Raw genomic sequence first — 113332 nt, 5'->3', positions numbered from 1 at the left:
CCCAGGGGCAAGGAGCGCGTGCAGTCGGTCGCCGACCGCGCCCGCTTCGACGACACCACGAAGTGCATCCTCTGCGCCGCGTGCACCTCGTCCTGCCCCGTGTTCTGGACCGACGGGCAGTACTTCGGCCCTGCGGCGATCGTGAACGCCCACCGCTTCATCTTCGACTCGCGCGACGACGCCGGTGGAGCGCGCCTGGACATCCTCAACGACAAGGAGGGCGTGTGGCGCTGCCGCACGACCTTCAACTGCACGGAGGCGTGCCCGCGCGGCATCCAGATCACGCAGGCGATCGCCGAGGTGAAGCAGGCCGTCATCCGCGGCCGCGCCTGATCCTCCCCCTCGCGAACGCGTCCGGCCCGCCGGGATCCTCGGATCCGGCGGGCCGTACGCGTTCCTGCGTGCAGGCGGGCGCGTGCACGGGAGCGCCGCGAGGCCTCAGTACGCTGGAGGAATGACCGAGGCGGCCGACACTCCCCGCGGGATCCCGGGCCTGTTCGAGCGGGTCATGCGGACGCGGCCGGTGCGGGTGATGCTCCACTACTCCGAGACCGGCGGGCCCCTCTTCGCCTCCGGACTCGCCTTCCAGGCCCTGTTCGCGGTCTTCGCGGCGCTCTTCGTCTTCTTCGCCGTCTTCGGCTTCTGGGTGCGCGACGACTCGGTGCTGCGCGACTCCCTCCTCGACCTGGTGACCCGCTCCGTCCCCGGTCTGATCGGCGGGAAGAACGCCCTCGTGTCGGTCGACGACCTGCTCGACTCGTCGATCCTCGGCTGGACGGGTGCGATCGCGGCCGCCGGCCTGCTCTGGACGGCGCTGAACTTCCTGGGGAGCCTGCGCCAGGCGGTCCGGCTGCTCTTCTCACTCCCCGGACCCACGACCCTCTTCGTCCTGCTCAAGCTCAAGGACGCGGGGCTCGCCCTGGTCTTCGGGGCGGTGCTGCTGGTCTCGGCGGGTCTCTCCGTGTTCTCGACCTCGCTGGTGGACGTGGCGTTCGGCTTCCTCGGGATCGGCAGCGAGTCGATTCCGGCCCGTCTCGCCGGCAGCGCGGTCGGCCTGCTGATCATGCTCGCCCTGGACACGGGCACGCTCGCCGGCTCCTTCCGCATCCTCTCGGGCATCTCGATCCCCTGGAAGAACCTCTGGGCGGGGTCGCTGCTCGGCGGGATCGCGCTCGGCGCGCTCAAGGTCCTCGGAACGCAGCTGCTGGGCGGCGCCTCCCGCAATCCGCTGCTCGCCTCGTTCGCGGTCCTCATCGGTCTGCTGATCTGGTTCAACCTCGTCTGCCAGGTGATCCTGATCGCCGCGTCGTGGATCTCCGTCGGGATGAGCGACGCCGGGATTTCGGCGCGCAAGCTCACGCCGGAGGAGCGCGAGAAGGAGCGGGAGGAGCAGCTGCGCACCGCCCGCCGCACCCTCGCCGAGGCCGAGCGCGAGCGGCTTCGCGCCGCGCTGCCGGAGGCGTCCCTCCTCAAACGACGCCGTCTGGAGCGCCAGCTCGCGCAGCTCGAGGAGGAGCTCGAGGAACTCGCCGCCTGACCCGGCGGTCCGCTTCCCGGTCTTCCCGGCGTCGCCGCGACCGATTCCGCCTGCCGAGTCTGTCCGTTTCTGTTGACTTCCCTCCCGAACGGGTCTAAAAAGAGGTAAACGCAGATCCGAGGTCGGCAACGACACCGCGGATCCGGCGCACCACCCACGGCGAGACGACGGAGTCCACATGTACGCACCGGAGCGGCACCAGGCGATCCTGGACCGCGCCCGCACCGACGGGCGCGTCGAGGTCCGCGACCTCGCCCTCTCCCTCGCCGTGACGCCGGAGACGATCCGCCGCGATCTCACCAGCCTCGAGAAGCGGGGCCTGCTGCGCCGTGCGCACGGCGGCGCCATCCCCGTCGAGCGGCTGGGCATCGAGCCCGAGGTCGCCGCCCGCGAGGGACACCTCGCCGGCGAGAAGGACCGCATCGCCACCGCGGCCCTCGCCGAGGTGCCCGACGGCGGCTCGATCGCCATCGACGCCGGCACCACCACGGTGCGGCTGGCGGAGCTGCTCCCCCTGGACCGCCGGCTGACGGTCGTCACCCACTCCCTCCCCGTCGCGATGACGCTCGTCGGCCGGCCCAACATCGACCTCCACCTCATCGGCGGGCACCTGCGCGGAGTCACGCAGGCCGCCGTCGGGCCGTGGGCCGCCCAGGCCCTCTCCACGGTCTCGGTGGACGTCGCCTTCATCGGCACGAACGGCCTCAGCCTCGAGCGCGGGCTCACCACCCCCGATCTCGACGAGGCCGTCGTCAAGTCCGCGATCATCGCCTCCGCGCGCCGGGTCGTGGTCCTCGCCGACCACTCGAAGTTCGGCCGGCAGGACTTCGGGCACGTCGCTCCGCTGTCCGCGGTCGACACCGTCATCACCGACGCCGATGTCGACGACGAGCTCGCCGACGACATCGAGTCGGCCGGCCCGGAGGTCGTCCGCGCATGATCGTCACCGTCACCGCCAACCCGAGCATCGACGTCACCCTCTCCACGAGCGGCTTCGCCGTCGGCGAGGTCAACCGCGCGCACGACGTGCGGCGCGACCCGGCCGGCAAGGGCGTCAACGTCGCCCGTGCCCTCGCCCGCAACGGCGTCGAGGCGACCGCGGTCTACCCGGCCGACGCCTCCACCGGCCTCGACCTGTCCACGATGCTCCGGGCCGCCGGAGTCCGCTCGGCCAGTGCGGCGATCGCCCACCCGATCCGCACCAACATCACCGTGGTCGACGACCGGACGGGCCGCACCACCAAGATCAACGAGCCCGGCCCCGCTGTCACGGAGGAGGAGGCCCACGCCCTCTCCGAGCTGATCGGCGAGCACGTCTCGGCCTCGCCCCGCTGGCTCGTCGCCTGCGGCAGCGTCCCCCCGGGACTGGGAGCGGACTTCTACCCCGCTCTCGGCCGCCTCGCCCTGCACTTCGGCGTCCCCCTCGCCGTCGACACCTCGGGAGCCCCCCTGACCGCGATCATCGCGGCCGGCACCGCCACCCTGGTGAAGCCCAACCTCGAGGAGCTCGAGGAGCTCCTCGGCCGCTCCCTGACGACGGTCGGAGACGTCGTCGCCGGAGCCCGTGAACTCCTGCAGCTGCCCGACGCGCGAGCGCTCGTCAGCCTCGGAGAGCACGGCGCCCTCCTCGTCACGGCGCACGCGTCGTGGTGGGCGGGCGCCCCCGCCGTCGTGCCCCTCAGCACCGTCGGCGCCGGCGACAGCACGCTCGCCGGCTACCTCTCGGCCGTCGACGCCACGGAGGCGGAGCGCCTCGCGACAGCAGTCGCGTGGGGTACCGCCGCCGTCCAGCTCCCGGGCAGCGAAGCCCCGGGTCCCGACTCCCTCCGCCTCGACGACGTCTCCGTCGTCGAGAACCCCGACCCCACCCTCCCGATTGGAGAACTGAGCGCATGACTGCTCTCACCGAGGCGTCGACGGTCATCGTCGACCTCACCGCCGCCACGAAGGACGAGGCCACCGCGCAGCTCGCGAAGACGCTCGCCGACGCCGGCCGCGTCACCGACCTCGACGGCTTCCTCGCCGACGTCCGCGACCGCGAGTCGCAGATGGCGACCGGGATGCCCGGCGGCATCGGGATCCCCCACGCCCGCTCCTCCCACGTCGTCTCGCCCAGCGTGGCGGTCGGCATCGCGAAGCAGGGCGTCGACTTCGGCGCCCCCGACGGCCCGGCCGACCTGATCTTCCTGATCGCGGCTCCGGACGGCGCCGACCAGGCGCACCTCAAGATCCTCGCCCAGCTCGCCCGCAAGCTGATCCACGAGTCCTTCACCGGTTCCCTCCGCGCCGCCGCCAGCGGCCAGGAGGTCGCGGACATCATCGCCCGAGAGGTCGTCGTCTCATGAGGATCGTCGCCGTCACGAGCTGCATCGCCGGCATCGCGCACACCTACATGGCGGCCGAGGCCCTCGAGCAGGCCGCGAAGAAGAAGGGGTACGAGATCCAGGTCGAGACCCAGGGCGCCGCGGGCTCCGATCCCATGTCGGACCGGACCATCGCCGACGCCGACGTCGTGATCCTCGCCGCCGACCTCGAGGTCCGCGGCAAGGAGCGCTTCGCCGGGAAGCCCACCCTCGAGGTGGGCACGTCGGAGGCGCTCGCGAAGGCGGCCGACGTCATCGACCGCGCCGTGGCGAAGGTGCAGGACGCGCCCGCCGCGAGCCCCGCCTCCGGCCCGCGCTTCGTCGCCGTGACCAGCTGCATCGCGGGCATCGCCCACACGTACATGGCGGCGGAGGCGCTCGAGCAGGCCGCGAAGAAGCGCGGCTACCCGATCCACGTCGAGACCCAGGGCGCGGCCGGCTCGGACGAGATGACCGCGGCCGACATCGCCGCCGCGGACGTCGTCATCCTCGCCGCCGACCTCGAGGTCCGCGGCAAGGACCGCTTCGCCGGCAAGCCGATCCTCCAGGTGGGCGTCGCCGAGGCCCTGTCCAAGCCGGACGAGGTCCTCGACCGCGCTCTGGCCCTCCGCGGCTCCGGCTCCGCCGCGTCCGCCCCCGCCCGCTCGACTCCGGCCGCGGCCCCCGCCGCGCCGAAGAAGGTCGGCGTCGGCACGCGCATCCGCCAGAACCTGATGACCGGCGTCTCCTACATGATCCCGTTCGTCGCGGCGGGCGGTCTGCTGATCGCGCTGTCGTTCCTGTTCGGCGGCTACCGCATCGTCGACTTCACGGCCCAGCAGATCATCGACGACGGCTTCAACGTCGCGAACATCACCGACTGGGCCGGAGTGATGTTCCTCATCGGAAGCGCGACCTTCGCGTTCCTGGTGCCGGTGCTCTCGGGCTTCATCGCCTTCGGCATCGCCGACCGTCCCGGCATCGCGCCGGGCTTCCTCGGCGGCGCGGTCGCGGTCACCGTCGGCGCGGGCTTCCTGGGCGGCCTCGCCTCCGGCTTCATCGCCGGCTACGCGGCCCTCTACATCTCGCGGATCAAGCTCCCCGCGGCGTTCAAGTCGCTGATGCCCGTCGTGATCATCCCCCTGATCGCCACCTTCATCACCGGCTTCCTGATGTTCGTGGTGCTCGGAGCGCCGCTCCGCGCACTGAGCGAGGGCCTGTCGTCCTGGCTCTCGGGCCTCTCGGGCGGCAACCTGATCATCCTGGGGATCATCCTCGGCCTCATGATGGCGTTCGACATGGGCGGTCCGGTCAACAAGGTGGCCTACGCCTTCGCGACCACCGGCCTCGCCTCCGTCCCCGCCGACGGCGACCCGAACTCCGTGCAGTTCAAGGTGATGGCGATCGTCATGGCCGCCGGCATGACCCCGCCGCTGGGTCTGGCCCTGGCCACGACGCTCCGCAAGCGCCTGTTCACCGACGCCGAGCGCCAGAACGGCAAGGCCGCCTACCTGCTGGGCGCGTCCTTCATCTCGGAGGGGGCCATCCCGTTCGCCGCGGTCGACCCGCTGCGCGTGATCCCGTCCGCCATGGTCGGCTCGGCCGTCACGGGTGCGCTCGTCGCGCTCTTCGGCTCCACCCTCCGCGCCCCGCACGGCGGCGTCTGGGTCACCGGGCTCGTCGGGCAGCCGATCCTCTACCTGGTCGCCATCCTGGTGGGCATGGTCGTCACGGCCGTCTGCGTGATCATCGCGAAGAGCATCAAGCGCGCCCCCGTGGTCGCCGAGGTGCCCGCGCCCGCCACCGCGCAAGCCGTCCCCGCCTGATCCCCTCCGACCGACCGTCCTGAGCGGTCCCGCCGGCGGTCGCCTCCGCGCTCCTCCCCCTCTCCGAGGGAGTCGCGCGAGGCGGCCGCCGGCTTCCGCGTTCCGGGGTGCGAGCGCGGCCGGGCGGCCCGCTCCGCGGCTCCGAATAGACTGCTCCGGTGACTCGCAGCACCCTCCGCATCGCCTCCGTCAACGTGAACGGCGTCCGCGCCGCCTACCGCAAGGGGATGGGCGACTGGCTCGCCGCCCGCGACGTCGACGTCCTGGCCCTGCAGGAGGTCCGCGCCTCCACGGACGACCTCACGGGGCTCCTCGGGGACGAGTGGGACGTGCTGCACGACGAGGCGACCGCCAAGGGGCGCGCCGGAGTCGCTCTCGCCTCGCGCAGGCGCGCCACGATCCACCGCGTGACGTTCGGCGCCGACGACTTCGACTCGGCCGGACGCTGGCTCGAGGCCGACTACGAGGTCGGCGGCCGCTCGCTCACCGTCGTCTCCACCTACGTCCACTCCGGCGAGGTCGGCACCCCCAAGCAGGTCGAGAAGTACCGCTTCCTCGACGCGATGGAAGCGCGCCTGCCCGAGATCCGGGCGCACAGCGAGCTCGCCGTGGTGATGGGCGACCTCAACGTCGGCCACCGCACGCTCGACATCAAGAACTGGAAGGGCAACGTCAAGAAGGCAGGCTTCCTCCCGGAGGAGCGCGCCTACGTCGACCGCTTCGTCGGCGCCGAGGGCGACCCGGACTACAACGCCGGTGCCGGACTGGGCTGGGTCGACCTCGGCCGCCGGTTCGCGGGCGAGGTGCCCGGGCCGTACACGTGGTGGTCGCAGCGCGGCCAGGCCTTCGACACCGACACCGGCTGGCGCCTCGACTACCAGCTCGCCACGCCCGCGCTCGCCGACCTCGCCCGCAGCTACGAGGTCGACCGCGCCGCCTCCTACGACACCCGCTGGTCCGACCACTCCCCCGTGGTCGTCGACTACGAGCTCTGACCCTCTCCCCCGCGAACCGACCCCTCGAGGCCACCCATGACTCCCAGCACCCCGGGCGCCAAGCCCGTCATCTTCTCCGGCATGCAGCCCTCCTCCGGGTCGCTGCACCTCGGCAACTACATCGGCGCGCTGACCCAGTGGGTCGCGATGCAGGAGGACTTCGACGCCTACTTCTGCGTCGTCGACCTGCACGCGATCACGGTCCCGCAGGACCCGCAGCAGCTCCGCGAGCGCACCCGCGCGACCGCCGCGCAGTACATCGCCGCGGGCATCGACCCCGCGCGCTCGACCCTCTTCATCCAGTCCCATGTGCCCGCTCACGCCGAGCTCGCCTGGGTCCTCAACACCCTGACCGGCTTCGGCGAGGCCAGCCGGATGACGCAGTTCAAGGACAAGTCGGCGAAGCAGGGCGCTGAGGCCGCCTCGGTGGGCCTGTTCACCTACCCGATCCTGATGGCGGCCGACATCCTGCTGTACCAGACGGACGCGGTGCCGGTCGGCGAGGACCAGCGCCAGCACCTGGAGCTCACCCGCGATCTCGCCGCGCGCTTCAACTCGCGCTTCGGCGAGACCTTCGCCGTGCCGGAGCCCCACATCGTGCGCGAGACCGCGAAGATCTTCGACCTGCAGAACCCGGGCGCCAAGATGTCAAAGTCGGCGGAGTCGGATGCGGGCCTGCTCAGCGTGCTCGACGAGCCGAAGGCGACCGCGAAGAAGATCATGCGCGCCGTGACGGACACCGAGTCGGAGGTGCGCTTCGACCGGGCGGCGAAGCCCGGCGTCTCGAACCTGCTGACGATCTACTCGGTCCTCGCCGACCGCTCCGTCGAGTCGCTGGAGCAGGAGTACGCGGGCCGCGGCTACGGGGACCTCAAGAAGGGCCTCGTCGAGGTGGTCGCCGCCACCTTCGACCCGATCCGCGCGCGGACCGCGGAGCTGCTCGCCGACCCGGCCGAGCTCGACCGGGTCCTCTCCCTCGCCGCCGACCGCGCGTCCGAGACCGCGGAGCGCACGCTCGCCGCCGTCTACGACTCCGTCGGCCTCCTCCGCCGCGTCCGCTGAGGCGGCCGTGCTGCGGCTCGCGCTCTTCGACCTCGACGACACCCTCTTCGCCCATGCCCGCGCTGTGCGGGAGGGGATCGTCGCGTACGCCGCCTCGCTCGGCGCCGCCTACGCCGGCGAGCCGGCCGACGTGCAGCGCCGCTGGCACCTGCTCGAGGAGGAGCACTACCACCGCTACCTCGCGGGCGAGCTCGACTACGAGGGCCAGCGCCGGGCGCGCGCCACGGACTTCGCCGCGGAGGCCGGAGTCGGGCTGACTCCCGAGGAGGCGAGCTCCTGGTTCCGCGGGTACCTCGAGCACTACGTCGCCGCCTGGACCCTCCACGACGACGCGCTGCCCGTCCTCGACCGGCTCGACGCCGCCGGAGTCCGCCTCGGCGTCATCACCAACGGCGTGCTCGACTTCCAGCGGGGGAAGATCGAGCGCACGGGCCTCTCCGGTCGCTTCGAGCACGTGATCGCCTCCGGCGACGTCGGCGTCGCCAAGCCGGACGCGCGGATCTTCGCGATCGCCTGCGAGCGGTTCGGGGTCTCTCCGGAGGAGGCCCTCTACGTCGGCGACCGGCTCGGCACCGACGCCGTCGGAGCGGCCGCTGCGGGCCTGCGCGGCGTCTGGCTCGACCGCGTCGGCGGTCCCGAGCACGGCCGCGAGCTGCCGCCCGAGGCGGTCGAGCTGGGCGTGCGCCGGATCGCTTCCCTGGACGAGCTGGACGCGCAGCTCGGGCTGTCGGCGGACTGAGGCCCCGCCCGGGTCTGGTCTCGATAAGCCGCCTGCAGCGACTAAGCGACCAGCATGCAGGTCCGAATTGCCGGGTCTCGATGAGCCGTCTGCGGCGACCACTCGACCAGCATGGGTGTCCCCGAACCACCCCGTTGCGATTCCCGTTGCACCGTCGTCGGAACGACGAAGCGCCCCACCCGACCCGAGGGTCGGACAGGGCGCTTCACCGTGAACGGACTCACGCCATCCGCTCGTTGCGCAAGGCGAACGGGGAGGACGCGTGTCAGCGTCGTCCCCTAGCCGGACGCGACCCGCTCCCCGAGACGCGACCACCTCGATGAGCCGACCGCGCCGCGGCAGGCAGGGACTGCCGCGGAGAAAACTACTGCACGTCCTCGTCGATCCAGTCGAAGGTCTTGGTGACGGCCTTCTTCCAGAGGCGGTACTGGCGGGCGGCCTCGTCCTGGTCCATCTGCGGGGTCCAGCGCGAGTCCTCCTGCCAGTTCCGGCGCAGGTCGTCGAGGTTCTCCCAGAAGCCGACCGCGAGACCGGCCGCGTAGGCCGCTCCGAGCGCGGTGGTCTCCGCGACGACCGGTCGGACGACCGGGACGCCGAGGATGTCGGCCTGGAACTGCATGAGCAGGTTGTTGGCGATCATTCCGCCGTCGACCTTGAGCTCCTGCAGGGGGACGCCGGAGTCGGCGTTGACCGCGTCCAGGACCTCGCGGGTCTGGAAGGCGGTCGCCTCGAGCGCGGCGCGGGCGATGTGGCCCTTGTTGACGTAGCGGGTGAGGCCGACGAGGGCTCCGCGGGCGTCGGAGCGCCAGTAGGGGGCGAACAGACCCGAGAAGGCGGGGACGAAGTACGCGCCTCCGTTGTCCTCGACGGTGGCGGCCAGCGCCTCGACCTCGGGGGCCGAGCCGATGAGGCCCAGGTTGTCGCGCAGCCACTGGATCAGCGAGCCGGAGACCGCGATCGAGCCCTCGAGCGCGTAGTGCACCTCGCCGTCGCCGAGCTTGTAGCCGATGGTGGTGAGCAGACCGTTCTTCGAGTGGACGATCTCGGTGCCCGTGTTGAAGATCAGGAAGTTGCCGGTGCCGTAGGTGTTCTTCGCCTCGCCCGGGTCGAACGCCGCCTGGCCGAAGGTCGCGGCCTGCTGGTCGCCGAGGATGCCGGCGATCGGGACCTCGCGCAGCAGCGACGACGACTCGACGTGGCCGTAGACCTCGGAGGAGGAGCAGACCTCGGGGAGCATCGACTTCGGGACCCCGAAGGCCTCGAGGATGTCGTCGCGCCACTCGAGGGTCTCGAGGTCGAGGAACAGGGTGCGGGAGGCGTTGGTGACGTCGGTCTTGTGGACGCCGCCGTCGATGCCGCCGGTCAGGTTCCAGAGGACCCAGGTGTCCGTCGTGCCGAAGATCAGGTCGCCCGCCTCGGCCTTCTCGCGAGCACCCTCGACGTTCTCGAGGATCCAGACGATCTTGGTGCCGGAGAAGTAGGTCGCGAGCGGGAGGCCCACGATCGACTTGAAGCGGTCAGCGCCCTCGTCGCCCGCGAGGCGGTCGACGATCGACTGGGTGCGGGTGTCCTGCCAGACGATGGCGTTGTAGACCGGCTTGCCGGTCGTCCTGTCCCAGACGACAGCGGTCTCGCGCTGGTTGGTGATGCCGACGGAGGCGATGTCGTGGCGGGTCAGGTCGGCACGGGAGAGAGCCTGGCCGATCACCTCGCGGACGTTGTTCCAGATCTCGATCGGGTCGTGCTCGACCCAGCCGGCGCGCGGGAAGATCTGCTCGTGCTCCTTCTGGCCGGTGGAGACGATCGATCCCTTCTTGTCGAAGATGATCGCGCGGGACGACGTGGTCCCCTGGTCGATAGCGATGACGTAGTCAGCCATGAATGATTACTCCTTCGTAACGGGGGTGAAAGGAAGCGCGGCGGTCTAGAGGACCGGGAGCAGCACGAGCGAGGCGAGGCCCGCGAGCACTCCACCGACGATCGGGCCGGCGACGGGCACCCAGGCGTAGCTCCAGTCGCTCGAGCCCTTGCCCTTGATCGGCAGGAGAGCGTGCGCGATGCGGGGGCCGAGGTCGCGGGCGGGGTTGATGGCGTAGCCGGTCGGGCCGCCGAGGGAGGCGCCGATCGCGATCACCAGGATGGCGACGGGCAGCGCGCCGAGCGCGGCCAGACCGCCGTCGCCCTGACGTCCGCCGCCGAAGCCGATGACGACGAAGACGAGGACGAAGGTGCCGATGACCTCGGTGACGAAGTTCCAGCCGTACGAGCGGATCGCCGGGCCGGTCGAGAAGACGCCGAGCTTGTTCGCCGCGTCGGGCTCCTCGTCGAAGTGCTGCTTGTAGGCGAGCCAGCAGAAGACGGCACCGAGGATCGCACCGATCATCTGAGCGAGGATGTAGACGAGGATCGAGACGATATTGACGGGCACGCCGGATCCGAACTCGGTCGCTCCGCTCGCGACGAGGCCCAGGGTGACCGCGGGGTTGAGGTGCGCCCCCGAGTTGTACGAGACGATCACACCGGCGAAGACCGCGAAGCCCCAGCCGATGTTGACCATGAGGGTTCCGCCGTTGAGACCCTTGCTCTTCACGAGCGCGACGTTGGCGACGACACCGCAGCCGAGGAGCACGAGCATGGCCGTTCCCACGACTTCGGCGAGGAAGACCACTCCGAGATTGTCCACGTTGACCTTTTCCTTATCGTAAGACGGACGCGCACAGGCGTCCGCGGCGGGCTTCGATGCCCGACGGTGTGAAGTTATCGGCGCCCTGTCCTAGCGACAAGGAACGGCGCGTGCACGTTTGTGCGTTGTCACGACGGAAGCCCCGGTCGAGGTGGTCCTCGGTCCGGGGCTTCCGTCGATCCGCGCCTGATCGCCGATCAGGAGGCGGGCACGGCCGTCGGGGTCTGCACCGAGGTGCCCCCGACGTCGACGCCGTTGTAATCCTTGAGGTGCGCGATGGTCGCGTCGACCTCCGACGCGCGGGCGGCGTCGTCCCAGCCCAGCACGGCGCCCGTGTGCTCGGCGAGCTCCTCGAGGAGCTCGCGGCTCAGGCCGCCCGTGAAGGCGTGGTTGGTGCGGCGCATCACCAGGTCGATGAGGTGCACCACGCTCTCGCGCTGGGCGAGGTAGCGGATCTCACCGGTGGTGAAGTCCTTGTCGAAGTCGAGCGCCTCGTCGTGTCCGTCGGCCAGGGCCTCGATGACCTCCTGCGCGCGGGTACCGTAGCGCTCGAGCAGCTGGCCCGTGCGGGCCGAGGAGAGCCCGGAGCGGTGCTGGCTGATCCACTGCGCGCGGGACGCGTCGGTGCGCGGGAAGCCCTTGCCGCCTCCGATGGGGGTCTTCACGGTGGAGACGCGACGGGTCACGCCGATCCGCTTGAAGACCTCGTTCGAGAGGTGCTCCGACAGGGCGCGGAACGTCGTCCACTTGCCGCCGACCAGGCTGAGCACGGGCGAGCCGTTGCCGGGGAGCGTCGAGGGCTCGATGCGGTAGTCGCGGGAGACGAAGCCCGGGGCCTCGTCGTCGTGGCGGGGCAGCGGGCGGATGCCGGAGAACTTGAAGACGATCTGCGAGCGGTCCACGCGGATGGCCGGGAAGACGTGGTTGACGAGCTCGAAGAAGTAGTCGATCTCCTCCTCCGTGCACACCGCCGGCTTCGTGGGGTCGGCGTCGATGTCGGTCGTGCCGACCATCACGCGGCCCTTGAGCGGGTAGATGAGGACGATGCGTCCGTCGCTGTGCTCGAAGAACATCTCGCGTCCCTCGCAGGCCTCGACCAGCTCGGGGTTGTCGAGCACGATGTGCGAGCCCTTCGTGCCGCCCATGAATTTCGTGGTCGTGCCGAGGGCCGTGTTGGTGAAGTCGGTCCACGGTCCGGAGACGTTGACGACGACGTCCGCCGCGAAGGTGAACTCCTCGCCGGACTCGCGGTCGCGGAGGACGACACCCTTCTCGTCGGCGCCGACGGCCTCGACGTAGTTGGCCGCGCGGGCCTTCCTGCCGCCGATCAGCGCGTCGTGGAGCACGTCGAGCGCGAGGCGCTCGGGCTCGTGCACGGAGGCGTCGAAGTAGGTGGCGGTGTACTTGATCTTCGGGTCGAGCTTGGGGAGCTCGTTCAGCGAGCGCTTGCGTCCGTGGAACTGGTGGCGCGGCACCGTGCCGCCGTCGCGGGAGAAGAAGTCGTACATCGTGAGGCCGACCTTGATCAGCAGCGCGCCGCGCTCCTGCGGCTTGCCCGACTTGTGGGTCAGGAAGCGCAGCGGAGCCGCGAGGATGCCCGAGAACGTCGAGTAGATCGGGATCGTCGTCTGCAGCGGCTTCACGTAATGGGGAGCGATCTTCAGCAGGCCGTTGCGCTCGTGCACGCCCTCGTTGACGAGTCGGAACTCGCCGTTCTCGAGGTAGCGGATGCCACCGTGGATCATGTGGCTCGAGGCGCTCGAGGCACCGGAGACGTAGTCGCCGCGCTCGACGAGGGCGACGTCGACGCCGTTGAGCGCGAGCTCGCGGAAGGTCCCGATGCCGTTGATGCCACCGCCGATGACCAGGACCGTGGCGCGGGGGTTGTCGCGGAGAGCAGCGACGCTCTCGCGCAGAGCGGAGTTTCCGGGAGTTCCGTCGGACTGTGCCACTTCGTACTCGCCTTCGTGTCGTAGGGGTGTCGTCGAGGCCTCCGCACCAGCGTGCACCGGGGAGATGACCGATTGATTTCGCGGAGGAATACAGCCATCCTTGACCCGACAACACATCCGGTCAAGACGGGTGGAAATCCGTGCAGGGAGCGCTATGACCCCGGTGAGACCGGTCGTCGAACTCGACGAGACGACCCACGCGACCCATCCCGACAAGACGCGGGACGCGCTGCGTGCGGCCCAGCTGTACTACATGCAGGATCTGACGATGGACGCGATCGCGCACGAGCTGCACACGTCGCGCTCCTCCGTCTCGCGCCTGCTCTCGCACGCCCGCGCGACCGGCCTGGTCGACATCCAGATCCGCTCCCCCCTCGACCGGGCGAGCGCCCTCTCGGCCGAGGTGCGGTCCCACTTCGACATCACGGCGCACATCGTGCCGGTGCCGGACCACACCAGCGAGATCGACCGGCTCGAGCGGGTCGCCCTGTCCGCAGCGAGGATCCTCGGGCAGTTCATCGACTCGAACATGATCGTCGGCATCGCCTGGGGCTCCACGATGAGCGCGATCAGCCGCCACCTGATCGCCAAGGAGACGCACAACACGCAGATCGTGCAGCTGAACGGCGCCGGCAACACCGAGACCACGGGCATCAACTACTCGAGCGAGATCCTCCGCCGCTTCGGTGACGCCTACGCGGCGAAGGTCCAGCAGTTCCCGGTGCCGGCGTTCTTCGACGACCCGACCACCAAGCAGGCGGTGTGGCGCGAGCGCTCCACCCGACGGGTCCTGGAGCTGCAGCAGCGGATGGACGTGGCGCTGTTCGGGCTCGGGTCGCCGTTCGCGGCGGTCCCCTCGAAGGTCTACATCGGCGGCTACCTGGAGCCGAGCGACTTCACCTCGCTCAGCGGCTCCGGGGTCGTCGGCGACGTCGCGACGGTGTTCTACCGGTCCGACGGCAGCTGGGACGACATCCCCATGAACGAACGTGCAAGCGGTCCGGACCTCTCCACGGTGCGCCGCGCGTCGCGCCGGATCTGCGTCGTGTCGGGCGCCTCGAAGCTGCCGGGCCTGCGCGGCGCCCTGGCGGCCGGCCTCATCACCGACCTCATCCTCGACGAGGGAACGGCCCGCGCCCTCATCTCGGACTGACGCCTCCCGCCCTTCCGCGGGACGCGCTCGGGCACGCGGCACGCCGACCCAGGCGCACCGGAGCGGCGTCTCGCAGGAGCGGTCAGGACTCGCGAGCGTGCGCGTCGAGGAACTCGTAGACCTCGGCGTCGTCGATGCCGGGGAAGGTCCCCGACGGCAGCGGCGCGAGCACGTGCGCGTGCAGGCGCGCGCTCGGCCAGGCGTTGCCGTCCCAGCGCGCGGCGAGCTCCGACGGGGCGCGTCGGCAGCAGGACTCGTCGGGGCAGCGGGAGAGCTCGCGGCGGTCGGTGTCGCGGCCTCGGAAGAAGCGGGCCTCGGCGAACGGGACGCCCACGGTGATCGAGAACTCCTCGGTGGCGGTCGTGCCGGTCTGCGACGCCGACCAGAAGGTCCCCGCCGGGGTGTCGACGTACTGGTAGTACTCCGTCGTCCGGTTGGTCCGGGTGAACGCGGAGCGCGCCGACCAGTAGCGGCAGACCACCTGGCCCTCGACGGCCCCGGTGACGTCGGTCGGCAGCGGCAGCCCGTCGTTCTCGTAGGCCTTCTGGATCGAGCCGTCTCCCAGCACCCGCAGGAAGTGCATCCGGATGTCGAGGTGCGAGGTGAGCAGGTTCGTGAAGCGCAGGGCGGCGGCCTCGTGGGTGACGCCGAAGCCGTCACGGAAGTCCTCCACCGAGATGTCCCGCTCGCGCTTCGCCTCCTGGAGGAACGCGACCGCCGGCTCCAGCGGCATCAGGCACGCGGCGGCGAAGTAGTTGATCTCGAGGCGCTGGCGGAGGAAGTCGGCGTAGGTCACCGGCCGCTCGTGCCCGAGGAGGCGGTGCGCCATCGCCTGCAGCGCCAGCGCCCGCAGGCCGTGCCCCCCGGGGATCGAGGCGGGCGGGAGGTAGATCCTGCCGTTCGCGAGGTCGATCACCGAGCGGGCGGAGTGCGGCAGGTCGCCGACGTGGATGATCTCGAAGCCGAGGTGCCGGGCCATCTTCGAGACGGAGCTGTGGGTCAGTGCTCCTCCGCGGTGCCCGACGGTGCGGAGCATCTCGCCCGCCACCTCCTCGATCTCGGGCAGGTAGGAGCTGCGCTCGCGCAGCTGGAGCCGCTGGGCGGTGTTGGCCCGGCGTGCCTCCTCCGGCGTGGCGCTCGCCTCGCTCCGGCGACGGGCGAGCTCGCGGTAGACGCCGAGGAACGCCTCCAGCACGGGCGTGCTCAGCCCCTTGTTGACCTTGAACTCGGGCAGGCCGAGCGAGCGGTACAGCGACCCCTTCTGCACCCGCGCCAGCTCGATCTCCAGCGCGGCCCGCTCGCTCGGCGGCTCGTCCGAGAGCAGCGCCGCCAGCTCGACGCCGAGCGCGGCCGCGAGACGCTGCAGGAGGGAGAGGCGCGGCTCGCGGCGGCCCGTCTCGATCAGCGAGAGCTGGCTCCCCGACACGTCGACGCGCTCGGCGAGCTGCCCGAGGGTCAGTCCGCGCCGGGTGCGGAAGTGGCGCAGGCGCTGCCCGAGCAGCACGGCGTCGGAGCCCGGGGCGGGTGTCGAGGGATCGGTCACGGCGAGCTCCAGCGGTCGGTTGTGACGGAAGCGCAAAAAGGCGGTTTCTTGACCGCCTGAGCGCCGGGAATACCTCCTGATCCTCCTCCATCCTGGCTTCAGGCGCCACTGAGCGCCCCTCCCGGCCCGGCCGGCCTCTTCCCGGCTGCGGCCGGCGACTCCCCACCCCCGTCGACGACGACCACCGAAAGCGGAGCCAGCATGAGCATCTACAGCAACACCGTCCGACTCGAGCCGAGCACCATGACCGCGCCGACGTCCGTCCCCGCGCCCGTCGTGCCGCGGGCGCCCCTCGCCCTCCGCCGCTGGGTGCGCGAGACCGCCGCGATCCTCCAGCCCGACGCGATCGAGTGGAGCGACGGCTCCCCCGCGGAGTGGTACCGCCTGACCGAGCGGCTCGTCGCCTCCGGCACGCTCCTCCCGCTCAATCCGGAGTGGCGGCCCGGCTCGTTCCTGGCCCGCACCGACCCGGACGACGTCGCCCGGGTCGAGGACCGCACCTTCATCTGCACGACCGACGAGGCCGACGCGGGACCGACCAACAACTGGCGCGAGCCCGCCGCGATGAGGGCCGAGCTCGCTCCCCTCCTCGACGGAGCGATGCGCGGACGGACGATGTACGTCGTCCCGTTCTCGATGGGGCCCGTCGGCGGTCCGCTCTCGCAGCTGGGCGTCCAGGTCACCGACTCGGCCTACGCGGTGCTGAACCTGCGGATCATGGCGCGCGTGGGCTCCGAGCCGCTCGCCGCCTTCACCGAGGAGACCCCGTTCGTCCGCGGCGTGCACACCGTGGGGCTGCCCCTCCGCGACGCGGACGGCGTCACCCGCGAGGACGTCGCCTGGCCGTGCAGCCCCGTGAAGTACATCACCCAGTTCCCGGAGACGCGCGAGATCGTCTCGTACGGCTCCGGCTACGGCGGCAACGCCCTGCTGGCGAAGAAGTGCTTCGCCCTGCGGATCGCCTCGGCGATGGGGCGCGAGGAGGGCTGGCTCGCCGAGCACATGCTGCTGATCCGCATCGTCTCGCCTGAGGGACGGCGCTACCACGTCGCCGCCGCCTTCCCGAGCGCGTGCGGCAAGACCAACCTCGCGATGATGCAGCCCGCGATCCCCGGCTGGCGGGTCGAGACGCTGGGCGACGACATCACCTGGATGCGCCGCGGGGAGGATGGACGCCTCTGGGCGATGAACCCCGAGACGGGCTTCTTCGGCGTCGCTCCCGGCACCGGGGAGACCTCGAACCCGAACGCCGTGCAGACGCTCTGGGGCAACACGATCTTCACCAACGTCGCGCTCCGCGAGGACGGCGACGTGTGGTGGGAGGGCCTGACCGACGAGGTCCCGGAGCGGCTGACCGACTGGCGCGGGCACCCGTGGACGCCGGCGTCCGGCACGCCCGCCGCGCACCCCAACTCCCGCTTCACCGCGCCGGCCGCGCAGTGCCCGTCGCTCTCCGCCGACTGGGACGCCCACGAGGGCGTGCCGCTGGACGCGATCGTCTTCGGTGGCCGACGGGCGAGCAACGTCCCGCTGGTCACGCAGGCCACCTCGTGGCAGCACGGCGTCTTCCTGGGTGCGACCGTCGCCTCCGAGAAGACCGCGGCCGCGGAGGGCACGGTCGGGGAGCTGCGCCGCGATCCGTTCGCGATGCTCCCCTTCTGCGGCTACAACATGGCCGACTACTTCGCGCACTGGCTCGCGATCGGCGCTGAGCTCGGCGATGCGGCGCCGGCGGTGTTCCAGGTCAACTGGTTCCGGAAGGACGCGGACGGCGAGTTCCTCTGGCCCGGCTTCGGCGAGAACGCGCGGGTGCTGCAGTGGCTCGTCCGCCGCCTCGAGGGGCTGGCGGAGGCGCGGCGAAGCCCCCTCGGCGACCTGCCGCTCGCGATCGACACGCACGGACTGCTGCTCTCCGCGGCCCAGAAGGAGGAGCTGTTCTCCGTCCCGGTGGAGGCGTGGCTGGAGGAGTGCGCGCTCACGGAGGAGTTCTTCACGCGGTTCGGCGACCGGCTGCCGCCCGAGCTGACCGCCGAGCTCCAGGCCCTGCGGCTCCGGCTCCTCGCCGAGAAGCTGCCGCTGGCGGCCTGATCCCCCTGACCGAGCCGGCTCCGGCCGGACACCCCTGTGGCCCGCGGGCGGATCATCCCCCTTTCCTCGCACCCCCGCGGGTCCACTCCCCCCTTCCGCTCCCACGACGACGGGCACCATGACCGACCGCATCACGCTCCGCTTCCTCGCCGCCCCGCAGGACGCCACCGCCGACGGCCGCAGCGCCCAGGCCGGCCGCGTCCTCGAATGGATCGACAAGGCCGGCTACGCCTGCGCCGTGGGCTGGAGCGGCGGCTACTGCGTGACGGCGTACGTCGGCAACGTCCACTTCACCCGGCCCATCTCGGTCGGCAACCTGATCGAGGCGACCGCCCGCGTCATCCACACCGGGCGCACGAGCATGCACGTGCTGGTGCAGGTCGCGCAGGCGGATCCGCGGACCGGCCTCTACGAGGACGCCACGCACTGCCTCCTCGTGTTCGTGGCCGTCGACGACGAGAAGAGGCCGCGGTCGGTCCCGGAGTGGCGGCCCCGCTCGATCGAGGACCTGTCCCTCGCCGAGGGCGCCGCCGCGCGCATCGAGGGCCGCCGGAGGCTGCACGACGTGATGCGCGCCCAGGAGTACACCGAGGAGGGCACCGGTCCGCGGATCGTGTTCCGCTTCCTCGCGGCACCGGGAGACGTCAACTGGGGCGGCAACGCCCACGGCGGGATCGTGATGCGCTGGATCGACGAGGCGGCCGACGCGGTCGCGCAGCGCTGGACCGGCCGCGACTCTGTGGCCGTCTACTCCGGGGGGATCCACTTCTACCGTCCGGTGCGCATCGGGCATCTCGTCGAGGTGGAGGCGCGCCTCATCCACACGAGCGCCCGGAGCATGCACTTGGCGGTGCACGTGCGCTCCGGGGACCCGCGGACCGGCGAGCTGGAGCTGACCACGCAGTGCCGGAGCGTCTTCGTGGTGCGGGGCGCCGACGGGGCGGCCGAGCCGGTCCCGCCTCTCGAGCTGCGGACCGAGGAGGACCGGCATCTGGACGCCCATGCGCGCGAGCTGATCCTCCTGCGCGCGGCGCTGCCGCCGCTCCCGCTCGCGGGGACGGCCGGCGCTAGGGTCGGAGCGTGAAGCTGCCGATCCTCGTCCTCAACGGCCCGAACCTGAACCTGCTCGGCACCCGCGAGCCCGAGCTCTACGGCTCGGACACCCTCGCCGACGCCGAGGCGCTGGCGGCGGAGGCGGCCGAGCGGCACGGCTTCACGGTCGAGACCTTCCAGAGCAGCTCGGAGGGCGCGATCGTCGACCGGCTGCACGCGGCTCGCGGCTCCGTCTCGGGAGTGGTGCTCAACGCCGGGGCGTACACGCACACGTCGATCGCGATCCGCGACGCCGTCCTCGCGACCGAGCTGCCGATGGTCGAGGTGCACGTGAGCAACGTGCACCGGCGCGAGCCGTTCCGGCAGCACTCCTACCTCTCGGACGTCGCGATCGCCGTGATCGTCGGCGCGGGCATCGCCGGCTACGGCTACGCGGTGGACGTGCTCGCGCGAGCGGCGGAGAAGCGATGAGCGGCCTCGGACGCTCCTTCGGCAGCGCGGTCGACGCCTACGACCGCGGGCGGCCCGGCTACCCCGACGACGCCGTCGACTGGATCGTGGGGCACGCCCCCGCGCGGGTGGCGGGCGCCTTCGTCCCGGAGCGGGCCCGCGCGGCGGGAGCCGACGCCTCCGATCGGCTGCGCGCCGTGGACCTCGGCGCGGGAACGGGCAAGTTCACCGCGTCGCTTGCGTCCCGCGGCCTCGCCGTGACCGCGGTCGAGCCCGACGCGGAGATGCTCGCGCGGCTCGCCTCGAATCTGCCGGGGGTCCGCCCCGAGGAGGGGACGGCCGAGGCGATCCCCGCCGCGGACGCCTCCGCGGAGCTCGTCACCGCCGCGCAGTCGTGGCACTGGGTCGACGCCGAGCGCGCGGGAGCCGAAGTCGCCCGCGTCCTGGTGCCGGAGGGCGTGCTCGCGCTGGTGTGGAACATCCGCGACGAGTCGGTCCCCTGGGTGCGCCGGCTCGGCGAGGTCGCCGGAGCCTCCACCGCCGAGCGCTTCGAGACGCTCCGGCCGCCGCTCGGCTCCGCTCTCGAGCGGGTGGCGTTCGCGGCCTTCGAGTGGTCCTTCGAGCTGGACCGAGCCGGGGTGCGGGACATGTTCGCGTCCCGCAGCTCCGTCATCGCGATGCCCGACGAGGAGCGCGCCGCGGTCCTCGCGGCGGTCGACGCCGTGGTGGACGAGGAGTCGGGCGGGAGCGGGACCGTCGCGATGCCGTACTCGACGCGCGTGACGATCGCGCGCCGCTCCTCCTCCGCCTGACTCCGCGCCGCGCGCCGCGGACCGCCCCGCCCGCCGACTACCCTCGGAGGGCGCCGCACCGGCGCGAGCACCGAGAGCACGAGGAGAGACGCACGTGAGCATCATCGCCGCCGCAGACGGGTCCGCACTGGGCAACCCCGGCCCCGCCGGCTGGGCCTGGTACGTCGACGACGAGCGCTGGGCCGCGGGCGGCTGGTCGCACGGCACGAACAACATCGGCGAGCTCACCGCGGTGCTCGAGCTGCTGCGCGCGACCGCGCAGGAGGAGGAGCCGCTGCACATCCTCTGCGACAGCCAGTACGCCATCAAGGCCTGCACCGAGTGGCTGCCGGGCTGGAAGCGGAAGGGCTGGCGCAAGGCCGACGGCAAGCCGGTGATGAACGTCGAGATCATCAAGGCGCTCGACGAGGAGCTGCAGGGCCGGGCCGTCACCTTCGAGTGGGTGAAGGGGCACGCCAACCACCGGATGAACGAGGCCGCCGATGTCCGTGCCCGGAGCGCCGCGACCGCCTACCAGCGCCGGCAGCCCGTCGACGCCGGACCCGGATGGCCGACGGCCGCCGCCGCGCCCGCCGCGGCCGCCGCGCCCCCCGTCGAGGACTCCGCCACCCTCTTCTAGCCGCGTTCCCCCTGGGGCAGCCGCAGCAGCCCCGTCGCCACCAGCTCGCGCACCCGCGGCAGCACGGAGTCGGACACCGCCTCCTCCTCGACCTGGAGGAGCGAGGCGACCGCCGCCGCGATCGCCGCCACCGAGAGCTCGCCGTCGCAGGCGCCGACCACGGCGGCGAGCGCCGTGTCGACCTCCTCGACCCGGGCGAACCCGCCGCCCTGGCGCAGCCGCAGAACCGTCGGATCGTCGTTGCCCGGCCAGTAGTGCCGCTCCTCCGTGACGTCTCCGGCGACGACCAGGGCGAGACCCGCCAGAGCGCGATCGTCGATCGACGCGAGGGCCTCGGCCGCGTCGAGGCAGGCGGCGAGGTGGCCGCCCAGGCCCGCGGTCGCGACCGGCGTGGTGATCCGCTCGAAGCGGCGGATCGGCGGGCGGGGCTGCTCGGGCAGGCGGAGCGTGACGTAGCCGAAGCCGACGCCGGTCACCCCGCGCCGCTCGAAGTCGGTCAGCCAGGCGTCGACCAGCGCGTCGAACGCGGGGCCGCGGGTCGTGCCGCCGTCCCGGATCCAGGTCTCGGCGTAGACCGCCGGATCCTGACGCTCGCGCTCCACGACCCAGACGTCCAGCGGAGAGGCGGTCCCGCCCATCCAGGCGTCGAGCCCCTCGGGCCCCGCCTCGAGCGCCTGCTCCAGCGGGCTGCGGGCGTCGGCGAGCCAGGCCGCGATCCGGTCGAAGGCGTCCGCGCCCTCCCGGTACTCCCAGTTCCCCAGGAGCTGCGCGACACCGCCGGGCACCAGGTGCTCGGCTGCTCCGAGGATGACGCGGCGCACGATCTCGTCGCCCTCCAGCCCGCCGTCGCGGTACTCGTAGGAGGGGACGCCCTCGGCTCGCGGCGTGATGACGAACGGCGGGTTCGTGACGATGTGGTCGAAGCGCTCCCCCGCGACCGGCTCGTAGAGGCTGCCGAGGCGGAACTCGATGTTCTCGATCCCGTTGAGCGCCGCGGTGAAGGAGGCGAGCGCGAGCGCGCGCTCGGAGATGTCGGTGGCGACCACCTGCTCGGCGTGGCGGGAGGCGTGCAGCGCCTGGATCCCGCAGCCGGTCCCCAGGTCGAGCACGCGGCCGACGGGTCGCTGGATCATCAGGCCGGTCAGCGTGAGGCTCGCGCCGCCGACGCCGAGCACGTGGTCCTCGTCGAGCGCGCGGCCGAGGGCGAGCTCCCCGAGGTCGGAGGCGATCCACCAGGAGGCAGCGCCGCGCTGGTCGACCACGTCGTAGGGGCGCAGGTCGAGGGCCGCGGTGACGACGGCTCCGGCCTCGACGCGCACCAGGCCGAGCTCCACCGCCCCCTCCAGCGCGAGAGCGCCGAACGCCTCGTCCGCGTCGTCGGCCGAGACGGGATCGGCCAGGAGGAACAGGCGGGCGAGGGTGGCCAGCGCGTCGTGGTCGCCGCTGCGCTCGAGGGCGCGGCGGGCGGGGACCCGGTCGCCGCGGTGCAGCGCCTCGGCCGCTTCGTCGCCCCAGAGCCCCCGCACGGCGTCCACGCCGTAGCGGGCGCGGATCAGGTCGTCGCGCAGGAGGGCGATACGGGCTCGGTCGAACGGGTCTGCGGAGAACACCGCTCCATCCTCCTGCACACGGGTCGGCCACCGGGGCCGCCGCGGCCGTACGATCGGAGGCATGCCGCTGACCGGAGAGTACGAACCCAGCACGTCCGAGTGGGCCCGCGAGCAGGCGGAGCTCTACGAGCGGACCGGCGGAGCCGAGGGGAACCTCCTCCGCGGCCGCCCCATCATCGTCCTGACCACCGTCGGCTCGAAGAGCGGGAAGCTCCGCAAGACCGCGCTGATGCGCGTCGAGCACGAGGGCGAGTACGTGGTCGTCGCGTCCAAGGGCGGCGCGCCCGAGCACCCCGTCTGGTACGGCAACATGCTCAAGGAGCCGCACGTCGAGCTGCAGGACGGGCCCGTGAAGAAGGACTACGCCGCGAGCGTGCTCGAGGGCGATCTGCGCGCGGCCTGGTGGGAGCGCGCGGTCGCCGCGTGGCCGGACTACGCCGAGTACCAGACGAAGACCGAGCGGCTGATCCCGCTCGTGCTGCTCACTCCCTGGTCCTGAGTGCGGCGGGCGGCTCGGCCCGTCGCTGAGGCGGCCGTCCGCCGGTCGAGGTCGCGCCGCACGGCAGGCGCCTCACGCGGGCGGCGAGTCCAGCGGATCCGGTCCGGCCTCAGACCCGGGCCGCGATGAGGTCGAGCACCTTCGGGCTCGAGAGCAGCGCGAAGTGGCCGACCACCGAGACCGCGATGTTCTCGCGCGCCCCGGCGAGGCGGCTCCCTCCGGGGATGTACTGGTCGCGCATCCCGTAGATCGACGTGATGCGCGCGTCGGCCTCGCGCTCGGCCAGCAGGGTGCGGATCAGCGGGCGGTGGGGCGCGAACTCCCTGAGCGCCCGCGCCGGGGCGATCCGTGCGAGCGACGAGCCGTTGAACGGGGTCGAGACGGCGATCATGCGCTCGATCCGCCCGTCCTCGCGGTCGTCGACGACCATCATGTGCTTGCCGATCAGGCCGCCCTTGCTGTGCGCGACGACGACGACTCCGCGCAGATCGTGCTCGCGCAGGTAGTCCTGGCCGAGTCCGGCCGACGCGACGATCGGCCGCGTGTTGTAGCCGAGCGCGGGCAGCACGTGGATCGGATGGCCCGCCGCGTGCAGCCTCTCGGCGATGGGCCGGAGGAACTGCCACGTCTCGTAGATCCCGGGGATGAGCAGCACCGGAGCGCCGTCGCCGGACGCGTACCGCGACACGTCCCAGCCCTCCCGCAGGTGCACGAAGCGCGAGCCGTAGGCGTAGCGGTAGTCGCGGAGGTACGCGCGCCGCAGCGAGGTCGAGCGGCGCGGGCGGGCGGAGTCACGCGCCGGCATGGGCCCGCTCCAGCTCCGCGATGTCGAGGCGGCTCATCGCGAGCATCGCCTGCAGAGCGCGCGCGGACGCCTCGGGGTCGGCGCCTCCGAGCAGACGCGGGAGGACCTCCGGCACGATCTGCCAGGACAGCCCCCAGCGGTCGCGGAGCCAGCCGCACCGGCTCTCCTCGCCGCCGTCCGCGATCAGGGCGTCCCACAGCCGGTCGAGCTCGGACTGGTCGCCGACGGTCACGACGATCGAGACGGCCTCGGTGAACGGGAACCGCGGCCCGGCGTCGATCGCCTGGAACCGCTGCCCGTCGAGCTCGAACGTCACCGACAGCACCTCGCCGGGCGACGGGGAGCCCTCCGGCAGCACCTGGCTTCCGGTGATCCGCGAGTTCGGCACCAGCTCCGTGTAGAAGCGCGCCGCCTCCCCCGCGCCGTCGTCGAACCAGAGGAAGGTGCTGACCGCGCCCATCGGAGTCTCCGTCCTGCGCGGGAGGGTCTCCGCGGCTCCCTCAGTGTGCCGCGGTGGCGCCCTCCCCGCGACGGATCACAGCGGGTTGACGCCGAACGCCGTGGCCAGTTTGTCGATCTTCTTGGCGCGGCCCAGCCGGGGCAGGTCGCTGCCGTCGCGGATGACGCGGCCGCGGGCCTCGAAGTCGTCGAGGAAGTCGCGGGCCCAGGCGACGTCGGACGGCGTCGGGCTGATGACCTCGTTGATCACGGCGAGCTGCTCGGTGTCGAGGCAGAGCTTCCCGGTGAGGCCGAGCGAGACCGTGAGCGCGGACTGCTCGCGCAGCACGGGGTGGCTGTTCGAGACGGTCGGTCCGTCGATCGGGCCGGGCAGGTCGCCGATGCGCGAGGCGACGACCAGGCGCGAGCGCGGGTAGGCCATCGCGAGGTCGTCGGCGCTGGTGCCGGTGTCGCGGCGGTAGTCGCCGCTGCCGAACGCGAGGCGGAAGGTGCCGCGGGCGCGGGCGATCGAGACCGCCTCCTCGATGCCGAGGGCGGACTCGACCAGGGCGAGCACCGGGGTGGAGCCGCCGAGGCGGTCGAAGGTCTCGGTGACGTGCTCGGCGGCCTCGGTCTTGGCGAGCATGACGCCGGCGAGGCCGGGCAGGCCCTTCAGCGCGTCGACGTCGTCGGACCAGAACGGGGTGGAGTGGTCGTTGATGCGGACCCAGGCGCGCTTCTCGCCGGTCAGCCACTCCGCGACGTCGGTCCGCGCGTCGGGCTTCGCCTTGGGGTCGACCGCGTCCTCGATGTCGAGGACGATCTGGTCGGCGCGGGACGCGTGCGCGGCGTCGAACGTCTCGGTGCGGGTGGCGTTCACCAGCAGCCAGGAGCGCGCGATCTCGGGGGCGACGTCGCGCCCCTTCCGCTTCGCGATGGCGGTGGTGGTGGTCTCGGGCAACGTCACGTTCGGGTCCTCTCGGTGGCGCGGTCCTCGCTCCGCGGACGCCACCGCTCTGCGACGGCGCCGGGGACAAGGGTAGCGGCTCCCCGTCGGCGGGGCTCCGGGCACTCCGGCGTCTCTCCACTCCGGGGCTGCGACGCCCCGAGCGCTCCGGATCAGCGGCCCTCCGGGCGCTCCCACAGCGTCAGCACCGTTGTCGGCACCCGGATCCGCTCGCGCGCGACGAACCCCGCCTCAGCGAGCACCGTGTCCGCCTCGCCCTCCGGCAGCGCCTGCCAGACCCGGTCCTCCCCGGCGAGCGCGGCGAGCAGGGCCTCGCCCTCCAGGAGCACGTCGGAGTACGTCCCCGTCGTCCCGTACGGAGCGGCGAGGGCGACGTCGTCCACGCCCGCGAACGCCTCCGGGTAGGCGGCGAGCGCCAGCCGGGGCCGGAGCGAGACCGTCCCGGAGGAGCCGAGGAGGACGGCGTCGCCCGGACGGGCCCGCTCCTCGACGGTGGCCGCCAGACCGCGGAGATCCTGCCCGGCCGGCTTCCCGGTGACCGTGCGCATCTGCACCAGGACCGGCAGGGCGGCCACCGCGATCAGGGCGAGGAGGGCGACGCCCGTCCGGGCCCTGAACGAGTCGAGCGCGAGGCCGAGGAGGACCGCGAGAGCGGGCGTGCTCGACGCGAGGTAGCGCGGAGTGAACATCGGCTCGACGAGGAGGGTCCCGAGCACCAGCACCGCCGTCGGCAGCACGATCCAGAGGACGAGGGCCGGCAGGAGCGGCCCGCGCAGGCCGCCCCGCACCGCGGCGACCGCGAGGAGCGCGACGGCGATCCCGGCCAGCCACCACGCGGATCCGAAGAACGGCTCGACCAGGACGGTGAACGCGGTCACGGGCTGCAAGCGGAGCCAGCCGACCTGGCCGCTCTGCCCTGCGGCGAGGAGCAGCACCGGCACGGCGCCCAGTGCCGAGAGGGCGCTCGCCGGGAGAGCCCGCACGGCACCCCGGGGCGCCGCGGCCGCGGCGAGAGCGACGAGAGCCGGCAGCACCAGCACGGAGTAGAGGAACACGGCGTTCGCCAGACCTGCGACGGCCGCGAACGCGGTCCAGCGCAGGGCGCCTCCGGAGCGGGCCGCCCGCACGACGAGGACCGCCGCTCCCACCACGAGCGCGGTGGCCAGAGCGGAGGATCGCGCCTCGGTCCCCGAGAACGAGGACCGCGGGAGCAGCACGAGCACCGCGGCGGCGAGGAGTGCCGCCCGGGGCCGGTGGAACGAGCGCAGCAGGACGACGACGCCCGCCGCCGCCGCTCCCGTGGCGAGAGCGGACGGCGCGCGCACCGCGAGCTCCGACTCACCGGCGATCGCGATCCAGCCGTGCATCAGCAGGCCGTAGACCAGGTGCACCGCGTCCTTCTCCTGCACGAAGGCGAGGAGCTCGCCCACCGGGAGCCGCGCCAGGCGGAGGGTCGCGGCCTCGTCGTTCCAGTAGGAGGGGATCCAGGAGTCGACGAGGGTCAGCGCGGTGGCGAGGGCGAGGACCGCGCTCGCGGGCAGGGTCCGGAGCGCGCGCATCCCGCCAGCGTAGAGGCCGGGCTCAGCGCGCCGAGCGCTCGGCGAGACCCTTCGCGTACGCGGCCTGGCCGACGTGCTGCGTGTCGTCGTCGATCACCGAGACCAGCCGCACCCCGAGGGTCACCGGCGGATCCCACTGCTCGTCGACGACGCGCTCGAGGTCCTCGTCGCCGAGCGTGTCGAGGAGGGCGAGCGTCTGCCGGTGCACGGCGTCGGCGTACTCCGCGAGCAGCGCGGCCGGCACCGCGGCGAGCGCCGCCACCTCGGCCGGCTCCTGCCCGTAGCCGGTCTCGTCGGGCCCGAAGGGCAGGCCGGACCGGCCGTGGAAGCCGTCGGCCGTCCACACCTGCTCGTGGCCGGCGAGCGGGGCGAGGTGGTCGTCCTGCACCCGGACGAGATGCCAGACGAGCCAGGCGGGCGAGTTCGAGCGGGCGTCCGCGCGGAACGCGAGCTGATCGGGGGTGCTGTCGTCGAGGACGGCGTGCACGTTCTCGTGCACCCGGCCGAAGGCGTCGCGGAGGAGGTCGATGGCTGCGCTCATGCCGCCAGCCTGCCGCTCCCGCGCCCGGCGCGGCACCCCCTCCGCGCGCCTCGGAGGAAGTGCGGAGGCGGGTGCCCGATACTCGGCCCGTGACCTCCGGATCCTCGAACCTGGCGACGAAGCCGTGGCTGACCTCCTACGCGGAGGGCGTGCCCGCCGAGATCGACCCTCCCACCCAGACCCTCGTCGACCTGCTCGAGGACTCGGTCGCGCGGTACCGCCGCGGCACCGCCCTCGAGTTCTTCGGCGCCGAGACCAGCTACGCCGAGCTCGGCGAGCAGGTCGCGCGCGCGGCGGAGGGCCTGCGGCGCCTCGGCGTGCGCGCCGGCGACCGCGTCGCGCTGGTGCTCCCGAACTGCCCGGAGCACGTGGTGGCGTTCTACGCCGCTCTCCGCCTCGGAGCGATCGTGGTCGAGCACAACCCGCTCTACACGCCGCGCGAGCTGCGGCGGCAGTTCGAGGACCACGGCGCCCGGTTCGCGGTCGTCTGGGACAAGATCGCCGACGTCGTCGCGACCATGCCCGCCGACCTGGGCATCGAGCGCGTCGTCTCCGTCGACCTCACCCGCTCCTTCCCGCTCGGCAAGCGCCTGGCGCTGCGGCTCCCCCTGCCGTCGGTGCGCCGGTCGCGCGAGAAGCTGACCGCGACCCCCCGCAGCCGCTCCCTGGTGCCCTTCGCGTCGCTGCTGAAGAACCGCCGCATCGCGCGCTCGCACCCCCGCCCGGTCCTCGGCGACACGGCCCTGCTGCAGTACACGAGCGGCACCACCGGCACGCCCAAGGGCGCGATCCTCTCGCACGCGAACCTCCGCGCGAACGCCCTGCAGGGCCGCGCCTGGGTGCCGGGCCTGCGCGAGGGCGACGAGACGTTCTACGCGGTGCTCCCCCTGTTCCACGCCTACGGGCTGACGCTGTGCCTGACCTTCGCGATCAGCATCGGCGCGAAGGTCGTGCTGTTCCCGACCTTCGACGTCGGCCTCGTGAAGGCGGCCGCGAAGTCGTCGCCGCCCACCTTCCTCCCCGCGGTGCCGCCCGTGTACGACGCGCTGGCCCGCGCCTCCGAGCGCCACGAGCTCGACCTGCGCGGCATCCGCTTCGCGATCTCGGGAGCGATGAGCCTGCCGGTCGCGACGGTCGACCGCTGGGAGCGCGCGAGCCGGGGACTCCTGGTCGAGGGCTACGGAATGACCGAGAGCTCGCCGGTCGCCCTCGGCAACCCGGTCGGCCCGACCCGCCGGCCCGGCACGGTGGGCGTGCCGTTCCCCAGCACGACGATCCGCCTCGTCGACCCCGCCGATCCGTCGGTCGACCGCGGCCCGGGCGAGTCCGGCGAGCTCCTGCTCCGGGGGCCGCAGGTGTTCCAGGGGTACTGGAAGCGGCCGGAGGAGACGGCCGAGGCCCTCCTCCCCGGCGGCTGGCTGCGCACGGGCGACATCGCGACCGTCTCGGCCGACGGCTTCGTGACGATCGTCGACCGGGCCAAGGAGCTCATCATCACCGGCGGCTTCAACGTCTCCCCCTCCGAGGTCGAGGGAGTGCTGGAGTCGCACCCGGACGTGACGCGCGCGGCCGTCGTCGGGCTCCCCCGCGAGGACGGCGGCGAGAGCGTCGCGGCGGCCGTGGTCCTGCGGGCCGGGACGGCCGTGGATCCGGAGGCGCTGCGCGACTTCTGCCGGCTGCACCTGACGCCCTACAAGGTGCCCAAGCGGATCGTCCCGGTGGACGAGCTGCCGACCTCGCTGATCGGCAAGGTGCTGCGCCGCCAGGTGCGCGAGAGTCTGCTGGACTGAGGCGACCGGAGCGGGCGGTGGCCCGCGAGGAGGAGGACGACATGGCGAGGATCGTGCAGTACGAGCGGATCGGCGGGCCCGAGGTGCTCGAGACCGTCGAGGCGCCGGAGCCCGAGGCGGGGCCCGGCACCGTGGTGGTCGCCGTCCGCGCGGCCGGCGTGAACCCGATCGAGTGGAAGGTGCGCTCCGGCCTGCGCCCGAGCCCGCCGTTCGACGGTCCGCGGAGGCTCGGGTCGGACGGCTCCGGCGTGGTCTCCGCCGTCGGTCCGGGCGTGACCGGTTGGAGCGTCGGAGACCGGGTGATCGTCAGCGGCGCCACCGGCACCTACGCGACCGCCGTCGCGGTCTCCCCCGACTCCCTCGATCCGCTCCCCGACGGACTCGGCTTCGAGGAGGCGGCCGCGCTCGGCATCCCGGTCTCCACCGCCTACCAGGCGGTGGTCTCGCTCGGCGTCGCGGAGGGATCGACGTTCGTGGTCCACGCGGGCGCCGGCGCGGTAGGACGGGCGGCGATCCAGTTCGCCGTCGACCGCGGAGCCCGGGTGATCGCCACGGCGAGCCCGGCGAATCACGAGGCGCTGCGCGCGCTCGGAGCGGTGCCGGTCGCCTACGGGCCCGGGCTGCTCGAGCGGCTGCGCGCCGCAGCGCCCGAGGGCGTCGACCGCGTGCTCGACGCGGCCGGGACGGACGAGGCGCTCGCCGCCTCGCTCGCGCTGGTGGCGGATCCGCAGCACGTCGGAACGGTGGTCGCCGGCCCTCGTGCGGCAGAGCTGGGCATCCGGGCCTGGAGCGGCGGCAGTCCCGTGCCGCTGACCGAAAAGGAGCAGCGCCTCCGCCGCGAGGGCGTGCCGCTGGCCGCCCGGCTGGCGAGCGAGGGGCGCTTCGCGGTCGCGACAGGTCCGCGCCTCCCGCTCGAGCAGGCCGCAGAGGCGCACCGGCTCAGCGAGGACGGCCACGTCCGCGGGAAGATCCTTCTCGTTCCCTGAGCCGGGCCGGCATCCGGCATTCGTCTCCCCACCGCTTCCCCCGCTCTCACCGTCGAGAAGGAGTCCCCGTGTCCACTGACGACACCACCCCCGTGATCCTGGGGGGCGCCCGCACCCCGTTCGCCCGCTTCTCCGGAGCCTTCGCGCCGCTCTCGGGCGTCGAGCTCGGCGCCGCTGCCATCCGAGGGGCTCTCGAGCGCTCGGGCGCCTCCGCGGCCGACGTCGACGCGGTCGTGCTCGGCCAGGTGATCCAGGCCGGAGCCGGTCAGGGCCCCGCCCGGCAGGCCGCGGTCCTCGCGGGCCTGGGCTGGGACGTCCCGGCGGTCACGATCAACAAGCTCTGCCTGTCGGGTCTCACCGCGGTGATCGACGCGGCGCGGATGATCCGGCTCGGCGAGGCGCAGGTGGTCGTCGCCGGAGGACAGGAGTCGATGACCAACGCGCCGCACCTCCTGCTCGGATCCCGCTCGGGCCTGGGTGTCGGTCCGCGTCCGCTCGAGGACGCACTCCTCCACGACGGCCTGCTCGATCCGTTCGACCGCCGCCTGATGGGGAGGGTGACCGACGACGGCAACGCCGCACGGGGCATCCGCCGCGAGCGCCAGGACGCCTTCGCCGCGCTCTCGCACCAGCGGGCCGCCGCGGCCCGGTCCACCGGCGTGCTCGCCGAGGAGATCGTGCCGGTCGCGGTTCCGCAGCGGCGCGGACCGGACCTCGTCGTGTCCGCCGACGACGGGATCCGGGAGGACAGCACGGTCGAGACGCTCGCCCGGCTGGCCCCCGCGTTCTCGCCCGAGGGCACGATCACGGCGGGCAGCTCGTCCCCGATCACGGACGGCGCCGCCGCGCTGGTCGTCGTGTCCCGCGGCTGGGCCCGCGAGCGCGGACTGCCCTGGCTCGCGACCGTCGCCGAGCACGGGCAGGTCGCCGGACCGGACAACTCCCTGCATTCACAGCCGTCGGCGGCGATCCTCCGGGCGCTCGGCCGCCGCGGTGCAGCGGTGTCCGACCTGGACCTGATCGAGATCAACGAGGCGTTCGCCTCCGTCGTCCTCCAGTCGGCGGACGATCTCGGCGTCGAGCCCGAGGCGGTCAACCCCGACGGCGGGGCGATCGCGCTCGGCCACCCTGTGGGCGCCTCCGGAGCACGGCTGGCCCTGCACCTGGCGCTGGCCCTCCGGCGCCGGGGCGGCGGTCTGGGCGTCGCCGCGCTCTGCGGCGGAGGCGGCCAGGGCGAGGCGCTGATCCTCGAGGGCTGACCGGCGGTCAGCCCCCGGGAGGGCGTCGGCGCCTCCGGCTACGCTCGCGGGATGAGCATCCTGAGCGCCGACGGCCTCGCCTTCGTCACCGAGCGCCACCTGGCCACCCTCTCCACCCCCGGCCGCCAGGGCCGCCTGCACGTGGTCGCCGTGGGCTTCACCTACGAGGACGGCGTCGTCCGCGTCATCACCTCCCGCGAGAGCCAGAAGGTGCTCAACGTCCGGCGGGGCGGCACCGCGACGGTCGGGCAGGTCGACGGCATCCGGTGGCTGAGCCTGGGCGGTCCGGCGACGATCGAGGAGGAGCCGGACGCCGTGCAGCACGCCGTCGAGCTCTACTCCCAGCGCTACCGCACCCCGCGCCCGAACTCCCTCCGCGTCGCCATCCGCATCGACGTCGACTTCGCCCTCGCCTCCTCCGGCCTGCGCGCAGAGTAGCCGGGTGGCCCGCGGCGACGCGCTGGGCGGGGGCGGTGCCGTCTCCTCCCTCCGCACCTACCGCTACGTCCGCCTCTCCCTGGTGGCGGCCGTGGTGCTCCTCACGGCCGGCCTCGTCCACCAGCTCGTCGTCGGAGGCCCGCTGCGCTCGATCAGCGCCTCGTACTACACCCCGGTCCGCTCCCTCTTCACCGGGGCGCTCTTCGCGGTCGGCGTCGCGCTGGTCGTCCTCGCCGGGAGGAGCGTGCGGCGCTTCCTCCTGCTGCTGGCGGGCATGACGGCGCCGGTCATCGCGATCGTGCCGGTGCCCCTCGCCTCGGAGGAGCTGCAGCGCCTCCAGGGAGCGGTGTGCCCGGCGGGAGGGGCGTCGTGCCTTCCCGCGACGGCCGCGGGTGAGGTCGCCGCCTCCCTGCCCGCCTACCTGGTCACGGCCGCGGCCGTCCTTGTCGCCTCCGTGATCCTGCTCGCCCTCGACCGGGTCCTCGACCGCTGGGCACTGGTCCGCACCGCGATCGCCGCCGCCCTCCTGATCGCTCTGGCGGCCTGGAGCACGCTCCCGTCGTTCCTGCGGCTCGGCCACTACGCCGCCGCCGGCGTCTTCTTCCTCCTCATCGCCGTCACCGCCGGTCTGCACGCCGTCGCGGTGCGCGCGGAGGGAGCGAGCGGGCCGGGGACGCCGCGCTTCTACTCCCGCTGCTACGCCGTTCTCGCGGTGCTGATCGCCGCGGTCGATGCGGCGCTGGTGCTCCTGCTGCTCACGGGGCGGGGAGCGGAGCTGCTCGGCGAGCAGTGGCTCCTGCTCGGCGAGGCCGTCGCGCTCGCCCTCTTCGGGGTCTTCTGGGTGCTGCAGACCGTCGAGAACTGGGATCGTCCCGACGTGCTGCTCGTCGCGCGGGGCTGAGGGGGCCGGTGGCGGCCCCCTCAGCCGCTCAGCGCTTGAGGGTGATCGAAGCGCTCCGCCCGAGGTTTCCCGCGGCGTCGGAGGCGTGCGCGACGATCGCGTACCGCCCGGCCGGGTAGGAGGAGGCCGAGACGGTCAGGCGCCACGTGCCGCCCGACGCCCTCGTCGCGTCGCCCAGCCGCGTCGCTCCGCTCCAGAAGCTCAGCTTCGTCGTGCCGACGTCGTCCTTGGCGGTGGCGACCAGGGTGACCGAGCCGCGCACCGTCGATCCGCTCGTCGGCGCGGTGATGACGGTCTTCGGAGCCGTGGTGTCGCGCGACGTCGCGGGCGAGCCTGCGGGTGCCGGAGCAGGAGCCGCGGTGGGCGCCGACGTGGGAGTCGGAGTCGGAGTCGGAGTCGGTTCGTCGCCGAGGCCCCAGGCCGTCCACAGCTCCTCCGCGATCATCGCCTGGCCGGCGACGTTCGGGTGGAAGTAGTCGACGTCCGTCGAGAGCTGATCGAGCGAGATCGGAGCCGCCGTGAGGGCGCCGCCGTCCCACACGCAGTCGTTCGCGGCGGACGCGCAGGCCGATTCCAGTGCCTCGTTGAAGGCGGCCTCCCGGTCCTCCGCCGCCGCGAGCGAGGCGGTGTAGGCCGAGCCGATCAGAGAGGCTCCGGTCGTGGCGTCGACTCCGCGCTGGGTCCGGCAGACCCCGCCCCAGGCCCAGATCGCGGCGCCCGGCGTCGACTTCACAGCGTCCCACTCCGACTCGATGTCCGGGACCGAGCCGACGAGCACCGTCGCCTCCGGCCACTCCTCGCCGATCGAGCGCAGGATCCGGGTCGCCGACGCGGCGAAGGAGGCCGCGGGCGTCATCGCGTAGCCGTCGCGGGAGTCGGGCGAGAGGCTCAGCGAGCAGAGGTCGTTGCCGCCGATCAGCAGCGTGACCACGTCCGGCTCCTCCCCGGCCGCGACCGCGGCGTCGATCCGCGACTCGACTCCGCTGATGACCGCACCCGACTTCGCGTAGTTCACCGCGCGGACCGCCGTCCGCGGATCCGCCGCCGCCAAACGGCTCGCGATCGAGTCGACCGCGGGCGCCGATCCCGTCGCCCAGGAGTTCTCGACGCAGTCGCGGTTCACCCCGCAGGTCGTGGCCGCGCGCGTGATCGAGTCGCCGAGCGCGAGCAGCGTCTGCGTCCCGGACGCCTGCGCCGGCGGTGCCGCCAGGAGCCCCGCCAGGAGCGCGATCGCCCCCGCGCCGACCCCTGCCGCTCTCCGCCGTGCCCTGTGTGCTGTGGTCCCCATGTCGTCCCGTCCCCTGGTCGTCCGTCGCTCGAGTGCCTCGCGTGCTGCGAGAGCACGAGGGGCGAGCGTACGTCGCTGCGGATCCCCCGACGGACCGGAGGAGGGCGGCTCCCGTCCGGCGCGGCCCGGATGGGGGACACGGAGGACGCACGGAGGCGGGCGGCCCACAGCTTCAGGCGCCCGATCGTCAGGACCTGCACGACCGGCCCGCGCGCTCTCCCGCCCGGAGAGCACGTGGACCGACGGCTCCTCCTCGATACTCTGAGGCGATGATCGGCCGTCGCCGTGGAGGGAAGAGGGATCAGCATGGACTACTCGAACGAGGACGATCTCAAGCAGAGGATCGGTATCGACTCCTGGAGGAATCTGTCGAAAGAGAAGTTCATCGCGTTCGCATCCGAGCTGCCGAACATGAGCGAGGAGCTCGCCCTGAAGGTCGTCGAGCAGTTCCCGGATTTCAAGAATCTCGTCCTCGACTCGTTCAGTGAAGTGCGAGATCAGGCGAGTTCAGCCGTTCGAGCCAACTGGAAGAGTCAGAAGAAGGTTCACAGGGCCTTCGCCGAGTACCGCGCCGTCCTGAACCGCGAACTGGATCGTGACACCCTGAGCGCGGCGGACCGCTACTCAGTCCTTCGGCTGTTCAAAGAAGCGATCGATGACGAAGCGCTGAAGGATTCGGAGCACAAGGCGTTCGTGCTCCGTGCACTGGGCATCGTCGCGATGGTCGCAGTCGCCGGAGTCTCGACGGGAGTCGCCGTCCTCGGCGGTCGAGCCAGGATCGGCGGAGACGCCTAGTACCGAGTGCCGATCGAACGGACCACTCCTCCGCCGACGAGCGCGTCGAGGCCGCGAGGCGGTCGACCCGCCGAACAGGCGAGGTTCCCGATCCGGCCGCCGGCACAAAGCAGAAGGCCCGCTTTCTCGAGCGGGCCTTCCGTAGTGGTGGACCTGTCCGGAGCCGACTCGAAAAGATGGCGACCCCTGCTGGCCGAGATCAACACGGCCTCGAGACCGGTTCGCTCTGATGCGGAAGGGCGACCTGAGCGCAGAAAGACTCCGAAGGCACGCCAGCAGCAGGTCCGACTCGACACCGACCGCATCGCCGCACTCATCGCTGGATACGAGGCCGGCGCTACGGTTTACGAGCTGGCTGATCGCTTCGGCTGCGAACGTAGGACGGTCCGTGACCACTTGCGACGAGCGAACGTCGCGATGCGACGGACTCCCCCGTCAGACCTCACGGTTGCCGAAATGGCTCGTCTTTACGAGTCAGGACTTTCGCTGCAACGTGTCGGCGAACGCGTCAACGCCAATGCTGCGACGGTACGTAAGTACATCGGGTTGGCGGGAGTTCGGATCCGGAATGCCCATGAACATCATGGTCGATAGATTGTCCACAAAGTCCACATTTGCTATAATGATTGTATGAAAAGTGGAGACCCTGAGGAGTACCTGAGCGTACGCGAGACAGCGCTGATTTTGCAGGTTCATGAAAATACCGTCCGCATTTGGGCTGCGAACGGCGTTCTCGTTTCTTCAAAGCTCCCAGGTACTAAATTCCACCGCTTCGCTCGAACTGAAGTTGAGCGCGTGCTTCGTGATAGAGGTGCTAACACATCATCAGTAGCTCGTTCGTTAAGAACCGACGGGCCTGAGCTCGTAGGACCGATTGACCTAGACCAGTGGGCAGCCCGGAATGACGCGAAGGTTGCATTTCCTGAACTCATGGATCGTCTCTTGGCTGCTACGCCTGGGGTTACGAACGTCAATGTCCGTTCACACGAAGGTACGTCTGCTCACGGCTGGGACGGCACCGCTACATCACATGGTTCAAAATATCTTCCCGACGGCAATCTCTATTTCGAATTTGGTACCGACGCTCTGCCACACAAGAAGGCGACCAGCGACTATCGAAAGCGTGAAGACGCAATAGCGAATGATCCGCACGCTATCTTTATATTTGCGACCCCGAAAAACTGGCCCGGCGCAAAAGCATGGTCAAGCACCGAATCGGAGAATACTCAATTCTCCGCAGTAGAAGCTTTCGATAGTCACCGGCTAGTCAGCTGGTTACGAGAAACGCCGTCAGTACACTACTGGCTGTCCGAACGCCTCGGATACAATCCACGTGACGCAAGCACTTTATCGAACTGGTGGGTAGGATTCCGAAGTGGTCTGACCCTCGAACTACCGGCCAGCTTTTTCTTAGCTGGGCGCCAGAAAGAGCGTGTCGACTTAACCAGCTGGTTAACCTCAGCCGACAGCTCTAAAAGCGCGTTGCCAGTAAAGGCCTCGAGTGAGTCCGAAGCATGTGCATTCATTTACGGCGCCCTGCAAGACACTGACCTTCTAGCCTCAGCCCTAGTAGTTAGAACAAGCACCGCTTGGGCGCGTTTGATCCATTCAACAACTCCGCTAATACTTGTTCCTAAATTCGATCAACCCGACGTGACATCGGCACTTAGCTCTAACCATCGCGTACTCCTGCCTGCGGACTTGACACAAGTCATTACCAGCAGCAATATCGCACTACCACGTATTGAACCAATCTCCGCAGCAGAAGCTATCGACAAGACCTCGACCACCTTTGCCGAGAGTCGGAGAATAGTCAAACTAGCGAGACGAGATATGCAGTCGTTCTTGCGAACAATTAGCAAAGATCCACGTCAAGAAGTGCCTGCGTGGACCAGGGACTCGACTCGCTCAGACATTCTCGCGCGCCTAATACTGACGAGCACATGGTCAAACGAGAGCGGTGATCACGAGGCAATTGAGTTACTAACGTCCAAGTCGTGGATTGACATTCAACGCGTCCTGCTCGGACTACACCATGACGGCTACACAGTTTTTATTCCCTCTGGAAACTCTTGGCAGCTCAGTGATCCTATCCGTACAGCACAGCTATTACTTCCTCGGCTGACCACAGCTGACATAGATATCTGGAGAAACTCAGTAGAACAAATTCTGCTCACTGCAGATCCTTACGAGGGTATGGATAGTACCGAACGCATCCACGCGATGATCAAAGGAGTGCGGCCCCAGTTCTCATCAGAGTTGCGGCATGGCGTAGCTCTGTCACTCGCGATGGCCTCGGCATCTGGTGTGTCAATCCACGGCTTAGGTGAGATGGACCAAGCCGTCGAGAAGATAGTTGCCAACCTCTTTAGTGTGCCGAGCGGCGATCGACCCAGTAGCACCTGGCTTTCCATAAGTAGCGAGCTGCCACTTATTGCCGAGGCGGCGCCGAACGCATTCCTCGATGCAGTCGAAGAGGACCTTGCGCGTAGAGAACCCCTACTTGCCGATCTGTTCGAAGACCAAACAAGTGACTCCCCCTTTGGATCGTCCTCGACCCATACGGAATTGCTGTGGGCGCTCGAAACCCTTTGCTGGTCTCCAGATTACTTTCACCGATCCGCTACTGCACTTGCTCAGCTAGCTCGTATCGATCCCGGAGGCACTCTGAGCAATCGACCTCCACGTAGCTTGATCAATGTGATGTGTGGCTGGGCTCGTCAGTGTGGTGCCAAGACCAAGGAAAAAATTGCGCTACTGAGAACTCTCTCCAATAGCATGCCCGATACGATGTGGCCCATCCTCATAGGATTATTGCCGGAGACGCACGGCATAGTCATGCCACCTCATGCTCCGACCTATAAAAATTGGACTTCCGAGGAATCTGAAGTTTTTTATGATGACTGGTCGGTCTTCACGAGTGGTGTTGTCCGGATCGCAACAGAAATCACAACTGGAGATCCAGTGAAATGGGCACAGTTGGTCGATAAGTACGAAAACCTACCCCCGCACCTTCGCACCGAGCTACTTCAGTCGTTACTCGACGATTTGAGATCGCCCGAGTGGTCTACGACCAATAATTACGACCTTTGGCGAAAGCTCGATGAAGTAATACGCCGACATGAAGAGTTTGCTGAGGCAGAGTGGGCCATGGGGGCAGGACAACTCGACGAGCTACGGAAAGTGGCCGACGCCGTCGCCTCCGACCATGACCCGAGGCGCCACGCTGCATTATTCGAATGGCGGTCCCATTTCGGTGGCCTTAATTTTGATGATGAGGGATTTGATCAGTCTCTGCAGGAAGCAAGGCGCAGTGCGCTTTCTGCCGTATTAAGTCAGGGAATTGAAGCCCTGGAGTCACTTGCATCGATTGTAGAGAATGCAAATGCTTTTGGGTGGGAACTTGCAGCAAAAGCAACTGGCGAACTGGATGATGCTGTTCTTGGCTGGCTCGTGGATCATGGAGACGCATTAAGATCTTGCGCACTCGCTTATTTACAGGAGCGTCTACGTTTGGAAGGATGGAATTGGATCGAGCACATGAAAAATATAATCCTACAGCTCGAGCCAAAAGCGCAGAGTTACTTCGCTAACGTCCTACCATTTAGCGAAGAGTATTGGTCAAGGCTTGATGAACTAACCCCGGCCGTCAAAGACGCATACTGGTCACGCCCGAATCCCTATCTGAAGAACCAAGATGAGTATCTGGAAGCAGCAGATCGACTGTTAGAGTCCGGACATCCATGGGGGGCTGCTAGTGTCGTCTCGCACTACATGCATGATGATGCGAGAACACCGGACGTGTCTATTGTAAAGAGGGTCCTCGCTGAGCTTATTCAAGCGTCTGAACCAATGCCCAACCAATCAATGTCACCCTATTTTATTGAGCAACTGATTAAGTTCTTGGAGCGCACAACTCCTGATGACCCCGAGTTAATCCAGTTCGAATTTGTCCTCTTTGGACTGCTTCACGACAACGAGTCCGACCTTGCTATCTATAGAGCGCTTAGTAGCAATCCAGCCAACTTCGTTGCAATCATTCGTTCCCTCTACCGCTCTGAGCACGAAACCATCCAAGTCGAGTCCGCAGCACACAATCGCGCAGCCAACAGATCTTACGAAATTCTTCATCATTGGAATGCAATCCCTGGACAGCGCGCGGACGGCTCCGTCGACTTCGATAAGCTCCAGGATTGGGTGCGCGCGGCACGAATCGATCTTGAAGAAAGTGGGCATGCGTCTATAGGCGACGAGCAAATTGGTGAAATGCTATCAGCAAGTCCTTTGGGATCCGACGGCATCTGGCCAGCAGAAGGGGTAAGGGAGATTATCGAAGCCGTAGGCAGCGTTCGTTTAGAATCTGGCTTGCAAGTCGGGCTCTTCAACCGACGAGGCATCACCGTACGGGCACCCTTCGAAGGCGGCGCACAGGAGCGTGCTCTCCAAGAGAGATACCTCGAGATGTCCAAGACGTTGTCACCAGTGTATTTTCGAACCAGTCGACTTCTTCGTGAAATTGCCGCTAGCTACGGTCAAGACGCTCTGCGGGAGGATTCCGAGGCGGAACGTGATGCTGACCGCGAGTAACGTGTGCGTTGTTTCTCACCTGCGCATTGGTTGATCACCAGTAGATCCTTCCGGCCTTACGCAGAGCCCGACTCAGTCTGATGATCTATCGCTCAGTCGATGATTGAGCTATCCGTCCCCGTCGTCTTGACGTTGCCAAATTACCAGGGAAATAATCCCCCTCGCGAGCTGTCGCTTATCAATCACAGGTTTCACGACCGCGGCGACCCGTACCCCTTCAATCGAGCTGTGGTTGGCTGGTGGGGGGCTCGAGGACGGGGCGCGCCGGCCAGCGTTCGCTGCCGCCGCCTCGAGCGCCTAGCTCATCGCGTCCTGGGTCGCTTCGCCGAGTCAACGCCGATGCTGCGACCGTGCGCAAGTACGTTGGGATGGCTGGTGTTCGGATTCGGGGCTCACACGAATGTCGCTTCTGGATATTGCACTGATCGGGGATTGGGACGACGTCAGTCTCGCTGCAGTTACAGCGCTCAACGCTCCTCAACATGGTGTACTCGTTAGAGTGAGAGCCACGTCAAAGCGCTTCGAGGAGGACGACGATGCCGGACACACCGAACCCTGTGCGACCCGTGTTTCCACAGCAGGCGCGAGCTCAGGTGGCGGCTGCGGACCCAGAGACGTTATTCGGTGAACTCCCGCGTCGGCGGGATGGGGTGGGGGCGCTGTGGTCGCACCAGGTCGATCAGCTGCGGACATACAGCGGGAGTCACCTGGACACAGCTGATGTCGCTCTTGAACTGCCTACTGGGTCGGGTAAGACTCTCGTAGGTCTGTTGATCGGTGAGTGGCGTCGACGCAGTCGTCGGGAGCGTGTCGTTTACGCCTGCCCCACCCGACAGCTCGCGCTTCAGGTTGTGGCGGCTGGCGAGCGGCAAGGCATCAGCTTGCACGCCCTCATCGACTCACACAACGACTGGGATCCGCGCCAGGTGACGGCGTACACACGCGCTGAAGCGATCGCCGTGACCACCTACAGTCACATCTTCAACATCAACTCCTACTTGGCGGACGCGAAGACTCTGATCTTCGACGACGCACACGCTGCCGAGGGCTACGTCGCCGAAGCATGGGCGCTCGAGATTCCTCGCTCTCACTCGAGCTACAACGACCTCTTCGACGCCCTCGGTGACACCGTCGACCAGCACCTTGTTGTCCGCATGACCGGCGAAGGCGCCGATACGTCCAGCTGGCACGAGGTCCGGCTGATTCCTATGTCAGCTATCGCGTCGCGCCTGAGCGAGATTGACTCGGTGCTTGATGCTGGGCTGACGGCGCGCACCTCTGCGCGCTATCGATTCTCGATGCTCCGCGAGAACTTGATGTCATGCCTATTCTACGTTTCGAGGGGCAAGTGGTACATCCGACCGATGATTCCGCCGACGTTCCAGCACTCACCGTTTGTTGACCCGGACCAGCGGGTATATCTGTCCGCAACACTCGGAGAAGCGGGCGAGCTTGAGCGGGCGTTCGGGCGGTCACCGATCGAGCGGATTCCGTCACCACCGGCCTGGGAGCGTACCGGCAGCGGCCGCCGATTCTTCGTCTTTCCCGACCTCGCTGTGTTTGATGCGGCAACCGACTCCGTCGCCGTGGAACCCTCTGAGCCTGGTCAGCTGACCGGCCTTGCTGAGCTTGAGCAGCCACCGCTCCTAAATCGGCTCGCCGACCTCACAACGAAGCGTTTGATCTTGACGCAACAAGGCGAAGCAGCCACAAAGATTGCGGACGCACTAAGCGTGCCCGCCCAAGAGCGGTTCGGGGCCTCAGACACGACGGTCGAGTCTTTTAAGATGGCCGACCGAGGCACGCTCTTGGCACCCAACCGCTACGACGGCATGGACCTCGCCGACAAGAGCTGCCGGTTCATGGTCATGGAGAACGTGCCGACCGCCTCACACTTGCAGGACCGCTTCCTCAGCTCTAAGCTCCGCGCCGGCGACGTACTCGCAGAACGAATTCGAACCCGCATCGTTCAAGGCGCCGGCCGTTGCACGAGAGGGCCACAAGACTGGGCGGTAGTGGTCGTTCAAGGCGAAGAACTTCTCCGCTACCTCTCCGATCCCGACAACACACGATCAATGCCCGTCGAACTTCAAGCAGAGATCGAGTTCGGCCTGCTGGCCAGCGCAGGCTCCTACAACAATGTGGCTGCCCTGACCCGAAGCGCGCTCGCCCAAGACGAAGATTGGCGCACACACGGCGAACCAGCGCTCGCCGACGGCCGCGCACGCACCACTCGCACCCCGCAACCACTCGCCGCCGAGCTCGCTGCCAGCGCACCACGCGAGGTCGCAGCGTGGCGAGCCGCCTGGCTTGGCGACTGGGAAGCGGCAGGGCGTGCCGCAGTCGAGGTATTGGAGGGGATCACGGCCCCGAACGCACGCGCCTACAGGGCACTATGGGCCTACTTCGCGAGCGCTTGGTTCGGCAGATCTGCGGCAGCCGGCAACGCTGCGGCTGCTCAACGATCCGCCGAACTGCTGACGACAGCCCATCGTGCGGCAACGGGAATGATCTGGCTCCGAGAGATCCAACCGCTGCCCGCCGACGTCGTCGTCCCAGAACCGAGCGATGTGAGTGCGGCGACCGGCATCCTGTCCCTCCTGGGTGGTGCGCTGCGGTCTGCGACGACATTCTCCACTCGTGCGCAGACCATGCTCGGACAACTTGCGCAAGACGAGGCGACACCCTACGAGCTCGGGCTGGTAGAGCTGGGCCGACTCCTCGGCGCGGAGTCGTTCAAGCCCTCAGGCCAAGGCCGGACCGACGCGGCATGGCTCTGGGATGAGCTATGGCTGACCGTAGAGGCGAAGAGCGAACAGACAGCCGAGCGGCTCAGCATGGACTACGTGCGGAAAGCGAACACGCATCTGGCGTCTCTTGCAGCCGACCGCGACATCGATGCCCCACCCGCTGACTCGGTGAGTGTAATAGCGGCGCACAGCAGGCTGGTAGATCCGGACGCAGTCCCGATCGCTTCGCCGCATTTGTATCTCACTACTACCGACATCGTGCTCGACATCGCCCACGATGCTCACCGCGCCTGGACGGCGATCCGCGCAAGCGTGACAGCCAGCGGTGGTGAAGCAGCTCGAGCCGAGATCACCAAGATCCTGTGGGAGCATCGAGTCCTCCCCACTCAGGTCAAGGAGCGGCTCAGCCGCGAACCGATTCGAGGACTCTGACGGCCCAGTGTCGAGGGGATCGGCATCAGTCGGAGAAATAAGGCGTCGCCCCCCCCCGCGAAAAAGGAGAAGATCCGATGGAAGAAACGGTCGTCAAGGCTCGGATCGTCGACCGGATGAGCCTGTTAGAATCACATGTCTCAGGGCGAGTAAAGCACGGTCTCAACGACGCGACCTCAGCCCTGGAAGTGCTCTACCGGGAGGTCCTCAACTTCACTCACGGATGGAACCTCACCGCAGCGAACTTCCCGCACCGCAACTTCCCAGCTGTCGACCTGCACGACGCCGCACGACGCTTGGCCGTCCAGGTCACCGTGACCTGCGACACCGCCAAGATCGTCGAAACCCAGGACACCTTCCAACGGTACAAACTCGACGCCCGATACGACCAGCTGATCTTCGTCGGGATCAAGTCCGTCAAGAAGTCGAGCAAGCTGGCGCCCTGGGCCGAGCTGTTTACTCAGAACAAGCTGCTGAATCTCGAGAATCTTGACCTCGCTCAGCTGTGGGCTCTCGACGACCGGCTCGCAAAGAGCATTCCCTGGCATCAGTTCACCGAGCAGTCTGACCGACACTGCTTCGACGTCGTCCTCGGTGTCCTCGACCGCGATGCGATCAGGCACATGACCCATGTCGAGGGCGACTTCGACGACATGCTCGACGCCCTCCGGCAGGTCAAGCAGATCATCAACGAGGGCCAGGTCCGCGGAACTCGGATCCAGGCGAAGCCGATCTCGCTCTATGACAGACCGTACGTTCAGATCCTCGACGACATCGACACCTACGTCGGTCGCATGGCGAGCATCGTCAAGCGGCACCTCGACCCGTACAACTTCCTCCCCCATCCCGCGGCAGACGAGGTCGATCGGGGGCGCCGACAACTCGTCGACGAAGTCAACGCCTTTTGCGCAGCTCACGGGCACGACCGCCGACTCCAGACGTGGGGCGGGTAGAAAAGCATCGAGAACATCAGCAATGGATGACCGTAGAAGCCCCACCGTCCCATGAAAACGTTCAAGCTGACCTCGGCGCATAGTGAAGGGTGGCGTTTGCATTCGGCTAAGGGCCAGGATGGAGTGTGCCTAATCCGGAGGAAGTTGCTCACCCGAAGCCAACTTTGGCGACGATTCGTGAGCTGTACTCGCATGCGTTCACCTGTGCACAGCCGGAGTGCTCGGAGTGGCTGTACCGGCAAGAATCGGGCGTTGCGCGGCCGGTGCTGAACAGTCGGGTCTCTCACATTCATGCGCGGCAGCCGGGCGGGCCGCGCTGGAAGCCGGGGATGTCATCAGAAGATAACCGGTCGGTCGAGAATCTGCTCTTGATGTGCATCCCGCACTCGTACGAGATCGATGAGCACGAGGCGCGGTTCTCGCCAGAGTTGCTTCAGGAGTGGCGGATTGGCCAGATACAGGAGTACTTCGACCGTCGTCATGGTTGGCCGATCAACGAAGACGAGGCGGCTGAGGTGTTGGCGGTCTCGTTCGACTCTCCGACGATCGCGGCGCCGGTGCTGACGTCGGTCGTCGCGGCTGCAGAGTTGTATGCACTCAGGGCCGTGAGCACCCGACCTGGGCCGGCAGCTGCTGCAGCGGCCTGGCGGAGAACGCGCGCCGAGGCGAACGCGATGATGCTCGCGTACGACGACGAGGGCAATCGTGTGTTCGTCGAGCCGTCGAACATGGAGCGACAGCAGCACGAGGGAGCGGTGCTTGCGGCGCTGGCTGAGGTGCGGGCGGTATTGGAGCCGATGTACGAAGACGTCCTGGCGAAGATCGCGACCGCCCGTCACACGTCAGTGCGGTCAGCTCCGTGGTGCAACTGGATGACACATGCTGCCGACGAACTCCTTGCTGCTGCTTCAACCTGGCCTTGGGAACCGCCGTACGAAGACACTGGCCGGCTGAGCGACGCTGCTGCCGAAGTGCGTGCCGCGGTCAGCGGCCTCGCCTCATCGCTTCGTGGAGAGAACCCGCCCCAGCCTCCGGCTGTGCCAGAACCGGTTGTCAGTGAGGCGGACGAAGCTCGTGCTGCTCTCGCTGAGGCGATGGCGGCCCACAACGCCCTCCTGGAGCGGGCCCGGCCGTGGGCCCGAGTGAAGACAAAGGCGTACAACCCCGACCTTCGCGACGAGCTAGTTGTGGCAGCGGATGAGGTGACGCTGATACCGGAAGTGCTCTCCACCTACGCGTTCGCGTTGGGTTCAGTTGCCAGCCTTGCGGCGTCGGTCGCGCGGAACGCCACCGACGAAGAGGTGGCGGCACTCATTGGGGAGGACCGTGCGCGTCGCCCGTTGGTGGTTGCAGCGGCGCTACTGGTGGAGCTCTGGCGAGAGATGAGCGCCGCCGAACGTGGCGACCTGGCCGACTTTGCCCGCGAGAGTCTTCTCGAGGAGCTCGCCGCCCAAGACTGGTCGGTCGAGGACGCATGGGTCGGGAACTACGTGCATGGGGCGAAGGTATTCACGCCGTGGTCGCATTGGACGTCAGCTGAGGTGGTGAAGGCTGCGCTTTCGGATGCGCTGGAGGCCGCCCCCGCGCGTCTGGATGATGTCGTGCTCACATGCGCCCCCTGGCTAGAACGTGGGAGCAGGGCCGAAGGGTCGCGGCAAGCTGCACGTTCCTACCGTGAACTGCCGCCTTGGTTTCCGACCGAGGCGTTCGTGCGCGCCGCTGCGGTCCAGTATCCACACGTGGTCGCCACGACCTCCGACTACGACGACGGCGTCCCCGAAGGAACGCTCGAGGTGGAGCATCACCTGAGCCACATCCTTCGCCTGGCAACCGCACCTACTGCCCAGACTGGTGACGATAATTAGGCACCCAGCCGGAGTGGCTTGCGCAGCCGTAATGATGGCGCGTCTCCGATGCGTCTCAAAGTCAGTTCCGCAATGAGTACGGACATGGCAAGGAGTCCAGTCCGGACGCTCGGACGCATCGAGACGACGGCGAAATTGGGTGATGGCGATGGACGACTTTCTTGACAAGCGGACGGACACGACACCGCGGGTCGGGCTTCGACGCGAGATCGACACCATCGTCTGGGACATCGACGAGTGTCGCTTCTTGATCTGGGTGAAGGACGGCCGGATGGTTGAAGCAGCCGCCCCGGCCAACGACGATCCGGAACGTGCGATCGTCCGAGTCGTCTACTTCTGGCATGCCCGCCACATCGTTTTCGAGACGAATCGCGGCGATCACCTGCTTGGCATCATGCCTAGCCGTCACAACATGGCACCCGTGGATGGTCGACCCGTCGTCTACTTGGATCAGAACCACTGGTCGACGCTGGCAAAGATGTCGAGGGCGCCGGATCGAGTTCCCGAGGCAGAGCGCAAGGCGGCGCTGGAGCTCATAGCACTCGCCGAGGCTGGAAAGATCATCCTGCCGATCTCCGCGGGCCACCACAGCGAGACCAGCCACTGGGTGGACGATGACTCCCGCTACCAGCTCGCGCTCACCATGCTCCGACTCAGCAATGGGTGGCAGATGCGTGACCCTCTTGCCATCTGGGCGGATGAACTACAGCGAGACATCGCCACACACGCCGGAGCAGAACCCTCGTCCTCTCCCCCGGTGTTCACCCTCGAACCATGGGTGATTCACGATGACAAAGCGCGCTCCACGGTGGGACCAGATGACTCTGCCCAGCGCGGCCTACCGGCCGATCTAGAGTTCGCCCTCCAGTCCGCGCTTTCCACCATCGTCTACTTCGATGTCTTGCTCAACACGGCCCCGGTTCGTCGCGAGGCGTCGCACGGATGGCGCGCCAAGCAACAACGAACGACGGATGCCCTCGCTGCCGATCATCGACCGAAAGCTCAGAAGCGGCAGATCGCATACGCCTTCGCACTCGATGACCTGAGCCATGAGATGGCCAAAGCTACGGCGCATGCCAACGTCAGTACCGTCGCATTCGACCAGTGGGTGCGGAGCATTTGGAACAAGGAGATAATCGGCACCCCTGCGGTCGCGATGTTCCGCTCGATGTTCGTTGACAAGCACCTCAATCCCCACACAACATGGCAAGACAACGACCTCAATGATCTCTTTTACCTGTCCGCCGCCGCCGGATATGCGAACCACATCGTCGCCGAGCGGCACACAACTGGACTCATAGCCCAATCGAGCAAGCGCCTGAACGCCGCTGTGGCCGCCCACCGCAGCATCACGGACCTCATCGCAAACCTCACGCTCGCACGATGATGGCAACGCCCAACCCGCGACCCCGTCCATGCCTGCTTCCCGCTGAGGCTCGGGTAGGGCTAGGGCGTGGCCGCAGAGCTTGGCCGCCGCGTCGCGCCCTCGAACTCAGCGCAGGTAGGTTGCATGGTCCCAGTCGAGATCCGGCGCGAACTCGCCGTAGACGAGCGTCGCAGTGAGCACCAGGTAACTCAACGCCTCAAGGCCAAGCTGGTGCCAGCCCCGATGCCATCTGTCTATCGTTTAGGCCCGCATCGCACTGCGCCACAGTCCGCCGCTGCTGCTTAGATCCAAGCCACGGAAGAACACGAGGACACTCGCGTCGTCGGCGACGGCTGCCCTGACGATGCCAGACAAAGCTTGGGCCTCCTCTTCGGCGAAGGCACGTCGTTTTTGGGCGGAGTCGAGCACGACGTAGACGTCGCCGAACGCCTGTTCGGGCGCAGGCTCGTCGCCTCAACCGCCAGCGCAGCAAACTCCTCGAAGCCCACTACGACGGCGCCATCCCCATCGACTTGCTCAAGAGCGAACAGGCACGCCTGACAGACCAGATGGCCCAGATCCTCCGCCGCCTCGAACGAGCCGAGCAGAACTACGACCAGGTCGAGACGATCCTCCACGACGCACTCGACATCGTCGAGCACTGCGGCAGCGCGTACGGAACCGCTCCCGAGCACATCCGGCGGCTCTTCAACCAAGTCCTCTTCGAGCGCATCCTCATCAACCCTGACGAGACGATCACCGCTGACAAGGTCGCCCTCTTCGCTACGCTCCTCGGCCCCGAAGCCCGCATCGCCGCTCGCGCGTACAACCTGCAAAAAACGACACCGAAACGCAAGAGACCCGCTCCGAGGAGCGGGTCTCGCGCCAAAAAACCTTCGGCGTTTACTTTTGCGAATGTTTTGAATAAGAACACTCTGGTGGATCCGAGGGGATTCGAACCCCTGACCTCTTCATTGCGAACGAAGCGCGCTACCAACTGCGCCACGGACCCGTGCCTTCCGAGCCGTCACCGGCCCGAACAACTCGTCCACACTAGCACGGACGAGCAGGCGCCTCGCACTCGGGTCAAGCCCCGCGGCGGCGCTGCAGCGCCTGGTCGAGGTCGATCGCGTCGACGCCGTCCACGACGCCCATCGCGGCGAAGCGGGAGGAGGGACGCGGCGCCTCGGGAGCGGGAGCGGCGGCACGCGGGACGCGCAACGGCGCCACTTCGGGAGCGGTCGCGGCGGCGCGCTGGGCGAGCTCCGCCTCCGCCGCGGCGGTGCGCAGGCGCTCCACGGCGTCGATCGACGCCATCGCGGAGGCGGCGACCGTGCCCCGGGACAGGTAGAGCGGCTTGGGGAGCGGCTGCGGCGTCCAGCTCGCACGGTCCTCGGCGAGCTCCTCGGAGGCGTCGTCCGCGGCCTCCTCGGCGAGCTCGGCCTCGAAGACCTCGGCGCGCCGGCGCTCGGTCGCGGCGGCCGTCGTCGCTGTCGCGGCCGGACCGGCGGCGCGGCGGCGACCCGGCGCCAGCAGGATCAGCGTGCCGAGCCCCGCGACGGCGAGGAGCAGGCCGACGAGCGGCACCGCGCCCGTGCCTCCGAACGGCAGCATCACGAGCCCGACCAGCGCGGCGACCGCGCCGACCAGCACGGCCAGCGCGGCGCCCTGGCGCCAGCGCAGGACCGAGGGCCCCGATCGCGTGCTCCGCCGTGCGCTCGCGGTCGCCCGTCGCAGCGCGTCGCGCGCCGCCTTCTCCGCCTGTGCCAGCTCCATCGCCTGTGCCTTCTCTTCGGCTCGTCGTCGTGTCTCGGTCACCCGGAGCCGTCGCTGCTGCAGCGACACCTCGCGGGCCGTCGCCTCCGCACGCACGTGCTCGGGCACTTCCGCGGTCTCGGCGAGGATCCGCAGCGTCTGCTGCAGCCTCACCGCGTTGCGCTCGGTCGCGTTGTACGACCGCCTGCGCATCCACGTGGGGATCAGGTAGGCGACCCACAGAACGGCGGCGAGCGCCCAGACGACGCCCCCGCCCAGCCAGTCGCTACTCATGCGGACAACGCTAGGAGCACCGGGCACTCCCGTCCGTCATTACGGGTAGGTGTGTCCGTGCGGATCGCGGATCAGTCGGGGCCCCGTCGGAGGGACACCGGCGCCGTCGGAGGGTCCGGAGAGACCCGAGCGGCGCGAGGCGCGGAGATCCGCGTCGGTCGGCACGCCGACCTCCGACGGGACCTGCCCGTCGAGGTAGCGGCGGAGCACGCCGCGGGGCACCTCCTCCGCCACGAGGGCGAAGCAGAAGTGGTCGCGCCAGTCGCCGTTGATGTGGATGAAGCGTCGCCGCAGGCCCTCGTAGCGGAAGCCGAGCTTCTCGACCACGCGCAGGCTCGGCCGGTTCTCCGGGCGGATGCAGATCTCGATCCGGTGCAGCCCCAGGTCGAGGAAGGCGTGGTCGGCCGCGAGGGCCACGGCGATCGGAGTGATCCCCCGCCCGGCGTAGCGCTCGGACACCCAGTAGCCGATCGACCCGGAGGAGAGCGAGCCGTACCCGATGTTCGAGATGTTGAGCTGCCCGGCGAGCTCGCCGTCCCAGTCGATGAGGAACGGCACTCCCCCGCCGGCCCGCGCGTTCTGCTGCAGCGAGCGGATGCTGGCGCGCACGTCGAATGCGGCGCCTCCCCGGGGGTCGGACGCCTCCCACTGGCGCAGCCACGACCGGTTCGCGATCAGCTCCCGCTCGAGAGGGCGGGCGTCGCGCACGCGGATGGGGCGGACGGTGACACGACCCTCGGTGAGCGTCGGGATCGGGAGCGGCATGATGCGACCCTACTGCTCCGCCGCACTGCGGGAGGGGGACTGGACTCCGCGGCGTTCCGTGCTCTCGGGGAACGGACGAACGGACGGGATCCCGTGCCGCAGCAGGGGGTCCCGTCCGTTCCGGAGGAGCGCTCGCCGGGGCTCAGAGGCCGGCGACGAAGTCCTTCAGCCAGGGCTTGAGGTCCTTGCCGAGGTCGTCGCGGTCGGAGGCGAGCTGCACGATGGCCTTGATGTAGTCGAGCTTGTCGCCGGTGTCGTAGCGGCGGCCGCGGAACACGACGCCGTAGACGCCGCCGAACTCGGCCGGGTCCTGTGCCATGCGCTCCAGCGCGTCCGTCAGCTGGATCTCGCCGCCCTTGCCCGGAGCGGTGTGCTCGAGCACGCCGAACACGTCGGGCTTCAGCACGTAGCGGCCGATGATCGCGAGGTTCGAGGGGGCGTCCTCCTTGGAGGGCTTCTCGACCAGCCCGGTGATCCGCACCACGTCGTCCTCGTCGGTCGCCTCGACCGCCGCGCAGCCGTAGAGGTGGATCTGGTCGGGGTCGACCTCGAGCAGCGCGACCACCGTGGTGTCGCGCTGCTCGGCGACGTCGATCATCCGGGAGAGCAGCGGGTCGCGGGCGTCGATCAGGTCGTCGCCGAGGAGCACGGCGAAGGGCTCGTCGCCGACGTGGCGCTGCGCGCGGGAGACCGCGTGGCCGAGGCCCTTCGGCTCGCCCTGGCGGACGAAGTGCACGTCGGCGAGGTCGCTGGCGTACTTGACGTGCTCGAGCTTCTTGTCGTCCTTCTTCTGGGACAGGTTCTGCTCGAGTTCGGGCACCGAGTCGAAGTGGTTGGCGAGCGCGTTCTTGTTGCGCCCGATGATCACGAGCACGTCCTGGAGGCCGGCGTCCGCCGCCTCCTCGACCACGTACTGGATCGCCGGCTTGTCGACGACCGGCAGCATCTCCTTGGGGATGGCCTTCGTCGCCGGCAGGAAGCGGGTGCCGAGACCTGCGGCGGGGATGACTGCTTTGCGGATTCGAGTGCCCATGGGGCGCCATCCTAGCGGCGGGGGAAGTCGCGGGAGTTTCGCGCCAGGACCGGCGACGGAAGGCGCCGGACCCCGTTCCGGGGCGGTCCGGGACGAGCGTCCCTCAGGGTCGTCCGCGCGGAGGCCGGCGCGGGGCCCGGTTCTAGACTGAGCGCATGCCAGCCGACATCACGCACGAGAAGCGGGCGCTGCGCGCCGAGCTGCGCGAGCGCCGCCGCACGCAGACCTCGACCGCTCGCGACCAGGCCGCGGAGCAAATCACCGCCCACCTGATCGAGCTCGCCACCCGCGTGGGGGCCCGCTCCCTCGCGTGCTACCTCTCCGCTCCGGACGAGCCGAGCACCCGGCCGTTCCTGGGCTGGGCCGAGAGCCACGGCATCCGCGTCCTCTTCCCCGTCTCGCGCCAGGACGGCCTGCTCGACTGGGCGGTCGGCGACGGCCACACCGAGACCCAGGGCCTGTTCGGCATGCCCGAGCCCGTCGGGAACCTGCTCGGCCCCATCGCGATCAACGACGTCGACCTCATCGTCGTCCCGGCCGCCACCGTCGACCGGCAGGGGATGCGGATGGGCTGGGGGCGCGGCTACTTTGACAAGACCCTCGGCTCGATGGAGAAGTGCCCGCCGGTCTACGCCGTCGTCTTCGACAGCGAGCTCGTCGACCGGGTGCCCAGCGAGGTCCACGACCAGGCCGTCGACGGAGTCGTCACTCCCTCCGGCATCGTCGACCTGCGCCACTGACCCCGTTCTCCTTCTCCCCCACCCGCCTCCGAGGAGCCCCCTGTGCCCACCTACTCCTACCGCTGCACGCAGTGCGGCAACGCCTTCGACATCCAGCAGAAGTTCACCGACGACACGCTCACCGAGTGCCCGAGCTGCCAGGGGGCGCTGCGCAAGGTGTTCAGCGCGGTCGGCGTGACCTTCAACGGCTCGGGCTTCTACCGCACCGACTCCCGCTCCGGCGGGAAGTCGAGCGAGGGCGGCTCCTCCTCCTCGGGTGCCGGCTCGTCCGGCTCGGGCGCATCCGGCTCCGGCTCATCCGACTCGTCGTCGGGCTCCTCGGGATCGGGCGGCTCCTCCTCCGGATCCTCGGGTTCATCGGGCTCGGGCGGCTCCTCGTCCGGCTCGGGGTCCTCGGGCTCCGGATCGTCCTCCTCCTCGTCGTCCTCGGGCTCCTCCGGGTCCTCCTCCTCGGGTTCCTCCTCCCGGAGCTGACCCGCCACCCACCGCTCACGGCAGAAACGGAACGATCATGATCAACGGCTTCAAAGAGTTCATCCTCCGCGGCAACGTCATCGACCTGGCTGTCGCCGTGGTCATCGGCGCCGCCTTCACGACCATCGTCAACGCGATCGTGACGGGGATCTTCAACCCGCTCATCGGCGTGATCTTCGACGCCTCCTCCCTCGAGGCCCTGGTCTGGCCCATCCGACCGGGAGAGAACGGCGAGGACCCGACCGTCATCGCCTACGGCTCGGTCATCTCGGCCCTGATCCAGTTCGTGATCGTCGCCTTCGTCCTCTACTTCGCGTTCGTCCTGCCGATCAACCACCTCAAGAACGCCGCGTTCGCCAAGAAGGCCGCCGACGCCCCCGCCGCGGAGGACAAGGCCCCCACCGAGCTCGAGCTCCTCTCCGACATCCGCGACCTGCTCGCCAACAACGGCACCGCCACCACCGCGAACTCCGGCAAGCACGTCGACTGAGTTGTCCTGTCTTCTTCCGCCGGAGGCGGAAGAAGACCGCGGTCGGCTTCCCGATGGAGAGCGTTCCGTGGAGCGGTGTGCGAACAGTGCGTTCGAAACGCTGGCACGCGTTTCGGACGACACCTGCACCCTCGGCAGGTCGCCTATCGGGGCCTTCAGCGTCTCCGGCGGGGACTGATCGTTCCTGTGTCCACGCCTTCATCGGACATCGCCGGGCATGAGGCGGAAAGCGGTCGATCAGCTAGGCACCGGACGGACGCGATCGTCCGCAGGCACCGGACGGGAAGCAGCCGGTCACCGTCGCCGGGTCCGACGTGAGCGGTCGCCGGACAGCGGCGTGACGCGTTCGCTCGTCGAGGCGGGGCGCGGCGGGGTGAGGTCCGAGGTCGTCGACGGGTCGAGCGCCGACTCGCGGATCACCGACCGGTCCGGCTGACGTCAGTAGTGCGGGGGGACGTCCTGGCGCAGGCGCGCGTCGTTCGGGCCGGTGCCGGGGCGCGCGGTCGGCGCGGAGGGGTCGGCGATCGGAGCGTCGTGCGGGGACGGATCGGTGCCGGGCTTCGCGGGGAGCGTCGCCCGCCGACCGCCGCGGGTGCGCCGCAACGGGCGGTCGGCACCCGCGGGGGCGTCGGGATCCGGCGCCACGATCAGTCGTGCGGCAGCGGCTCGACGGGCTGCGTCTCCCCCGATGCCGGAGCGGCGGCGGCGGCAGGAGCGGCGGGAGCAGCAGGAGCCTCGCCGGCGGCGGGAGCAGGGGTCTGCTCCTCCCCCGCGGTCGCACCGATCAGCCCGGCCACCCGCGCGGCCACGGCCTCGGGGTCGGCGAACAGCTCGAAGTTGTGCACCCGCAGGTAGTGCCAGCCCAGCCGGCGCAGCAGCTCCGGACGCAGGCGCAGCGACACGCGCAGGCTCTGCGTGCTCACGTCGCGGTCGGTCTCGACCACCACGGCACGGGTCCCGTGCGCGGCGACGAGGGCCAGCTTGCCCTTGTGCCCGATGTTGACCCGGAGTCCGCGGCGCTCGAGGCGCGCGGCGAGATCCACCAGCATCGGCTCCGAGTAGTCGTCGCGGTCGCTCGGCTGGACGCGGTCCTCCGCCTCCTGCAGCACCTGCGCGAGCGCGACCATGCCGTAGCGCATGCGCGACTCGTCGATGTCGCCCGGGCGGAAGCACGAGACGATGTCCATCGAGCGGCGGGCACGGGTCATCCCGACCGCCAGCAGGCGCTCTCCACCCGGCTCCGCGAGAGCGCCGAAGTTTGACAGCAGGCGGCCGTGGGGCGTCCGGCCGTAGCCGATCGAGAAGATGACGCGGTCACGGCTCTGCGCGACCGACTGCTCCAGCGTCACGACGGCGAAGGGCTCGGGCCGGTCGCCGAGGATGAAGTCGCTCAGGTCGGTGCGCTTGGCGAAGGCCGTCAGCACCGCCTGCTGCACCCGCACGGCGTGGCGAGGGCTCGCGGTGATGACCATCAGCGACTCGCGCGGACGGATCACGGCGTGCTCGAGCACCAGCTCGACCACCTTCGCGACCTCGGCGTCGACGGACTCGACGGCTCCGGAGTCGTTCTCGGGCATGCCGTGCCCGCTCGCGATGTAGTGGAAGCGGAGCGAGTCGTGTCCGAGGAAGGAGCCGGCCCAGGGCAGGGAGTCGATGCGGCCGCCGTAGAAGCGGCGGTTGACCAGCTCGGCCAGGTCCTCGCCGCCCGCGCGGTAGCTGCGGGTGAGCGTGACGGTGTTGAGCAGCTCGCCGAGTCGGGCGAGCGCCGACTGGGCGTGCAGCGCCTCCACGTCGGTCCGCGAGGCGGTGGAGCCGAACTCCGGCGTCTCGTCGACGCGCAGGCCGAAGGGAGTGGGGGTCTGCGTGACCGGGTCGCCGAACGCGACGACCTGCTTGGCCCGGCGGATCGCTCCGACGTTCTCGGCCAGCGTGGTCGCCCCGGCGTCGACGAGGAACACCGCGTCGAAGGTCGTCTCGGTGCCGATGCGGTGCACCTCGTACGGCGAGGCGAGCCAGGCCGGAGCGAGCACGCGCGAGAGGTGCGGAGCGGCCTTCTGCAGCTCCTGAGGGGTCGTCGCCGCCTCGGTGCGCAGCAGCGCGCGCAGCGCGTCGCGCTCCTGCGGCCAGTCGACGAGCCCGATCTTCCAGGTCTCGGAGAGCTTCCAGGCCAGCAGCTCGGCGCTCGAGGCGGCGTGCGCCTCGTCGACGAGCTTGAAGTCGGCCTCGAGCCGGTCGAGCACGCTCGTGTTGCCGCCGAGCAGTGCGCGCTCGTCGGTCAGCATGATCTCGAGCGCCGAGCGCCACCAGGCCAGGTCCAGCTCGCCCGCGACCAGCTCGGCCGGCACGTGGCGGCGCGAGAGGTCGGTGAGCAGCGGGTCCAGGCCCCAGTCGCGCAGGGTGGCGAGGAGGGTCGTCCGCTCCTGGAGGTTGGCCAGCACCTCGCTGTCCTCGGCGAGGCCGGACACCATCGAGGCCAGCTCGGCGAGAGGGAGCGAGGCGAGCTGCAGGTTCGTCCCGCGGCGGCCGAGCGGCTCGTCGAGACGGCTCAGCTGGTCGGTCACCTGCTGGTAGGCCACCTGCACGTCGGCGACGCCGACCGGGACCTCGGGGATCGTGCCGGCGACCGCGTAGCGCTGCCACAGCGTCCGCTGCTGCTGCACCCGGCGGAGCGCCGCGTTGAGGTCGGTGACGTGCGCGCCGGGACGCAGGTACTCGCGGGCGAGCTTCTTCAGGCGCCGGCGGTTGGTGGACGACATCTCGGCGGCCTCGCGGCGCGGCGAGGTGGCGACGATGAGGTCCTGGATCGAGCGGTCGAAGACGGCCGGCTGGAACTTGTCCAGCGTCTCGCGGACGTCCTGCAGCAGGCGCAGGTAGATGCCGAGCTCGGCGACCGACTCGAACGGGCGCATCCGCGTCTGGCCGATGACGTCCTGGGCGCGGTCGAGCAGGCGCGGCAGGTCGCGCAGGTGCAGGCGCTTGGCCAGCTCGTGGGCGATCTCGGCGTCGGCGGTGGAGTCGAACTGGGCCCCGTACCAGGGCGAGTCGCCCGGGCCGTAGCGGAACTCGCCCAGGCGCGCCGACTCGATCAGCATCCGGGTCGCCTCGGGGCGGCTGTGCGCGAGAGCGGTGACGGAGCGGCGGTCGAGGCGGGCGGCGGTCGACGGGGGCGTCCGCAGCTGCGAGAGGCGGGCGAGCTCCTCGAGGGCCTGCAGCGCCGAGACGCCGAAGCTCTCGTCGCGCCGGGAGAGCGCGCCGCGGTAGTCGAGCAGCACCTTCCGCAGCCGGAGCAGGGCGTCGTCGATCTCGCTGACGGAGGGGCGCGCCGCCTTCTCGTTGCGGCCGATCGACTGGATGAGGTCGCGGCGGAGCGTGCGGGGCCCGACCGCGATGCCGCCCAGGCCCGCCGAGAGCAGGCGCTGGTGGATGCTGTCGAGGCTCGACCGGCGGGCGCTGACGACCAGCACGCGCTTGTGCTGGGCGGCCAGGGCGCCGATCGCGTTGACGATGGTCTGGGTGCCGCCCGTGCCGGGAAGGGTCTTCACGACGAGCGAGTTGCCGGCCGCGATGTTCGCGATCACCTGCTCCTGCTCGGCGTCCGCGTCGAGGAGGAGGTTGTCGGTCGCCGGAGGACGCTCGTCCTGCGGGATGATCGACGCCACCTTCTGCGACTGCTGCAGCGCCCGCTTGGCGGCCGGGTTCCCGGCGACGGCGTCGAGGACGGGGTGCTCGAGCATCCGGGCGTCGCGGAGCATGTCGCCCGCCACGTCGGCGAAGCTCGAGACCACGAGGCGCGGGTGCACGGCGAACCACGGCAGGTGCGAGGTCAGGCCGCGCAGCTGGTCGATGACCGGCTGCGGCTTGAAGACGCCGTTCTGCACGGCCAGCTCGACGAACTGCTCGGGGTCGATCGTGATGCCGAACTGCTGCTTGAGGGCGCGCGCGAGCTGCGGGTTGAAGTAGGGCTGGCCCTTGAGCTTGAGCTCGAAGTCGCGGCCGTAGCGGCGGATGGCGAGCGGGCGGAGGAGCACGGGAGCGGTGAACTCCGTGTCGCCGGCGCGCCACTGGGCGAGGCCGATGGCGAGGTGGACGCCCTCGATGCCGCGGACCGAGCGCAGCTCGATCCCCTTGTCGGTGATCGCGCCCGCGGCGTTCTTCGCGGTGCGCAGGGCGAGCTCGTCGCGGATGAGCGAGGAGAGGAGCGTCGTCTTGCCCGAGATGAACGGGGGCAGCCCGCCGGGGTGCGTGGTCGAGAGCTCGATGCGCGTCCGGGGCGAGTCCACGAAGTGGAGCAGGGGCGACGGACCGCCGACCTTGGCGAGCTCGTCGCGCCACGACTGCCACACCGGATCGGCCACGTTGCCGCCCTGGTAGCCGGCCTCGCCGCTCGTCACCTGCACGGGAGAGGTCGCCGTCGGGGAGAGCCGATGCGCGGACGCCTCCCCCTGGTCACCGGATTCGGGTGAGGTCGCCACCGGTCCGGCTCCTGGGAAATCGTCGACTCGTTGCACACGGACACCCTAAACCGGGCACCTCCGAAAGGCCGTAGCGACGCGGGTCGGCGGCACGGCACCTCCGTACGGCTCACCGGGCCGGAGCATCGGAGGAACGCGGAGCCCAGGGTCGGATCGGCGAGCGCGCCCGCCCGATCGGGGCGGGCGGGGGGCTCAGGAGGGCCAGACGGCCAGGGGCGGCGCCGTCTCGACCCGGCGCTCGTCGCCGACCACGCGGATCCGGCTGCTCACGCGGTCGTGCCCGGCGGCAGCGGCGACCGCGGTCATGACGAGCCGGGCGTGGTCGCGCGCGAGATGCCCGAAGGCGCTCCGCAGATCGACGGGACGGCCGGTGGCGAGCGACACGGCGATGCGGGCGACCGCCTCCTCCGAGAGGTCGAGGAGGCACGCCTGCTCGGCGAGGACGGCGAAGTCGATCCGCGGCGCGGCCTCCGTGGCGGCACCGGCCGCCCACGGGTGCTCGGGGCGGAGGCATCCGGCGCGGACGAGGAGCTGCTCCGCGGCCTCGAGGCCGGGCCCGGCGAGGACGGGGATCATGCCGCGGTCCGCTCGGCGCGGCGCCCGGAGGCGCGGACCCCGACGGACACGACGGCCGACAGCAGGCAGGCGACGCCGGCGATCAGCGGCGCGAGCCAGCCGAGGACGCTCATCTCGTCGACGTCCGTGCCGAAGTACTGCCAGTGCGCGATGGCGTAGACGAAGAGGGAGAAGAAGCAGAGCGCGACGCCCGTGAGCGCCGACACCAGGTCCGCCGGACGGACGAGGGGCTCGTGCTCCGCCGAGGCGGCCTGCTCGATAGCGGGCTCGGAGAGGGCGGCGGGCGGGACCTGCGGGAGGGTCGCGGTGGCGGGGTGCTGCGTCATGTCTCCGAGGCAACCAGCCGCGCAGTGTCACGGTCGTCACTCGCTGGCATGACGTCCCGAGCCGAGCGGATGGTGGCGCGGTCGGCCGGTCAGGGAGCGACGGGGACGTCCGCTCGGGCCGGTCGGCGTCCGAGCGACGACTGGAACCGCAGCAGGTACCCGTCGGGATCGGCCACCACCAGCTGACGGACGCCCGCCTCCTCCGCTCCGACCCGGTACCAGCGGGTCTCGAGCGGCGAGAACAGCGGCGTCCCGGCCTCGGCGAGCGCCGCTGCCGTCCGGTCGGCGTCGTCGACGTGCAGCTGCAGGTTCATCCCCCGGCCGAACGGGCGCTCCAGCGGTGCCGCGATCCAGTTGCGGCCCCGCCCCGCCTCTTCGAGCATCACGTGCGCGGAGCCGAGGACCAGGTACGCGAAGCCCTCCTCGGGCCGGGCGTAGTGGATCCGGAACCCGCAGGGACCGCACCAGAATCCCAGGCTCCGGTCGAGGTCGGCGACGAGCAGCTCGGGGACGAGATCGGGATCGGCCATCCGCGCGGTCTACGCCTCGGCGCCCTCGGGGCGCTTCGTGCGGCCCGGGAGCAGGAGCAGGCCCGAGACGCCCACGACGATCAGCAGGATGGCCGCGACCGTGACGAAGGAGGCCAGCGCCAGCACGGGCATGATGATCGTCAGGACGCCCGCGATGACCGAGGCGATCCCTGCCGCGATCGGCAGCCACGCGGGGCCGGCGACGGTGCGGCCGCTGGTGATGCTCGAGACGCCGTCGAGGATCCAGCCCGCGCCGATCACGAGGCCCAGGACGCTCAGCGACTCGAACGGGTTCGACAGGCACAGGATGCCCGCGACCAGGATCAGGGCGCCGAGCAGGCCCGCGAGCCAGCGCACCCGGGCATCGAGCCGCGAGGCGGTGAAGGCCAGCAGCAGGCGGAAGACGCCCGCGGCGATCAGGTGGATGCCGAAGACGATGGCGACGGTCAGCAGCGTCGGACCGGGGATCAGGACGGCGATGACGCCGAGCACGATCGCGATCAGCGAGACGGCGATGATCCACCAGCGCTCGACGGAGGTGCGGGACATCGTGGGCGCGGCGGTCTCGGACATGGCGTTCCTTCGCGTCGGGGAGTGCGGACCCCTCGAACGTTAGGGCACCGGGGCGGGGTGGCGCGGGGCCTTGCGCCCGCCCGCCCGAGGACGCAGGTCAGTGGCGCGATCCGGTGCGCGCCGCGGCACGGTGCCGCCGCACGCGGCGCACAACGAGCGCGAGCAGCAGCACGCCGAACGCGCTGTAGATGATCGCGTCGAGCACGCCCGCGTACTGGTCGACGAGCTCGTACTGCGTGCCGAGGGCCGCGCCGAGGCCGATCAGCAGGCCGTTCCAGACGCCGGAGCCGAGGATCGTCAGTCCCGAGAACAGCAGCAGGTTCATCCGCTCGGCCCCCGCGGGGAGCGAGATGAGGCTGCGCACGCCCGGGATGAGGCGACCGAAGAGGACCGCCCAGGTGCCGTGCCGGCGGAACCAGCCGACCGCCTTCTCGAAGTCCTCGCGGTCGACCAGCGGGAGCTTGGAGAGCAGGCGGATCGAGCGCTCCGTGCCGATGCGGTGGCCGAGCGCGTAGAGGATCAGGCCGCCGAGGTAGGCGCCGAGGGTCGCCGTGATCACGACCAGCACCAGGTTCATCCGGCCCTGCTGGGCGAGGAAGCCGGCCAGCGGCAGCACGAGCTCGCTCGGGATCGGCGGGAACACCGTCTCGATCAGCGTCAGCAGGCCGACGCCCGCCTCTCCGAGCGCGGCGATCACCCGCGCGGCGACGCCGACGAGTCCGGAGAGCTCGTCGATGCTGTCGGAGGAGGAGGCGGTCGCCACGGAGGCGGGGGCGAGGGCGAGGGTCGCGATCGTCATGACTGAGAAGCTACTCAGTCCGCGGAGCGCGCACCTGGGAATCCGGCGGCCCGCTCAGGGGCGGCCGGTGAGCACGACGGTGTCCGATCCCTGCAGCCGCACCTCGACCGAGGCGATCTCGGACAGCGGGAGCCCGGTGGCGAGGCTGGGCTCCATCGTCGTCCCCGGCGCGCTCGTCCACGATCCGACGGCCTCGGTGCCGCCCGAGGTGTCCGTGACGTAGAGGACGTAGCCGGCCGAGCCCGCGTACTGCTCGGCCGTGTCGGCCCAGCTGCAGTCCATGTCGATCCGCGTGCCCCACTGCTGCGGCACGAACCGCACGGAGGCCTCGACGGGGACGCCCGGAGCCGCGGCGAGCGAGACGGTCGAGCCGACGGTCTCGACGGGGGCGAGGGTCGGGCCGATCGCGAGAGGCAGGGCGACGGCGGCGGCGGCCGAGACGCCCGCGGCGGCGAGCACCAGGCCCGCGATGCGCAGCCGCGTCCGGCGGCGGACGGAGTCGGTGGCCGCGGCGAGGCGGGTCAGCAGTGCCGCCGGAGCCGGATCGCCGGCCGCCTCCGGCTCCTCGACCAGGCGCATCGCCTCGTCCTGGGGCAGGTGGGCCAGCAGGCCCGGCAGCGGGACGAACTCGGCGAGGGACTCGCGGCAGCCGGGGCAGGCGCGCAGGTGCAGCTCATACTCGCGGCGGTCGGCAGCGGTCAGGGATCCGAGGAGGTACGCGGCGTCCCAGTCGCGGAAGGGGTCGTCGTGCCGGTCGTCGGAGGAGGGGTCGCGGCTCACAGCTCCGTCACCCCCCGCTCCTGCAGTGCGAGCTTGAGGGCCCGCATCCCGTAGTGCATCCGCGACTTGACGGTGCCCGGGGCGATCCCCAGCAGCGCGGCGATCTCGGTGACCGTGCGGCCGCCGTAGTAGGCGTGCACGATGACCGCGCGGTGGTCGTGGCTCAGTCCGCTGAGCGCGTCCGAGAGCAGCCAGGCGTCGAGCACCTGGTCGGTGCGGTCGGCGGTCGGGCGCTCGGGGACCTCGTCCGTGCCCAGCTCCCGGGCGTAGCGGGCGCTGCGGCGGTCGTCGATGACGAGGTTCCGGGCCACGGTGTAGAGCCAGGAGCGGGCGGCGGCCTCGCCCTGGGCGAGGATCTCGGGGTGCTTCCAGGCGCGCAGCAGCGCCTCCTGCACGACGTCCTCCGCCATCTGGCGGTCGCCGGTCAGGCGCAGCACGAACCGCCAGAGCGCGCTGGCGTGCTCGTCGTGCAGCGCACGCAGCATCTGGGCCTGATCCTCGGACATCTCCACCTCTTCCTGCACCAACGTAACGGGGGCCCGAACGGTTCAGCCGGTTCGCGCGAGCGGCCACACTCTGGTACTCCGGAGTCGATGACCTTCCCCGATGCCGACGACGCCGCCCGCGTGCGCTCCTTCCTCCGCGACAACCGCTCGCGGATGCTCGACGACGTCCGGCACCTCGTGATGATCGAGAGCCCCAGCGACTCCCTCGAGGCGCTCGGCGAGCTGCACGCCTTCCTGGTGCACTGGGTGGGAGAGCGGCTCGGGCACGACGCCGACGTGCAGCACCGGCGTGCGCAGGACGCGCCGACCGCGACCAGCTGGACCGTCCCGGCGAGCGGTGGCGCAAGACCGCACCGGGGCACGCGTCCGTTCGTGGCGCTGCTCGGCCACTACGACACGGTGTGGCCCCTGGGCACGACCCGCTCCTGGCCCTTCGCCGTCGACGGCGACCGCCTGAGCGGCCCGGGCAGCTACGACATGAAGGCCGGGCTGGTGCAGATGGTGTGGCTGGTGGCCGCGCTCCGCCACGCCGGCGTCCCGCATCCGGCCGTCCGCCTGGTGATGAGCGGGGACGAGGAGATCGGCAGCGCCGCCTCCCGCCCGTTCCTGGAGCGGCAGTGCGCGGGCGCCGACGCGGTCCTGGTGTTCGAGGGCGCGATCGGCGACGCGGTCAAGACGGCGCGCAAGGGCATCGGGCGCTTCGTGATCGACGTGGTCGGGGTCGAGGCGCACGCCGGGGTCGAGCCGGAGAAGGGGGCGAGCGCGATCCACGAGCTCGGCTCGCTGATCCCGCGGGTGCTGGCGATCGCGCGGGAGGAGGAGGGCACCTCGGTCAACATCGGAGTGGTCTCCGGCGGCTCGCGGGTCAACGTGACGACGGCCCGCGTGCGCCTGGAGCTGGAGGCGCGGATCCGCGGATCCGCCGAGGCCGCCCGCGTCGAGGCCGAGCTCGACGCGCTCGCCGCCGCCGACCCGCGCATCCGGCTGGAGGTGCGCGGCTCCTGGGAGCGGCCCGTCTTCGAGCGGACCGCCTCCGTCGCCGCGCTCTACCGCAGGGCCGAGCGGGTCGCGAAGCGGATCGACGTCCCCCTCCGCGAGATCGCGGTCGGCGGGGCGAGCGACGGCAACCTCGTCGCCGCGCTGGGCCTGCCGGTCCTCGACGGGCTCGGCGCCCCGGGCGAGGGGGCGCACGCGCGCAGCGAGGCGATCGGCATCGAGGGCATGCTGGAGCGGACGGCGCTCGCCGCGCTGCTGGTCGCCAGCTTCGGCGACGAGCACTGACCGGCTGCAGAGGAAGGACGAGCTGATGACCCTGTACGAATCGCGCCCCGTGGGCGTCGTGATCGAGGCTCCGGCCGCGGAGGTGTACGCCTTCGTCTCCGACCCGGCGAACCTCCCGCGGTGGGCCGCGGGCCTCGCCTCCTCCGCGCTCGAGCAGGTCGACGGACGCTGGTTCGCCGACTCGCCGATGGGCCGGGTCGAGGTGCGCTTCGCCCCGCAGAACCCGTTCGGCGTCGCGGACCACGAGGTCACGCTCCCCGACGGGACGGTGGTGGACAATCCGCTCCGGGTGCTCGTGAACGGGGACGGCGCCGAAGTGGCCTTCACCGTGCGGCGGCGCCCCGGGATGAGCCTCGACGACTGGGACGAGGACTGCGCGCGGGTCGCGGACGACCTCGAATCGCTCCGGCTGCTGTTCGAGCGCGGGGCGCTGTAGGTTCGTCACAGCTCCGGCGCAGGGCCGGCAACCGTGAGAACGAGGACGCGATGACCTCCCCCGATCGTCCGAGCACCCGCCCCGCCGGCGGCATCGAGCTCAACGGCCTCGACACGATCCAGGAGTCGGAGCGGCACGGCCGCCCTCGCGACCTGTTCTGGCCGTGGTTCGCCGCGAACGTGTCCGTGCTCGGGCTGAGCTACGGCTCCTTCCTCCTCGGCTTCGGCCTCTCCTTCGGGCAGGCGACGCTCGTCAGCGTGATCGGGATCGTCGTCTCGTTCCTCTTCTGCGGTCTGGTCGCCGTCGCCGGCAAGCGCGGCTCCGCCCCGACGATGGTGCTCAGCCGGGCGGCCTTCGGGGTCGACGGCAACCGCCTCGTCTCGGTGATCTCCTGGCTGCTCACGGTGGGCTGGGAGACGGTGCTGGCCTCCCTCGCGGTGCTCGCGACGGCGACGGTGTTCGAGGAGTTCGGCTGGGACGGCGGCGTGCTCACCAAGGTGGTCGCGCTGATCGTGGTCGCCGCGCTCATCGTGATCGCCGGGATCGCGGGCTTCCGCCTGATCATGCGGCTCCAGCTCGCGATCACCGTCGCGACCGCCGTGCTGACCGTGGTCTACGTCGTGCTCGTCCTCGACCGGATCGACCTCGCCGCCGTCGGCGCCCTGCCCGCGGGCTCGGCCTCCGCGGTCATCGGCGGGCTCGTGTTCATGATGACCGGCTTCGGGCTGGGCTGGGTGAACGCCGCGGCCGACTACTCCCGCTACCTCCCCCGCGGTGCCCGCACGAGCGGAGTGATCGCGTGGACGACGATCGGCGGAGCGGTCGCGCCCGTCGTGCTGGTGGTCGTCGGCCTGCTGCTGGCCGGCTCCTCGCAGGAGCTCTCGGACGCGATCGCCGCGGACCCGATCGGAGCGCTCGCCGGGATCCTGCCGACCTGGTTCCTGCTCCCCTTCATCGTCGTCGCGCTGCTCGGCCTGATAGGCGGGGCCGTGATGGACATCTACTCCTCGGGCCTGGCGCTGCTCAGCACGGGGCTCAAGGTCTCGCGGCCGGTGGCCGCCGGGATCGACGGCGTGCTGATGGTCCTCGGAGCGGTCTACGTCGTGTTCGTCGCGGGCGACTTCCTCGGCCCGTTCCAGGGCTTCCTGATCACCCTCGGCGTGCCGATCGCGGCCTGGCTCGGCGTCTTCCTCGCGGACCTCCTCCTCCGTCGGCGCGACTACGACCAGGAGGCTCTGTACGACTCCCGCGGCCGCTACGGCAGCGTCTCGGCGGTCCCCGTGGCCCTCGTGCTGATCGGCGCGGTCGTCGGCTGGGGCCTGGTGGTCAACTACTCCCCCGGGTTCGAGTGGGAGGGCTACCTCCTCGGCCCGCTCGGCGGCCGCGACGGCGACTGGGCCGGCGCCAACCTCGGCGTCCTCGTGGCGCTCGTGATCGGCTTCGCAGGGACGCTCGCGCTCTCGCGCGGGGCCGTCCGCCGCCAGGAGGTCTCGGCGTGAGCCTGCTCGTCGCGATCGACCTGCAGCACGTCTTCGCCGACGCCGAGTCGCCGTGGGGATCCGGCGGATTCGAGCGCGCGGCCGAGGGGACCCGCCGGCTCCTCCCGGCGTTCGGCGAGCGGGTCGTGACCACCCGCTTCGTCGCCCCGGAGCGGCCCGCCGGCGCGTGGATCCCCTACTACCGCGAATGGCCGTTCGCGCTCGTCCCCGAGAGCGACCGGCTCTACGAGCTCGTGGCCGGGTTCGAGGGCCACCGCACGATCACCGCCACGACCTTCGGCAAGTGGGGGCCCGAGCTCGAGGCCGAGCTCGACGACTCCCGCGAGCTCGTGCTCACCGGCGTCTCGACCGACTGCTGCGTGCTCTCGACGGCGCTGGCGGCCGCGGACGCCGGAGTGCGGGTCAGGGTCGCCGCGGACGCCTGCGCGGGCGCCTCCGAGGCCGACCACCAGCGCGCGCTCGACGCCATGTCCCTGTACGCGCCGCTGATCGAGATCACGACCGTGGACGCGGTGCTGGCGGACCTGCGCGCCCGGGGCTGAGACCGCGGTCGGGACGCGAGCCGCTTGCGCCAGTCGGCCCCGCGCGTCGCGGGGCGACCCCGTCACCCGGCATGATGTCGGCATGTCCTCCACCGACGAGCGCGTCAGCCCGGCTTCCCGCACCCTGGTCATCGGCGAGGCGCTGATCGACATCGTCGAGCGCGACGGCAGCGCCACGGAGCACGTCGGCGGCTCCCCGGCCAACGTCGCCCTCACGCTCGCCCGACTCGGGCGACCCGCGACCCTCGTCACCGACATCGCCGACGACGAGCGCGGCCGCCGCATCAGCGCCCACCTCGAGGCCTCCGGCGTGGAGGTCCGGCACGGCGACTCGGAGCGCACCAGCACCGCTCGGGCGGTCCTCGCCGCGGACGGGTCGGCCCGCTACGTCTTCGACCTCTCCTGGAACCCGCCGGCGGCGGACCCGGAGGGCGCCTCCCACGTCCACACCGGTTCCATCGCGATCTTCCTCGAGCCGGGCGGATCCGCCGTGCTCGAGCTCCTCGAGGCTCTGCCCGCCGGAGTGACGGCGAGCGTCGACGCGAACATCCGCCCGGCTCTGGTCGGCGCGCACGCCGAGGCGCTCGCGCGCTTCGAGCGGATCGCCGCCGCGTGCGAGGTCGTGAAGCTCAGCGACGAGGACGCGGAGTGGCTCTACCCGACGATGCAGCTCGACGAGGTCCTCAGCCGGCTGCTCTCCCTCGGGTCGCAGCTCGCGGTCGTCACACGCGGCGCGGAGGGACTTCTGCTGGCCTCGGCCGTCACGCGGGTGACCGTGCCCGCCGCCCGGATCGTGGTGGCGGACACGATCGGCGCCGGCGACTCCGCGATGGGCGCGATCCTCGACGAGGCGTTCCGCCAGGGCCTCGGCGCCGCGAACGGGATGCTCCTCGACGGCCCCGCCCTTCACGCGATCGGCCGTCACGCCGCGCACGTCGCCGGCATCACGACCTCCCGCTCCGGCGCGAACCCGCCCACCCGCGACGAGCTCTGAGGGCCGGGGGCGGGCCTTCTGCAGGACGCCCCTGGTGCTCGCGTCGGGACGCGGAGATACTGGGCGCACCTCGACGGAAAGGCGTGCCGTGCCCACTTCACTGAGCCCCTACATCGGCTTCGACGGCTCCGCGCAGGAGGCGATGGAGTTCTACCGGGACGTCCTCGGCGGCGAGCTCAGCTCCAGCCGCTTCGGCGACTTCGGGATGAGCGCGGATCCGGCCGACCAGGACCGGATCATGCACGCCCAGCTCGTCACGCCGAGCGGGATGATCCTGATGGGCTCCGACTCCCCCTCCTCGAGCCCGGCCGAGAGCGGCGCCCGCATCACGATCGCGCTCTTCGGCGACGACGACGCCGAGCTGAGCGGCTACTGGGACGGCCTGGCCGAGGGCGGCACGGTCGTCGAGCCGCTGGTCGCCTCGCCCTGGGGCGACCGCTTCGGGATGCTGGTCGACCGCTACGGCGTCGGCTGGATGGTGAACATCGCCGCTCCGCCGGCCTGACGCTCCTCCCCAGCACGGGATCGGGGTACGCCTCCCCCGGGTGCGTCCACCCGTCCCGCCGGACGCCGCGGCGGGCGCAGAATGGAGGGGCCGCTCCCGCTCCGGGGGCCGTCCCACCTCTCACGAAGGCTGCAGATGACGATCACGCTCGGGTACAAGGCATCGGCGGAGCAGTTCGGCGCCCGGGAGCTCGTCGAGCTCGCGGTCGGCGCCGAGCGGCACGGCTTCGAGACCGCGGTCGTCTCGGACCACTTCCAGCCGTGGCGGCACACGGGCGGGCACGCGCCGTTCTCCCTCGCCTGGCTCGCCGCGGCCGGTGAGCGCACCTCCACCATCACCCTCGGCACCTCCGTGATGACCCCGCACTACCGCTACAACCCCGCCGTCATCGCCCAGGCGTTCGGCACGCTCGGCGTGCTCTACCCCGAGCGGATCATGCTCGGCGTCGGCACCGGCGAGGCGCTGAACGAGGTCGCCACCGGCTATCAGGGCGCGGGCGAGCAGACCTGGCCCGACTTCAAGGAGCGCTTCGCCCGCATGCGCGAGGCCGTGCGGCTGATGCGCGCGCTGTGGGCGGGCGACCGCGTCACCTTCGACGGTGAGTACTACTCCACGCACGAGGCGTCGATCTACGACAAGCCCGAGAGCGGCGTGCCGGTCTACATCGCGGCGGGCGGCCCCGTCGTCGCCAAGTACGCCGGCCGGGCGGGCGACGGCTTCATCTGCACGTCGGGCAAGGGCATGGAGCTCTACACCGAGAAGCTGCTCCCCGCCGTCGAGGCGGGCGCTGCGGCGGCCGATCGCGACTCCTCGACCATCGACCGCATGATCGAGATCAAGCTCTCCTACGATCCCGATCCGGCGCTCGCGCTCGAGAACACGCGCTTCTGGGCGCCGCTCTCGCTGTCGCCGGAGCAGAAGCACTCGCTGACCGATCCGGTCGACATGGAGCGCGCCGCCGACGAGCTGCCGATCGAGCAGGTCGCGAAGCGCTGGATCGTCGGCTCCGACCCCGAGGAGACGGTCGCGCAGATCAAGCCCTACGTCGACGCGGGCTTCACCCACCTGGTCTTCCACGCCCCGGGCGACGACCAGCAGCGCTTCTTCGACGCCTTCGAGCGCGACCTCGCGCCGCGGCTGCGCGCGCTCTGACCTCCCGCCTCCGCCACGACCCCCTTCGGAAGGGCCGCTCCCGCATGACCACGGCCACCCTGCTCGCCCGGCTCGACCGCGGCGAGGCGCTGACGCGCGAGACCGCCGAGGAGCTCCTCGGCGCGCGCGGCGACGACCTCGACCTGCTGCTGGAGGCCGCCGGCCGCCTGCGCGACGACGGACTCGCCCGCCGCGGACGGCCCGGCGTCGTCACCTACTCGCGGAAGGTCTTCGTCCCGCTGACCAAGCTCTGCCGCGACCGGTGCCACTACTGCGTCTTCGTGGAGACACCGGGCGGGCTCGCGGCCAAGCGCGAGTCGACCTTCATGGAGCCGGAGGAGATCCTCGAGGTCGCCCGCGCCGGTGCCGCGCTCGGCTGCAAGGAGGCCCTGTTCACGCTCGGCGACCGCCCGGAGGACCGGTGGCCGATCGCCCGCGCCTGGCTCGCCGAGCACGGCTACGCCTCGACGCTCGAGTACGTGCGCGCGATGGCCGTCCTGGTGATGAGCGAGACGGGCATGGTCACGCACCTGAACCCCGGCGTGATGTCGTGGGCCGAGCTGCAGCGGCTCCGCCCGGTCGCGCCCTCGATGGGCATGATGCTCGAGACGACCGCCGAGCGCCTCTGGTCCGAGAAGGGCGGTGTGCACTACGGCTCCCCGGACAAGGACCCGGCGTTGCGCCTGCGCGTGCTCGAGGACGCGGGCCGCAGCCGCATCCCCTTCACCACCGGCGTGCTGCTGGGCATCGGCGAGAACGCGGCGGAGCGGGCGGACGCCCTCTTCGCGATCCGCGAGTCCCACGAGCGGTGGGGCCACGTGCAGGAGTGCATCGTCCAGAACTTCCGCGCGAAGCCGCGGACGGCCATGCAGAACGAGGTCGACCTCGAGCTGCAGGAGTACGTGGCCAACGTCGCGGTCGCGCGCCTCGTGCTGGGCGCCGACGCGACGATCCAGGCGCCGCCGAACCTCACCGACGAGCAGGAGCTCGGGCTGCTGCTGCGCGCCGGGGTCGACGACTGGGGCGGTGTCAGCCCGCTCACGTCGGATCACGTGAATCCGGAGCGCCCCTGGCCGAACATCGACGACCTCGCGCGGCTCACCGCGGCGGCCGGCTACCGGCTGCACGAGCGGCTGACCGCCCACCCGCAGTACCTCCGCGACTCGGCCACCTGGATCGATCCGCGCGTCGCTCCCTACGTCGAGGCACTCGCCGACCGCGGGACCTGGCTCGCCGACGAGGCGGCGGCGGTCCTCCCCCGGCCCTACCGCGACTCGCTCGACGCCCTGCCCCGGCCGGTGGCACCTGCCCTCGGCGCCGTGCTCGCCCGGGCGGAGACAGACCCCGCCGGTCTCGAGGACGCCGACTACCTCGCCCTGCTCGCAGCCGACGGCGACGACCTCGACGCCCTCTCCGCTCTGGCGGACGACCTGCGGCACGACGCCGCCGGCGACGAGGTCTCGGTCGTCGTCAACCGCAACATCGACACCTCCCTCTGGGGAGTCGGCGGGCTGACCGTCGAGCGGCTGGAGGAGCTCGCCGACGAGGCGGTCGCGCTCGGCGCCACCGAGCTCTGCCTCCAGGGCGCGATCGGACCGGAGCACCCGGGCGACGATCTGCTGCTGATCGTCCGCACGCTGAAGCAGCGGCAGCCCTCGCTGCACCTGCACGCCTACCGGCCCGGCGAGATCCTCGAGGTCGCACGGCGCACGGGCCGAACCCTGCCCGCGATGCTCGACGCTCTGCGAGAGGCCGGCGTGGACTCCGTCCCGGGGACCGCCGCCCGCATCCTCGACGACGACGTCCGCGCCGTCCTGAGCGAGGGGACGGACCCGACCGTGGCCGAGTGGCGGGAGGCGATCACGGCCGCGCACCGCAGCGGCCTCCGCTCCACCTCGACCATGGTCTACGGACACGTCGAGACCCCCGAGCAGCAGCTCGCGCACTTGCGCACGCTCGCGGCGATCCAGGACGAGACGGGCGGCTTCACCGAGTTCATCGCGATGCCCTTCGTCCCGGCGGAGGCGCCTCCCGCCGTGGTGCGCGCGAGCCGGGGCGGGCCGACCCTCCGCGAGACCCGCGCCGTGCACGCCGTCGCACGGCTCGTCCTCCACGGCCGGATCGCCCACGTGCAGACCGCCTGGACCAAGCTCGGACTGCACGCGGCGCAGGTCCTCCTCCGCGGCGGGGCGGACGACCTCGGCGGTCTGCTGCTCGACGGCGCCCTGCGGCCCGAGGCCGGAGCGGAGGCCTACCGCTCGCTCGACATCGCGACCGTCGCCCGGCTGAGCGGCGAGATCGGCCGCGGCTGGCGCCAGCGCACCACGACGTACGGCGTGGTCGCGCCGGAGAGGGCGCTGCGGGCGGAGCCCGTCGCAGCGGCGGGTCCGCAGCGGATGCGCCTCCCGGTCCGCGGGACCCGCCGGGCGTCATGACCCGCTCCGAGTACCTGCGGCGCCAGGCCGAGCTGGTCCGGGAGGAGCGGATCGAGTCGGACAGCGCCACCGTGCGGCTGCTGACCGCGGGCGCCGAGAGCCCGCGCGCGGTCCTGCTGCTGACCGGGGTCGGCCGGGGCGCGCGGAGCGACACCGGGCTGCTGCTGCCGATGCTGGCGCGGCGCCACCGCGTCGCCGCGCTCGAGCTCGCCGATCTCCGCGACCCCTGGCTCGACGGACCCGCCGCGGTCCGCGCCTCCCTGGACGCGCTCGGCGCCGAGGAGGCCGTCCTGATCGGCCACTCGCTCGGAGCCGCCGTGGCCCTCGCCGCGGGCGATCGGCGGGTGCGCGCCCTCGCCCTCGTGGCCGGATGGCTGCGCCCGACGGAGCGCCTCCTCCGCACGGCGCGCCTCTGGCCGATGCTGCCGCCCGACGCGCAGGAGGAGGCCGCTCGGCTCCTCGCCGTCCGCTCGGCCACCACCTCCTCCCCGTGGGGCGCCGACGCCGCCAGGATGCTCGCCGCCTCCGCCCAGGCCGACGTCGCTGCGGCCGCCTCGGACTGCCGGGTTCCCGCCCTCGTGGTCGGCTGCTCCGCCGATGCCGTCGCCGGCGTCGAGGGCGCCGAGTCCCTGCTCGGCGCGATCGACGACGCCCGCTACGCCGTCCTCGACTCCGGTCACGCGGTGCTCGCCGAGCGGCCCGCCGAGCTCCTCGCCGTCCTCGAGCACTTCCTCGCCGATCCGCACCGCGACCCGGCGGGCAGCGTCCTGGCGAGGACGACGGTCTGATGGACGTCGACGTCGTCGTGATCGGCGCCGGGTTCGCCGGCCTCGGAGCCGCGGTCCGCCTGGAGCGCCGCGGCGGGACCTCGTTCGTCGTGCTGGAGCGCGCCGAGCGGATCGGCGGGACCTGGCGGGACAACGTCTACCCCGGGGTCTCCTGCGACATCCCCTCGCACCTCTACTCCTACTCCTTCGCCCCCGAGGCCGACTGGTCGGCGTTCTACGCCCCCGGGGCCGAGATCCAGTCCTACCTCGAGCGCGTCGTCGAGAAGGAGGGCCTGACGCCGCGGCTCCGACTGGGGACCGAGGTGCTCGAGGCGGTCTTCGACGAGGAGGCGCACCGCTGGCGGGTGCGCACCTCCCGGGGCGACTACTCCGCCGCGGTCCTCCTCGTCTGCGCGGGGCGCCTCTCCGAGCCCCGCCTCCCGGCCGTCCCGGGCCTGGATTCGTTCGCGGGTCCCGCCTTCCACTCCGCCCGCTGGAGGGACGACGTCGACCTCGACGGGAAGCGCGTCGGCATCGTCGGCTCGGGAGCCTCCGCCGTGCAGATCGTGCCGCACCTCGCCGAGCGCGCCGCCGAGGTGGTGCTCTTCCAGCGCTCAGCCCCGTACGTCGTCCCCCGCCGGAACCGCCCGTACCCGCCGGAGGAGCGCCGAACCCTCTCCCGCGCGCCCGGGGCCCTGGCGAGGCTCCGCGAGGAGCTGTTCTGGCGCGCCGAGCTCGGCTTCGCCGGCCGCGTCGCCGTGCCCGAGGCCATCGATCGGCTGCGGGCGGAGGCGCTCGGCCACCTCGAGGCGCAGATCATCGATCCCGCGCTCCGCGCCGTGCTGACTCCGGACTACGAGATCGGCTGCAAGCGCGTGCTCCTCTCGGACGACTACTACCCCGCTCTCGCGCAGCCGCACGTCCGCGTCGTCCCCGGTCCGCTCCGGCGCCTCGAGGAGGGGGCCGCGCTCGGCGACGACGGCGTCCCGCACGGGGTCGACGTGCTCGTCTTCGCGACCGGCTTCCACTCCACGCGGCCGCCCTTCGCCCGGCGCATCCGCGGCCGCGGCGGCGTCCTCCTCGCCGACCGCTGGGCCGACGGCATGGTCGCGTACGAGTCGACCGCGGTCCACGGCTTCCCGAGCCTCTTCGTCGTCAACGGCCCCAACGCGAGCCTCGGCCACAACTCCGCGGTGCACATGATCGAGACGCAGATCGCCTACGTGCTCGCCGCGCTCGACCACCTCGCGGTCTCCGGCGCCGACCGGCTCGAGGTCACCGCCGAGGCCGAGGCCGCCTCCGTCGCACGGCTCGACGCCCTCAGCGCCGACACCGTCTGGACCAACGGGGGCTGCGAGAGCTGGTACCTGGACGACAACCGGCGACTCACCCTGCTCTGGCCCGACTTCGCCTTCGCCTTCCGCGAGGAGCTCGGCCGGTTCGACCCCTCGGCCTACACGACCTGACCGCGGCTCGCTATCGTGACCGCATGACCGACCGCGTGCTCGCTCCCGAACCGCCCGCCGACGGTGCGAAGCCGAAGGGACCGGCCTCGTACTTCCCGAGCATCGAGAAGACCTACGGCCGTCCCGTCCAGGACTGGCTCGACCTCGCCGACGAGCGTCTGCGCTCCGAGCCGCACATGCAGGTCGTCACCTGGCTGAAGACCGAGCACGGCCTGGGCCACGGCCACGCCAACGCGATCGTCGCCTACGTCCGGGCCGCCCGCGCCTGACCGGTCCGCCCGTCGTCCGCACAGGCTAGGCCCGCCGGCCTCCCCGGACCACCCGTCGTCGGCGCCCGCGCCGTCCGGGGATAATCGGGGCATGCGCGAAGACGACGATGTCGATCTGGTGATCGACGCGTGGGCCGGGGCCTTGCCCGACCTCGATTTCGCGCCTCTGGACGTCGTCTCCCGCCTCCGCCGGCTCAGCCCGCGCGTGCAGGAGGTGCGGCGGCAGTCCTTCGCCGTCAGCGATCTCGCCCCGTGGGAGTTCGAGCTCCTCTCGCTGCTGCGGCAGCGCGGGGAGGGCGGGATGACGCCCTCGGCCCTGGCCACGCACCTCGCGCTGTCCAGCGGCAACCTCGCCAGCCGCGTCGACCGCCTCGCGGCTCGCGGGCTCGTGGTCCGCGAGCAGAACGCCGCCGACTCGCGCAGCAAGATCGTCTCGCTCACCCCGCGGGGCATGAAGCGGGTCGACGAGGCTATGCGGAATCTCGTCGCCGCTGAGGGCGAGGTGCTCGCCGACCTGGACGCCGCGCAGGTGTCGGTCCTCATCGAGTGCCTGCGGCGGATCAGCGACACCCTCGACCGACTGCAGTGACCCGCTACGCCCGACGAGCCTGAGAGGTCAAGCCCGTTCGGAGAGACGGGCACCGGACGTAGCGTGAAGCGTGCACGGTCGAGGCGTCAGCCACCCGTGCGGATGATCGCGAAAGCGGAGAGCACCATGACACAGATTTCTTCTATCCAACCCGCGCGATGGAGCCGGAACGGAGTCAGGATCGTCGTCGTTCCCGGGGCGGAGCTGCCCCGGTTCCGACTCGAGATCGACGCCCGACTGACCACCGCGCCCTCCCTCGTCCCCACCGGACCCTTCTCGACCGTCGAGGAGGCCGAGCGGGCCGCCGAGGTCGCCGCCGGCCTGCTGGGGGCGAAGATCCCGGCCTGAGCGCACACCCGTCGAGACGGCCGGATCAGCCCGCGAGCTCCGCGAACGATCCGGTCGGGACCGCGATCCACCCCTCGGCCTCCGCCGCCTCCTGGAGTTCGGGAGGCACGGGCATGGTCGCGCCCAGGGCGTGGGCGCGGGCGTTGAGAGCGGCGACGACGGCGTCGAACGCGTCGTCGGAGCGGCTCATCAGCGCGAGCGCGGGCGCCGGCACATCGAGCCAGGGTGCGGCCCGTCGCAGCGACTCCGCGGCGAGCGCCACGGCCTCCGGTCGCGTCTTGTACCCCGTGGTGTCCACTCCCCAGAGCCGCAGCGCCGCCGCCGGGTACGCCTCGACGAGCCGTCCGCGCCCGGAGCGGTCGACGTCCTCTCCGCTCGCGGCGAAGGCGTCGAGCAGCTCCGCGCAGCGCATCGCGGTCATCCCGAGCCGGTCGGTCGAGACGCTGAGCGGCCACCGACCCGTGACCTCGCGCGCCACCCGGTCCGTCTCGCGGTACGCGAGGCGGCGGCGCCAGTCGCGTCCCGCGAGCGTCCGCGGCGAGACCTCCCGCCGCGTGTGCGCGGAGACGAACGCCGCGAACTCCACCGGCCAGCCGAACGCGCAGTCGATCCCGATGACCGCCGCGTCCCGTGACGCCTCGACGATCATCGCGTCCTCGGCGCCGAGGGCGAGCGAGCGGACGACGGCCCGACCGCCGGAGAACTCGAGGGCGGCGAGAGCGGTGCGCACCGGCTCCGCAGCGAGGTCGACACCGATCGTGAGCACGGGGACAGGGTAGGCGCTCCGGCGCTACGCTCGAGCGATGACGCCGCCCGCTCCCTCCTCCCGGGCGGAGTCGGCCCGCGTGCCGGTCGCGCTCCTCCGCCTCCTCGTGGCCGCCGCCGTTCTGGTGGCCGTGATCGCGACGGCCGTCGACACCGCCTCTCGGACGCCGCTGAACCCGTTCAACTTCTTCGGCTTCTTCACCATCCAGAGCAACATCGTGCTGGCCGTCGTGCTCGGAGCCACCGCCGTGCTCGCGCTCCGCCGCCGCCCCGCGCCCGACGGGCTCGTACTGGTGCGGGGTGCCTTCACCGGGTACATCATCGTCGTCGGCCTCGTCTACAACACCCTCCTCACCGATGTGGCGGGCGGAGTGGCGCTGCCGTGGGCCAACACCGTCATGCACGTGCTGTTCCCCGTCTACGGACTGCTCGACTGGCTGCTGCTCGCGGATCGCCCTCCGCTGCCGTGGCGGAGGCTCTGGCTGGTCGTGGTCTACCCGATCGTCTGGCTCGTCGTGGTGCTGATCCGCGGAGCGACGGACGGCTGGGTGCCCTATCCGTTCCTGGATCCCGCGACCGGGTACGGGCAGGTGTCGGTGTTCGTCGTCGGGATCGCGGTCGCGTTCCTCGCGTCGGGGGCGCTGGTCTGGGCGATGAGCCGGCTGCGGATCGTGCCGGTGGCAGGCGGCTGAGAGGACGCTCGCCTTCCAGACGGTTCCGCCCGCCGGACGACCGGATCCGCTGCCGTCGCGCACATCCGGCCCGTTCTGGGGTCACCCGTTCGGGGTCATCCGGGGCGCCGCTCCCCTAGCGTCAGCACCGACGGCTCCCCCACCGTCCTCCCCCTCGAGAACGGTCCCCCATGAGCCTCTCCTCCTCCCGCCCGCCGACCCCGAGCCGCCGCGTCCGCGCCCTCGCCGTCGGAGCCGCTCTCGCCCTCGCCGCCGCGCTGCTCCCGGCGCAGGCCGCCGCCGCCGCCACTCCCGCCCCCCTCTCGGTGCTGAGCCTCGGCGACTCCATCACCCAGGCCTACGGGACCTGCGGCTCCTTCGCGGACTGCCCCCGCAACAACTGGTCCACCGGCACCAGCTCCTCCGTGAACTCCTTCGCCTCCCGCTTGCGGACCGCGCTCCCCGGCACCACCGTCACGACTGCGAACTTCGCCACCACCGGCGACGTCGTCGCGCAGGTCCCCTCGCGGATCGACGCCGCGGTCGCCGCCGGCGTGCGGCCGGACGTCGTCACCCTGCTCATCGGCGGCAACGACCTCTGCTCGCCCGACAACCGCGTCGCCTCCGACGGCTACACGATGACCCCGGCGAGCACGTTCCGCACCGGAGCCTCCGCCGCGATCACGAAGATCCGCACCACGTGGCCCTCCGCCCGCATCGTCCTCTCGTCGATGCCGAACGTGGCCTCCGAGTGGTCGGTCGTGAAGACCGGAGTCGGCGCGCTCGTCTGGGCGGGCGGCGACCTCTGCCGGACCACGCGCGGCGTCAGCTCCACCGGCCGCAGGCTCAGCAGCACCGCCGCGGCCGCCTCCGCCGCTGCCGCGAAGACGCGGACGACGCAGTACAACACCGCGCTGCAGACGGCGTGCAGCGCCGCCGGTCAGCTCTGCGACTGGGACGGCGGAGCGCTCACCGCGACCCCCGTCACCAAGGGCCTGATCGGGACCACCGACTACTTCCACCCGAGCGTCGCGGGCCAGGCGAAGATCGCCTCGATCCAGTGGGCGGCGTCGAACTTCTCGAAGTAGCGGCCTCCGGAGCGGCCGCTCACGCGTCGAGCGGCCGCTCCCCCTCGCGGCGGCGACGCTGCTCCTCCGCGAGCCGCGCGTAGTGCGCCTCCTCGCGCTCGAGGTCGGCGAGCTGCTCCTCGGTGCTCTTCGGAGCGGGCCGCACCACTACCGTCGGCGGCGCCTGCTTCCGGCGGCGGGGCACTCGGCCGCCCGGCACGAAGGATCCGCCGTCGCCACGCTTCCAGTCGTGCCCGAGCAGGAACCACAGCGAGACGCCGATGAGCGGGAGGAAGAAGATCAGCAGGATCCACACGATCTTGGGCAGGTTCTTGATGACGTTGTCCGGCTGCCGCACGACGTCGACCAGCGCGAGCACGGTCAGGACGATGATCACCAGCGAGAAGACGAACCCCATGCAGTCGAGGGTACGACGCCGCCGCGCGAGCAGAGTGCTACTCGGAGAGTCGCATCACGACTCCGGCGTCGAACACTCCGCGGTCCGCTCCTTTCCTCTCGCGCACCGCTTCGACCTCGCTCCAGGCCACTCCGAGCTCCGACGCGAGCGCATGCAGGACTTCCGCGACGTCCGCCAGCTCTTCGACGGACGGGGCAGCCAGGACCTCGTCGCATTCCTCCTTCAGCTTCGCCAGGAGCCAGGCCCGCCGCTCGCTGGCATCGACGGATCTGAAGCGCGCGTCGACACCGAGACCCCGGAGCAGTGCCGGTACACCGTCTCGGACGAGCTTCTCCCTCGTCATGTCAGCAGCCGGACGAGCTCTGATGCTGACGCGACGGACCCGCCCGCGTCGACGTCGGGGGCCCGGAGAGCGTCGACTGCACCACGGACATCGCTCCACGGAGGACGGTCTCCGGTCACATCGACGGCCGGGCCCCATCGAGTACCCTCCGCTGAAAGTGGACCGAGCACCTTCCCCCACCCCGACAACTCCACCCGATACCCGTTCGAACGCCTCTCCGGATTGTGACCTGGAAGAATGACGGCTGGCACCCCTGATGCCACGCACGTCGTCGCGATTCCATGTCCTCCGTGATGCACGACGGCAGCCAGCTCCGGAAACACTTCTTCGAGATCCCAGAGAGCCGCGACGTGGATGGCGTCCGGGACATGTCGATACGAATCCGCTGACGCCTGGTCTCCGGTCGCCACATAGATTTCTCCTTCCCAGTTCTCGAAAGCGTGCAGGAACTCCGAGTCGATTCCTCCTACCGTCCGATAGAACAGCAACCCGGATCCATGCAGACCCGCTTTGACCGGTCCGAGAACGCCAGTGAAAACCACTTCTCTCATACCGACGCGGCTCTCCATTACGTCAAGACTCGGCGCACTCGGTATTGCGATCAGCCCGCGTTCGAACAGTTCTCGAACATCTCGATCGACCAGGGGAAGCCCTCGCCGCCCAAGAGCCTCGTTGACCGCCATGAGCGGTCCGGTCCAGATCTCGGACACTCCCTCGCCCTGATAGCGGTAGCCGACGAGCTGATTGTCTTGGCATAGCGTGACGATCGGGATGGAGAGCGAAGCGCAAGCTACGATCATCGACAATCGGTTATCGTTGATCACCCGGTCCGGCCTGAACCGCTGGAGCACAGCGACGTCAGCAACGACTGCTTTATCGAACACGCCAGGATCTCCCCATTCTGCCCATGGGTCGATGTCTGCGACACCTTCGCGGTAATAGGCTGTCGTGAAGATTCCCGCCTTCGAGACCAATCGATCGTGCACCGCATTCTGCCGACCGAGTAGAACACAGTCCCAACCCGCGGAGTGAAAAGCCCGACCTATGGCTACCAGGCGCGTGACGTGGCCGTTCCCCCTTCCCCACGAGACATGCAGTACAACGGGGCGCTTCATGTCGCCCTCGCAAACCGAAAATTCTCAACGAGCGCGACGACAGTCGAATGCGATGCAGCGGCGACCAGGCCCACCTCTTCTCCCGCGAGAGCGAGTTCCCAGTCGGCGAGATCTGGAGTTGCGTTCGCTCGCGCGATCACCGTACGCAGGTGATGCGGAGGAAGAGAGCGCGTCAATGGCGCGACGACCTTTTCGTGCGCATTGCCGATGACAACGTAGCCATCGACATCGCTACCAAGGGCTAGGACGTCTCGCCATGATGAGATCTCGATCTCTTGCGCTATTCCTGCATAGCCCCGCAGGTCTAGGGCGCCGGGGATCATGTGGACGTGCATGTGATGACAGAGGCGCTCTCCAGGACGCCTTCGAAGACAGTGACCGGTACGCCCGTGCTCGAACAGAACGTAGTCCCCGAACTCTGCACAGATGCGCTTACCGAGGTCGGCCTCCAATGCGTCGAGCCGCTCTGCCGCCTGCGCATCCATGTCTGCGGCCGATGGATAGTGCTCGGTTGTGTAGATGAGGAGGTGACCCTGCCGAAGGGGAGCTGGATCAGAACAGACCGCGAGTCCGTCTTCCTCCCACACTCGACGCGGATTCGACCTGCAGAAGACGCATTCGGGGTCCCAGGTGACCGACATTCTTCATCATTTCCTTTCGCTCGAACTCGATGAGATGGACTGGACTGCGGCAAGTGCTAGATCGACCTCATTTGTCGTAGTTCTCGGCCCGAAACTCACCCGGACAGTCCCGCCATCGCCTGTGCCGAGAGTCTCGTGGGCCAGAGGAGAGCAATGCAGTCCGGCGCGAACGAGAATGTCGAAGCGTTCTTCGAGGAGCGAAGCAGCAACACTCGGGGTCACACGGTTCATCCGGAACGACACCACTCCGACAGGTTCTTCGGCGCTGGGCGATTCGATGAGGGTGACCGCGCCACCACCACTGAGACCAGTAACGAATCGTTCTCGCAAATCGGTTGCTCGACGCCGCCTTCTGGCGATCTCGGCCCCGTCCAACAGCCTCAGAGCCGCGCCTAACCCGGCGATTCCGATCCCATTCTGTGTTCCCGCCTCTTGCGACCAGGGCAGCCAGCAGGGATGATCCCGACTTTCAGAACGTCCACCCGATCCGCCGGTGACGAAAGGCGACAACCGGACACCTTCTCCGACAACAGCGCCACCAACACCCAAAGGTCCCCCCAAACCCTTGTGCCCAGCGAACACCAGCACGTCCGCAAGACCCGCGTCGACATCAAGGTACCCAAGCGCCTGCGCCCCATCCACGGCGATGAAAACACCGGCCTCTCTGCAGATTTCAGAGATTTCACGGATCGGAAGCACTGAACCGGAGACGTTGGAGGCCCAGGTGACAATGACCCCGGCGACTCCGCCGGCAAGCAGTTGCTCCTGCAGTCGATCGAGATCGAACGGTCCGCTGGTCGAGGGCGGAATGATCTCATGCCTGACCGAACCCTCCTGCGCCGCTGCATGAAGTGGCCGAACCACTGAATTGTGTTCGAAAGCGGACGTCAGGACGCGGCCCCCGATCGAGCCCAGGTGGTGCACAACCGCATTGAGAGACATCGTTGCATTCAGCGAGAAGGTCACCCGCTCCGGATCGATGCATTTGACCAGATCTGCTAGCGACTCACGAGCTGCCCAGACTTGGCCCTCAGCCCAAGCGGATAGCCGGTGCCCCGACCTGCCTGGGCTTGTTCCACGTTCAGCATAGGATTTCATGGCGTCCACTACATGATGCTCCTTGGGAAAAGACGTGGCCGCAGAATCGAGATAAATCACTCCGCACCTCTTCGTGTGGGTCTTCGTCGGTTCGATGTGATGATGAACATATATCCCACAGCCATCCACGCCGACGACTGGCACGAAATGACACTCGCCGCGCCTGGCTCTGTGAGAGCTGGACAGCGGGCGAGCCTTGGCGCCACGTCTGCGCGTGCGCACGGTGTTCACGACCCGAGGGGTGCCACGCGCGCCACACTCTGGTCGCCGAAGGGCACAGCCTGCTACGGTCTCGCACATCGAATTGCGAAGTCACAAGCGAACTGACGTGAAGCGATCACTCCTTTACCGCGACATCGCGGAGTGCAGTCCGCAACGTACAATGAGGGCCGGCTCTGCGATGCCTCCAGGTACGCGAGAAAGGATGAAGGCATGTCAGGACCGTTGATCTTCCCGCAGAAAGCAGACGATGTTTCTCCGGAGGTTTCAGTCGTCGTTCCGACCTATGACCGCCCTGACGAGTTGAGAAGAACTCTGACGACATTAGCGCAACAAGAGGCGTCGTTCACCTATGAGGTCATCGTCGCAGACGACGGCTCTTCGAGCGATACCGTTGCGGTCGTCAAGGCCTTCGAACACGCGATTGACATCTCATACACTCGCCAACGAGACGACGGGTTCCGCCTGAGCGCGGTAAGGAATCTCGGCGCGCGAGCATCTCGGGGCAGAACACTGATCTTCCTCGATTGCGGCACTCTCGCGGGCGAGAACCTGATTCAGTCCCATGCGGCGAACGTGGAAGTCGGTAAACGCAGTACAGCAGGGCCGACCTACGGCTGGGACTTCTCTGGCGAAGATGCCCATGCATTCCGTTCTCTTGTCAGCGGCCCGGACTGGCGCACAAGACGCATGGAGATGGCTACGCGGCCCGGCTACGCTGATTACAGATCGGACAAGTGGTTGGATGTCGATGTCCGGCGGGTTCCGCTGGCGGTCCCCTGGCGTTTCTACTGGGGACGGAACATTGCAGTGGCGCGATCGGATTTCTTCTCCGCGGGCGGTTTCGACGAGCGCTTCTCAACTTATGGAGTCGAAGATGTGGAGTTCGGCTACAGGCTATGCCGGATGGGCCTTTCTCTTCACTGGATAGAGGACGCGTGGGGCGTAGAACTGCCGAGCATCTCCGAAAATACAGCCGAACAAGCAAGAAGCAATCGAGCTAACCTGGAACAGTGGGCCGATCGATGTGTCGATATGGAAATCGAGTTCTTCATCTGCAACAGGCCCCTGGCGCAATTGGAGCAGCCCGAGTGGGAGCGCGTCGCGAGGTGGGCTCGAGATTCAACGAACAGCCGAGCTGACCTGCAGATCCTTCGTCAGCATCCGAACGACACATCGATGCTTTTTGTCGGACTGATGTCTGAAGTAGCTCATTCACGGTCCGTCGTCGCGCTCGGGCCGGGTTTTCCCATTGCGTCCGAACATCCGAGCGGCTGGTCGACTGCACGGCGACCGGTCAATCTCAACGCGATCGGGATCCGATGCGGTTTCGCCGAACGCGAATTCGACATGGTGTACCTGAGCGATGCGATGGCGCCCCTGGCTGCAGTGTGGGGTGAGCATCTTCTGGCCACGGCCCGGAGGTGCGGGAAGGACCTGTTGCTGGGGCGCGGTCTCGCCGCGGCATTTCAATCAGCGGGGATAGGGTCGGACGGCTTTTAGGTGAGAGATATTCAGTGGCGCGCATCAGTTTCGGATCGCAACGACCCGGGCGACATCGAGGATCCACCTTCGTCCGCCCGCGCCAACTAGACCGGTCAGCGACTAAGGAGGAACCACTGTCTGGCGCTCGCGTCCCACAATCCGTCGCCCTGACCCTGCTGAGCAACGCGACCATCGGAGGCCTCACGAGCGTAGCCGTTCCCGTCTCCCTCGACTCGGCCGGTCACTCAAAGGGCGAGATCGCCGTGTTCTTTCTCGTCAACGCGGCCGCCGCCATCGTCTACAACACCCTGCTCGTCCCTACAGTTCGCCATCACGGGTACCCGCGCAGCGCATTGGTCCTGACCTGCGCAGCCGTCCCGGTCGCCCTCCTTGCACTCCGCGCGACCGCAGGTACATTCGTGCTCGTCATGCTGAGCGGCGTTCTCCTGCTCCTCGTCAGCACGATCGTCCCGCAGATCTTCGGCCGCGTCGCCGCGCAGCTGAGTGACGACGAACAGGTCGCCGCGGTCACGCGTCTTCGGCTGATGACGGTCGGCGGATACATCCTCGGCCTCGTCATCTACTCGGCCGTGTCCGCGCTCGGGCTCGATCCTCTCTTGATCGCCTCCGTGTTCGGCGGCATCACGATGATCGGTGCGACCTGCAGACCATTCGCTGGACGCGCGTTCCCGCGCGAGCACGATGGCGGAGAAGTCGGAACGCCTCGAGCGAGAAGCGGAGCGTTCTTCACTGCGCTTGTCCTCGTGGCGCTTCTCAAGTCGGCCGACACCCTTCGGGGGATCTATCTGCCGCTGTTCGCTGTCTCGTCCGGGCTCCGCCCTGCCGAGGTGCCTCCTTTGTTCCTGATATCGGCTCTACTGGAGTTGGCCGCGCTGCCTCTGCTCGGTCGGCTCAGCGCGGCCCGCGGCAGCGCCGTCACCCTCGTCGTGATCGCCCTCTTCGGGGTCGGATCGTTCTCGCTCCTGCTCCTCGCGACCACCTATCCGGTGCTGCTGCTGGCCCAGGTGCTCTATGCCGTTGTGGGCGTCGGCTTTCAGAGCACCGGCCTGGTCCTGCTCGGTCGAACGAGCAGGGGCGGAGTCGGCGCGGGCGCCAGCGCATACACGGCCGTGACGCAGGTCGGGACCGTCCTCGGAGCAGTGCTGCCGCTGATGGTCGAGGGCTACTCGTCCGGGATCTTCGTCATCGCGACCGTCCTGGTGGCGCTGGCCGGGATGCTGGCCGTCGCGCTGCGGGCGGTCGGCGGACGCTGGTGACGGCATCCGATCGCGCCAGCGCACCGGCGACTCTTGCGCACCGGATGCTGACTTTCTCGCGAAGCGCTGAATCAGACCGATGCACGCGTCTCAGCCGTAGTTGCGCACCCCCGCCCGGCCCTTCCGCGCTCATGACACCATCGGATGATGACCGAGACGCCGCCCGCCCCCGCCTCGACACCGGTGAAGAAGCGCCTCACGGCCGCCCGTCTCGCCCTGATCGCCGGCCTCGTCCTCGCCGTCGCCGGCCTGGCCGCGCTCGCACTCGTGCCTCTGCAGTACGCGAACATCGACCGTCAGGGCTTCGACTACGTCTGCAGCGTCAGCCTCGGCGGTGTCCCGCCCGAAGCGGGAGAGCTCGTCCGCGGCTTCTGGTCGTGGTGGCCGCTCGGCGCAGCCTGTGAATGGAAGCTCCTCAACGGCACGACGGTCGTCGACCTCCCCGACTGGTCGACGACCGCCGTCGCGATCGTGGGCGCTGTCCTGCTCGTCGTCGGAGCGGCGCTCGCGATCGCGTCGCCGTTCCTCCGCCGCCGGAGCGCTCCGGCCGGGACCGCCTAGCGGTCGAAGAGGTTCCCGAGGTCGCCGAGACCCGGCAGCTGGAAGTCCGAGCCGAACTCGGACACCTGCTCCCCCAGCCCGGACACGTGCTCGCCCGCGCCGGAGACGAACTCGCCCGCGCCGCCCGTGATGTCGCCGAAGTCACCCAGGTCCCCGAATCCGCCGGCCAGGTTCTCGAAGTCCACGCCGAGGCCGGACGCCTGCGCGAGCAGCGGACCGGCGACGCTGCTGATCACGGCACCGCCCGCGACCGCCGCGAGCAGTCCGCCCGCCGCGCCGAGCCCGATGCCCGCCGCCGCTCCGACGCCGGCACCCGCGAGGGCACCGCGGGTCCCCGGCTTCGAGAACATCTTCTTGAGGAACCCCGGATCGTTCGCCTCGCCGCGCGTCGCCGCGCGCGCCAGGTCCTCGGGGGCGGAGGACCGCGGCTGCTCGTTCGCGGGCAGCTCGTCGCGGAGGCGCGCCTCGACCTGGGTGCGCTGCGCCGTCGTCAGCTTCGCGAACGCGTCGCGGTGCACCTGCTCGAGCTGCTCCGGGTCGGCGGTCCGCAGGAGGTAGTCGTAGCGCGCGATCGCCGCGCGGTCCTCCTGCGTGACCACAGGCTGCTGCCCGGGCCGGGCGTCCTGGGGTCGCGCGGAGGGGCGCTGCGGCGAGCCGTACTGCTGGGGCGGCTGAGCCTGCCCGCTCCGCGAGTCGCCCGTCACCTTGTCGGCGGCGGTGCGCACCAGGTCGCGCCAATCGGTCGTCCCGCTCGAGGACGACCCCGAGCCGCTCTTCGAATCGAGCGCCTTCGACGCCATGCCGAGAACGCGCTTGAACATGCTCACAGAGAACCTTCCGTCGAGTACCAGCCTCGATCATGTCGGCGCCGCCTGAGCGAAGGCCCGCGAGACGCCCTCAGAAGGCCGTGAGCGCTCGGAGCCTAGGACGGCCCGCCACATGCCGCCGAGAAGGGGGTCTCGGATTCCGCCGGCCACCGCCTGCGGATGGCCGCCATGCGACCGGCTATCGCGAGCAGCGCACTGAAACCCGCGCGCCGTCTGTCCGCGAACGTGTCCCGCTGGATGGAGAGGCTCAGGACGAGGACGGCCGAGAACCCGCGAAGGAGCTCCTCGGTCGTGCGTCCCTGCCGCCGAGGAGTCCCCACCCGGGCAGGACCATCGAGGGCTCGGACCGTCGTCGCCTCGACGAGCAGAGCTCGGAGTGCTGGGCGGGGGGCGGACGCTGGCGTCAGACGGAGCGAAGGCGGCGGTCGTCCGATGGACTGATCCCGATTGCGGATCGTGGTGCCCCTGGAGGGACTCGAACCCCCAACCTGCTCCTTAGGACGGAGTCGCTCTTCCATTGAGCTACAGAGGCTGGCCGAGCCAGTGTACCCGCCGTGCCCCGCCCCCCGCGAAGCGACGACAGGGCCCCACCACAACGCCAGCGAAGCACGCCACGGCCCTCGTCGCGGCGACTGCGCGGCACACCCCTCTTGACACGAAGGCCTCCCGCCTCCATGGTTAGCTACAACACCAACTAACCACCCAACCCAGCACCGAAGGAGCCCGCGTGGACGACTCCCGCCCGCTCTTCCTGCAGATCGCCGAGCAGATCGAGAACGACATCATCGACGGCGCGCTGCCGGAGGAGTCGCAGGTCCCGTCGACCAACGAGTTCGCCGCGTTCCACCGCATCAATCCGGCCACCGCCGGCAAGGGCGTGAACCTGCTCGTCGACGACGGGGTGCTCTACAAGAAGAGGGGGATCGGCATGTTCGTCGCCGAGGGGGCGCGCGACCGGCTGGTCGAGAAGCGCCGCACGCAGTTCCGCGACCAGTTCGTCGCTCCGCTGCTCGCCGAGGCCGCCAAGCTCGGCCTCAGCACCGAGCAGCTCGCCGACATGATCACAGAAGGGGGATCGCGATGAGCGCGGTCATCGAGGTCCACGACCTCACCAAGCACTACGGACGCATGCGCGCCGTCGACGGCATCGGCTTCGCGCTGGAGGAGAACCGCATCCACGGCCTCCTCGGCCGCAATGGCGCGGGCAAGACGACGCTGATGTCGCTGCTCACCGGCCAGGAGTTCGCCAGCTCGGGCGAGATCCGCGTCTTCGGGCAGTCGCCGGTGGAGAACGCCGCCGTCCTCTCCCGCACCTGCTTCATCAAGGAGAGCCAGAAGTACCCGGACGACTTCAAGGTGAAGCACGTCCTGCGCAGCGCTCCCTGGTTCTTCGACGGCTGGGACGAGGCGTTCGCCCGCGAGCTCGTCGAGGACTTCCGCCTCCCGGTCGACCGCAAGATCAAGAAGCTCTCCCGCGGACAGCTCTCGGCGATCGGAGTGATCGTCGGTCTCGCCTCCCGCGCCCCGCTCACGTTCTTCGACGAGCCGTACCTGGGGCTGGACGCCGTCGCCCGGCAGCTGTTCTACGACCGCCTCCTCCAGGACTTCGCCGAGCACCCGCGCACAGTCGTCCTCTCCACCCACCTCATCGACGAGGTCAGCAGCCTGCTCGAGCACGTCCTCGTCATCGATCAGGGCCGCCTCGTCGTCGACAGTGACGCGGAGGAGCTGCGGGGTGCTGCGGCAACGGTCATCGGACCCCGGCAGGCCGTCGAGTCGTTCACCGCCGGACGCGAGGTCATCGCCCGCTCCGCTCTCGGCAGCCGCGCCTCGGCCACGCTCCCCCGGCTCGACGACGCCGGCCGCGCCTCCGCCGCCCGCCACGGGCTCGAGCTCGAGTCCGTCCCCCTCCAGCAGCTCGTCGTCCAGCTCACCACCGGGAAGGCCTCGGAATGACCGCCCTCACCGGCGCCCCCGCGCGCCACGACACCGCCGCCGGCCGCCTCGGCAGCATCGTCCGCCTGCACTTCGCGAACCCCGCCACCATCCTCTACACGCCGCTGATCATCACGGCCGTCATCCTGGCGGGCAACCTGGTCGTCTGGTGGCTGATCCTCCGCGGGCTCGACTCCGGCGAGCGCCTCGAGGCGCAGGAGGGGATGACCTACTCCGGCGCGTCCTTCTTCCTCTTCGTCTACATGATGGTCGTGGCCGTCCAGTCGGTGAACGTCACCTTCGGCCTCGCCCTCGGCTACGGCGCCACCCGCCGCGACTTCTCCCTCGGCACGGCCCTCACCTTCGTCGCCCTCTCGGTCTTCTACACCGGCGTCTTCGTGGTCCTCGGGATCGTGGAGCGGGCGACCGACGGCTGGGGCTTCGGCGGCAGCTTCTTCCGCTCGATCTACTTCGGCGGGGACTCCGTGGGCGAGCAGGCTGTCGCGGTGCTCTGCGCCCTGCTCTTCTTCTTCTTCATCGGAGCGGCGACGGCGGCGGTCTACGTGCGCTGGCGCCAGCGCGGGATGCTGCTCTTCTTCGGGATCCTCGGCGCCCTCCTGCTGGCCGTGATCACCCTCCTCACGCTCACCGAGAACTGGCCCGCCGTCGGCTCCTTCTTCGGCAGCGTCGGATACGCGGGCGGCTACTCCCTCTCGCTCATCCCGACCGCGATCGCCGGAGTCGCGGGCTGGGCGATCCTCCGCCGCGCCACCCCGCGCAGCAGCTGACACCACCGCCCCCGATCCGGAAGGACCGACCATGACCGCCGCCGCCCGCCGCTTTGCCTTCCCGCGGAGGATCCTCTCCGTTCTGAGGCTCCACCTCGCCCACCCCGGGACGGTCCTCGGCTGGCCGCTGCTCGTCCTGCTCGCCGTCCTCGCCGGCAACCTCGTGATCTGGTGGCTCGTCCTCCGCGGGATCGGGGCCGAGCGGGGCGGCGGCGACTCGGGCATCCTCCTCGTGGGGCCGGGGATGCTGATCGTCGTCTTCCTCTTCATCGGCTCCATCCAGGCCACGACCGCCACCTTCGGGCTGGCGCTGAGCTACGCAGCGACCCGGCGCGACCACGTCCTCGGCAGCGCCCTCGCCTTCGCGGCCCTGTCCGTGCTCTGGTCCGCGATCGTCGTGGCCCTCGGGGCGATCGAGGAGGCGACCGGGGGCTGGTGGCTGGGCGGCGCGCTCTTCCTCGCCTCTCCCCTAGACGGCCCGTGGCTCGAGCGCTTCGTCGTCCTGCTCTGCTCGCTCCTCGCCGCCTTCGCCCTCGGCGGAGCAGCGGGCGCGGTCTTCCTCCGCTGGCGGGAGCGCGGAGTGACGGCCTTCCTCCTCGCCCTCGGAGCGGTGGCACTCGCGGTGGTCGTCGTCGTCGCTCTCGCCGGGGGCCGGCCGGTCGTGGCGGACGTCCTCGAGAGCGCGGGGACCGCCGGAGCCGCCGCTCTGCTCCTCGTCCCCGCCGCGCTCCTGACGGTGGTGGGCTCGCTGGTCCTCCGCCGGGCGACGCCGCGCGGCTGACCCCCTCCGGAGCCGGGCCTGCAAGGCCCTTCCGCCCCGGGCGTCCGGATGCCAGCGTGGACACATGGCCGACTCCCCCGCTCCGTCTCTCCTGCCCGTCCCCGAGCACAGCTGGATCGCCCGACCCGCCGACGCCGAGCTGACCCAGGACACTCTCGACACGGTCGACGCCTGGTGGCGCGCCGCGAACTACCTCGCGGTCGGGCAGATCTACCTGCTCGCGAACCCGCTCCTGAAGACCCCGTTGAGCCGGGAGGACATCAAGCCCCGCCTGCTCGGCCACTGGGGCACCACCCCCGGCCTCAACCTGATCTACGCGCACCTGAACCGCGCGATCCGCGAGCGCCGCCAGCCGACCCTCTACATCACCGGTCCCGGCCACGGCGGACCGGGCATGGTCGCCAACGCCTACCTCGACGGCACCTACAGCGAGATCTACTCCCACATCGACGAGTCGGAGGAGGGGCTGCGCCGCCTCTTCCGCCAGTTCAGCTTCCCCGGGGGCATCCCCAGCCACGCCGCCCCCGAGACCCCGGGCAGCATCCACGAGGGCGGAGAGCTCGGGTACGCGCTGAGCCACGCGTACGGAGCGGCCTTCGACAACCCGGACCTCCTGGTCGCGGCGGTCGTCGGCGACGGCGAGGCCGAGACCGGCCCGCTCGCCACCAGCTGGCACTCCAACAAGTTCGTGAACCCGCTCACCGACGGCGTCGTCCTGCCGATCCTGCACCTCAACGGCTGGAAGATCGCGAACCCGACCGTCCTCGCCCGCATCCCGCAGGAGGAGCTCGACAGCCTCCTCCGGGGCTACGGCCACGAGCCGTTCCTCGTCGAGGGCGGCTTCGACGGCGAGGACCCGATGCGCGTGCACGAGCGGTTCGCCGACGTCCTGGACACGGTGCTCGACCGCATCGCGGCGATCAAGGAGCGCGCCGCAGCCGGCGACCTCTCACGCCCGGCCTGGCCGATGATCGTGCTGAAGACCCCGAAGGGCTGGACCTGCCCGACCGAGATCGACGGCGTCCAGGTGGAGGGCACCTACCGCTCGCACCAGGTCCCGCTGCCCAACGCCCGCGACACCGAGGCGCACACTCGGCTCCTCGAGGACTGGCTCCGCTCCTACCGGCCCGAGGAGCTCTTCACCGAGGAGGGCGGCGTGGTCGACCGAGTCCGCTCGCTGGCCCCCGAGGGCGAGCTGCGGATGAGCGCGACCCCGCACGCGAACGGCGGGCTGCTGCGGCAGACCCTCGACCTGCCCGACTTCCGCCGCTACGAGGTCGTCGTCGAGCAGCCGGGTGGCACCGTCGCGGAGGCGACGAAGGTGCTCGGCGAATGGCTCGCCGACGTCATCCGCGCCAACCCGACCAACTTCCGCCTCTTCGGGCCGGACGAGGTCGCGAGCAACCGGCTGCAGTCCGTCTACGCCGCCACCGACAAGCAGTGGGACGCCGAGCTCAGCCCCCTCGACGACCACCTGGCCCGCGCCGGGCGGGTCATGGAGGTGCTCTCGGAGCACCAGTGCCAGGGCTGGCTGGAGGGCTACCTGCTCACCGGCCGCCACGGGCTCTTCACCTGCTACGAGGCGTTCATCCACATCATCGACTCGATGTTCAACCAGCACGCGAAGTGGCTGGACGGCACCCGCGACATCGAGTGGCGCCGCCCGATCGCGAGCCTCAACTACCTGCTCTCGAGCCACGTCTGGCGCCAGGACCACAACGGCTTCAGCCACCAGGACCCGGGCTTCATCGACCACGTCGTCAACAAGAAGCCCGAGGTCGTGCGCGTCTACCTGCCCTTCGACGCGAACACGCTCCTCTCGACCTACGACCACTGCCTCCGGAGCGTGGACTACGTCAACGTGGTCGTCGCCGGGAAGCAGCCCTCGCCCCAGTGGCTCACGATGGCGGAGGCGGTCGCCCACTGCACGCGCGGACTCGGCATCCTGGAGTGGGCGAGCAGCGAGCGGCAGGGCGAGTCCCCGGACGTCGTGCTCGCCTGCGCGGGCGACGTGCCGACCCTCGAGACCCTCGCGGCGGTGAGCATCCTCCGCGAGACGCTGCCGGACCTCGCGATCCGCACGGTCAACGTGGTCGATCTGATGCGTCTGATGTCGGAGTCGGAGCACCCGCACGGCCTCTCCGACCGCGAGTTCGACGCGATCTTCACCCCCGACCGCCCGATCGTGTTCGCGTACCACGGCTATCCGTGGCTGATCCACCGCCTGACCTACAAGCGGACCGGCCACGGCAACCTGCACGTGCGCGGGTACAAGGAGAACGGCACCACCACCACTCCCTTCGACATGGTGATGCTCAACGACCTCGACCGCTACTCGCTGGTGATCGACGTCATCGACCGGACCCCCGGCCTCGGCGCCCGCGCCGCCGGTCTCCGCCAGGAGATGCAGGACGCCCGCATCCGCGCCCGCGCCTACACCCGCGAGCACGGCGAGGACATCCCCGAGGTCGCGAACTGGACCTGGGCCGGCGAGCGCCCCGGCAACGCCAGCGCCAACACCGGCAACGACAACGAGTAACGCTGGGCCGCACCCGACGCCCCTCTCCTGACGGGTCGCGGTCGTGTCGCTGGCAAGGCGGAGGAGGAAGCGATACCGGCGGTATCGCGCCCGACGACAACGCCGCCAGCGGCGCGACCGCGGCCCGTCAGGCGGCGGGAGCCAGGTAGTCGTCCCAGTCGGGCTGCGTCCGCTCCGCGCCGCGCACGAGCCAGGAGCCGGCGCGCGGCATCCGGGGGACGGTGCGCAGACGCCATCCCATCTCGTGCGGGGTGCGGTCGCTCTTGACGTTGTTGCAGCGCTGGCAGCAGGCGACGAGGTTCTCCCACGTGTCCCGGCCCCCGCGCGACTTGGGCTGGATGTGGTCGATCGTCGCCGCGTGCTGACCGCAGTAGCCGCAGCGGTGGTTGTCCCGGCGGAGCACGCCCCGGCGCGACACCGGCACGCTCCGGCCGCTCGGGATGCGCACGTACCGGGTCAGCACGATCACCGAGGGCCGCACGTGGTCGCCGTGCGCGCTGTGCACCGGATTGCCCTCGTCCGCGGCGATCACGGTCGCCTTCTCCGTCATCAGCAGGACCAGGGCCCGCTTGAACGACACCACCGCGAGCGGCTCGTAGCCGGCGTTGAGAACCAGAGTGCGCATCAGTGACCTCCGTGCTGTCGCACGCCGTCGCGCGAAGGCGCCGCGACCACGAGCAAGGGCGCCGTCGTGATGACGGCGCCCTGCGAGGCCGCGGCGGAGTGCCGCGCGATGACGTGGAGTCGTATCCGCGTGTCGGAGGAGTGCACCGCCGCGGTGAGGACCCGCGCGCGTGTCGAATCGGCCGGCCGCACGCGCGAGCGCAGCCCCACGCTGTGGCGCCCGCTCCGCTCGGCCATCCCGGCACTCCGTCCCTCGACGAATCGATCCGCTCGCCACGCGAGCGGACTGGGGTTCAGGTTAACCCTTCACGCCCGGAACACCAGGGGTCGGTCCGGATTCGTCACGCGGCGTTCACACGGCGGGACGACGAGAGCCCGCCCCCTCCAGGAGGGGACGGGCTCTCGAGCGGATCGACCGGATCAGCCGTTGATGCGCACGATCCGGTAGTCGGAGGTCCACAGCGGCTGCACGCGGACGCTCGCGCCCTCGTAGGGCGCGTGCAGGATGTTGCCGTTGCCGGCGTAGAAGCCGTCGTGGCCGTCCATGATGACGAGGTCGCCGGGCTGCGCGTCGGCGAGCGAGACGGGGGTGCCCATGGCGCCCTGGCCCGCGGCCGAGTGCGGCATCGAGATGCCGTACTGCGCGAAGACGTACATCACGAAGCCGGAGCAGTCGAAGCCGCTCGGGTCGGCTCCGCCGAAGACGTAGGGCACGCCCTGGTACTGCATCGCCGTGTCGAACACCGCCGAGAGGCTGTAGCTGGTGGTCGGGGCGGCGGCCGCGATCTCGCTGGCCGAGGCGCCGGAGTAGGAGTTGAACTCCTCGGCGGTCTCGGCGCGCGCCTCGGCGACGTCGCTCGTGTCGACAACGGGCTCGGCGACCACGACGGGCTCGGGCTCCGGTGCGGGCGGCGGGGGCGCCGCCTCGGCCGAGAAGCCGTCTAGGGCGATCGCGGCCTGCACCACTCCGCCGTCGACGGCGACGGTCTGCGCGGAGCCCTGGCGGAGGAGGTCGGCTCGCGATGCCGCGAACAGGCCGTCGTCCTGGCTGCCCGGAGTGAAGGCGTAGGCGGGGAGCGCCATCGTCGCGACCAGCGCGCCGGCGAAGCCGACCATCGCGACCTTGCCGACGACACGGCCCCTGCGCTTGCGCGGGGTCCCGGCCGGCGACGGCACGAAGTCGGTGATGTCCGCGCGGCGGGCAGGAGCTGCGGGAACGGCGCGACGGGAGACGGGTGCGTCCCCGTGGATCCGGGCGCGGATGACCGGGGGCCGGTTCTCGAAGGTCGCGTCGCCGGAGCGGTCGGGGTGGTTGGAGCGGAACCGGTCGGGTGAGCCGGCGTCCTCGTTCGGGGTGAGGGGGTTCTGGGGCAAGGGGGAGATCCTCCGACGTCCCCTCAGCCCAGGCAGCTGTCCCGTCTCATGCACGAAGCATCGGTGTGCACAGGATCCGAGACGGGTGTGGGGGCGTCGGATCCCGCGCCCTGGGACCGAGGCTCGGCCGCAGGGCTCCACAGAGCGTAAGCGACCGTTACCGATTTGTCACCTTCTCGGCGGGAAGAGACCGCTCTCCCGTTCGCCTCCGGTCACCGGATGCGGTAAGGGCCCGTACGGGCCGCTCCCAGGGAGGCGCGGGGTCAGACGACGAGGAAGATGTGCGCCGCGACCTCGTTGGGCAGCTCGATGCCCGCCTCGGCTCCGTCGATGCGCGCGAGCACGTAGCCGTTGAGGGCCGAGAACTCGCCCTCGGCACCGGGCACGACCCCGGCCTGCTTGAGCTGGAGGAGGAGCTCCGGATCGACCTGCGCCGGCTCGCCGAGGCGTCGGACGACGCCGCGGCGGGGCTCGCTCGACCCCGCGACGAAGCGCGGCAGGCTGATGACGCCGTCGGCGAAGCGGGAGGCGGGGGTGTCGCCGAGCTCGTCCAGGCCCGGGATCGGATTGCCGTAGGGCGACTCCGTCGGGTGGTCGAGCATCTCGAGGAGACGGCGCTCGACCTGCTCGCTCATCACGTGCTCCCAGCGGCAGGCCTCCTCGTGCACGAACTCCCAGTCGAGCTTGATGACGTCGTGGAGGAGCCGCTCGGCGAGGCGGTGCTTGCGCATGACGTGGATCGCCTTGCGGCGGCCGTCGGAGGTGAGCTCGAGGTGGCGGTCGCCCGAGACGACGACGAGGCCGTCGCGCTCCATGCGACCGACGGTCTGCGACACGGTCGGCCCGGAGTGGCTGAGCCGCTCCGAGATGCGCGCGCGCAGCGGGATGATGTTCTCCTCCTCGAGCTCGAGGATGGTGCGCAGGTACATCTCGGTGGTGTCGATCAGATCCGTCATCTCAGCCTTCCCGTCTCGGCGCGCTCCACCCTAGTGGTCGCCACGACGCAGCATCGGCGCTGCGGCGCGACGCAGGCCTCCGTCGCTCGGAGGAGGGGTACGGGCCGGGAACCCTAGTATTAACGCATGCCGGACCTCACCATTCCTCGCGAGCTGCTCCCCCACGACGGACGGTTCGGCTGCGGCCCGTCCAAGGTGCGGCACGACCAGCTCGCCCACCTCGCGACGCAGGGCGCGCACCTCCTCGGGACCTCGCACCGCCAGGCGCCCGTCAAGGACCTCGTCGGGCGCGTGCGCGAGCACCTCGCCTCGCTGTTCCGCATTCCCGAGGGATACGAGGTCCTGCTGGGCAACGGCGGCTCGACCGCCTTCTGGGACGCCGCGGCCTTCTCCCTCATCGAGCGCCGCGCCGAGAACCTCACGTTCGGCGAGTTCGGCCAGAAGTTCGCGGCCGCCGCCTCCGCGCCGTTCCTCGAGCCGGCCCACGTCGTCTCCGTCCCCGCGGGGTCCCGGAGCGAGGTCGAGATCGTCGAGGGGATCGACGTGTACGCGTGGCCCCACAACGAGACGAGCACCGGAGTGATGGCCCCGGTCCGCCGGGTCCGCGGCGACGAGGGCGCGCTCACCGTCATCGACGCCACCAGCGCGGCGGGCGGCATCGACGTCGACATCGCCGAGGCCGACGTCTACTACTTCGCCCCGCAGAAGAACTTCGCCTCCGACGGCGGACTCTGGTTCGGCCTCTTCTCCCCCGCCGCGATCGAGCGGATCGAGCGCATCGCGGCGAGCGGCCGCTACATCCCCGAGTTCCTGAGCCTCAAGAACGCCGTCGACAACTCGCGCCTGAACCAGACGCTGAACACTCCGGCGCTCTCGACCCTCCTGCTGATGGAGTCGCAGCTCGAGTGGATGAACGCCTCGGGCGGCCTGGCCTGGGCGTCGGCGCGCACGGCCGAGTCCTCCTCCGCGATCTACGACTGGGCCGAGGCCTCGAGCCTCGCCACCCCGTTCGTCGAGGTGCCCGAGCACCGCTCCCAGGTCGTCGCGACCGTCGACTTCGACGCCTCCGTCGATGCCGCTCTCGTCGCGAAGATCCTCCGCGCGAACGGGATCGTCGACACGGAGCCGTACCGCAAGCTCGGCCGCAACCAGCTGCGCGTGGCGACGTTCGTCGCGATCGAGCCGGACGACGTCCGCTCGCTGCTCGGCTGCATCGACCACGTCCTCGAGCGCCTGGCGGTCTGAGGCACGCCATGCGGCTGTGGCTGCGCGAGGAGGAGCGGCGGCCCGCGCCGCCGCCCTACGCGAGCGACGACGCGACGGCTCTGCTGGTCGGGTGCGTCGTCTGGGCGGTCGCGCTCGTGGCCGTGCTCGTGGCGACGGCCGTCGGAGCCGTCATCGAGCCGGTCGTCCTGTCGACCGTCGTGATCGGACTGGTCCTCGGCACGATCGGGCTGTTCTACAGCCGCAACCGACGCTAGACCGCGTCGGTCTCCATCCGGAGTCCGGTGCCGTCGGCCTCGGGCTCGAGACGGACGCGCAGGCCGGTGAACTCGCCGAGGCGCTCGACGTGGGTGCCGCCGCACGCGATCGCGGCGTCCCCCGCGGGGAGGGTACAGCGCCATGTCCGCCGCGTGCTGAGGAGGTCGTCGTCGCGCTCGATGCGCACCTCCGCGTCGGAGGCGATCCACTCGGCGAGGAGGGCGTCCACCCGCTCCTGCACCTCGAGGATCTCCGCCAGCAGGCGGGCGGTGTCCATCCCGCTGCGTCGGAGGGACTTGCCGAGGCTGTAGACGTCGGTGGAGCCGGACTCGCGGATCCGCGAGGTCTGGATCGCCGCCTGGTCGAAGTCCGGGTTCCCGAGAGCGTCGGTGCGCGCCGGCTTCGACCAGAACGAGGCCAGAGCGGCGTTCAGGGCGAGGGAGGCGAGGTGGCAGGCGGTGTGCCCACGGGAGAGCTCGTGCCGGTGCTCCGCGTCGACCTCGACGTCGACCTCGTCGTCCACGTGGAGTGAGGAGGCGTCGTCGACGATGTGGACGACGACGAAGCTCCACTCCGGAGTGCCGAGCCGCGCCGGGAGCCGCTCGCCGACGTGCAGCTCGCCGCCCTGCCACGCCCCGATGCGGCAGTCGATGAGGGGATGCCGCTCCCCCGCCACGACCAGCGCGCCGCGGTCGGGCCCCTGGTCGGGCCAGGTCGGGTCGACGGGGTGAGCGGCGGTCGCATCGAGGACGACCGCCCAGCGGCCGTCCTCCAGCGGGCCCACGTGCTGCACGCGCCCGGAGGAGCGCACGGCGCCGTCGGGATAAGCGATGCGGGTGTCGGAGTCGATGCTCATCGGGCGGCGCCGGACCGGATCAGCGGCGACGTCGACGGCGACGGGTCGTCGGGGCGGGAGCGGGCTCGGGCTCGACGTCGTCGGAGTCCTCGTCGTCGGAGTCGTCGTCCGGGTCGTCGGAGTCGTCCTCGTCCGAGTCCTCGTCGTCCGAGTCGTCGTCGTCGCCCGCGTCCTCGTCCTCGTCGGAGTCGTCGTCCGACTCGTCGTCGAGGTCGTCTTCCTCGGCGTCCTCGAGCTCGTCGTCGTCCGCGTCCTCGACCTCCTCGCCGAGCGCGTCCTGCGCGGTCTGGTAGTCGGCGAGACGCACGGACCACGGCACCCAGTCCGGAGCGAGGACCGCGCCCTCGCCCGGCAGCAGCTCGACCTCCAGGACGTTCACGTCCTCGGTCTCGTCGATCCGGGACAGCGTCGCCGTCCACAGCCAACCCGGGTACCCGCGCATGAGGTTCGCGAACTGCAGCGACACGACGTGCTCGCCCTGCGCCAGAGTCGTGACCAGCTCGCCGATCGTCCCCTCGGGGGCGATCTCGGCGAGCGCGGCGCGCGCGACATCGAGAGACCCCGCGAGCACGGCGTCCGCCTCGTAGACGGGCTCGGGAGCCTCGTCCGCGGCGGCCTCGTCCGCCTCCCCCGGGGAAGCGTCGTTGTCGGCCTCGGAACGGTCGTCGGCGACGGGGGCGGAATCCTCAGCAGAAGTCGCATCCTCAGCAGAAGTCGCATCCTCAGCAGGAGCCCCGTCCTCAGCAGGAGCCGCATCCTCAGCAGGAGCCGAGTCGTCAGCAGGAGCCATGTCCTGAGCAGGAGCCGAGTCCTCAGGTGTTCCCGCGTCGTCAGCAGGAACCGCATCGTCAGCAAGGGCCGCGTCCTCAGCAGGAGCCGGCACTGCAGCAGAAGCCGTGTCCGCGCCGGGAGCCCCCGCCTCAGCGGCGACATCGTCGGCCGGAGGAGTCTCCTCCGCAGAGGCGGAGTCCTCGCCAGGAGCCTCGGGTACAGGGAGGGCGGCGTCGCTCTCACCCTCGCCGGAGGGAGCCTCGTCGACAGGAGCCGCCTGGTCAGCGTCGGTCTCCTCGTCGGCTCCGCGCGCGTCCTCAGCGGAGGAGTCAGAATCGGCGGGAGTCGCCTCGGGCTCGGCGCCGGAGACGCCCTCTCCCGAGGACTGCTTAACGCGAGCGTCCTCCGTGGTCGGAGCGGCGACGGTCTCCTCGACCGGGCCCTGCTCGTCGGTCGTGCCGTCGGCGTCAGGCATCCAGCTCGTCCGCAACCCGGCGCAGGAGCGCCGCGATCGTGCGCCCGTGCGCCTTGTCGGGGTAGCGGCCGCGCTTGAGCCCGGCGCCGATCCCGTCGAGCAGCTTGACCGTGTCCTCCACGATCACGGACATGTCGTCCGCGGACTTCCGGTTGAGCTTCACCAGGCTCGGCGGAGCGTCGAGGACGCGCGCCGAGAGCGCCTGCGCCCCGCGCTTGCCGTCGGCGATGCCGAACTCGAGGCGGGTGCCGGCCTTGACCGCGGTCCCGGAGGGCAACGCGGAAGCGTGCAGGAAGACCTCCTGGCCGTCATCAGTGCTGATGAAGCCGAAGCCCTTCTCCTCGTCGTAGAACTTGACCTTGCCGGTAGGCATGCAGACCCCTCCTGGAAATGAAGCAGCCATCAGTTTAGTCGACCGGGGCCGCCCTATCCTTGACGAGTGAAGCCACAGGAGCCGGCGGGCGTCGGACGCGCGGAGCGCACGCTCGCCTACATGTTCATCGCGATCGTCGTCGTGACGGTCCTCGCGTTCCTCGCGATCCTGGTCGCCTTGGTGCTCGGGGTACAGAAGATCGGCCCGTTCTGGCAGTTCGTCTTCGCCGTGCCGCTGGTGGGCCTGCCCATCGCGTTCCTCATGATGATCGCGATGCTCATCGTGGGGGTCCGGCGCCGCCGCGCGCAGTCCTGATCGGACGCGGTCTCCTCCTGCCGCACCGCCTCCGATCCGGCGTTCCCCGCCGCCGAGCCGGCACCGAGCGCCCGGACAACGGACTCCCAGACTCCGTACAGCCGACGGCCAGATACTGTCCTGCATGGACGGACCCCGCATTCTCATCGTCGACGACGAGCCCAACATCAGAGACCTGCTCACCACGAGCCTCCGCTTCGCCGGCTTCGCCGTGCGTGCGGTCGGCAACGGGGCCCAGGCGATCTCGGCGGTCCTCGAGGAGGAGCCGGACCTGATCATCCTCGACGTGATGCTCCCGGACATGAACGGATTCGGCGTGACCAAGCGCCTCCGCTCGGCCGGATACACCTCCCCCATCCTCTTCCTCACGGCGAAGGACGACACCGAGGACAAGATCACGGGCCTCACCGTCGGCGGTGACGACTACGTCACGAAGCCGTTCAGCCTCGACGAGATCGTCGCGCGCATCAAGGCGATCCTCCGCCGCACCATGCACGCCGAGGAGGACGCGGTCATCCGGGCCGGCGAGCTGACGATGGACCAGGACACGCACGAGGTCCTCGTCGGCGACGAGCCGGTGGAGCTCAGCCCCACCGAGTTCAAGCTGCTCCGCTACCTGATGCTCAACCCGAACCGGGTGCTCAGCAAGGCGCAGATCCTCGACCACGTGTGGGAGTACGACTTCAACGGCGATGCGGGCATCGTCGAGTCCTACATCTCGTACCTGCGACGTAAGCTCGACACGCATTCGGAGGAATCGCTCATCCAGACCAAGCGAGGATTCGGATACATGCTGAAGGTCGCGAAGGCCTAGCCTCCGCCACCTCGGCGCCACCTCCCGCCGGAGGCGCGGCGCCCGCCGATCCCGAGGGAGTTCCACCGCCATGCACCAGGGTCTGGCCGAGCGGTGGAACTCCATCTCGTTGCGCACCAAGATCACCGCGGTCACGGTCCTCCTGCTCACGCTGGGACTCCTCGTCTCCGGGATCGGGACGATGACGATGCTGAAGCCGCAGCTCGTCGCCCAGCTCGACGCGCAGCTGGCCGACCAGGTCCAGCGGACGGCGAGCGACCTCTCCGTCAACGACCTCGCCGCGATCGACGAGTCGAAGGCCGATTTCGGCGCCGTCTACGACCAGTACGGCACGCTCGACAACACGAACGCGTCCGGCGCGGCCGACCCCGCCTTCCCGCAGACCTTCACCCTCGAGCAGGCGCTGCAGGGCGGCGACAAGCCGATGGAGATCTGGAGCTCGAACGGCAAGGTCGAGTACCACGTCATGTCGACGGTGTTCACGAGGGGCACCGAGTACCAGACGCTCCTGCTCGCGGTGTCGACCCGCAGCGTCGACGTCATCATGACGACGTACCTCACGATCTTCCTGGGCTTCGGAGTCGCGATCGTCGTGATCGGCGCACTCCTCACCCGCCTGCTGGTCACCACCACCTTCGCCCCGCTGCGCGAGGTCGAGCAGACCGCTGCCGCCATCGCGGACGGCGACTTCAGCCAGCGTCTGGACGGTACGACGCCCAACACCGAGGTCGGGCGCCTCAACCGCTCCCTGAACGCGATGCTCGGGCGGATCGACTCCGCCTTCCGCGACCGCGCCCGCACGATCGACCAGATGCGCCGCTTCGTCGGCGACGCCAGCCACGAGCTGCGCACGCCGCTGGTCTCGGTCCGCGGCTACGCCGAGCTGTACCGGATGGGCGCTCTGCAGACGCCCGAGGCCGTCGGCCAGGCGATGGAGCGCATCGAGAAGGAGGCGATCCGGATGGGCGGCCTGGTCGAGGACCTCCTCGAGCTCGCCCGCCTCGACGAGACGAAGCCTCTCGCACTCGCGCCCGTCGATCTGATGCCGCTCGCCCGCGACGCCGCGATGGACGCGATGGCCTCCTGGCCCGACCGCGACTTCGGCGTCGAGATCCGCGACGACACCCCCGTGGAGACGCCCGCGCTCGAGCCCGACGAGGCCGGCGCCTCCGCCACTCAGACCATGGAGCTGACGAACCCCGGGCTCACCGGCCCGATCGCCGCGGCAGGAGCGAGGCTCGCCCGATTCCGCCGGCGTCCGCGCCGGGTCAACGCCGAGGAGATCGCCGCCGGCACCGCCACCGCCCCCGAGGAGCCGGGCGTGCCCGCGATGGTGATGGCGGAGGAGAACAAGATCCGCCAGGTCCTGACGAACCTGATCGGCAACGCCGTCCGCTACACGCCCGAGGACACTCCGATCGAGATCGGCGTCGCCGTCGACCGCTCCCGCCGCCTCGCCCTGCTGGAGGTCATCGACCACGGCGAGGGCATCCCGCCGCAGATCCGCGAGAAGATCTTCCAGCGCTTCTGGCGCGCGGACACGTCGCGGACCCGCGAGACCGGCGGCAGCGGCCTCGGACTGGCGATCGTGTCCTCGATCGTCGCCGCGCACAAGGGCCGCGTGGACGTCGTCGAGACGCCGGGCGGAGGCGCGACCTTCCGCGTCGCGCTGCCGTTGCTCACGGTCGGCCAGAACGGCGAGACCTCCCCCGCCTCGGTCTGATCCGCACCGCGGTCCGTCCCTCCTCGGGGGCCCCTTCGGTCCGGGCTCTCCCGTCGACGTCCGCGAGCGGCACGGATCGATCGGCCCGGGGCGACCGTGACCTCGCGCACCCGGCGCTCACGGCCGCGCGCAGCTCACTCTCTCCTCTTGGGGACCACCGGGCGGCGAGCCCGCCCGGACCGCTGGAAATGAGGCCCGACGCTCGACGGATGCCGCGTCGCCGGATCCTGCGGAGTCGCCGTCCGCATCCGTTCCGCCGAAGACATCTCCGCCCTGACCCCGGACGTCGCGACCCGCACCGGCGCCTTCCACGCGCTTCCGGTGCCGGTGTCCGCTGAGGAGACCGAGGCGGCGCGGAGGGCGGTGCCACCGCAGGAGGACCGCCGTTGTGGTTGCGGAGCGGATCCAGGACCACCTGCCGGTGGGGCCGCCCGCTACTCGGTCAGATGCCTCCGGAAACGCCGAAGGCGGCTCCCCCGGAGGGGAACCGCCTTCTGCGTGGTGGGGGGCCTGGACTAGAAGTCCATGCCTCCGGTGGGGTCGCCGCCCGCAGCGACCGGGTTCTTCTCGGGCTTGTCGGCGACGACGGCCTCCGTGGTGAGGAAGAGACCGGCGATCGACGCCGCGTTCTGCAGAGCGGAGCGCGTGACCTTGACCGGGTCGATGATGCCCGCGGCGATGAGGTCGACGTACTCGCCGGTCGCGGCGTTGAGGCCGTGTCCGGTGGGCAGCTCGCGGACCTTCGCAGCGACGACGCCGGGCTCCATGCCCGCGTTGAGGGCGATCTGCTTGAGCGGGGCGTCGATGGCGACCTTGACGATGTTCGCGCCGGTCGCCTCGTCTCCGACGAGCTCGAGCTTCTCGAAGGCGAGCTTGCCGGCCTGGATGAGGGCGACGCCACCACCGGCGACGATGCCCTCCTCGACGGCGGCCTTCGCGTTGCGGACGGCGTCCTCGATGCGGTGCTTGCGCTCCTTGAGCTCGACCTCGGTCGCCGCCCCGGCCTTGATGACCGCGACGCCGCCGGCGAGCTTCGCGAGGCGCTCCTGGAGCTTCTCGCGGTCGTAGTCGCTGTCGGTGTTCTCGATCTCGCCGCGGATCTGCGCGACGCGGCCGGCGATGGCCTCGGCATCGCCGGCACCCTCGACGATCGTGGTCTCGTCCTTGGTGATGACGACCTTGCGGGCCGAGCCGAGCAGGTCGAGGGTGACGTTCTCGAGCTTGAGGCCGACCTCCTCGGAGATGACCTGGCCGCCGGTGAGGATCGCGATGTCCTGGAGCTGCGCCTTGCGACGGTCGCCGAAGCCGGGGGCCTTGACGGCGACCGACTTGAAGATGCCGCGGATCTTGTTGACGACCAGGGTCGCCAGCGCCTCGCCGTCGACGTCCTCGGCGATGATCAGCAGCTGCTTGCCCGCCTGGATCACCTTGTCGACGACCGGGAGCAGGTCCTTGATGTTCGAGACCTTGGAGTTGACGATGAGGATGTAGGGGTCCTCGAACACCGCCTCCTGGCGGTCGGGGTCGGTCACGAAGTACTGCGACAGGTAGCCCTTGTCGAAGCGCATGCCCTCGGTGAGCTCGAGCTCGGTGCCGAAGGTGTTCGACTCCTCGACGGTGACGACGCCCTCCTTGCCGACCTTGTCGATCGCCTCGGCGATGATCGCGCCGATCTCGGGGTCCGCGGCGGAGATGGAGGCGGTCGCCGCGATCTCCTCCTTGGTCTCGATCGCCTTCGCGCCGGCGATGAGCTCGGCGGTGACGGCCTTGACGGCCTTCTCGATGCCCTTCTTGAGGCTGATCGGGTCGGCGCCGGCCGCGACGTTGCGCAGGCCCTCGCGGACGAGCGCCTGAGCGAGGACGGTCGCGGTGGTGGTTCCGTCGCCGGCGACGTCGTCGGTCTTCTTGGCGACCTCCTTGACGAGCTCGGCGCCGATCTTCTCGTACGGCTCGTCGAGCTCGATCTCCTTGGCGATGGAGACGCCGTCGTTCGTGATGGTGGGAGCGCCCCACTTCTTCTCGAGGACGACGTTGCGGCCGCGCGGGCCGAGGGTCACCTTGACCGCGTCGGCCAGAGTGTTGAGTCCACGCTCGAGGCCGCGGCGGGCTTCTTCGTCAAAAGCAATGATCTTGGCCATGTGTGTTTCTCGTCCCTCCCGGACGTCGTGAAATGTCTGTGCTGGCACTCGACCGGAGCGAGTGCCAAGGTCGATTCTGGCACTCGCGGTGGACGAGTGCAAGCGACCGGCACGCGCTCCGACACGAAGGAGCCGCCGCCCGCACGAGGCGGACGACGGCTCCCGGGAGGCTCGGTGGTCAGGCCGGGCGGACCGATTCGGCCTGGGGGCCCTTCGACCCCGTGCCGACCTCGAACGCGACCTGCTGCCCCTCCTCGAGGACCTTGTACCCCGACATGTCGATCGCGGAGTAGTGGACGAAGACGTCCTGTCCGCCGCCGTCGACCGTGATGAAGCCGTAGCCCTTCTCAGCGTTGAACCACTTGACGGTTCCGTTCGCCATCTCTGTACTCCCCAGTGCTGTGATGCCCGCGGCACGAGCGATGTGCTGGTGCCTGGTCAGGAATACTAATCCGACGATCGGGCCCGGAAGGGGCGGGAGAGGGCCTCGCGGGGAAGAGTTGCCCGGGATTCAACACGGAGGAAACGTGCCCGTAACAGAGGGCCCCGATCAGCCCTGCTCGGACGCGTAATCGGCCCCCAGGACCACGACGACGGAGCCCGTCTCGACGAAGTCCTGCGAGAGCAGGACGGTCCCCGTTCCGAGCGAGTCGACGAGACCGAGGGCCGCTCCCTCGAGCGCCGGGTCGGTGAAGTAGACGGTCGTGGCGGCGATGTCCTCGGTGTTCGCGTTCGCGACGGTCGGGACGCTCCAGCCGGCCGTCGTCAGGGCGTCGCCGGCGCTGGCGGCGAGTCCGACGGTGGCGGTGCCGTTGAGGACGGCGACGGCGAGCTCGGGATCGAGCGTCGCGGCAGCGGTCGGAGTCGCCTCCGCGGTCGCGGTGGGCGGAGTGAACACGTCCGTGAACTGCACCCGGTCGTCGATGACCAGCAGCCCGATGAAGCCGAGCAGGACGATGACTCCGGTGGCGAGCGCGGCCCAGGCGAGCGCGACGGCGCGGGCGTGAGGGGCCGGCGGCCGGCGGTGGGCGCCGACGCGCGCCTCCGTCGCCGGGACCTCGTCGAAGCGGTCTCTCGGGTGCGTGTTCGACATCGGGGGTACGGCCGGCCTTCCGTTGGTGGACTCGAGCAGCTCGTCTACTCGAGGCGCCCGAGGCGTCGCGAGGCGCGGGCGCCGGCGCGCTGGTCGCGGATGCGCTGCAGCCGCGTGACGAGCATCGGGTCGTGCGCGAGGGCGGCCGGAGAGGCGAGCACCGCGCTGAGCACCTGATAGTAGCGGGCGGCCGACAGTCCGAACTGGGAGCGGATCGCGTCGTCCTTGTCCCCGGAGCGGGCCGTCCACTCGCGCTCGAAGGCGAGCACCCGCAGCTCGCGCTCGGACAGACCGGTGCCCGGCCTCGGGTCCGTCGTCCTGCTCATTCCTCCAGGGTAGGCAGGCCCACGGCCGCCGCCGGTGAGGCGCTCCGAACGGCTCGTAACCGCGTCGCGGCGTGCCGGCGGGGAGTCTCCTCCAGAGCCCGCGGAGGCGGAATGGAGCCGTCGTCCCGGGGGTTGGACCAGGTGGAGGGGCGCGACCGCCCCCGTACACTGACGAGGATTCCGAGGGAGACCCATGTCGTCGTATTCCGTGAACAAGTCCGACGCCGAGTGGCGCGAGGAGCTCGACCGCGACCAGTACGCGGTCCTGCGCGAAGCGGCCACCGAGCGCCCGTGGACCGGCGAGTTGCTCGACGAGCACCGCTCCGGCCTCTACACCTGTGCCGCCTGCAACGCCGAGCTCTTCAAGAGCGGCACCAAGTTCGATTCCGGCTGCGGCTGGCCGAGCTTCTACGAGTCCGTGAACCCGGACGCGGTCCAGCTGATCGAGGACAGCACCCTCGGCATGGTCCGCACCGAGGTCCGCTGCGCGAACTGCGGATCCCACCTGGGACACGTCTTCCCCGACGGCTTCGGCACGCCCACCGGCGACCGCTACTGCATGAACTCGATCGCCCTGAACTTCCAGGCCGAGGGCGAGTGACCGTGTCCTCCTCCCCCGTGCTCGAGGCCGTCCTCGCGCGCCGATCGCGCTCGAGGGTGACGCCGGAGGCTCCGGGGCACGACGAGATCGCGGCGTTCGTCTCGGCGGCGTCGCGTCTCGCCGATCACAGCTCGCTGCGCCCGTGGCGGGTCATCGAGATCCGCGGCGCCGCCCGCGACCGGGTCGGCCGCAGCTTCGCGGTCGCCTCGGGGGCGAAGAAGGACCCGCGGAAGTACATCGAGAAGACGCACCGCGCCTCCCTGCTGCTGGCCGTCGTGGTCAGCGTCAAGAAGTCGAAGGTGCCGGCCTGGGAGCAGGAGGCCGTCGCCTCGGGCGTCGCCCACCTCCTGAGCCTGCTGCTCGACGAGGCGGGCTGGGGCGTCTTCTGGCGCACCGGCTCCTACACGCGCGACAAGGCCGTGCGGAAGGCGCATCGCCTCGAGAAGGGCGAGGAGCTGCTCGGCTGGCTCTACGTCGGCCGTCCCGACGGGAAGATCGGCGGCCCCAAGCGTCCCGCTCCCGCCGAGCGGCACCTCAGCATCCTCGAACCGTGAGACGCGGCGGGCCCCGATCCGGGCGGATCCGGGGCCCGCGATAGGGTGGCCGGGCGCGCGAGCGCACCTGCCGACGTGGCGCAATTGGTAGCGCACCCGACTTGTAATCGGGCGGTTACGGGTTCAAGTCCCGTCGTCGGCTCAGGAGAGAGGAAGGCCCCGACCGCTGTGTGCGGTCGGGGCCTTCTGCATGCGCGGGGTTCCTGCGCGTCCGGGGCTCAGCCCGCTGCGGCCGGAGTGGGCTCGGAGGAGGCCGGAGCCTCGGTGGAGACCGGGGCGTCGCTGGGAGCGGGGGTCTCGGTCGACGCGGGCGTCTCGGTCGACGCGGGGGCCTCGGTCGAGGCGGGCGTGTCACTCGGCGCCGGGGTCTCGGAGGAGGTGGGCGCGGGAGTCGCCGACGAGTAGGAGTCGGCGGCGGCCGAGAGCACGAAGGAGCTGAAGGCGTCCGGGTCGGTCAGCGAGCCCGAGTACGCCTCGCCGTTGACCAGGACGGTCGGGGTGCCCGTGACAGCGGGCACGTCCGTGCCGGGCAGCGGACCCGATGTGGCGCGCTCGGTCGCGGCGCGGACCCAGCTCACGAAGCTCTGGTCGTCGATGCAGGTGTTCACGGCCGCCGTGTCCTCGACGCCGGCCTGCGAGGCGTAGTCCTTCAACTGGTCGTCCGAGAGTCCGTCTGTCCCCTCCGCCGGCTGGTTGGCGAACAGCAGGGAGTTGAAGTCGAAGAAGGAGTCGGGCGAGCGGTCCGCGACGCACGCGGCGGCGTTGGCCGAGCGCTCCGAGTACTTGGTTCCGTTGGAGCGGGTCGTGAGGATCGCGATCGGGTGGATCTCGACCGTCGCGGCACCGCTGGTCACCCACTCCTTGATCTGGTCGCCGTTGGTCTTCTCGAACTGGCCGCAGTAGGGGCAGAGGTAGTCGAGGTAGACCCGGATGTCGACCGTGCCGGCCGAGGTGTCGAGCGCGCTGGGGGTGGGCGTCCCGTCGGCGGCGACGGCGCCGCTCGTCTGCGCGACCATGTTCTCGCCGATGACGACACCGTCGCTCGCCATGTTCGCCGGGCCCGGGCCCGCGGGGCGGATGCTCGAGGTGACGGCGAAGACCACGATCACGACGACCGCGATCACGACGGCGGCGAGCCCGCCCTGCAGGGCGAAGCGGCTCACGCGGTCGCGGCGCTTCTGCTGCTCGCGCAGGCGGCGCGCCTTCTCTCGGGCGGCCTCTCGTCGCTGGTTCTTCGAGAGACGGTCGTTGGCTCCGCCGGTGGTCATGACAAGAACGCTCCGAATGAGAGAGGGGGAAGAAGGGGGTCGCCGGGCGCGACTCGCCGGAATCCTACGCGCGAGCCCTGGGAAACCTCCAAACGACGGATACGCGGTGCCCGACCGACGACTGTCGGCCCCGTGGCATACTGTGACGGTTGGTCGGAGTCGCCCACGCGATGATGACCATCACTTCCATTCACTCGGATCGTCCGGCACGTACCTGCCGGTGAAGGAGCAAGAACAATGGCGTCCGTAACTTTCGACCACGCGTCCCGCGTCTACCCCGGGGCCACTCGCGCCTCCGTCGACAAGCTCAACCTCGAGGTGGGCGACGGCGAGTTCCTCGTCCTCGTCGGCCCCTCCGGCTGCGGCAAGTCCACCTCCCTGCGCATGCTCGCCGGCCTCGAAGAGGTCAACGAGGGCCGCATCCTCATCGGCGACCGCAACGTCACGGACGTGCCGCCGAAGGACCGCGACATCGCGATGGTCTTCCAGAACTACGCGCTGTACCCGCACATGTCGGTCGCCGAGAACATGGGCTTCGCGCTCAAGATCGCCGGCGTCAACAAGGACGAGCGCGCCGCGCGGGTCCTCGAGGCCGCGAAGATGCTCGACCTCGAGCCCTACCTGAACCGCAAGCCGAAGGCGCTCTCCGGTGGCCAGCGCCAGCGCGTCGCGATGGGCCGCGCCATCGTCCGCAAGCCCCAGGTCTTCCTCATGGACGAGCCGCTGTCGAACCTCGACGCCAAGCTCCGCGTGTCCACCCGCACCCAGATCGGCACGCTGCAGCGCCGCCTGGGCATCACCACGGTCTACGTCACCCACGACCAGACCGAGGCGCTCACCATGGGCGACCGCATCGCGGTCCTCAAGGACGGCCTCCTCCAGCAGGTCGGCTCGCCCCGCGACCTGTACGAGAACCCGAACAACGTCTTCGTGGCCGGCTTCATCGGCTCGCCCGCGATGAACCTGTTCCACGCGGACGTCACCGACGGCGGCGTCAAGTTCGGCGACACCGTCCTCCCGATCGCCCGCGAGGCGCTCGCGAAGACGAGCCAGAAGGTCGTCACGCTCGGCGTGCGCCCCGAGGACGTCACCGTCTCGACCCAGCCCGGCGGACTGCCGATCGAGGTCGACCTCATCGAGGAGCTCGGCTCGGACGGCTACCTCTACGGCCACACCGAGGTCGAGGGCCGCCGCACCGACATCGTCGCGCGCGTCGACGGCCGCGTGCACCCGACCGCGGGCGACCGCGTGTACGTGACCGCGAACCACCGCGTGCACATCTTCGACGCGGAGTCGGGCGAGCGCCTCTCCTGAGCCTCCTCCTGCACCGCACGCTGCCGCCGTCCCCTCCAGGGCGGCGGCAGCGTCGTCTGCGGCTCCCCACCGTCCGACACGCGACACGAACGGCGCACCATGTCCGGCTCCCTGAACATCACCTCGGCCACCGTCGACCCGGCCCTGCTCGACCTGCCGTGGAACCTGCGGCTCGACGACTGGCCCGACGAGTACATCGCCGCCCTGCCGAAGGGCATCTCGCGGCACACGGTCCGCTTCGCCCACCTCTCCGGACACGTCGTCGCCGTCAAGGAGACGACCGCCGAGATGTCGCGGCGCGAGTACGAGATGCTGAAGACGCTGCAGCGCCTCGACGTGCCGTGCGTGGTTCCGGGCGCGGTGATCACGAACCGCACCGACGACGAGGGCGAGGCCCTGCCCGCCGTGCTCGTCACCCGTCACCTCAAGTTCTCGCTCCCCTACCGGGCGCTCTTCTCGCAGACGCTGCGGCCGGACACGGCGACCCGTCTGGTCGACGCGCTGGCGCTCCTCCTGGTCCGCCTGCACGTGATCGGCTTCTTCTGGGGCGACGTCTCGCTCTCGAACACTCTCTTCCGGCGCGATGCCGGCGCCTTCGCCGCCTACCTGGTCGATGCGGAGACCGGGCAGCTCTACTCGGGCGGCCTCTCGAACGGCCAGCGCGAGAACGATCTGGAGATCGCCCGCGTCAACATCGCCGGCGAGCTGCTCGACCTCGAGGCCGGCGGTCGCGTCGACGACGACCTCGATCCGATCACGGTCTCCGACGGCATCGTCGCGGCGTACCGCAGCCTCTGGAAGGAGCTGACCGGTGCCGAGTCGTTCGCGACCTCGGAGCGCTGGCGGATCAACGACCGCGTGAACCGGCTGAACGAGCTGGGCTTCGACATCGAGGAGCTCGCGATCAAGACCGACGAGGCCGGGTCCACGGTGCGGATCCAGCCGAAGGTGGTCGACGCCGGCCACCACCAGCGGCGGCTGCTCCGTCTCACCGGGCTGGACGCGCAGGAGAACCAGGCGCGGCGCCTGCTCAACGACCTCGACTCGTACACGGCGACCTACGACAAGCAGGGCCTGGACGAGGAGATGGTGGCGCACGAGTGGCTGGCGCAGGTGTTCGAGCCGGTCATCCGCTCGATCCCCCGCGATCTCAAGGGTCGCCTGGAGCCGGCTGAGATGTTCCACCAGCTGCTCGAGCACCGCTGGTTCATGTCGCAGCAGCAGGCGCGCGACGTCCCCCTGGCGGAGGCGGTCACCGCCTACGTGAACGACATCCTGCGTCACCGCCGCGACGAGGCGACGGTGATAGCTCCTCCCACCGAGGCGCTGACCCTCCCGAACCTCGTCCTCGACGAGTCCGGCGACGCCGAGCTCACCGACGAGGACGCCGACGTCGACTGGACGAAGAACGTCTGACCCCTCCCACCGCCGCAAGAGGGCCCGCGCTGTCAGCACGGGCCCTCTCCGCATCCCCCCGGCTCGCTCTCCGCAGGCGGCGCACTCGGTCCGCTCGCCGCAGGCGGCGCTCCGCTCCGCTCGCCGCAGGCGGCGCTCCGCTCCGCTCGCCGCAGGCGGCGCCTCCGACATCCAGACCCGTAGCGCGGGTGCCGGCGCGGTGAGCTGCAAGGCGGAGGAGGAAGCGATACCGGCGGTATCGCGCCCGACGACAACGCCGCAGATCGCCGTGCCGGTGCCCGCGCTACTCGGAGGCGGAGCGGAGTTTGGAGATCTCGTAGAGCGCGACCGACGCCGCGATCCCGGCGTTGAGGGATTCGGTGGCGGAGCTGATCGGGATGGAGACGACGGCGTCGCACTGCTCGGTGACGAGGCGGGAGAGGCCCTTGCCCTCGCTGCCGACGACGACGAGGAGCGGCCGGTCGGCGAGTTCGAGGCCGGGGAGCATCACGTCGCCGTCGCCGTCGAGTCCGATGACGAAGACGCCCGCGCGCTTGAAGTCCTTGATCGTGGCGGTGAGGTTGGACGCCATCGCGACGGGGATGCGTGCGGCGGCTCCGGCGGAGGTCTTCCAGGCGGCGGAGTTGAGGCCCACGGAGCGGCGCTGCGGGACGATGACGCCCTGTCCGCCGAACGCGGCGACGGAGCGGATGATCGCTCCGAGGTTGCGCGGGTCGGTGATGCCGTCGAGGGCGACGAGGAGGGGGACCGCTCCGCGGGAGACGCTGCGCTCGAGCATGTCGCTCGGGTGGGCGTACTCGTAGGGCGGCACCTTCAGCACGAGGCCCTGGTGCACGGAGTCGGGGCCGGCGAGTCGGTCGAGCTCCGGGCGCATGACCTCGAGCACGGGAAGGCCGCGGGCCGTGGCGATCTTGAGCGCCTCCTTGACCCGGTCGTCCATCTCGATGCGGGTCGCCAGGTAGAGGGTGGTGGCCGGGATGCTGGCGCGCAGCGCCTCGAGGACCGAGTTCCGGCCCGTCACCATCTCGAAGTCGTCGCCGCTCTTGGGCTTGCGCGACGGAGCGGGGCGCCCCTGTCCGCGGGCGGCCGCGGAGAGGGCTCCGCCGGGGCGGCCCTTGCCGCCTGCGGCGACGAAGCGCTCGCGCGCGAGCTTCGCCTTGCCTGCGGGGTGGTAGGGCCGGTCCTCGGCCTTGGGCGTGGGCTTCTTGCCCTCGAGGGCCTGACGGCCCTGACCGCCGGAACCGACGGCCTTGCCCTTGCTCTTCTTTCGGACCGCTCCGGGGCGGCCGGGCTTATTCGCCATCGAGACTCCAATGTGCACCCGTCTGGGTGTCTTCGATCGTGATTCCCGCCGCGGCGAGATCGGTTCGGATGCGATCGGCGCTCGCCCAGTCGCGCTGCTCGCGCGCGGTCTGGCGTTCGGCGACCAGGCGGTCGACCAGCACGCTGAGCGCGCGGTACGAGGGTTCGTCGTCGGAGCGCGCCCACTCGGGCGCCTCCGGGTCGATGCCGAGCACGGCCGCCATCGCGAGCACCTGGGTGCGCAGGGCCGAGACGGAGCCGAGGTCCTCGGCGTCGAGGGCGGCGTTGCCGGCGCGCACGGTCTCGTGCAGGACGCCGATGGCCTGCGGGACGGACAGGTCGTCGTCCATCGCCTCGGCGAACTCCTCCGGAACCACCGGCTCGCCGAGCGCGGCGAACCGCGTGCCGTCGAGGCGGCGGCGGGAGCGCTCGAGGAAGCCCTCGATCCGCTCCAGCGCCGCTTCGGCCTCCTCGAGGGCCCCGTCGTGGAACTCGAGGGTGGAGCGGTAGTGGGCCGAGCCGAGGTAGTAGCGGACGACGAGCGGGCGGGCCGCTTCGAGCAGCTCGGAGGCGAACACCGAGTTGCCGAGCGACTTACTCATCTTCTGGCCGGTGACGGACACGAGGCCGTTGTGCAGCCAGTAGCTGGCGAAGGCGTGGCCGGCGGCGCTGGACTGGGCGAGCTCGTTCTCGTGGTGGGGGAAGCGCAGGTCGAGCCCGCCGCCGTGGATGTCGAACTGGGTGCCGAGGTACTTCGTCGACATCGCGGAGCACTCGATGTGCCAGCCGGGGCGGCCGGCGCCCCACGGCGAGGCCCAGGCGGCCGACTCGGGCTCCTCCGGCTTGGCGCCCTTCCAGAGAGCGAAGTCGTGCGGGTCGCGCTTGCCGCGCGGGTCGGCGTCGGTCGCCGCCTCCATGCTCTCGAGGCGCTGGTGGGTGAGTGAGCCGTAGTCCGGCCAGGACCGCGTGTCGAAGTAGACGTCGCCGGAGTCGTCGGGCGCCGGGTAGGCGTGACCGCGCTCGATCAGGGTCTGGATGAGCGTGATCATCTCGGCGATGCTCGCGGTCGCGCGCGGCTCGTAGGTCGGCGGGAGGATGCCGAGGGCCGTGTACGCGGCGGTGAACTCGAGCTCCACGCGGTAGGCGAGGGCCCACCACTGCTCGACCGGCGCGCCCTCGGGCACCCGACGCCGCGCGTCCTCGGCGATGGCGAGGATCTTGTCGTCGATGTCGGTGACGTTGCGCACCAGGGTGACCTGGAAGCCGCGGTACGCCAGCCAGCGGCGCAGCTGGTCGTAGGCGAGGGCGGAGCGCAGGTGCCCGATGTGGGGCGAGGACTGAACGGTGGGTCCGCAGACGTACATCCCGACCTCGTTCTCGCGGAGGGGGACGAAATCGACGAGGGCCTGGGCCTTCGAGTCATGCAGTCGCAGAGTCACGCGGGCGAGTTTACCGGGCGGACCGCTCCCGGCCGGGTCGGCGGCTCCGCCCGGGGACTACCGGGCGACAGCGGGGGTGGGGAGGACGAGTGCCGTCGCGGTCGCGGCGACCCCCTCGCCCCGGCCGGTGAAGCCCAGCGCGTCCGAGGTGGTGGCGGCGACGCTGACCGGTGCGCCGAGCAGGTCCGAGAGCAGCCTCTGCGCCTCCTCGCGCCGCGGCGAGAACTTCGGGCGGTTGCCGATGAGCTGCACCGAGACGTTGCCGACGGCGAAGCCGGCGGCCTCCACCAGCTCGCGGGTCGCGCGGAGGAAGACCTCGCCGTGGGCGTCCGCGAAGCGCGGGTCGGCCGTGCCGAAGCGGGAGCCGATGTCGCCGAGACCCGCCGCCGCCAGGAGCGCGTCGCAGATCGCGTGGGCGACCGGATCGCCGTCGCTGTGCCCGGACAGGCCCCGCTCCCCCGGCCAGTGCAGCCCGGCCAGCCAGAGCGGCGACGCGTCGTCGAAGGCGTGCACGTCCGTGCCGATGCCGACGCGCGGCACGACGACGACGGGCGGCGGTGCGAGCACCTGCTCGGCGCGGGCCAGGTCCCAGGGGGTGGTGATCTTGAAGGCGAGCGGATCGCCGGCGACGACGATCGAGGGACCGCCGCGCGAGGCGAGGAGCGCCGCGTCGTCGGTGAAGTCCTCCTCCGCCGAGGCGTAGGCCTCGTCGAGGAGCGCGCGCGGGAAGCCCTGCGGCGTCTGCACCGCGGCGAGCTCGGAGCGGTCCACCGTGCCGAGGATCCCGCCGTCGGCGCGGATGCGCTTGATCGTGTCGGTGACCGGCAGACCCGGGATCACTCCACCGCGCGTCTCCCGGACCGCCGCGATCACCCGCTCGAACTGGTCGACGGGCGTGAGGGCGCGGGCGGCGTCGTGCACGAGCACCGTCTCCACGGCCGGGCCGAGCGCCCGGAGCCCCCGAGCGACCGACTCCTGGCGGCTGGCGCCTCCGGCGACGACGCTGACGGAGCCGTCCGGGGCGCCGGCGGCGTGCGCGAGAGCGGCCGTCTCCTCGAGGAGGGCGGCGGGAGCCACGACGACGATCTGGACCGGCTCCGCGAGCAGCAGCACCGTGCGCAGGCTGCGCTCGAGGATCGTCCGCCCCGCGCAGTCGACGTAGGCCTTGGGGCGCTCGCGGCCGAGCCTCGTGCCGCTGCCGGCGGCGACGACGACGACGGCCGCGGTCGGCGCGCCGGCCGGACCGTTCAGGATGCGAGGACCTCGTCGAGGAGCACGGAGGCGGCGTCCTCGTCGGTCTTCTCGGCCAGGGCGAGCTCGGAGACGAGGATCTGGCGGGCCTTGGCGAGCATGCTCTTCTCCCCCGCTGAGAGGCCGCGGTCGCGGTCGCGGCGGGTGAGGTCGCGGACGACCTCGGAGACCTTGACGACGTCGCCGGACCCGAGCTTCTCGAGGTTGGCCTTGTAGCGGCGCGACCAGTTGGTCGGCTCCTCGACGACCTCGGCGCGCAGGACCTCGAACACGCGCTCGACGCCCTCGCGGCCGATGACGTCGCGGACGCCGACCAGGTCGACGTTGTCGGCGGGCACCTCGATGACGAGGTCGCCCTGCGCGACGCGGAGCTTCAGGTACGTCTTCTCCTGGCCCTTGATCGTCCGGGTCTTCACCTCGGCGATCGTGGCGGCTCCGTGATGGGGGTAGACGACCGTCTCTCCGACCTCGAACTGCATGCGACGTCCTTTCAGCGGCGGACAGATTACCATGCGCGCCGAGCGGGACGGGAGTCCGGACGGGCGGAGCCGCGGTGCTCGCTACGCTAGCCTGGTGTCGGCTCGTGCACAGTGAAGTCGCCCTGTCCGGGGCGAGCGGGGCCGACGATCTGGAGGTTCCTGTGAAGGCGCGTATCGCTGCATCCGTCGTTCTCGCGGTCGGCGTCGCCCTCGCTACCGCCGGCTGCAACCTCGTCGCCCCGCAGGCGACGCGCAAGATCTACGACCCGAGCGACGGAGTCGGCGCGACGATCGGCGATCTCGCCATCCGCAACGCGATGATCGTCTCGGACGACGGCGAGGCCGGCACCCTGATCGTGACGCTCGTGAACTCCACCGATGAGGCGCTGAGCGTCGAGGTGCAGTACGAGGGCTCCGCGGGCCGCACCAGCGACACCGTCGACGCCGTCCCCGGCCGTACCGAGGTCCGCCCCGACAGCACCGAGGCCGTCCAGATGGACGACATCGACACCATTCCCGGCGGCCTGCTCCCCGTCTACTTCCAGTACGGCTCCGAGCAGGGCAAGGAGCTCCTCGTCCCCGTCCTGACGAACGCCCTCGAGGCCTACTCGACGCTGACTCCCGCGCCCTCCGCGACGCCGACCGTCACCCCGACGGCCGACCCCGCCCGGACCGCGCTCCCCACTCCCACCGCCGAGCCCGGCGTCGACGCTCCCACCGCGGAGTAGCCCCCTCCGCCCTCGAGGGCCGCCCGCCGGGTATATGTCTCTTAGACACAT

109 protein-coding genes and 3 tRNA genes (1 of these 112 cut by a window edge) are annotated in these 113332 nt (G+C 70.3%); 64 read left to right on the top strand and 48 right to left on the bottom strand.

Annotation, left to right across the window (positions count from 1 at the left end):
* The 9 genes from C5C71_RS05460 to C5C71_RS05415 all read left to right on the top strand — a co-directional run.
* Window positions 1-333: the end of a succinate dehydrogenase iron-sulfur subunit gene (locus C5C71_RS05460; protein WP_104337278.1), read on the top strand. The gene continues 429 nt to the left of window position 1, outside the view; 333 of the gene's 762 nt are visible here — the last part of the coding sequence; the start codon falls outside the window, past its left edge; its stop codon occupies window positions 331-333.
* Window positions 334-454: 121 nt separating this feature from the next.
* Entirely contained in the window at window positions 455-1537 is a 1083-nt protein-coding gene (locus C5C71_RS05455) for a YihY/virulence factor BrkB family protein (protein ID WP_104337277.1), read from the top strand.
* Window positions 1538-1715: 178 nt separating this feature from the next.
* Window positions 1716-2477 (top strand): DeoR/GlpR family DNA-binding transcription regulator, encoded by a 762-nt coding sequence (locus C5C71_RS05450; RefSeq protein WP_104337276.1) that lies wholly within the window; start codon window positions 1716-1718, stop codon window positions 2475-2477.
* Window positions 2474-3433, top strand: coding sequence for a 1-phosphofructokinase family hexose kinase (locus tag C5C71_RS05445; RefSeq protein WP_104223191.1), 960 nt, complete (start codon window positions 2474-2476; stop codon window positions 3431-3433). Before C5C71_RS05450 ends, C5C71_RS05445 begins: the two co-directional genes overlap by 4 nt.
* Window positions 3430-3882 (top strand): PTS sugar transporter subunit IIA, encoded by a 453-nt coding sequence (locus C5C71_RS05440; RefSeq protein ID WP_097166616.1) that lies wholly within the window; start codon window positions 3430-3432, stop codon window positions 3880-3882. Before C5C71_RS05445 ends, C5C71_RS05440 begins: the two co-directional genes overlap by 4 nt.
* On the top strand, window positions 3879-5705 hold the full coding sequence (locus tag C5C71_RS05430; RefSeq protein WP_258068655.1) for a PTS fructose-like transporter subunit IIB: 1827 nt from the start codon (window positions 3879-3881) through the stop codon (window positions 5703-5705). Before C5C71_RS05440 ends, C5C71_RS05430 begins: the two co-directional genes overlap by 4 nt.
* A 158-nt stretch (window positions 5706-5863) precedes the next feature.
* Complete coding sequence (locus C5C71_RS05425) at window positions 5864-6700, top strand: exodeoxyribonuclease III (protein WP_104263197.1); 837 nt, start codon at window positions 5864-5866, stop codon at window positions 6698-6700.
* A 36-nt stretch (window positions 6701-6736) separates the two neighbouring features.
* Complete coding sequence (gene trpS / locus C5C71_RS05420; protein ID WP_104232840.1) at window positions 6737-7762, top strand: tryptophan--tRNA ligase; 1026 nt, start codon at window positions 6737-6739, stop codon at window positions 7760-7762.
* Between the two features lie 7 nt (window positions 7763-7769).
* Complete coding sequence (locus C5C71_RS05415; RefSeq protein WP_104337275.1) at window positions 7770-8501, top strand: HAD family hydrolase; 732 nt, start codon at window positions 7770-7772, stop codon at window positions 8499-8501.
* 364 nt (window positions 8502-8865) lie between these two features.
* Here C5C71_RS05415 and glpK read toward each other — a convergent pair whose 3' ends face one another.
* The 3 genes from glpK to C5C71_RS05400 form a co-directional block, all read right to left on the bottom strand.
* Window positions 8866-10380 carry a glycerol kinase GlpK gene (glpK, locus tag C5C71_RS05410; protein WP_104337274.1) on the bottom strand — a complete coding sequence of 505 codons (1515 nt, stop codon included), beginning with the start codon at window positions 10378-10380 and terminating at the stop codon, window positions 8866-8868.
* A gap of 45 nt (window positions 10381-10425) precedes the next feature.
* The gene (locus C5C71_RS05405) at window positions 10426-11136 is read right to left on the bottom strand and encodes an MIP/aquaporin family protein (protein ID WP_374952909.1); all 711 of its coding nucleotides are present in this window, start codon (window positions 11134-11136) and stop codon (window positions 10426-10428) included.
* Window positions 11137-11381: 245 nt separating this feature from the next.
* Entirely contained in the window at window positions 11382-13136 is a 1755-nt protein-coding gene (locus C5C71_RS05400; RefSeq protein WP_258068654.1) for a glycerol-3-phosphate dehydrogenase/oxidase, read from the bottom strand.
* A gap of 154 nt (window positions 13137-13290) precedes the next feature.
* On the opposite strand from C5C71_RS05400, the gene C5C71_RS05395 reads away from it, so the two are divergent.
* Entirely contained in the window at window positions 13291-14289 is a 999-nt protein-coding gene (locus C5C71_RS05395; RefSeq protein WP_104223198.1) for a sugar-binding transcriptional regulator, read from the top strand.
* Window positions 14290-14371: 82 nt separating this feature from the next.
* On the opposite strand, the gene C5C71_RS05390 is transcribed toward C5C71_RS05395, so the two are convergent.
* Window positions 14372-15832, bottom strand: a complete 1461-nt coding sequence (locus tag C5C71_RS05390) for a helix-turn-helix domain-containing protein (protein WP_104223199.1) — start codon at window positions 15830-15832, stop codon at window positions 14372-14374.
* A gap of 201 nt (window positions 15833-16033) precedes the next feature.
* On the opposite strand from C5C71_RS05390, the gene C5C71_RS05385 reads away from it, so the two are divergent.
* The 5 genes from C5C71_RS05385 to C5C71_RS05365 all read left to right on the top strand — a co-directional run bounded on the left by C5C71_RS05385 (window position 16034) and on the right by C5C71_RS05365 (window position 20854).
* Window positions 16034-17920 carry a phosphoenolpyruvate carboxykinase (GTP) gene (locus C5C71_RS05385; RefSeq protein ID WP_374954286.1) on the top strand — a complete coding sequence of 629 codons (1887 nt, stop codon included), beginning with the start codon at window positions 16034-16036 and terminating at the stop codon, window positions 17918-17920.
* A 118-nt stretch (window positions 17921-18038) separates the two neighbouring features.
* Entirely contained in the window at window positions 18039-19004 is a 966-nt protein-coding gene (locus C5C71_RS05380) for an acyl-CoA thioesterase (protein ID WP_104249470.1), read from the top strand.
* Complete coding sequence (gene aroQ / locus C5C71_RS05375; protein ID WP_104238317.1) at window positions 19001-19444, top strand: type II 3-dehydroquinate dehydratase; 444 nt, start codon at window positions 19001-19003, stop codon at window positions 19442-19444. The genes C5C71_RS05380 and aroQ overlap by 4 nt, the downstream gene beginning before the upstream one ends.
* Window positions 19441-20235 carry a class I SAM-dependent methyltransferase gene (locus tag C5C71_RS05370; protein ID WP_104337272.1) on the top strand — a complete coding sequence of 265 codons (795 nt, stop codon included), beginning with the start codon at window positions 19441-19443 and terminating at the stop codon, window positions 20233-20235. Before aroQ ends, C5C71_RS05370 begins: the two co-directional genes overlap by 4 nt.
* Before the next feature lie 94 nt (window positions 20236-20329).
* The gene (locus C5C71_RS05365) at window positions 20330-20854 is read left to right on the top strand and encodes a ribonuclease H (protein WP_104223203.1); all 525 of its coding nucleotides are present in this window, start codon (window positions 20330-20332) and stop codon (window positions 20852-20854) included.
* Here C5C71_RS05365 and C5C71_RS05360 read toward each other — a convergent pair.
* Window positions 20851-22464: a methyltransferase gene (locus C5C71_RS05360; protein ID WP_258064065.1), complete on the bottom strand. Its 1614-nt coding sequence runs from the start codon at window positions 22462-22464 to the stop codon at window positions 20851-20853. The genes C5C71_RS05365 and C5C71_RS05360 overlap by 4 nt on opposite strands.
* A gap of 61 nt (window positions 22465-22525) precedes the next feature.
* Here C5C71_RS05360 and C5C71_RS05355 point away from each other — a divergent pair, with 61 nt between their 5' ends.
* Window positions 22526-22963, top strand: a complete 438-nt coding sequence (locus C5C71_RS05355; protein ID WP_104337270.1) for a nitroreductase family deazaflavin-dependent oxidoreductase — start codon at window positions 22526-22528, stop codon at window positions 22961-22963.
* Window positions 22964-23072: 109 nt separating this feature from the next.
* On the opposite strand, the gene C5C71_RS05350 is transcribed toward C5C71_RS05355, so the two are convergent.
* The 5 genes from C5C71_RS05350 to C5C71_RS05330 form a co-directional block, all read right to left on the bottom strand.
* Complete coding sequence (locus C5C71_RS05350; RefSeq protein ID WP_104223206.1) at window positions 23073-23768, bottom strand: triacylglycerol lipase; 696 nt, start codon at window positions 23766-23768, stop codon at window positions 23073-23075.
* Window positions 23755-24228: a VOC family protein gene (locus C5C71_RS05345; protein WP_104337269.1), complete on the bottom strand. Its 474-nt coding sequence runs from the start codon at window positions 24226-24228 to the stop codon at window positions 23755-23757. Before C5C71_RS05345 ends, C5C71_RS05350 begins: the two co-directional genes overlap by 14 nt.
* Before the next feature lie 75 nt (window positions 24229-24303).
* Window positions 24304-25167, bottom strand: coding sequence for a CoA ester lyase (locus C5C71_RS05340; protein ID WP_208543400.1), 864 nt, complete (start codon window positions 25165-25167; stop codon window positions 24304-24306).
* 158 nt (window positions 25168-25325) lie between these two features.
* On the bottom strand, window positions 25326-26732 hold the full coding sequence (locus tag C5C71_RS05335) for a glycosyltransferase family 39 protein (protein ID WP_104337268.1): 1407 nt from the start codon (window positions 26730-26732) through the stop codon (window positions 25326-25328).
* A 22-nt stretch (window positions 26733-26754) separates the two neighbouring features.
* Window positions 26755-27273 (bottom strand): DinB family protein, encoded by a 519-nt coding sequence (locus C5C71_RS05330; RefSeq protein ID WP_104223209.1) that lies wholly within the window; start codon window positions 27271-27273, stop codon window positions 26755-26757.
* An 89-nt stretch (window positions 27274-27362) separates the two neighbouring features.
* Between C5C71_RS05330 and C5C71_RS05325 the strand changes: the two genes are divergently transcribed.
* The 5 genes from C5C71_RS05325 to C5C71_RS05305 all read left to right on the top strand — a co-directional run bounded on the left by C5C71_RS05325 (window position 27363) and on the right by C5C71_RS05305 (window position 32647).
* Window positions 27363-29063: a long-chain-fatty-acid--CoA ligase gene (locus tag C5C71_RS05325; RefSeq protein WP_104246706.1), complete on the top strand. Its 1701-nt coding sequence runs from the start codon at window positions 27363-27365 to the stop codon at window positions 29061-29063.
* Window positions 29064-29104: 41 nt separating this feature from the next.
* Window positions 29105-30049, top strand: a complete 945-nt coding sequence (locus C5C71_RS05320; protein ID WP_104288991.1) for an NADP-dependent oxidoreductase — start codon at window positions 29105-29107, stop codon at window positions 30047-30049.
* A 68-nt stretch (window positions 30050-30117) separates the two neighbouring features.
* Window positions 30118-31308: an acetyl-CoA C-acyltransferase gene (locus tag C5C71_RS05315; RefSeq protein WP_104232853.1), complete on the top strand. Its 1191-nt coding sequence runs from the start codon at window positions 30118-30120 to the stop codon at window positions 31306-31308.
* A 51-nt stretch (window positions 31309-31359) separates the two neighbouring features.
* Window positions 31360-31746 carry a pyridoxamine 5'-phosphate oxidase family protein gene (locus tag C5C71_RS05310; RefSeq protein WP_104226440.1) on the top strand — a complete coding sequence of 129 codons (387 nt, stop codon included), beginning with the start codon at window positions 31360-31362 and terminating at the stop codon, window positions 31744-31746.
* 4 nt (window positions 31747-31750) lie between these two features.
* A complete protein-coding gene (locus C5C71_RS05305; RefSeq protein WP_104337267.1) occupies window positions 31751-32647 on the top strand; it encodes a hypothetical protein in 897 nt (298 codons plus the stop codon).
* A 28-nt stretch (window positions 32648-32675) separates the two neighbouring features.
* On the opposite strand, the gene C5C71_RS05300 is transcribed toward C5C71_RS05305, so the two are convergent.
* Window positions 32676-33935: a GDSL-type esterase/lipase family protein gene (locus C5C71_RS05300; protein ID WP_104337266.1), complete on the bottom strand. Its 1260-nt coding sequence runs from the start codon at window positions 33933-33935 to the stop codon at window positions 32676-32678.
* A gap of 306 nt (window positions 33936-34241) precedes the next feature.
* Between C5C71_RS05300 and C5C71_RS05295 the strand changes: the two genes are divergently transcribed.
* The 6 genes from C5C71_RS05295 to C5C71_RS05275 all read left to right on the top strand — a co-directional run bounded on the left by C5C71_RS05295 (window position 34242) and on the right by C5C71_RS05275 (window position 46704).
* On the top strand, window positions 34242-34730 hold the full coding sequence (locus tag C5C71_RS05295) for a hypothetical protein (protein ID WP_104226443.1): 489 nt from the start codon (window positions 34242-34244) through the stop codon (window positions 34728-34730).
* A 630-nt stretch (window positions 34731-35360) separates the two neighbouring features.
* Entirely contained in the window at window positions 35361-39317 is a 3957-nt protein-coding gene (locus tag C5C71_RS17255; protein WP_146084428.1) for a helix-turn-helix domain-containing protein, read from the top strand.
* A gap of 536 nt (window positions 39318-39853) precedes the next feature.
* Complete coding sequence (locus tag C5C71_RS05290) at window positions 39854-42499, top strand: DEAD/DEAH box helicase (protein ID WP_104337265.1); 2646 nt, start codon at window positions 39854-39856, stop codon at window positions 42497-42499.
* A 77-nt stretch (window positions 42500-42576) separates the two neighbouring features.
* Window positions 42577-43452: an SMEK domain-containing protein gene (locus C5C71_RS05285; protein ID WP_104337264.1), complete on the top strand. Its 876-nt coding sequence runs from the start codon at window positions 42577-42579 to the stop codon at window positions 43450-43452.
* Between the two features lie 125 nt (window positions 43453-43577).
* Window positions 43578-45317 carry a hypothetical protein gene (locus tag C5C71_RS05280; protein WP_146084427.1) on the top strand — a complete coding sequence of 580 codons (1740 nt, stop codon included), beginning with the start codon at window positions 43578-43580 and terminating at the stop codon, window positions 45315-45317.
* 142 nt (window positions 45318-45459) lie between these two features.
* Complete coding sequence (locus C5C71_RS05275) at window positions 45460-46704, top strand: hypothetical protein (protein ID WP_146084426.1); 1245 nt, start codon at window positions 45460-45462, stop codon at window positions 46702-46704.
* Window positions 46705-46985: 281 nt separating this feature from the next.
* Here C5C71_RS05275 and C5C71_RS05270 read toward each other — a convergent pair whose 3' ends face one another.
* The 5 genes from C5C71_RS05270 to galU all read right to left on the bottom strand — a co-directional run bounded on the left by C5C71_RS05270 (window position 46986) and on the right by galU (window position 50530).
* Window positions 46986-47519, bottom strand: a complete 534-nt coding sequence (locus tag C5C71_RS05270) for a hypothetical protein (RefSeq protein WP_104337261.1) — start codon at window positions 47517-47519, stop codon at window positions 46986-46988.
* Window positions 47520-47619: 100 nt separating this feature from the next.
* Window positions 47620-47695: transfer RNA gene (locus tag C5C71_RS05265), tRNA-Ala, on the bottom strand.
* Window positions 47696-47769: 74 nt separating this feature from the next.
* Complete coding sequence (locus tag C5C71_RS05260; protein WP_104337260.1) at window positions 47770-48732, bottom strand: hypothetical protein; 963 nt, start codon at window positions 48730-48732, stop codon at window positions 47770-47772.
* 39 nt (window positions 48733-48771) lie between these two features.
* A complete protein-coding gene (locus C5C71_RS05255; protein ID WP_104223217.1) occupies window positions 48772-49497 on the bottom strand; it encodes a GNAT family N-acetyltransferase in 726 nt (241 codons plus the stop codon).
* A gap of 142 nt (window positions 49498-49639) precedes the next feature.
* Window positions 49640-50530 (bottom strand): UTP--glucose-1-phosphate uridylyltransferase GalU, encoded by an 891-nt coding sequence (galU, locus tag C5C71_RS05250; RefSeq protein WP_104223218.1) that lies wholly within the window; start codon window positions 50528-50530, stop codon window positions 49640-49642.
* Window positions 50531-50685: 155 nt separating this feature from the next.
* On the opposite strand from galU, the gene C5C71_RS05245 reads away from it, so the two are divergent.
* From C5C71_RS05245 to mscL, 3 genes are read left to right on the top strand one after another with little or no spacing between them, the layout of a single operon-like run.
* On the top strand, window positions 50686-51270 hold the full coding sequence (locus C5C71_RS05245) for a 5-formyltetrahydrofolate cyclo-ligase (RefSeq protein ID WP_104337259.1): 585 nt from the start codon (window positions 50686-50688) through the stop codon (window positions 51268-51270).
* A gap of 42 nt (window positions 51271-51312) precedes the next feature.
* A complete protein-coding gene (locus C5C71_RS05240) occupies window positions 51313-51744 on the top strand; it encodes an FmdB family zinc ribbon protein (protein ID WP_104337258.1) in 432 nt (143 codons plus the stop codon).
* Window positions 51745-51781: 37 nt separating this feature from the next.
* Complete coding sequence (mscL, locus tag C5C71_RS05235; RefSeq protein WP_181065648.1) at window positions 51782-52234, top strand: large conductance mechanosensitive channel protein MscL; 453 nt, start codon at window positions 51782-51784, stop codon at window positions 52232-52234.
* 438 nt (window positions 52235-52672) lie between these two features.
* On the opposite strand, the gene C5C71_RS05230 is transcribed toward mscL, so the two are convergent.
* The 9 genes from C5C71_RS05230 to C5C71_RS05190 all read right to left on the bottom strand — a co-directional run bounded on the left by C5C71_RS05230 (window position 52673) and on the right by C5C71_RS05190 (window position 60796).
* On the bottom strand, window positions 52673-52879 hold the full coding sequence (locus C5C71_RS05230; protein WP_104337257.1) for a hypothetical protein: 207 nt from the start codon (window positions 52877-52879) through the stop codon (window positions 52673-52675).
* A 2-nt stretch (window positions 52880-52881) separates the two neighbouring features.
* Window positions 52882-56706 carry a DEAD/DEAH box helicase gene (locus C5C71_RS05225; RefSeq protein WP_374953661.1) on the bottom strand — a complete coding sequence of 1275 codons (3825 nt, stop codon included), beginning with the start codon at window positions 56704-56706 and terminating at the stop codon, window positions 52882-52884.
* Between the two features lie 192 nt (window positions 56707-56898).
* Window positions 56899-57282 carry a hypothetical protein gene (locus C5C71_RS05220; RefSeq protein WP_104295922.1) on the bottom strand — a complete coding sequence of 128 codons (384 nt, stop codon included), beginning with the start codon at window positions 57280-57282 and terminating at the stop codon, window positions 56899-56901.
* Window positions 57279-57608: a hypothetical protein gene (locus C5C71_RS05215; RefSeq protein WP_104337256.1), complete on the bottom strand. Its 330-nt coding sequence runs from the start codon at window positions 57606-57608 to the stop codon at window positions 57279-57281. The genes C5C71_RS05220 and C5C71_RS05215 overlap by 4 nt, the downstream gene beginning before the upstream one ends.
* A gap of 89 nt (window positions 57609-57697) precedes the next feature.
* A complete protein-coding gene (locus C5C71_RS05210; RefSeq protein WP_104232861.1) occupies window positions 57698-58138 on the bottom strand; it encodes a VOC family protein in 441 nt (146 codons plus the stop codon).
* A gap of 9 nt (window positions 58139-58147) precedes the next feature.
* On the bottom strand, window positions 58148-58711 hold the full coding sequence (locus C5C71_RS05205; RefSeq protein ID WP_104232862.1) for an HdeD family acid-resistance protein: 564 nt from the start codon (window positions 58709-58711) through the stop codon (window positions 58148-58150).
* 97 nt (window positions 58712-58808) lie between these two features.
* Window positions 58809-59510 carry a DedA family protein gene (locus tag C5C71_RS05200; RefSeq protein ID WP_104225072.1) on the bottom strand — a complete coding sequence of 234 codons (702 nt, stop codon included), beginning with the start codon at window positions 59508-59510 and terminating at the stop codon, window positions 58809-58811.
* Between the two features lie 54 nt (window positions 59511-59564).
* Complete coding sequence (locus C5C71_RS05195; RefSeq protein WP_104273099.1) at window positions 59565-60290, bottom strand: anti-sigma factor; 726 nt, start codon at window positions 60288-60290, stop codon at window positions 59565-59567.
* Window positions 60287-60796: a sigma-70 family RNA polymerase sigma factor gene (locus C5C71_RS05190; RefSeq protein WP_104225070.1), complete on the bottom strand. Its 510-nt coding sequence runs from the start codon at window positions 60794-60796 to the stop codon at window positions 60287-60289. The genes C5C71_RS05195 and C5C71_RS05190 overlap by 4 nt, the downstream gene beginning before the upstream one ends.
* A gap of 87 nt (window positions 60797-60883) precedes the next feature.
* On the opposite strand from C5C71_RS05190, the gene C5C71_RS05185 reads away from it, so the two are divergent.
* From C5C71_RS05185 to C5C71_RS05125, 13 genes are all read left to right on the top strand, one after another.
* Entirely contained in the window at window positions 60884-62077 is a 1194-nt protein-coding gene (locus C5C71_RS05185) for a M20/M25/M40 family metallo-hydrolase (protein ID WP_104225069.1), read from the top strand.
* A gap of 25 nt (window positions 62078-62102) precedes the next feature.
* Complete coding sequence (locus tag C5C71_RS05180) at window positions 62103-62513, top strand: SRPBCC family protein (protein WP_104249452.1); 411 nt, start codon at window positions 62103-62105, stop codon at window positions 62511-62513.
* A gap of 50 nt (window positions 62514-62563) precedes the next feature.
* A complete protein-coding gene (locus C5C71_RS05175; RefSeq protein WP_104337255.1) occupies window positions 62564-64012 on the top strand; it encodes a cytosine permease in 1449 nt (482 codons plus the stop codon).
* Window positions 64009-64554 carry a cysteine hydrolase family protein gene (locus C5C71_RS05170; RefSeq protein WP_104232866.1) on the top strand — a complete coding sequence of 182 codons (546 nt, stop codon included), beginning with the start codon at window positions 64009-64011 and terminating at the stop codon, window positions 64552-64554. The genes C5C71_RS05175 and C5C71_RS05170 overlap by 4 nt, the downstream gene beginning before the upstream one ends.
* An 82-nt stretch (window positions 64555-64636) precedes the next feature.
* Window positions 64637-65548, top strand: a complete 912-nt coding sequence (locus C5C71_RS05165; RefSeq protein WP_104232867.1) for a carbohydrate kinase — start codon at window positions 64637-64639, stop codon at window positions 65546-65548.
* 88 nt (window positions 65549-65636) lie between these two features.
* Window positions 65637-66053: a VOC family protein gene (locus C5C71_RS05160; RefSeq protein WP_104246718.1), complete on the top strand. Its 417-nt coding sequence runs from the start codon at window positions 65637-65639 to the stop codon at window positions 66051-66053.
* A gap of 135 nt (window positions 66054-66188) precedes the next feature.
* Window positions 66189-67205 (top strand): glucose-6-phosphate dehydrogenase (coenzyme-F420), encoded by a 1017-nt coding sequence (fgd, locus tag C5C71_RS05155; RefSeq protein WP_181065647.1) that lies wholly within the window; start codon window positions 66189-66191, stop codon window positions 67203-67205.
* A gap of 44 nt (window positions 67206-67249) precedes the next feature.
* Window positions 67250-69640: a 7,8-didemethyl-8-hydroxy-5-deazariboflavin synthase CofG gene (gene cofG, locus C5C71_RS05150; RefSeq protein ID WP_104337254.1), complete on the top strand. Its 2391-nt coding sequence runs from the start codon at window positions 67250-67252 to the stop codon at window positions 69638-69640.
* Window positions 69637-70428 (top strand): alpha/beta fold hydrolase, encoded by a 792-nt coding sequence (locus C5C71_RS05145; protein ID WP_104337253.1) that lies wholly within the window; start codon window positions 69637-69639, stop codon window positions 70426-70428. Before cofG ends, C5C71_RS05145 begins: the two co-directional genes overlap by 4 nt.
* Window positions 70428-71873, top strand: a complete 1446-nt coding sequence (locus C5C71_RS05140) for an NAD(P)/FAD-dependent oxidoreductase (RefSeq protein WP_104266869.1) — start codon at window positions 70428-70430, stop codon at window positions 71871-71873. The genes C5C71_RS05145 and C5C71_RS05140 overlap by 1 nt, the downstream gene beginning before the upstream one ends.
* Before the next feature lie 23 nt (window positions 71874-71896).
* The gene (locus C5C71_RS05135) at window positions 71897-72142 is read left to right on the top strand and encodes a DUF4287 domain-containing protein (RefSeq protein WP_104225060.1); all 246 of its coding nucleotides are present in this window, start codon (window positions 71897-71899) and stop codon (window positions 72140-72142) included.
* A 91-nt stretch (window positions 72143-72233) separates the two neighbouring features.
* Complete coding sequence (locus C5C71_RS05130) at window positions 72234-72731, top strand: MarR family winged helix-turn-helix transcriptional regulator (protein WP_104266870.1); 498 nt, start codon at window positions 72234-72236, stop codon at window positions 72729-72731.
* A 126-nt stretch (window positions 72732-72857) separates the two neighbouring features.
* Window positions 72858-73079, top strand: coding sequence for a hypothetical protein (locus tag C5C71_RS05125; protein ID WP_146076606.1), 222 nt, complete (start codon window positions 72858-72860; stop codon window positions 73077-73079).
* A 25-nt stretch (window positions 73080-73104) separates the two neighbouring features.
* Here C5C71_RS05125 and C5C71_RS05120 read toward each other — a convergent pair whose 3' ends face one another.
* Window positions 73105-73845, bottom strand: a complete 741-nt coding sequence (locus C5C71_RS05120) for a DUF429 domain-containing protein (RefSeq protein ID WP_104337252.1) — start codon at window positions 73843-73845, stop codon at window positions 73105-73107.
* A gap of 37 nt (window positions 73846-73882) precedes the next feature.
* On the opposite strand from C5C71_RS05120, the gene C5C71_RS05115 reads away from it, so the two are divergent.
* Entirely contained in the window at window positions 73883-74536 is a 654-nt protein-coding gene (locus tag C5C71_RS05115; RefSeq protein WP_104266872.1) for a Pr6Pr family membrane protein, read from the top strand.
* A gap of 170 nt (window positions 74537-74706) precedes the next feature.
* Entirely contained in the window at window positions 74707-75603 is an 897-nt protein-coding gene (locus C5C71_RS05110; RefSeq protein ID WP_104266873.1) for a GDSL-type esterase/lipase family protein, read from the top strand.
* A gap of 19 nt (window positions 75604-75622) precedes the next feature.
* Here C5C71_RS05110 and C5C71_RS05105 read toward each other — a convergent pair whose 3' ends face one another.
* The 5 genes from C5C71_RS05105 to C5C71_RS05085 form a co-directional block, all read right to left on the bottom strand.
* A complete protein-coding gene (locus tag C5C71_RS05105; protein WP_104255426.1) occupies window positions 75623-76000 on the bottom strand; it encodes a PLD nuclease N-terminal domain-containing protein in 378 nt (125 codons plus the stop codon).
* Window positions 76001-76037: 37 nt separating this feature from the next.
* On the bottom strand, window positions 76038-76343 hold the full coding sequence (locus tag C5C71_RS17505) for a nucleoside triphosphate pyrophosphohydrolase (protein ID WP_104266874.1): 306 nt from the start codon (window positions 76341-76343) through the stop codon (window positions 76038-76040).
* Window positions 76340-77329 (bottom strand): glycosyltransferase, encoded by a 990-nt coding sequence (locus C5C71_RS17245; RefSeq protein WP_146076538.1) that lies wholly within the window; start codon window positions 77327-77329, stop codon window positions 76340-76342. The genes C5C71_RS17505 and C5C71_RS17245 overlap by 4 nt, the downstream gene beginning before the upstream one ends.
* A 125-nt stretch (window positions 77330-77454) precedes the next feature.
* On the bottom strand, window positions 77455-78099 hold the full coding sequence (locus tag C5C71_RS17240; RefSeq protein WP_146084424.1) for a hypothetical protein: 645 nt from the start codon (window positions 78097-78099) through the stop codon (window positions 77455-77457).
* A gap of 6 nt (window positions 78100-78105) precedes the next feature.
* Window positions 78106-79257: an aminotransferase class V-fold PLP-dependent enzyme gene (locus C5C71_RS05085; RefSeq protein ID WP_181065646.1), complete on the bottom strand. Its 1152-nt coding sequence runs from the start codon at window positions 79255-79257 to the stop codon at window positions 78106-78108.
* A 372-nt stretch (window positions 79258-79629) separates the two neighbouring features.
* Between C5C71_RS05085 and C5C71_RS05080 the strand changes: the two genes are divergently transcribed.
* The 3 genes from C5C71_RS05080 to C5C71_RS05070 all read left to right on the top strand — a co-directional run bounded on the left by C5C71_RS05080 (window position 79630) and on the right by C5C71_RS05070 (window position 82739).
* Complete coding sequence (locus C5C71_RS05080; RefSeq protein ID WP_104266878.1) at window positions 79630-80919, top strand: glycosyltransferase; 1290 nt, start codon at window positions 79630-79632, stop codon at window positions 80917-80919.
* Between the two features lie 14 nt (window positions 80920-80933).
* Complete coding sequence (locus C5C71_RS05075; RefSeq protein ID WP_146078967.1) at window positions 80934-82178, top strand: hypothetical protein; 1245 nt, start codon at window positions 80934-80936, stop codon at window positions 82176-82178.
* Between the two features lie 147 nt (window positions 82179-82325).
* On the top strand, window positions 82326-82739 hold the full coding sequence (locus C5C71_RS05070; protein ID WP_104339898.1) for a hypothetical protein: 414 nt from the start codon (window positions 82326-82328) through the stop codon (window positions 82737-82739).
* Here C5C71_RS05070 and C5C71_RS05065 read toward each other — a convergent pair.
* Window positions 82736-83560, bottom strand: coding sequence for a hypothetical protein (locus tag C5C71_RS05065; RefSeq protein ID WP_258068653.1), 825 nt, complete (start codon window positions 83558-83560; stop codon window positions 82736-82738). The genes C5C71_RS05070 and C5C71_RS05065 overlap by 4 nt on opposite strands.
* Window positions 83561-84023: 463 nt before the next feature.
* Window positions 84024-84098 (bottom strand) — tRNA-Arg (locus C5C71_RS05055).
* Window positions 84099-84293: 195 nt separating this feature from the next.
* On the opposite strand from C5C71_RS05055, the gene C5C71_RS05050 reads away from it, so the two are divergent.
* The 5 genes from C5C71_RS05050 to C5C71_RS05030 all read left to right on the top strand — a co-directional run bounded on the left by C5C71_RS05050 (window position 84294) and on the right by C5C71_RS05030 (window position 89609).
* Window positions 84294-84650, top strand: a complete 357-nt coding sequence (locus C5C71_RS05050; RefSeq protein ID WP_104224613.1) for a GntR family transcriptional regulator — start codon at window positions 84294-84296, stop codon at window positions 84648-84650.
* Window positions 84647-85522, top strand: coding sequence for an ABC transporter ATP-binding protein (locus tag C5C71_RS05045; protein WP_104224612.1), 876 nt, complete (start codon window positions 84647-84649; stop codon window positions 85520-85522). The genes C5C71_RS05050 and C5C71_RS05045 overlap by 4 nt, the downstream gene beginning before the upstream one ends.
* The gene (locus C5C71_RS05040; protein WP_104337249.1) at window positions 85519-86289 is read left to right on the top strand and encodes an ABC transporter permease; all 771 of its coding nucleotides are present in this window, start codon (window positions 85519-85521) and stop codon (window positions 86287-86289) included. Before C5C71_RS05045 ends, C5C71_RS05040 begins: the two co-directional genes overlap by 4 nt.
* Window positions 86290-86320: 31 nt before the next feature.
* Window positions 86321-87070 (top strand): hypothetical protein, encoded by a 750-nt coding sequence (locus tag C5C71_RS05035; protein WP_104337248.1) that lies wholly within the window; start codon window positions 86321-86323, stop codon window positions 87068-87070.
* Between the two features lie 64 nt (window positions 87071-87134).
* Window positions 87135-89609 (top strand): phosphoketolase, encoded by a 2475-nt coding sequence (locus C5C71_RS05030; RefSeq protein ID WP_104266882.1) that lies wholly within the window; start codon window positions 87135-87137, stop codon window positions 89607-89609.
* Window positions 89610-89736: 127 nt separating this feature from the next.
* On the opposite strand, the gene C5C71_RS05025 is transcribed toward C5C71_RS05030, so the two are convergent.
* From C5C71_RS05025 to C5C71_RS05010, 3 genes are all read right to left on the bottom strand, one after another.
* A complete protein-coding gene (locus C5C71_RS05025) occupies window positions 89737-90234 on the bottom strand; it encodes an HNH endonuclease (protein WP_104224608.1) in 498 nt (165 codons plus the stop codon).
* A 419-nt stretch (window positions 90235-90653) separates the two neighbouring features.
* The gene (locus C5C71_RS17745; protein ID WP_258068652.1) at window positions 90654-91607 is read right to left on the bottom strand and encodes a C40 family peptidase; all 954 of its coding nucleotides are present in this window, start codon (window positions 91605-91607) and stop codon (window positions 90654-90656) included.
* Between the two features lie 263 nt (window positions 91608-91870).
* The gene (locus C5C71_RS05010; protein ID WP_104224606.1) at window positions 91871-92563 is read right to left on the bottom strand and encodes a metal-dependent transcriptional regulator; all 693 of its coding nucleotides are present in this window, start codon (window positions 92561-92563) and stop codon (window positions 91871-91873) included.
* Between the two features lie 126 nt (window positions 92564-92689).
* Here C5C71_RS05010 and serC point away from each other — a divergent pair, with 126 nt between their 5' ends.
* Both serC and C5C71_RS05000 read left to right on the top strand, forming a co-directional pair.
* On the top strand, window positions 92690-93808 hold the full coding sequence (serC, locus tag C5C71_RS05005) for a phosphoserine transaminase (protein WP_104337246.1): 1119 nt from the start codon (window positions 92690-92692) through the stop codon (window positions 93806-93808).
* An 8-nt stretch (window positions 93809-93816) separates the two neighbouring features.
* Window positions 93817-94044: a DUF2530 domain-containing protein gene (locus tag C5C71_RS05000; RefSeq protein WP_104224604.1), complete on the top strand. Its 228-nt coding sequence runs from the start codon at window positions 93817-93819 to the stop codon at window positions 94042-94044.
* Here C5C71_RS05000 and C5C71_RS04995 read toward each other — a convergent pair.
* The 3 genes from C5C71_RS04995 to C5C71_RS04985 are packed head-to-tail and all read right to left on the bottom strand — an operon-like array spanning window position 94041 to window position 96520.
* Entirely contained in the window at window positions 94041-94901 is an 861-nt protein-coding gene (locus C5C71_RS04995) for a metal-dependent hydrolase (RefSeq protein WP_104337245.1), read from the bottom strand. The genes C5C71_RS05000 and C5C71_RS04995 overlap by 4 nt on opposite strands.
* A gap of 19 nt (window positions 94902-94920) precedes the next feature.
* Entirely contained in the window at window positions 94921-96147 is a 1227-nt protein-coding gene (locus C5C71_RS17890) for a DUF3027 domain-containing protein (RefSeq protein ID WP_258068650.1), read from the bottom strand.
* Window positions 96140-96520, bottom strand: coding sequence for a cold-shock protein (locus C5C71_RS04985; RefSeq protein WP_104224602.1), 381 nt, complete (start codon window positions 96518-96520; stop codon window positions 96140-96142). Before C5C71_RS04985 ends, C5C71_RS17890 begins: the two co-directional genes overlap by 8 nt.
* A 66-nt stretch (window positions 96521-96586) precedes the next feature.
* Between C5C71_RS04985 and C5C71_RS04980 the strand changes: the two genes are divergently transcribed.
* The 3 genes from C5C71_RS04980 to C5C71_RS04970 all read left to right on the top strand — a co-directional run bounded on the left by C5C71_RS04980 (window position 96587) and on the right by C5C71_RS04970 (window position 99372).
* Window positions 96587-96835: a hypothetical protein gene (locus C5C71_RS04980; RefSeq protein ID WP_258068648.1), complete on the top strand. Its 249-nt coding sequence runs from the start codon at window positions 96587-96589 to the stop codon at window positions 96833-96835.
* Between the two features lie 124 nt (window positions 96836-96959).
* Window positions 96960-97649 (top strand): response regulator transcription factor, encoded by a 690-nt coding sequence (locus C5C71_RS04975; protein ID WP_055787731.1) that lies wholly within the window; start codon window positions 96960-96962, stop codon window positions 97647-97649.
* 70 nt (window positions 97650-97719) lie between these two features.
* Window positions 97720-99372, top strand: a complete 1653-nt coding sequence (locus C5C71_RS04970; protein WP_104337244.1) for a HAMP domain-containing sensor histidine kinase — start codon at window positions 97720-97722, stop codon at window positions 99370-99372.
* 515 nt (window positions 99373-99887) lie between these two features.
* On the opposite strand, the gene groL is transcribed toward C5C71_RS04970, so the two are convergent.
* The 4 genes from groL to C5C71_RS04950 all read right to left on the bottom strand — a co-directional run bounded on the left by groL (window position 99888) and on the right by C5C71_RS04950 (window position 102929).
* Window positions 99888-101510: a chaperonin GroEL gene (groL, locus tag C5C71_RS04965; RefSeq protein ID WP_104224600.1), complete on the bottom strand. Its 1623-nt coding sequence runs from the start codon at window positions 101508-101510 to the stop codon at window positions 99888-99890.
* 178 nt (window positions 101511-101688) lie between these two features.
* Window positions 101689-101892 (bottom strand): cold-shock protein, encoded by a 204-nt coding sequence (locus C5C71_RS04960; protein ID WP_104224599.1) that lies wholly within the window; start codon window positions 101890-101892, stop codon window positions 101689-101691.
* Window positions 101893-102060: 168 nt separating this feature from the next.
* The gene (locus C5C71_RS04955; protein WP_104337243.1) at window positions 102061-102603 is read right to left on the bottom strand and encodes a LytR C-terminal domain-containing protein; all 543 of its coding nucleotides are present in this window, start codon (window positions 102601-102603) and stop codon (window positions 102061-102063) included.
* A gap of 44 nt (window positions 102604-102647) precedes the next feature.
* Window positions 102648-102929, bottom strand: coding sequence for a DUF3263 domain-containing protein (locus C5C71_RS04950; RefSeq protein WP_104224597.1), 282 nt, complete (start codon window positions 102927-102929; stop codon window positions 102648-102650).
* Window positions 102930-103122: 193 nt separating this feature from the next.
* On the opposite strand from C5C71_RS04950, the gene msrB reads away from it, so the two are divergent.
* The 3 genes from msrB (at window position 103123) to C5C71_RS04935 (ending at window position 104226) form a co-directional block, all read left to right on the top strand.
* A complete protein-coding gene (gene msrB, locus C5C71_RS04945; RefSeq protein WP_104255437.1) occupies window positions 103123-103530 on the top strand; it encodes a peptide-methionine (R)-S-oxide reductase MsrB in 408 nt (135 codons plus the stop codon).
* The gene (locus C5C71_RS04940) at window positions 103527-104084 is read left to right on the top strand and encodes a nitroreductase family protein (RefSeq protein WP_104337242.1); all 558 of its coding nucleotides are present in this window, start codon (window positions 103527-103529) and stop codon (window positions 104082-104084) included. The genes msrB and C5C71_RS04940 overlap by 4 nt, the downstream gene beginning before the upstream one ends.
* Window positions 104085-104153: 69 nt before the next feature.
* Window positions 104154-104226 (top strand) — tRNA-Thr (locus C5C71_RS04935).
* 76 nt (window positions 104227-104302) lie between these two features.
* Here C5C71_RS04935 and C5C71_RS04930 read toward each other — a convergent pair.
* On the bottom strand, window positions 104303-105352 hold the full coding sequence (locus tag C5C71_RS04930; RefSeq protein WP_104224594.1) for a thioredoxin domain-containing protein: 1050 nt from the start codon (window positions 105350-105352) through the stop codon (window positions 104303-104305).
* A 237-nt stretch (window positions 105353-105589) separates the two neighbouring features.
* On the opposite strand from C5C71_RS04930, the gene C5C71_RS04925 reads away from it, so the two are divergent.
* Both C5C71_RS04925 and C5C71_RS04920 read left to right on the top strand, forming a co-directional pair.
* Window positions 105590-106666 (top strand): ABC transporter ATP-binding protein, encoded by a 1077-nt coding sequence (locus C5C71_RS04925; RefSeq protein WP_104224593.1) that lies wholly within the window; start codon window positions 105590-105592, stop codon window positions 106664-106666.
* 99 nt (window positions 106667-106765) lie between these two features.
* Window positions 106766-108082, top strand: a complete 1317-nt coding sequence (locus tag C5C71_RS04920; RefSeq protein ID WP_104226481.1) for a DUF4032 domain-containing protein — start codon at window positions 106766-106768, stop codon at window positions 108080-108082.
* 283 nt (window positions 108083-108365) lie between these two features.
* On the opposite strand, the gene rlmB is transcribed toward C5C71_RS04920, so the two are convergent.
* From rlmB to C5C71_RS04900, 4 genes are read right to left on the bottom strand one after another with little or no spacing between them, the layout of a single operon-like run.
* On the bottom strand, window positions 108366-109385 hold the full coding sequence (rlmB, locus tag C5C71_RS04915) for a 23S rRNA (guanosine(2251)-2'-O)-methyltransferase RlmB (protein WP_104337241.1): 1020 nt from the start codon (window positions 109383-109385) through the stop codon (window positions 108366-108368).
* Window positions 109375-110823 carry a cysteine--tRNA ligase gene (cysS, locus tag C5C71_RS04910; protein ID WP_104224590.1) on the bottom strand — a complete coding sequence of 483 codons (1449 nt, stop codon included), beginning with the start codon at window positions 110821-110823 and terminating at the stop codon, window positions 109375-109377. Before cysS ends, rlmB begins: the two co-directional genes overlap by 11 nt.
* Window positions 110824-110880: 57 nt before the next feature.
* Window positions 110881-112077: a 2-C-methyl-D-erythritol 4-phosphate cytidylyltransferase gene (gene ispD / locus C5C71_RS04905; RefSeq protein WP_104337280.1), complete on the bottom strand. Its 1197-nt coding sequence runs from the start codon at window positions 112075-112077 to the stop codon at window positions 110881-110883.
* Window positions 112071-112553 (bottom strand): CarD family transcriptional regulator, encoded by a 483-nt coding sequence (locus C5C71_RS04900; RefSeq protein WP_104224589.1) that lies wholly within the window; start codon window positions 112551-112553, stop codon window positions 112071-112073. The genes ispD and C5C71_RS04900 overlap by 7 nt, the downstream gene beginning before the upstream one ends.
* A gap of 161 nt (window positions 112554-112714) precedes the next feature.
* On the opposite strand from C5C71_RS04900, the gene C5C71_RS04895 reads away from it, so the two are divergent.
* The gene (locus tag C5C71_RS04895; RefSeq protein ID WP_104224588.1) at window positions 112715-113281 is read left to right on the top strand and encodes a hypothetical protein; all 567 of its coding nucleotides are present in this window, start codon (window positions 112715-112717) and stop codon (window positions 113279-113281) included.
* Window positions 113282-113332 lie beyond the last annotated feature (51 nt).

This window comes from Rathayibacter sp. AY1C1 (genome assembly GCF_002932105.1).
Classification (GTDB): Bacteria; Actinomycetota; Actinomycetes; order Actinomycetales; family Microbacteriaceae; genus Rathayibacter.
The sequence above is the reverse complement of the archived record's forward strand: the minus strand, read 5'-3'. Positions and strand labels throughout refer to the sequence as shown.

Coding starts and splice junctions, on each gene's coding strand:
- C5C71_RS17240 (WP_146084424.1), bottom strand. CDS start 78,099: ATGTCGGTCACCTGGGACCCCGAATGCGTCTTCTGCAGGTCGAATCCG.
- C5C71_RS05000 (WP_104224604.1), top strand. CDS start 93,817: ATGCGGCTGTGGCTGCGCGAGGAGGAGCGGCGGCCCGCGCCGCCGCCC.
- C5C71_RS05065 (WP_258068653.1), bottom strand. CDS start 83,560: ATGTTCAAGCGCGTTCTCGGCATGGCGTCGAAGGCGCTCGATTCGAAG.
- groL (WP_104224600.1), bottom strand. CDS start 101,510: ATGGCCAAGATCATTGCTTTTGACGAAGAAGCCCGCCGCGGCCTCGAG.
- C5C71_RS05135 (WP_104225060.1), top strand. CDS start 71,897: ATGACCGACCGCGTGCTCGCTCCCGAACCGCCCGCCGACGGTGCGAAG.
- C5C71_RS05455 (WP_104337277.1), top strand. CDS start 455: ATGACCGAGGCGGCCGACACTCCCCGCGGGATCCCGGGCCTGTTCGAG.
- C5C71_RS05255 (WP_104223217.1), bottom strand. CDS start 49,497: ATGCCGCTCCCGATCCCGACGCTCACCGAGGGTCGTGTCACCGTCCGC.
- C5C71_RS05165 (WP_104232867.1), top strand. CDS start 64,637: ATGTCCTCCACCGACGAGCGCGTCAGCCCGGCTTCCCGCACCCTGGTC.
- C5C71_RS05245 (WP_104337259.1), top strand. CDS start 50,686: ATGCCAGCCGACATCACGCACGAGAAGCGGGCGCTGCGCGCCGAGCTG.
- C5C71_RS05125 (WP_146076606.1), top strand. CDS start 72,858: ATGACACAGATTTCTTCTATCCAACCCGCGCGATGGAGCCGGAACGGA.
- C5C71_RS05030 (WP_104266882.1), top strand. CDS start 87,135: ATGGCCGACTCCCCCGCTCCGTCTCTCCTGCCCGTCCCCGAGCACAGC.
- C5C71_RS05190 (WP_104225070.1), bottom strand. CDS start 60,796: ATGTCCGAGGATCAGGCCCAGATGCTGCGTGCGCTGCACGACGAGCAC.
- C5C71_RS05345 (WP_104337269.1), bottom strand. CDS start 24,228: ATGGGCGCGGTCAGCACCTTCCTCTGGTTCGACGACGGCGCGGGGGAG.
- C5C71_RS05140 (WP_104266869.1), top strand. CDS start 70,428: ATGGACGTCGACGTCGTCGTGATCGGCGCCGGGTTCGCCGGCCTCGGA.
- C5C71_RS05040 (WP_104337249.1), top strand. CDS start 85,519: ATGACCGCCCTCACCGGCGCCCCCGCGCGCCACGACACCGCCGCCGGC.
- C5C71_RS04985 (WP_104224602.1), bottom strand. CDS start 96,520: ATGCCTACCGGCAAGGTCAAGTTCTACGACGAGGAGAAGGGCTTCGGC.
- C5C71_RS05260 (WP_104337260.1), bottom strand. CDS start 48,732: ATGAGTAGCGACTGGCTGGGCGGGGGCGTCGTCTGGGCGCTCGCCGCC.
- C5C71_RS05215 (WP_104337256.1), bottom strand. CDS start 57,608: ATGACGCAGCACCCCGCCACCGCGACCCTCCCGCAGGTCCCGCCCGCC.
- C5C71_RS05105 (WP_104255426.1), bottom strand. CDS start 76,000: ATGGGGTTCGTCTTCTCGCTGGTGATCATCGTCCTGACCGTGCTCGCG.
- trpS (WP_104232840.1), top strand. CDS start 6,737: ATGACTCCCAGCACCCCGGGCGCCAAGCCCGTCATCTTCTCCGGCATG.
- C5C71_RS05450 (WP_104337276.1), top strand. CDS start 1,716: ATGTACGCACCGGAGCGGCACCAGGCGATCCTGGACCGCGCCCGCACC.
- C5C71_RS04900 (WP_104224589.1), bottom strand. CDS start 112,553: ATGCAGTTCGAGGTCGGAGAGACGGTCGTCTACCCCCATCACGGAGCC.
- C5C71_RS05175 (WP_104337255.1), top strand. CDS start 62,564: ATGACCTCCCCCGATCGTCCGAGCACCCGCCCCGCCGGCGGCATCGAG.
- C5C71_RS05335 (WP_104337268.1), bottom strand. CDS start 26,732: ATGCGCGCGCTCCGGACCCTGCCCGCGAGCGCGGTCCTCGCCCTCGCC.
- C5C71_RS05405 (WP_374952909.1), bottom strand. CDS start 11,136: ATGCTCGTGCTCCTCGGCTGCGGTGTCGTCGCCAACGTCGCGCTCGTG.
- C5C71_RS05010 (WP_104224606.1), bottom strand. CDS start 92,563: ATGACGGATCTGATCGACACCACCGAGATGTACCTGCGCACCATCCTC.
- C5C71_RS05180 (WP_104249452.1), top strand. CDS start 62,103: ATGACCCTGTACGAATCGCGCCCCGTGGGCGTCGTGATCGAGGCTCCG.
- C5C71_RS04970 (WP_104337244.1), top strand. CDS start 97,720: ATGCACCAGGGTCTGGCCGAGCGGTGGAACTCCATCTCGTTGCGCACC.
- rlmB (WP_104337241.1), bottom strand. CDS start 109,385: ATGGCGAATAAGCCCGGCCGCCCCGGAGCGGTCCGAAAGAAGAGCAAG.
- C5C71_RS04930 (WP_104224594.1), bottom strand. CDS start 105,352: ATGACCACCGGCGGAGCCAACGACCGTCTCTCGAAGAACCAGCGACGA.
- mscL (WP_181065648.1), top strand. CDS start 51,782: ATGATCAACGGCTTCAAAGAGTTCATCCTCCGCGGCAACGTCATCGAC.
- glpK (WP_104337274.1), bottom strand. CDS start 10,380: ATGGCTGACTACGTCATCGCTATCGACCAGGGGACCACGTCGTCCCGC.
- C5C71_RS05355 (WP_104337270.1), top strand. CDS start 22,526: ATGCCGCTGACCGGAGAGTACGAACCCAGCACGTCCGAGTGGGCCCGC.
- C5C71_RS04975 (WP_055787731.1), top strand. CDS start 96,960: ATGGACGGACCCCGCATTCTCATCGTCGACGACGAGCCCAACATCAGA.
- C5C71_RS04955 (WP_104337243.1), bottom strand. CDS start 102,603: ATGTCGAACACGCACCCGAGAGACCGCTTCGACGAGGTCCCGGCGACG.
- C5C71_RS05285 (WP_104337264.1), top strand. CDS start 42,577: ATGGAAGAAACGGTCGTCAAGGCTCGGATCGTCGACCGGATGAGCCTG.
- C5C71_RS04925 (WP_104224593.1), top strand. CDS start 105,590: ATGGCGTCCGTAACTTTCGACCACGCGTCCCGCGTCTACCCCGGGGCC.
- C5C71_RS17505 (WP_104266874.1), bottom strand. CDS start 76,343: ATGACGAGGGAGAAGCTCGTCCGAGACGGTGTACCGGCACTGCTCCGG.
- C5C71_RS04960 (WP_104224599.1), bottom strand. CDS start 101,892: ATGGCGAACGGAACCGTCAAGTGGTTCAACGCTGAGAAGGGCTACGGC.
- C5C71_RS17255 (WP_146084428.1), top strand. CDS start 35,361: ATGAAAAGTGGAGACCCTGAGGAGTACCTGAGCGTACGCGAGACAGCG.
- serC (WP_104337246.1), top strand. CDS start 92,690: ATGCCGGACCTCACCATTCCTCGCGAGCTGCTCCCCCACGACGGACGG.
- C5C71_RS05185 (WP_104225069.1), top strand. CDS start 60,884: ATGACCTTCCCCGATGCCGACGACGCCGCCCGCGTGCGCTCCTTCCTC.
- C5C71_RS05025 (WP_104224608.1), bottom strand. CDS start 90,234: ATGCGCACTCTGGTTCTCAACGCCGGCTACGAGCCGCTCGCGGTGGTG.
- C5C71_RS05200 (WP_104225072.1), bottom strand. CDS start 59,510: ATGACGATCGCGACCCTCGCCCTCGCCCCCGCCTCCGTGGCGACCGCC.
- C5C71_RS05310 (WP_104226440.1), top strand. CDS start 31,360: ATGAGCATCCTGAGCGCCGACGGCCTCGCCTTCGTCACCGAGCGCCAC.
- cofG (WP_104337254.1), top strand. CDS start 67,250: ATGACCACGGCCACCCTGCTCGCCCGGCTCGACCGCGGCGAGGCGCTG.
- C5C71_RS05080 (WP_104266878.1), top strand. CDS start 79,630: ATGTCAGGACCGTTGATCTTCCCGCAGAAAGCAGACGATGTTTCTCCG.
- msrB (WP_104255437.1), top strand. CDS start 103,123: ATGTCGTCGTATTCCGTGAACAAGTCCGACGCCGAGTGGCGCGAGGAG.
- C5C71_RS05210 (WP_104232861.1), bottom strand. CDS start 58,138: ATGGCCGATCCCGATCTCGTCCCCGAGCTGCTCGTCGCCGACCTCGAC.
- C5C71_RS05380 (WP_104249470.1), top strand. CDS start 18,039: ATGACCGACCGCATCACGCTCCGCTTCCTCGCCGCCCCGCAGGACGCC.
- C5C71_RS05350 (WP_104223206.1), bottom strand. CDS start 23,768: ATGCCGGCGCGTGACTCCGCCCGCCCGCGCCGCTCGACCTCGCTGCGG.
- C5C71_RS05440 (WP_097166616.1), top strand. CDS start 3,430: ATGACTGCTCTCACCGAGGCGTCGACGGTCATCGTCGACCTCACCGCC.
- C5C71_RS05370 (WP_104337272.1), top strand. CDS start 19,441: ATGAGCGGCCTCGGACGCTCCTTCGGCAGCGCGGTCGACGCCTACGAC.
- C5C71_RS05385 (WP_374954286.1), top strand. CDS start 16,034: ATGAGCATCTACAGCAACACCGTCCGACTCGAGCCGAGCACCATGACC.
- C5C71_RS05045 (WP_104224612.1), top strand. CDS start 84,647: ATGAGCGCGGTCATCGAGGTCCACGACCTCACCAAGCACTACGGACGC.
- C5C71_RS05290 (WP_104337265.1), top strand. CDS start 39,854: ATGCCGGACACACCGAACCCTGTGCGACCCGTGTTTCCACAGCAGGCG.
- C5C71_RS05115 (WP_104266872.1), top strand. CDS start 73,883: ATGACGCCGCCCGCTCCCTCCTCCCGGGCGGAGTCGGCCCGCGTGCCG.
- C5C71_RS05035 (WP_104337248.1), top strand. CDS start 86,321: ATGACCGCCGCCGCCCGCCGCTTTGCCTTCCCGCGGAGGATCCTCTCC.
- C5C71_RS05110 (WP_104266873.1), top strand. CDS start 74,707: ATGAGCCTCTCCTCCTCCCGCCCGCCGACCCCGAGCCGCCGCGTCCGC.
- C5C71_RS05295 (WP_104226443.1), top strand. CDS start 34,242: ATGGACTACTCGAACGAGGACGATCTCAAGCAGAGGATCGGTATCGAC.
- C5C71_RS05130 (WP_104266870.1), top strand. CDS start 72,234: ATGCGCGAAGACGACGATGTCGATCTGGTGATCGACGCGTGGGCCGGG.
- C5C71_RS04920 (WP_104226481.1), top strand. CDS start 106,766: ATGTCCGGCTCCCTGAACATCACCTCGGCCACCGTCGACCCGGCCCTG.
- C5C71_RS05320 (WP_104288991.1), top strand. CDS start 29,105: ATGGCGAGGATCGTGCAGTACGAGCGGATCGGCGGGCCCGAGGTGCTC.
- C5C71_RS04995 (WP_104337245.1), bottom strand. CDS start 94,901: ATGAGCATCGACTCCGACACCCGCATCGCTTATCCCGACGGCGCCGTG.
- C5C71_RS05070 (WP_104339898.1), top strand. CDS start 82,326: ATGACCGAGACGCCGCCCGCCCCCGCCTCGACACCGGTGAAGAAGCGC.
- C5C71_RS05275 (WP_146084426.1), top strand. CDS start 45,460: ATGGCGATGGACGACTTTCTTGACAAGCGGACGGACACGACACCGCGG.
- C5C71_RS05330 (WP_104223209.1), bottom strand. CDS start 27,273: ATGAGCGCAGCCATCGACCTCCTCCGCGACGCCTTCGGCCGGGTGCAC.
- fgd (WP_181065647.1), top strand. CDS start 66,189: ATGACGATCACGCTCGGGTACAAGGCATCGGCGGAGCAGTTCGGCGCC.
- C5C71_RS05445 (WP_104223191.1), top strand. CDS start 2,474: ATGATCGTCACCGTCACCGCCAACCCGAGCATCGACGTCACCCTCTCC.
- C5C71_RS04950 (WP_104224597.1), bottom strand. CDS start 102,929: ATGAGCAGGACGACGGACCCGAGGCCGGGCACCGGTCTGTCCGAGCGC.
- C5C71_RS05430 (WP_258068655.1), top strand. CDS start 3,879: ATGAGGATCGTCGCCGTCACGAGCTGCATCGCCGGCATCGCGCACACC.
- C5C71_RS05300 (WP_104337266.1), bottom strand. CDS start 33,935: ATGGGGACCACAGCACACAGGGCACGGCGGAGAGCGGCAGGGGTCGGC.
- C5C71_RS05205 (WP_104232862.1), bottom strand. CDS start 58,711: ATGTCCGAGACCGCCGCGCCCACGATGTCCCGCACCTCCGTCGAGCGC.
- C5C71_RS17890 (WP_258068650.1), bottom strand. CDS start 96,147: ATGCCTGACGCCGACGGCACGACCGACGAGCAGGGCCCGGTCGAGGAG.
- C5C71_RS05395 (WP_104223198.1), top strand. CDS start 13,291: ATGACCCCGGTGAGACCGGTCGTCGAACTCGACGAGACGACCCACGCG.
- C5C71_RS05220 (WP_104295922.1), bottom strand. CDS start 57,282: ATGATCCCCGTCCTCGCCGGGCCCGGCCTCGAGGCCGCGGAGCAGCTC.
- C5C71_RS05145 (WP_104337253.1), top strand. CDS start 69,637: ATGACCCGCTCCGAGTACCTGCGGCGCCAGGCCGAGCTGGTCCGGGAG.
- galU (WP_104223218.1), bottom strand. CDS start 50,530: ATGGGCACTCGAATCCGCAAAGCAGTCATCCCCGCCGCAGGTCTCGGC.